General features: G+C 44.2%; 98 protein-coding genes, 1 tRNA gene and 1 pseudogene (2 of these 100 running past the window's edge). 55 read left to right on the top strand and 45 right to left on the bottom strand.

Features of this window, described 5'->3' with window-relative positions; all coding sequences use genetic code 11:
* Together AC27EZ_RS06045 and AC27EZ_RS06040 are read right to left on the bottom strand one after the other, a co-directional pair.
* Positions 1-449: the beginning of a carbohydrate binding family 9 domain-containing protein gene (locus AC27EZ_RS06045; RefSeq protein ID WP_487134458.1), read on the bottom strand. The gene continues 1,900 nt to the left of window position 1, outside the view; 449 of the gene's 2,349 nt are visible here — the first part of the coding sequence; it begins with the start codon at positions 447-449; its stop codon lies beyond the left edge, outside the window.
* A gap of 132 nt (positions 450-581) precedes the next feature.
* Entirely contained in the window at positions 582-1,064 is a 483-nt protein-coding gene (locus AC27EZ_RS06040) for a hypothetical protein (RefSeq protein ID WP_487134457.1), read from the bottom strand.
* A 327-nt stretch (positions 1,065-1,391) separates the two neighbouring features.
* On the opposite strand from AC27EZ_RS06040, the gene AC27EZ_RS06035 reads away from it, so the two are divergent.
* The 3 genes from AC27EZ_RS06035 (at position 1,392) to AC27EZ_RS06025 (ending at position 5,973) form a co-directional block, all read left to right on the top strand.
* On the top strand, positions 1,392-3,122 hold the full coding sequence (locus AC27EZ_RS06035; RefSeq protein ID WP_487134456.1) for a diguanylate cyclase: 1,731 nt from the start codon (positions 1,392-1,394) through the stop codon (positions 3,120-3,122).
* Positions 3,123-3,221: 99 nt separating this feature from the next.
* Positions 3,222-4,433, top strand: a complete 1,212-nt coding sequence (locus AC27EZ_RS06030) for a M24 family metallopeptidase (RefSeq protein WP_487134455.1) — start codon at positions 3,222-3,224, stop codon at positions 4,431-4,433.
* 385 nt (positions 4,434-4,818) lie between these two features.
* Positions 4,819-5,973, top strand: a complete 1,155-nt coding sequence (locus AC27EZ_RS06025; protein WP_487134454.1) for an acyl-CoA dehydrogenase family protein — start codon at positions 4,819-4,821, stop codon at positions 5,971-5,973.
* Positions 5,974-6,020: 47 nt separating this feature from the next.
* On the opposite strand, the gene AC27EZ_RS06020 is transcribed toward AC27EZ_RS06025, so the two are convergent.
* Together AC27EZ_RS06020 and AC27EZ_RS06015 are read right to left on the bottom strand one after the other, a co-directional pair.
* Entirely contained in the window at positions 6,021-7,031 is a 1,011-nt protein-coding gene (locus AC27EZ_RS06020) for a hypothetical protein (RefSeq protein ID WP_487134453.1), read from the bottom strand.
* 168 nt (positions 7,032-7,199) lie between these two features.
* The gene (locus AC27EZ_RS06015) at positions 7,200-7,562 is read right to left on the bottom strand and encodes a hypothetical protein (RefSeq protein WP_487134452.1); all 363 of its coding nucleotides are present in this window, start codon (positions 7,560-7,562) and stop codon (positions 7,200-7,202) included.
* A 354-nt stretch (positions 7,563-7,916) separates the two neighbouring features.
* Between AC27EZ_RS06015 and AC27EZ_RS06010 the strand changes: the two genes are divergently transcribed.
* The 3 genes from AC27EZ_RS06010 to AC27EZ_RS06000 all read left to right on the top strand — a co-directional run bounded on the left by AC27EZ_RS06010 (position 7,917) and on the right by AC27EZ_RS06000 (position 12,092).
* Positions 7,917-8,420, top strand: coding sequence for a retroviral-like aspartic protease family protein (locus tag AC27EZ_RS06010; protein WP_487134451.1), 504 nt, complete (start codon positions 7,917-7,919; stop codon positions 8,418-8,420).
* Positions 8,421-8,778: 358 nt separating this feature from the next.
* Positions 8,779-10,923: a TonB-dependent siderophore receptor gene (locus AC27EZ_RS06005; protein WP_487134450.1), complete on the top strand. Its 2,145-nt coding sequence runs from the start codon at positions 8,779-8,781 to the stop codon at positions 10,921-10,923.
* A 62-nt stretch (positions 10,924-10,985) separates the two neighbouring features.
* Positions 10,986-12,092 (top strand): PepSY-associated TM helix domain-containing protein, encoded by a 1,107-nt coding sequence (locus tag AC27EZ_RS06000; protein ID WP_487134449.1) that lies wholly within the window; start codon positions 10,986-10,988, stop codon positions 12,090-12,092.
* 47 nt (positions 12,093-12,139) lie between these two features.
* Here the strand turns inward: AC27EZ_RS06000 and AC27EZ_RS05995 are convergent, their stop codons facing one another.
* From AC27EZ_RS05995 to AC27EZ_RS05975, 5 genes are read right to left on the bottom strand one after another with little or no spacing between them, the layout of a single operon-like run.
* Positions 12,140-13,072 (bottom strand): AEC family transporter, encoded by a 933-nt coding sequence (locus AC27EZ_RS05995; protein ID WP_487134448.1) that lies wholly within the window; start codon positions 13,070-13,072, stop codon positions 12,140-12,142.
* A gap of 56 nt (positions 13,073-13,128) precedes the next feature.
* Entirely contained in the window at positions 13,129-13,767 is a 639-nt protein-coding gene (locus tag AC27EZ_RS05990; RefSeq protein WP_487134447.1) for a hypothetical protein, read from the bottom strand.
* 3 nt (positions 13,768-13,770) lie between these two features.
* Positions 13,771-14,730, bottom strand: coding sequence for a hypothetical protein (locus tag AC27EZ_RS05985; protein WP_487134446.1), 960 nt, complete (start codon positions 14,728-14,730; stop codon positions 13,771-13,773).
* 13 nt (positions 14,731-14,743) lie between these two features.
* Entirely contained in the window at positions 14,744-17,569 is a 2,826-nt protein-coding gene (locus AC27EZ_RS05980; protein ID WP_487134445.1) for an SLBB domain-containing protein, read from the bottom strand.
* 14 nt (positions 17,570-17,583) lie between these two features.
* Positions 17,584-18,480: a hypothetical protein gene (locus AC27EZ_RS05975; RefSeq protein WP_487134444.1), complete on the bottom strand. Its 897-nt coding sequence runs from the start codon at positions 18,478-18,480 to the stop codon at positions 17,584-17,586.
* A 462-nt stretch (positions 18,481-18,942) separates the two neighbouring features.
* On the opposite strand from AC27EZ_RS05975, the gene AC27EZ_RS05970 reads away from it, so the two are divergent.
* The 8 genes from AC27EZ_RS05970 (at position 18,943) to AC27EZ_RS05935 (ending at position 26,791) form a co-directional block, all read left to right on the top strand.
* Positions 18,943-19,830, top strand: a complete 888-nt coding sequence (locus AC27EZ_RS05970; protein ID WP_487134443.1) for a sulfotransferase family protein — start codon at positions 18,943-18,945, stop codon at positions 19,828-19,830.
* Positions 19,827-21,092, top strand: coding sequence for a hypothetical protein (locus tag AC27EZ_RS05965; RefSeq protein WP_421132386.1), 1,266 nt, complete (start codon positions 19,827-19,829; stop codon positions 21,090-21,092). Before AC27EZ_RS05970 ends, AC27EZ_RS05965 begins: the two co-directional genes overlap by 4 nt.
* A 23-nt stretch (positions 21,093-21,115) precedes the next feature.
* A complete protein-coding gene (locus tag AC27EZ_RS05960; protein ID WP_487134442.1) occupies positions 21,116-22,216 on the top strand; it encodes a glycosyltransferase family 4 protein in 1,101 nt (366 codons plus the stop codon).
* Complete coding sequence (locus AC27EZ_RS05955) at positions 22,216-23,172, top strand: glycosyltransferase family 2 protein (RefSeq protein WP_487134441.1); 957 nt, start codon at positions 22,216-22,218, stop codon at positions 23,170-23,172. Before AC27EZ_RS05960 ends, AC27EZ_RS05955 begins: the two co-directional genes overlap by 1 nt.
* 203 nt (positions 23,173-23,375) lie before the next feature.
* Entirely contained in the window at positions 23,376-23,819 is a 444-nt protein-coding gene (locus AC27EZ_RS05950; protein WP_487134440.1) for a hypothetical protein, read from the top strand.
* Positions 23,816-24,295: a glycosyltransferase gene (locus AC27EZ_RS05945; protein WP_487134439.1), complete on the top strand. Its 480-nt coding sequence runs from the start codon at positions 23,816-23,818 to the stop codon at positions 24,293-24,295. Before AC27EZ_RS05950 ends, AC27EZ_RS05945 begins: the two co-directional genes overlap by 4 nt.
* 10 nt (positions 24,296-24,305) lie before the next feature.
* Positions 24,306-25,652 (top strand): MATE family efflux transporter, encoded by a 1,347-nt coding sequence (locus AC27EZ_RS05940; RefSeq protein WP_487134438.1) that lies wholly within the window; start codon positions 24,306-24,308, stop codon positions 25,650-25,652.
* 149 nt (positions 25,653-25,801) lie between these two features.
* Positions 25,802-26,791: a Gfo/Idh/MocA family protein gene (locus tag AC27EZ_RS05935; protein ID WP_487134437.1), complete on the top strand. Its 990-nt coding sequence runs from the start codon at positions 25,802-25,804 to the stop codon at positions 26,789-26,791.
* 55 nt (positions 26,792-26,846) lie between these two features.
* Here the strand turns inward: AC27EZ_RS05935 and AC27EZ_RS05930 are convergent, their stop codons facing one another.
* The 4 genes from AC27EZ_RS05930 to AC27EZ_RS05915 form a co-directional block, all read right to left on the bottom strand.
* On the bottom strand, positions 26,847-27,926 hold the full coding sequence (locus AC27EZ_RS05930; protein ID WP_487134495.1) for an ADP-ribosylglycohydrolase family protein: 1,080 nt from the start codon (positions 27,924-27,926) through the stop codon (positions 26,847-26,849).
* A 155-nt stretch (positions 27,927-28,081) separates the two neighbouring features.
* Complete coding sequence (locus AC27EZ_RS05925) at positions 28,082-28,276, bottom strand: hypothetical protein (RefSeq protein WP_487134436.1); 195 nt, start codon at positions 28,274-28,276, stop codon at positions 28,082-28,084.
* A 196-nt stretch (positions 28,277-28,472) separates the two neighbouring features.
* Entirely contained in the window at positions 28,473-29,687 is a 1,215-nt protein-coding gene (locus AC27EZ_RS05920) for a saccharopine dehydrogenase family protein (RefSeq protein WP_487134435.1), read from the bottom strand.
* A 135-nt stretch (positions 29,688-29,822) separates the two neighbouring features.
* Positions 29,823-30,920 carry a patatin-like phospholipase family protein gene (locus AC27EZ_RS05915; protein WP_487134434.1) on the bottom strand — a complete coding sequence of 366 codons (1,098 nt, stop codon included), beginning with the start codon at positions 30,918-30,920 and terminating at the stop codon, positions 29,823-29,825.
* Positions 30,921-31,382: 462 nt separating this feature from the next.
* Here AC27EZ_RS05915 and AC27EZ_RS05910 point away from each other — a divergent pair, with 462 nt between their 5' ends.
* From AC27EZ_RS05910 to AC27EZ_RS05880, 7 genes are all read left to right on the top strand, one after another.
* Entirely contained in the window at positions 31,383-32,636 is a 1,254-nt protein-coding gene (locus AC27EZ_RS05910) for an efflux RND transporter periplasmic adaptor subunit (protein WP_487134433.1), read from the top strand.
* A 16-nt stretch (positions 32,637-32,652) separates the two neighbouring features.
* A complete protein-coding gene (locus AC27EZ_RS05905; protein ID WP_421132375.1) occupies positions 32,653-33,387 on the top strand; it encodes an ABC transporter ATP-binding protein in 735 nt (244 codons plus the stop codon).
* A gap of 1 nt (position 33,388) precedes the next feature.
* Positions 33,389-34,702, top strand: coding sequence for an ABC transporter permease (locus tag AC27EZ_RS05900; protein ID WP_421132374.1), 1,314 nt, complete (start codon positions 33,389-33,391; stop codon positions 34,700-34,702).
* An 11-nt stretch (positions 34,703-34,713) separates the two neighbouring features.
* Positions 34,714-35,922, top strand: coding sequence for an ABC transporter permease (locus tag AC27EZ_RS05895; RefSeq protein WP_487134432.1), 1,209 nt, complete (start codon positions 34,714-34,716; stop codon positions 35,920-35,922).
* Positions 35,923-36,005: 83 nt separating this feature from the next.
* Positions 36,006-37,349 carry a sigma-54-dependent transcriptional regulator gene (locus AC27EZ_RS05890; RefSeq protein ID WP_487134431.1) on the top strand — a complete coding sequence of 448 codons (1,344 nt, stop codon included), beginning with the start codon at positions 36,006-36,008 and terminating at the stop codon, positions 37,347-37,349.
* A complete protein-coding gene (locus tag AC27EZ_RS05885; protein WP_487134430.1) occupies positions 37,346-38,635 on the top strand; it encodes a sensor histidine kinase in 1,290 nt (429 codons plus the stop codon). Before AC27EZ_RS05890 ends, AC27EZ_RS05885 begins: the two co-directional genes overlap by 4 nt.
* 218 nt (positions 38,636-38,853) lie before the next feature.
* Positions 38,854-39,498, top strand: coding sequence for a phosphoribosyl-AMP cyclohydrolase (locus tag AC27EZ_RS05880; RefSeq protein ID WP_487134429.1), 645 nt, complete (start codon positions 38,854-38,856; stop codon positions 39,496-39,498).
* Positions 39,499-39,606: 108 nt separating this feature from the next.
* Here the strand turns inward: AC27EZ_RS05880 and AC27EZ_RS05875 are convergent, their stop codons facing one another.
* Positions 39,607-40,041, bottom strand: a complete 435-nt coding sequence (locus AC27EZ_RS05875; protein WP_421132369.1) for a DUF3010 family protein — start codon at positions 40,039-40,041, stop codon at positions 39,607-39,609.
* Between the two features lie 118 nt (positions 40,042-40,159).
* The gene (locus AC27EZ_RS05870; protein WP_487134428.1) at positions 40,160-44,722 is read right to left on the bottom strand and encodes an EAL domain-containing protein; all 4,563 of its coding nucleotides are present in this window, start codon (positions 44,720-44,722) and stop codon (positions 40,160-40,162) included.
* A gap of 243 nt (positions 44,723-44,965) precedes the next feature.
* Here AC27EZ_RS05870 and AC27EZ_RS05865 point away from each other — a divergent pair, with 243 nt between their 5' ends.
* The gene (locus AC27EZ_RS05865) at positions 44,966-45,970 is read left to right on the top strand and encodes a serine hydrolase domain-containing protein (protein ID WP_487134427.1); all 1,005 of its coding nucleotides are present in this window, start codon (positions 44,966-44,968) and stop codon (positions 45,968-45,970) included.
* A gap of 134 nt (positions 45,971-46,104) precedes the next feature.
* On the opposite strand, the gene AC27EZ_RS05860 is transcribed toward AC27EZ_RS05865, so the two are convergent.
* Both AC27EZ_RS05860 and AC27EZ_RS05855 read right to left on the bottom strand, forming a co-directional pair.
* The gene (locus tag AC27EZ_RS05860) at positions 46,105-47,106 is read right to left on the bottom strand and encodes a branched-chain amino acid aminotransferase (protein ID WP_487134426.1); all 1,002 of its coding nucleotides are present in this window, start codon (positions 47,104-47,106) and stop codon (positions 46,105-46,107) included.
* A gap of 165 nt (positions 47,107-47,271) precedes the next feature.
* Positions 47,272-48,141 carry a LysR family transcriptional regulator gene (locus AC27EZ_RS05855; RefSeq protein WP_487134425.1) on the bottom strand — a complete coding sequence of 290 codons (870 nt, stop codon included), beginning with the start codon at positions 48,139-48,141 and terminating at the stop codon, positions 47,272-47,274.
* A 115-nt stretch (positions 48,142-48,256) separates the two neighbouring features.
* Here AC27EZ_RS05855 and AC27EZ_RS05850 point away from each other — a divergent pair, with 115 nt between their 5' ends.
* Complete coding sequence (locus tag AC27EZ_RS05850; RefSeq protein WP_487134424.1) at positions 48,257-49,042, top strand: hypothetical protein; 786 nt, start codon at positions 48,257-48,259, stop codon at positions 49,040-49,042.
* Positions 49,043-49,138: 96 nt separating this feature from the next.
* Positions 49,139-50,593: a cell division protein ZapE gene (gene zapE, locus AC27EZ_RS05845; RefSeq protein WP_487134423.1), complete on the top strand. Its 1,455-nt coding sequence runs from the start codon at positions 49,139-49,141 to the stop codon at positions 50,591-50,593.
* Positions 50,594-50,691: 98 nt separating this feature from the next.
* On the opposite strand, the gene AC27EZ_RS05840 is transcribed toward zapE, so the two are convergent.
* Positions 50,692-50,778, bottom strand: a tRNA-Leu gene (locus tag AC27EZ_RS05840).
* A 358-nt stretch (positions 50,779-51,136) separates the two neighbouring features.
* On the opposite strand from AC27EZ_RS05840, the gene AC27EZ_RS05835 reads away from it, so the two are divergent.
* The 3 genes and pseudogenes from AC27EZ_RS05835 to AC27EZ_RS05825 all read left to right on the top strand — a co-directional run bounded on the left by AC27EZ_RS05835 (position 51,137) and on the right by AC27EZ_RS05825 (position 53,155).
* Positions 51,137-52,027: a GAF domain-containing protein gene (locus tag AC27EZ_RS05835; RefSeq protein WP_487134422.1), complete on the top strand. Its 891-nt coding sequence runs from the start codon at positions 51,137-51,139 to the stop codon at positions 52,025-52,027.
* Between the two features lie 36 nt (positions 52,028-52,063).
* Positions 52,064-52,234: pseudogene (locus tag AC27EZ_RS05830) on the top strand (histidine kinase dimerization/phospho-acceptor domain-containing protein); the annotation flags it as partial.
* 45 nt (positions 52,235-52,279) lie between these two features.
* Positions 52,280-53,155, top strand: a complete 876-nt coding sequence (locus AC27EZ_RS05825) for an ATP-binding protein (RefSeq protein ID WP_487134494.1) — start codon at positions 52,280-52,282, stop codon at positions 53,153-53,155.
* A gap of 83 nt (positions 53,156-53,238) precedes the next feature.
* Here AC27EZ_RS05825 and AC27EZ_RS05820 read toward each other — a convergent pair whose 3' ends face one another.
* From AC27EZ_RS05820 to AC27EZ_RS05795, 6 genes are all read right to left on the bottom strand, one after another.
* Positions 53,239-54,333, bottom strand: coding sequence for a HupE/UreJ family protein (locus AC27EZ_RS05820; RefSeq protein ID WP_487134421.1), 1,095 nt, complete (start codon positions 54,331-54,333; stop codon positions 53,239-53,241).
* A gap of 9 nt (positions 54,334-54,342) precedes the next feature.
* On the bottom strand, positions 54,343-55,425 hold the full coding sequence (locus AC27EZ_RS05815) for a hypothetical protein (RefSeq protein WP_487134420.1): 1,083 nt from the start codon (positions 55,423-55,425) through the stop codon (positions 54,343-54,345).
* Positions 55,426-55,471: 46 nt separating this feature from the next.
* Entirely contained in the window at positions 55,472-55,981 is a 510-nt protein-coding gene (locus AC27EZ_RS05810) for an Ig-like domain-containing protein (RefSeq protein ID WP_487134419.1), read from the bottom strand.
* 11 nt (positions 55,982-55,992) lie between these two features.
* Positions 55,993-57,573, bottom strand: coding sequence for a DUF4331 domain-containing protein (locus AC27EZ_RS05805; protein ID WP_487134418.1), 1,581 nt, complete (start codon positions 57,571-57,573; stop codon positions 55,993-55,995).
* A gap of 144 nt (positions 57,574-57,717) precedes the next feature.
* Positions 57,718-58,422, bottom strand: a complete 705-nt coding sequence (locus tag AC27EZ_RS05800) for an anti-sigma factor (protein WP_487134417.1) — start codon at positions 58,420-58,422, stop codon at positions 57,718-57,720.
* A complete protein-coding gene (locus tag AC27EZ_RS05795) occupies positions 58,419-58,952 on the bottom strand; it encodes a sigma-70 family RNA polymerase sigma factor (protein WP_487134416.1) in 534 nt (177 codons plus the stop codon). Before AC27EZ_RS05795 ends, AC27EZ_RS05800 begins: the two co-directional genes overlap by 4 nt.
* Before the next feature lie 448 nt (positions 58,953-59,400).
* Here AC27EZ_RS05795 and AC27EZ_RS05790 point away from each other — a divergent pair, with 448 nt between their 5' ends.
* Positions 59,401-59,844, top strand: a complete 444-nt coding sequence (locus AC27EZ_RS05790) for an RDD family protein (protein WP_487134493.1) — start codon at positions 59,401-59,403, stop codon at positions 59,842-59,844.
* 50 nt (positions 59,845-59,894) lie between these two features.
* Here the strand turns inward: AC27EZ_RS05790 and lptG are convergent, their stop codons facing one another.
* Both lptG and lptF read right to left on the bottom strand, forming a co-directional pair.
* A complete protein-coding gene (gene lptG, locus AC27EZ_RS05785; protein ID WP_487134415.1) occupies positions 59,895-60,956 on the bottom strand; it encodes an LPS export ABC transporter permease LptG in 1,062 nt (353 codons plus the stop codon).
* Positions 60,957-62,057 carry an LPS export ABC transporter permease LptF gene (gene lptF, locus AC27EZ_RS05780; protein ID WP_487134414.1) on the bottom strand — a complete coding sequence of 367 codons (1,101 nt, stop codon included), beginning with the start codon at positions 62,055-62,057 and terminating at the stop codon, positions 60,957-60,959.
* Positions 62,058-62,321: 264 nt separating this feature from the next.
* Here lptF and pepA point away from each other — a divergent pair, with 264 nt between their 5' ends.
* From pepA to AC27EZ_RS05765, 3 genes are read left to right on the top strand one after another with little or no spacing between them, the layout of a single operon-like run.
* Positions 62,322-63,827: a leucyl aminopeptidase gene (pepA, locus tag AC27EZ_RS05775; RefSeq protein ID WP_487134413.1), complete on the top strand. Its 1,506-nt coding sequence runs from the start codon at positions 62,322-62,324 to the stop codon at positions 63,825-63,827.
* A gap of 6 nt (positions 63,828-63,833) precedes the next feature.
* Positions 63,834-64,256, top strand: coding sequence for a DNA polymerase III subunit chi (locus AC27EZ_RS05770; RefSeq protein WP_487134412.1), 423 nt, complete (start codon positions 63,834-63,836; stop codon positions 64,254-64,256).
* Between the two features lie 42 nt (positions 64,257-64,298).
* Complete coding sequence (locus AC27EZ_RS05765; protein WP_487134411.1) at positions 64,299-67,073, top strand: valine--tRNA ligase; 2,775 nt, start codon at positions 64,299-64,301, stop codon at positions 67,071-67,073.
* Between the two features lie 39 nt (positions 67,074-67,112).
* Here the strand turns inward: AC27EZ_RS05765 and AC27EZ_RS05760 are convergent, their stop codons facing one another.
* The 5 genes from AC27EZ_RS05760 to AC27EZ_RS05740 all read right to left on the bottom strand — a co-directional run bounded on the left by AC27EZ_RS05760 (position 67,113) and on the right by AC27EZ_RS05740 (position 73,346).
* Positions 67,113-69,779 carry an ATP-binding protein gene (locus AC27EZ_RS05760; RefSeq protein ID WP_487134410.1) on the bottom strand — a complete coding sequence of 889 codons (2,667 nt, stop codon included), beginning with the start codon at positions 69,777-69,779 and terminating at the stop codon, positions 67,113-67,115.
* Between the two features lie 21 nt (positions 69,780-69,800).
* Positions 69,801-71,048 carry an ABC transporter substrate-binding protein gene (locus tag AC27EZ_RS05755; RefSeq protein ID WP_487134492.1) on the bottom strand — a complete coding sequence of 416 codons (1,248 nt, stop codon included), beginning with the start codon at positions 71,046-71,048 and terminating at the stop codon, positions 69,801-69,803.
* A 298-nt stretch (positions 71,049-71,346) separates the two neighbouring features.
* The gene (locus tag AC27EZ_RS05750) at positions 71,347-72,093 is read right to left on the bottom strand and encodes a choice-of-anchor H family protein (RefSeq protein WP_487134409.1); all 747 of its coding nucleotides are present in this window, start codon (positions 72,091-72,093) and stop codon (positions 71,347-71,349) included.
* A gap of 97 nt (positions 72,094-72,190) precedes the next feature.
* The gene (gene rraB, locus AC27EZ_RS05745; protein WP_487134408.1) at positions 72,191-72,589 is read right to left on the bottom strand and encodes a ribonuclease E inhibitor RraB; all 399 of its coding nucleotides are present in this window, start codon (positions 72,587-72,589) and stop codon (positions 72,191-72,193) included.
* 31 nt (positions 72,590-72,620) lie between these two features.
* Positions 72,621-73,346, bottom strand: coding sequence for a 1-acylglycerol-3-phosphate O-acyltransferase (locus AC27EZ_RS05740; RefSeq protein WP_487134407.1), 726 nt, complete (start codon positions 73,344-73,346; stop codon positions 72,621-72,623).
* Between the two features lie 281 nt (positions 73,347-73,627).
* Here AC27EZ_RS05740 and AC27EZ_RS05735 point away from each other — a divergent pair, with 281 nt between their 5' ends.
* The gene (locus tag AC27EZ_RS05735) at positions 73,628-74,767 is read left to right on the top strand and encodes an HD-GYP domain-containing protein (RefSeq protein ID WP_487134406.1); all 1,140 of its coding nucleotides are present in this window, start codon (positions 73,628-73,630) and stop codon (positions 74,765-74,767) included.
* Between the two features lie 64 nt (positions 74,768-74,831).
* Here the strand turns inward: AC27EZ_RS05735 and AC27EZ_RS05730 are convergent, their stop codons facing one another.
* The 5 genes from AC27EZ_RS05730 to glnA all read right to left on the bottom strand — a co-directional run bounded on the left by AC27EZ_RS05730 (position 74,832) and on the right by glnA (position 80,030).
* Positions 74,832-75,251, bottom strand: a complete 420-nt coding sequence (locus tag AC27EZ_RS05730; RefSeq protein WP_487134405.1) for a hypothetical protein — start codon at positions 75,249-75,251, stop codon at positions 74,832-74,834.
* A gap of 97 nt (positions 75,252-75,348) precedes the next feature.
* The gene (glnG, locus tag AC27EZ_RS05725; protein WP_421132343.1) at positions 75,349-76,758 is read right to left on the bottom strand and encodes a nitrogen regulation protein NR(I); all 1,410 of its coding nucleotides are present in this window, start codon (positions 76,756-76,758) and stop codon (positions 75,349-75,351) included.
* Positions 76,748-77,833, bottom strand: coding sequence for a nitrogen regulation protein NR(II) (gene glnL / locus AC27EZ_RS05720; RefSeq protein WP_487134404.1), 1,086 nt, complete (start codon positions 77,831-77,833; stop codon positions 76,748-76,750). Before glnL ends, glnG begins: the two co-directional genes overlap by 11 nt.
* Before the next feature lie 127 nt (positions 77,834-77,960).
* Positions 77,961-78,506 carry a DUF4124 domain-containing protein gene (locus AC27EZ_RS05715; protein WP_487134403.1) on the bottom strand — a complete coding sequence of 182 codons (546 nt, stop codon included), beginning with the start codon at positions 78,504-78,506 and terminating at the stop codon, positions 77,961-77,963.
* Between the two features lie 114 nt (positions 78,507-78,620).
* Entirely contained in the window at positions 78,621-80,030 is a 1,410-nt protein-coding gene (glnA, locus tag AC27EZ_RS05710; protein WP_487134402.1) for a glutamate--ammonia ligase, read from the bottom strand.
* 437 nt (positions 80,031-80,467) lie between these two features.
* Here glnA and typA point away from each other — a divergent pair, with 437 nt between their 5' ends.
* From typA to AC27EZ_RS05695, 3 genes are all read left to right on the top strand, one after another.
* Entirely contained in the window at positions 80,468-82,297 is a 1,830-nt protein-coding gene (gene typA, locus AC27EZ_RS05705; protein WP_487134401.1) for a translational GTPase TypA, read from the top strand.
* A 154-nt stretch (positions 82,298-82,451) separates the two neighbouring features.
* Positions 82,452-82,832, top strand: a complete 381-nt coding sequence (locus AC27EZ_RS05700; RefSeq protein WP_487134400.1) for a response regulator — start codon at positions 82,452-82,454, stop codon at positions 82,830-82,832.
* Positions 82,833-82,959: 127 nt separating this feature from the next.
* Positions 82,960-84,108: a MalY/PatB family protein gene (locus AC27EZ_RS05695; RefSeq protein WP_487134399.1), complete on the top strand. Its 1,149-nt coding sequence runs from the start codon at positions 82,960-82,962 to the stop codon at positions 84,106-84,108.
* A 107-nt stretch (positions 84,109-84,215) separates the two neighbouring features.
* Here AC27EZ_RS05695 and AC27EZ_RS05690 read toward each other — a convergent pair whose 3' ends face one another.
* Positions 84,216-85,412, bottom strand: coding sequence for an Nramp family divalent metal transporter (locus AC27EZ_RS05690; protein WP_487134398.1), 1,197 nt, complete (start codon positions 85,410-85,412; stop codon positions 84,216-84,218).
* A 177-nt stretch (positions 85,413-85,589) separates the two neighbouring features.
* On the opposite strand from AC27EZ_RS05690, the gene AC27EZ_RS05685 reads away from it, so the two are divergent.
* Positions 85,590-86,240: a UPF0149 family protein gene (locus AC27EZ_RS05685; protein ID WP_487134397.1), complete on the top strand. Its 651-nt coding sequence runs from the start codon at positions 85,590-85,592 to the stop codon at positions 86,238-86,240.
* A 25-nt stretch (positions 86,241-86,265) separates the two neighbouring features.
* Here the strand turns inward: AC27EZ_RS05685 and AC27EZ_RS05680 are convergent, their stop codons facing one another.
* The 3 genes from AC27EZ_RS05680 to AC27EZ_RS05670 all read right to left on the bottom strand — a co-directional run bounded on the left by AC27EZ_RS05680 (position 86,266) and on the right by AC27EZ_RS05670 (position 88,674).
* Positions 86,266-86,472 (bottom strand): hypothetical protein, encoded by a 207-nt coding sequence (locus AC27EZ_RS05680; protein WP_487134396.1) that lies wholly within the window; start codon positions 86,470-86,472, stop codon positions 86,266-86,268.
* A 95-nt stretch (positions 86,473-86,567) separates the two neighbouring features.
* Positions 86,568-86,996, bottom strand: a complete 429-nt coding sequence (locus tag AC27EZ_RS05675; RefSeq protein ID WP_487134395.1) for a CopD family protein — start codon at positions 86,994-86,996, stop codon at positions 86,568-86,570.
* A gap of 1 nt (position 86,997) precedes the next feature.
* Positions 86,998-88,674 (bottom strand): chloride channel protein, encoded by a 1,677-nt coding sequence (locus AC27EZ_RS05670; RefSeq protein WP_487134394.1) that lies wholly within the window; start codon positions 88,672-88,674, stop codon positions 86,998-87,000.
* Positions 88,675-88,780: 106 nt separating this feature from the next.
* Between AC27EZ_RS05670 and AC27EZ_RS05665 the strand changes: the two genes are divergently transcribed.
* From AC27EZ_RS05665 to AC27EZ_RS05600, 14 genes are all read left to right on the top strand, one after another.
* Positions 88,781-89,506 carry a DUF6776 family protein gene (locus AC27EZ_RS05665; RefSeq protein WP_487134393.1) on the top strand — a complete coding sequence of 242 codons (726 nt, stop codon included), beginning with the start codon at positions 88,781-88,783 and terminating at the stop codon, positions 89,504-89,506.
* Positions 89,507-89,559: 53 nt separating this feature from the next.
* A complete protein-coding gene (locus AC27EZ_RS05660) occupies positions 89,560-90,945 on the top strand; it encodes a class II fumarate hydratase (protein ID WP_487134392.1) in 1,386 nt (461 codons plus the stop codon).
* Between the two features lie 179 nt (positions 90,946-91,124).
* Positions 91,125-91,877, top strand: coding sequence for a septum site-determining protein MinC (gene minC, locus AC27EZ_RS05655; RefSeq protein WP_487134391.1), 753 nt, complete (start codon positions 91,125-91,127; stop codon positions 91,875-91,877).
* A gap of 27 nt (positions 91,878-91,904) precedes the next feature.
* Entirely contained in the window at positions 91,905-92,714 is an 810-nt protein-coding gene (minD, locus tag AC27EZ_RS05650) for a septum site-determining protein MinD (RefSeq protein ID WP_487134390.1), read from the top strand.
* Positions 92,714-92,968, top strand: coding sequence for a cell division topological specificity factor MinE (gene minE / locus AC27EZ_RS05645; RefSeq protein WP_487134389.1), 255 nt, complete (start codon positions 92,714-92,716; stop codon positions 92,966-92,968). The genes minD and minE overlap by 1 nt, the downstream gene beginning before the upstream one ends.
* 259 nt (positions 92,969-93,227) lie before the next feature.
* On the top strand, positions 93,228-94,679 hold the full coding sequence (locus tag AC27EZ_RS05640) for a sensor histidine kinase (RefSeq protein WP_487134388.1): 1,452 nt from the start codon (positions 93,228-93,230) through the stop codon (positions 94,677-94,679).
* Between the two features lie 12 nt (positions 94,680-94,691).
* The gene (locus AC27EZ_RS05635; RefSeq protein WP_487134387.1) at positions 94,692-96,125 is read left to right on the top strand and encodes a sigma-54-dependent transcriptional regulator; all 1,434 of its coding nucleotides are present in this window, start codon (positions 94,692-94,694) and stop codon (positions 96,123-96,125) included.
* A gap of 117 nt (positions 96,126-96,242) precedes the next feature.
* A complete protein-coding gene (locus AC27EZ_RS05630) occupies positions 96,243-96,662 on the top strand; it encodes a hypothetical protein (protein WP_487134386.1) in 420 nt (139 codons plus the stop codon).
* Positions 96,663-96,954: 292 nt separating this feature from the next.
* Positions 96,955-97,596: a sugar transferase gene (locus tag AC27EZ_RS05625; protein ID WP_487134385.1), complete on the top strand. Its 642-nt coding sequence runs from the start codon at positions 96,955-96,957 to the stop codon at positions 97,594-97,596.
* Between the two features lie 576 nt (positions 97,597-98,172).
* Complete coding sequence (locus tag AC27EZ_RS05620) at positions 98,173-99,120, top strand: glycosyltransferase family 2 protein (protein ID WP_487134384.1); 948 nt, start codon at positions 98,173-98,175, stop codon at positions 99,118-99,120.
* A complete protein-coding gene (locus tag AC27EZ_RS05615; RefSeq protein WP_487134383.1) occupies positions 99,117-99,968 on the top strand; it encodes a glycosyltransferase family 2 protein in 852 nt (283 codons plus the stop codon). The genes AC27EZ_RS05620 and AC27EZ_RS05615 overlap by 4 nt, the downstream gene beginning before the upstream one ends.
* A gap of 11 nt (positions 99,969-99,979) precedes the next feature.
* Complete coding sequence (locus AC27EZ_RS05610; RefSeq protein ID WP_487134382.1) at positions 99,980-100,954, top strand: GGDEF domain-containing response regulator; 975 nt, start codon at positions 99,980-99,982, stop codon at positions 100,952-100,954.
* Positions 100,955-101,095: 141 nt separating this feature from the next.
* Positions 101,096-103,345, top strand: coding sequence for a GGDEF/EAL domain-containing response regulator (locus tag AC27EZ_RS05605; protein ID WP_487134381.1), 2,250 nt, complete (start codon positions 101,096-101,098; stop codon positions 103,343-103,345).
* 1 nt (position 103,346) lies between these two features.
* Positions 103,347-105,212: a sensor histidine kinase gene (locus AC27EZ_RS05600; RefSeq protein ID WP_487134380.1), complete on the top strand. Its 1,866-nt coding sequence runs from the start codon at positions 103,347-103,349 to the stop codon at positions 105,210-105,212.
* Here AC27EZ_RS05600 and AC27EZ_RS05595 read toward each other — a convergent pair.
* Entirely contained in the window at positions 105,207-106,016 is an 810-nt protein-coding gene (locus AC27EZ_RS05595) for a polyphosphate kinase 2 family protein (RefSeq protein ID WP_487134491.1), read from the bottom strand. The genes AC27EZ_RS05600 and AC27EZ_RS05595 overlap by 6 nt on opposite strands.
* A gap of 220 nt (positions 106,017-106,236) precedes the next feature.
* Here AC27EZ_RS05595 and erpA point away from each other — a divergent pair, with 220 nt between their 5' ends.
* Together erpA and AC27EZ_RS05585 are read left to right on the top strand one after the other, a co-directional pair.
* Positions 106,237-106,581, top strand: a complete 345-nt coding sequence (erpA, locus tag AC27EZ_RS05590; RefSeq protein ID WP_421132316.1) for an iron-sulfur cluster insertion protein ErpA — start codon at positions 106,237-106,239, stop codon at positions 106,579-106,581.
* Positions 106,582-106,757: 176 nt separating this feature from the next.
* Complete coding sequence (locus tag AC27EZ_RS05585; RefSeq protein WP_487134379.1) at positions 106,758-107,330, top strand: glutathione S-transferase family protein; 573 nt, start codon at positions 106,758-106,760, stop codon at positions 107,328-107,330.
* A gap of 50 nt (positions 107,331-107,380) precedes the next feature.
* Here the strand turns inward: AC27EZ_RS05585 and AC27EZ_RS05580 are convergent, their stop codons facing one another.
* Positions 107,381-108,346: a D-2-hydroxyacid dehydrogenase gene (locus tag AC27EZ_RS05580; protein ID WP_487134378.1), complete on the bottom strand. Its 966-nt coding sequence runs from the start codon at positions 108,344-108,346 to the stop codon at positions 107,381-107,383.
* Between the two features lie 165 nt (positions 108,347-108,511).
* On the opposite strand from AC27EZ_RS05580, the gene AC27EZ_RS05575 reads away from it, so the two are divergent.
* Complete coding sequence (locus AC27EZ_RS05575) at positions 108,512-110,314, top strand: trans-sulfuration enzyme family protein (protein WP_487134377.1); 1,803 nt, start codon at positions 108,512-108,514, stop codon at positions 110,312-110,314.
* A 105-nt stretch (positions 110,315-110,419) separates the two neighbouring features.
* Complete coding sequence (locus tag AC27EZ_RS05570) at positions 110,420-110,866, top strand: SRPBCC family protein (RefSeq protein WP_487134376.1); 447 nt, start codon at positions 110,420-110,422, stop codon at positions 110,864-110,866.
* Between the two features lie 76 nt (positions 110,867-110,942).
* Here the strand turns inward: AC27EZ_RS05570 and AC27EZ_RS05565 are convergent, their stop codons facing one another.
* The 3 genes from AC27EZ_RS05565 to AC27EZ_RS05555 all read right to left on the bottom strand — a co-directional run bounded on the left by AC27EZ_RS05565 (position 110,943) and on the right by AC27EZ_RS05555 (position 114,759).
* Complete coding sequence (locus AC27EZ_RS05565; protein ID WP_487134375.1) at positions 110,943-112,064, bottom strand: alkene reductase; 1,122 nt, start codon at positions 112,062-112,064, stop codon at positions 110,943-110,945.
* A 196-nt stretch (positions 112,065-112,260) separates the two neighbouring features.
* Positions 112,261-113,424, bottom strand: a complete 1,164-nt coding sequence (locus AC27EZ_RS05560; protein WP_487134374.1) for an anhydro-N-acetylmuramic acid kinase — start codon at positions 113,422-113,424, stop codon at positions 112,261-112,263.
* A 9-nt stretch (positions 113,425-113,433) separates the two neighbouring features.
* Complete coding sequence (locus AC27EZ_RS05555) at positions 113,434-114,759, bottom strand: OapA family protein (RefSeq protein ID WP_487134373.1); 1,326 nt, start codon at positions 114,757-114,759, stop codon at positions 113,434-113,436.
* 220 nt (positions 114,760-114,979) lie between these two features.
* On the opposite strand from AC27EZ_RS05555, the gene tyrS reads away from it, so the two are divergent.
* Positions 114,980-115,343, top strand: partial view of a tyrosine--tRNA ligase gene (gene tyrS, locus AC27EZ_RS05550; RefSeq protein WP_487134372.1) — the start only. The gene runs 839 nt beyond the window's last position; only the first 364 of its 1,203 coding nucleotides appear in the window; its start codon is at positions 114,980-114,982; its stop codon lies off the right edge, out of view.

Raw genomic sequence — 115,343 nt, 5'->3', positions numbered from 1 at the left:
CCATTAGGGTTAACAAAAAACTGATAAGACAAGCGACTGTCGCCGAAGGTATCTAGTTTTATTCCTACTAAATCGTTGTCCCATACTTGGTCTCTGTCGCGAAACAACGCACGAATAGCATCGGGATTATTATCTTGTGCGCTAAAACCGATATAAAGCATATTCCCGTTTTCGAAAATACGAGCGGTGGTCGTCACAGGTGGTGTCGTGTTTTCAAATGGCCGAGTAATGTAATCAAGCGAGATAAGCGCGGCCGACTGCCATATCGCCTCGTCAATATTACCATCGACATTAATGTCACCATCGAGGTTTGGAATAACAATAGGCGTTTCGTCTTCGGTCAAAATAATGCCGTTCGCACCATAAGACGATATCGACAACATACTCAACCACATCAAAAAAAATAAACGAAGACGGTTGCATGAGGTGTTGGCAGAGAAAAATGGCATCACAAATTCTTATTGTTTTTAAATTCTCGGTAATTATGCGCAAAGGGGACACAAATAAACACCGCGCTCACAGATGTTAATCGCAGGTAAATGGAGATTTAACGTTTTACGTCTAATTACTACAGGTTTTTACTACAGCGCATTGACTTGAATAGTGTAATCAACGGTATAGGGTTGAGAGGTACGCAAGTCGTCATTAATGGACAACGTACCAAAAACGTTTATGGAAAGGTCGGCGCCATTTCCTTTTACTTCAAGTAAAACCGGCTGATTGGGCGTTAACAAGACGGTTCCCCCTTTAGCGCCAGACACTTCAGCTGTCGGGGCATAGTCAAGCGATGCGTTGGGCGAGCTAGTAATAACCACTTCAACAGTGCCTTTTCGTGGAAGGTCGGTAACGATAATGGTGCCACGGCTTATGTTGGCATCCGTTGCATCACAATCCCCCCCCACTTCTCCAAACTGGCTCATTGCACATTGAAAGCCAAGTTGGCCAAATATTGAACCAAAATGGACGGGGGTCGTTTCGATGATAGTGATTGCTTGCGTACTAAATGATGACGCAATAAGGGTGAATAGGGCGGTAAAAGTAAAGAAAGCGGAGCGAAATTGCATAGGGATAATTGGTGTATTGTTATTTTTATTTTTTGACTATGTCACAACAAGTACCTTTAGGCAAAAGATGTTAGTGTGTCTACATTTTAATTCATCTTCGCAAATGTTTTTGCATAGATGAAAACTTAGCTTACACTCAATATATAAGCGCTTTCATATACATGGCGATGCTAACAATTATTGGCATCGATTTTAACGTTGAAATAGGGTGATATTTTCGATGTCGTCTTGTGTAAACGCTCAAAGCAAAATGTATTTTTCAATGTAGACCGTTTAAGGAAGGTTAAATAGCGGTTGTGCGCCAACTATAATTAAAAGAGGCAGTGAGTGGTTAACGTCTTTCATCGCTGGGTTGTTATCGCCCTTTTTTTAACAGGCAGCGTTTTTTCGAGCGCACCCGAAGCAAACGAGCGAAATGTTTATGCTGATTATCAGTTAGTTAATGATGCGTTATTGCTTTACATGCCTGATGAAACCTTTTCTACTCCTAATGCAGCGCTACGTGCTTTTCATGCAGGAAGTTTCCTCCCCAATACCCATGGCAAAGTAAGCTTTGGCTTTACTGATAAAGACGTGTGGGCAGCCTTACCTATTACTACGCATCGTGCAGGCATATCTCAAATTATAACAATCGATAATGCGTGGCTTGATGAAATTGATCTCTATATTTTTCACAACGAGGAGCTTCAGCTCAGTACGTCCTTAGGTGATAAAACGGTCTTTTCTAAGCGCGAACGCAATATGCGCATGCCTTCTGTGCAATATGTGTTGTCTGAAGGTACCACGGTCGTACTGTTTAGGTTTAAATCAAAAGACCCCATGACCTTTCCAATTTATGTTGGGTCTGAAGAAGCCGACAAGGCTAAATCTTTGGAGCATGCTTACTTTTACGGCGCGCTTTATGGGTCTCTTCTTATTTTATTTTTATACAATGTCGTTCTATTTATATCGTTAAAAGAGCGTCGTTATCTTTACTACTCGCTTTATCTACTCGCGTTTACGCTGTTTAACTTTGTCTATACCGGCCATGGGTATTGGTTGTTGTGGCCATCCTCGGTATTTTTGCAGCAGTGGCTTATGCCGATTCTCATGTTTTGCTACTTAGTGTCGGCGACCACGTTCACCATCTCGTTTCTAAATGTGAAGGTATTTTTACCTAAACTGTATAGCAGAAAAAAATTTATCTACGCAGGGCTCATCTCACTCGCTATCGTGATTGTAATATCTGGAGATCAGGCTTTTGCGATCATGAGCCAGCTTATTGTGCTAACTACGCTTTCTGTTTGGATGTTATTGATTGGGGTTGCCGCCCTACGTAAGGGAAACCCCATTGCTAAATTCTTTCTTCCAGCTGTTGCACTGGGAACCGGAGGCGCGACAGTATCGAGTTTAGCAACATGGGGAATAATTCCTTATTCTCAATGGGCGTTTAGGGGTATAGAGATAGGTATGCTGTGTGAGATGTCGCTCTTATCAATATCGTTAGGTACCAGTTTTAAATTGGTTGAAGAAGCGCGCAGAAGCGCTGAATCTATCGCGAGGCTTGATCCGCTCACCAACTTATATAACCGACGGGCGTACACCGACTTAATTGGGCCAATATGGGCAATGGCGAAACGCAAAAATGAGCGTGTGTCCGTAGTATTGGTAGACTTAGATTGGTTTAAGAAAATCAATGATGAACACGGCCATGGTGTTGGTGACGATGTACTAGAAACCATAGCAACAGAGATAAAAAACCGAGTTAGGGCCTCTGATGTTGCCATTCGATGGGGAGGAGAAGAGTTTTTGCTGTTTCTTCCAAGTACTGACGCTGTGAAAGCGAGAGCCTTCGCAGAGGTGTTGCGCAAATGTATCGAAAATTCACCTTTTGATGGGAAAATAAAGATTACAGCAAGTATTGGCGTGGCCAGCGCGTCTCCGGTTGATATTGGTATTGATAGCTTAATAACTCTTGCCGATGAAGCGTTGTACGAAGCCAAAGCCATGGGGCGTAATCAGGTTGCCTACAAAGACGTGCCCGACGCTAATTCCCGAGCCCAGTTAGTAAAACCTTAAATACTGATGGTAGAGAACGTGATGGCGATGTGTCCTAGCCTCGACTTTTAAGCGTTTTCTTGTAAAGTGGCGCTGAATTATCGGCTTTTAGGTGGTGCAATGAAAATAGGAATAGGTGGCAAAACAGCGAAAGAGGCATTGGAGAGCCTTTCAGATATGACGGCAGGCGTGTCGCCTATTCAGGTCACTGAATATGAAGCCCGAATTGCTAAAGCGCAGTGTTACATGCAGCAGCACGGTATTGATGCATTGTACCTTAATGCAGGTACTAATCTGGCCTATTTTACTGGAATGCAGTGGTATGCAAGCGAGCGATTAGTCGGGGCTATATTGCCCGCTGAAGGTAATATTATATATATTGCGCCAACCTTTGAGATTGACTCACTTAACGAAAGAAAGGTGATAGCGGGCGATATTAAAGGTTGGGAAGAACACGAAAGCCCTTATGAATTGTTTGCGTCACTACTCCCTATGCCAGGGTTTGCCGGAAGAGGTAAAGTTGGTGTTGATGAATCTACGGCTTTTTTTATTGTCGACGGGTTTAATAAAGCGCTCGGTGCAACTACGCAGATTGTTAACGGGGCAGATGTCACCGCACATTGCAGAATGCATAAGTCAGAGAACGAATTAGCGCTAATTCAACGTGCAATGGACATGACGCTTGCAGTACACAAAGCGACGGCAAGTATGCTACGTGCGGGCATAACCACAAAAGAAGTCGAAGCCTTTATTGATGAGGCGCATCGTAAAGTTGGTGCTAGCGGCAGCTACTTTTGTATTGTCCTTTTTGGCAAAGCAACTTCTTATCCTCATGGCGTGAAAGACCCTCAAATACTGAAAGAAAACGATATGGTGCTTATTGATACAGGCTGCAAACTGCAGGGGTATCTCTCAGACATTACGCGGACCTATTGCTTTGGTCAGGCAACTGAAAGGCAACGGACACTGTGGCAGAGTGAAAAACGTGCGCAACTCGCGGCCTTCAATGCAGCAACCTTAGGTGCGCCTTGCGGGCATGTCGATGCTGCCGCTCGCAAAAGCCTAGAAGCGGATGGTCTTGGGCCAGACTACGCATTACCTGGTTTACCTCACAGAACAGGCCATGGCATTGGTATGGATATCCACGAATGGCCGTATTTAGTGAAAGACAATCCACACCTATTGGCTGACGGAATGTGTTTCAGTAACGAGCCGATGATCGTTGTGCCTAATGAGTTTGGTATTCGTTTAGAGGATCATTTTTACATGACAAGGGAAGGTGCACGCTGGTTCACCGAGCCGAGCTGCGCTATTGACAACCCTTTCGGTTAGCCCCTTAATTTGCCTAACCTTGCTATAAAAGGGCAGGTTGTCAACAGCGTTCACTTAACAGCGGGCTTTCTCTGACGGTCAATACGCTGACCGTCGGGGTAGTGCGCTCGCACAAAATATGGTTTGCGCTGCAAAAATTCGCCACAAGGCCGCTTTGCCTTAATAACTCTGCAGGCAAAAAGATCAATAACTTTCAGTGATTCGGCACACTAGAAAAACATCATTCGAACCTTGCAAAAGCTTGCTCTACACTTGTCATAATGTAAATTTTTTGTGAACTCTCAGTTGGCAACGCTGTAGTCAATGCGTCATTTTGACTGCGCTATGGCTATATTCTTGTGAGTTCAACTGTGAAGTTAGCGCCAGTGTTTTAAGAGGAACCGTGATGTCTGCAAACAATGCTTTGGTTAATGAAGAACTTACTATGTTCAAAGACATGGTACTGCGATTTATCGAGCAGGAAATCTTGCCCCATTATATGCAATGGGAAGACGACCATCGTATGCCACGTGAAGTGTGGCATACCATGGGGCAGGCGGGAATGTTACTCGTTGATATGCCAGAGAAATACGGCGCGGCTGCAACGAGTTTCGATGTGTGCCAAATGATTCAAGAAGAGATGTGCCGACTAGGTCTACATAGCTTGGCGACCGGGTATAACATTCACGCTAACATTGTTGCACCTTATGTGCTTAATATCGGCACCGAAGAGCAGAAAGATTACTGGCTTCCCAAGATGGTGACAGGCGAAGTGCTAACTGCGCTTGCGATGACTGAGCCTAATGCGGGAAGTGATGTGGCCGGAATGAAAACGCAGGCGGTTAAAGACGGTGACAGTTATATTTTAAACGGTTCAAAGGTATTTATTACTAACGGTACTATGGCCGACATGATCATCGTTTGTGCTAAGACCGATCCTAAAGCGGGGGCGAAAGGGGTATCGTTATTCCTTGTTGATACTAGTTTGCCGGGCTTCTCCACCGGTAAGCCTATTCACAAAATAGGTCAACATAGCAGCGATACGGGTGAGTTATTCTTCGATAACGTACGCGTACCAGCAAACGCACTGCTTGGCGAGGAAGGAAAAGGGTTTGTATACCTAATGCAAGAGCTGCCTCGTGAGCGATTGGGCTGTGCTGTGCAAGCAATTGGACATGCGCAAGGCGCATTAGATCTTACTGTTGATTATGTTACTCAGCGTAAAGCATTTGGGCAAACCGTAAGCCAGTTTCAAAATACGCGCTTTAAATTAGCAGAGTGCCAGACTGAATTAGAGATGTGTCGGGCGTTATTAGAAAAGCACATGGATAAGTTTAGCCGAGAGGAGATGACTGTAACTGATGCCGCAATGTTGAAATTAGCGGCAACTGAAATGCAGTTAAAAATGGTGAATGAGTGCTTACAGTTGTTTGGTGGGTACGGCTACACCGATGAGTATCCAATCTCTCGCTTTTATCGTGATGCTAGAGTACAAACTATTTATGCGGGCAGCTCTGAAATCATGAAGGAAGTAATAGCCCGCGGAATTTTAGGGCGTTAGCATTGCAACAATGAAAGCCGACAATTTGTCGGCTTTACATTCCAATACTATTCTTCGTTACTTGCCTCGCATTTATAAAGCGATGCCATCAGCGCGTTGGGGTTATCAACGCATAGAAATACTTCATCAATTTTCTCGTTAAATATGCCCATCATAGTGAACCACAATACAGGCTTGGAGAATGTCAGCTTGATATTAGCGTATGTACCACGCCCTATTTTCAACTGTTCTTTGTGGCATTGCCATTCTCCTGTTTCACACGCGTTGATCTGAGAAACTGGCGCTAACAGTAAATTAAAAAAGGTAGCATTCACCACAAGGTGGTTGTTATGGATATATATTGAATAGTGCCTGCTGATTCGATGGCTTGCGATAAGAGAAATAATGCCATAACCAATCAATGTCGATACGATAATGGCCGCCAGCTCGCTCCACTGCATAAGTAATGCATAGCTAATAGTGGTTACAGTGAATAGACCTATCACGACCAAAGTAATATGCCACCGCGAGGCGCTACGTAATGATAGATTCGATATTGCCGATATATGTTTTTTGGAGAATCGAGGGATAGCGTAATACCAGCTTGCTGGCTCACTGGCCATCATAAATGCTAGTTCTCGCTTTTTATCATCGTTATCTGCGTTATTAATGAGAGCATTAACCCGCGGGTCTCCACTGATTTTTCGCGACTTCCAAAGCATGGATACCACGTGATAAATAACTGCTAATTCAATGATAAGTAAAATAGCAATAATGGGGTAGCGTGCCCAACTGAGAAACTCAAAATAGGCAGCGAGAGAAGGGGGCATAGAGTAACGCGCTACTACACTGGCCACACTTAACGGAATAATGATTTTCCAGCGTTTCTGCTGGCCAACCTTTATTACGCAATACCAAAAAAGCGACGGTAACAAAACAAAATAGAAAAACAGAAAAACGCCTGAGATAAAGGTATCTCGTGAGGACGCTATGGTGTCTGGTATAAAAGTGAACCCCGCCACATACGTTAATATGGCGATAAGCAAATAGATAAGTCTGAATCGAATAGGTTTGCGCACAACATTTCCTTGTTATCTTTTACTATAAGGTAATGTTTATTATGTTTTTTATCACTAATTAAATGCGCAACGATTTGTAACAAGGTGATGTAGAACAGTCGAGAGTATAAAGATTATGACGTTTGCTTGGGCGGAAAATTATCACCCGCCCAAGCTACGGTAATGTTATTAATGACGCTTAAACGGAGGGCTACCTCTGAAATCGGTTGAACGCGCGTCGTCAGTTTGCTCGAACTGCGCCATATTAACCACTGGCACACATTCAATAGAGCGTTTGAATGGAGGCTTGCCTCGCATCGTTACCGATACTCTTTTTTCGCACGGAAGCGCTTCACTCATCGTTTCAAACTGTGCAACATCTACTTCTTTTGCATTTACAAAGGTGCGTTTGAACGGGGGCTTGCCGCTACGTTCTACCACCATTACTTTATTTGTTACGGCGCTATCGTTAGTCGCCGAAATGGCGCTGGTTGAAAACAAGGTCATTGAAACCGACGAGGCGAGTATCAAAGGCAATATCATTTTCTTCATAACGTGTCCTTAGTTTACTTATAGATAACGTACTTACTACGGACTTATTGTACGCTTTGTTCACTAAGAATTAACGAATTCTCGTGATAGTAAATTACTATCACATTGGTGATATTGGGAAGTATTTTTGGTAACCGCTTTCCCATATTGCACAAAGATGGTGCTGCTCGGTACGTTGGCGGTGCACCCTAAAGAGGTGGTACATCATAATACTATGGTAAATCAATGTGTTATTTTTTGGCGTTTATATTGCTTTGTTTATTCGTATTATTGGTTAGTAATTACGTACCTGCGCCTGAAAATGGGGTGATGCTTTGGTCAACGTATTACTTAAACGTTAGACAGAGATACGTTATGCGCCATATTACGCTAGTGTTCGTCATGTTGTTTCTTGCACTTACCAAGAGCCATATGGTGCAGGCCAATGCATTTTCCCTGGTAAGCAGTGATGGCGGCACGCTTTATCTTCAGAGCTCAGTTCATTATCAAAAACAAGCTCGGTATTTGATAGACACGGGGTCGTCTCTCACCGTCCTTAACCGTGAGACATTTGAGGCGCTAAAGGCTAAACAGTCGGTAAAGGAAAGTGGAGTGATTATTGCGAAGCTTGCCAATGGCAGTAAACAAAAAGTAAAGCTGTATACCATACCTTTACTGTCCTTGAGTGACGAATGTCATTTTGAAAATGTGAGTGTGGCGGTGATGAAAAACCAACACAATATTTTAGGTATGGAGGTATTAAGCCGCGCAGCACCTTTCGGTATTCAGATGTCACCTCCACAAATCACATTAAGCCAATGCGATATATCGACAATCCCTGTTTTAGCACGTAATCAGGCTGCTTCAAGCAATTTATAGTATTCCTTAGTTTCTAACCTCCTGTTTGTATCACCTTTATCAAAACGTTATGGCTACATTCTTAGCGTAAAGGACTAACGACGGGCTGCCCTAAATAAGGCTGCATCGCCGGTATGAATGATCACCGATTTACTAGACAGTTCAGTGTGGACATACGTAGACGTATGTCTCTTTTACAGCGGCGTTTTCACACTTAGTTGTTCAACTTTACAGACTCCCATCTTTTTATCTTTTACTGTTCATTAGTTAGATAAATAAAAATGCACAAGCAAATGATAATGATTGCTATTTACATTTATTTCCGAGTAGGTAGAATGCTACCGCCTTAGACACAATCACACGATAGAAATGGTTTTTTATGAAATGGTCACTTATTACGTTAGCAATATTATCAGCAACAACGCACTCAGCATTTGCTAAAACAAGCTCTGAAATAGACGGCTCTGATATCGATAGCTCTGAAATAGAAAACATTGAAGTAAGAGGCTCTTACATTGAAGGGTACGGAGCGCATAAGGCCAGTGGTGCGTCGCGCATTAACTTGCCCATTAAAGACATCCCTCAATCTGTATCGGTTATTACCAGTGCACAGTTCGACGACTATCAGCTAAATGGTATTAACGATGTTCTCGATACCGCCACCGGCGTTAATGTACAACGAGTAGAAACCAGCCGTACCTATTACAGCGCACGCGGTTTCGACATTAACAACTTCCAAATTGATGGTATTGGCCTGCCGCTTATTCGAGGCAATAACCACGGCGACGAAGACTCTGCCATTTACGATCGCATTGAAATTATACGTGGTGCAAATGGGTTAATGACTGGCGTGGGCAACCCGTCTGCTACGGTAAACTTTATTCGCAAGCGCCCTGGAATGCAAAACGGCTTAACCGTGCAAGGTTTAGTAGGCAGCTGGGACAACCGCCGCGTGGAAGTAGACGGCACGTATCGCGTAAATGAAGATTTTGGTATTCGCGGCGTGGCGGTATCTCAGTCGCAAGAGTCTTATCTCGACCGTTACGAGCAAGAGCGCCACGTGGCGTACTTGTTTGCAGAGTACAATATTTCAGATAGCACTACGTTTTCGGTAAGTCATTCGTATCACACCAACAATGCCGACGGTAATAACTGGGGCGCTAACCCGCTGTTTTATTCTGACGGCACAGCCACTAATTTTGATGTATCTACCAATACCTCTGCCGATTGGGCCTACTGGGATGTTGAAAAACACAATACCTTAATAGAGCTAGACCACGTGTTTGCTAACAACTGGTACATGCGCGCTACTTACTCTCGCAAAGTGACCGATGAAGACTCAAAGTTGTTTTATGTATTTGGCACACCAAATCGCGAGACGGGCCTTGGTCTTACCGGTTATGCCAGCGAGTACGATCACGATGAAGAAACCGATTTAATTGATGTATACCTTACTGGAGATTTCAATCTTTTTGGGCGCTCGCACGAGTTTGTAGTAGGCCTTAACCATGCCTCTATGACCTTTGAAGATATGTCGTTATACGATTTCACAACGGGCAATGGCTTTCCTGCAATGCCAGCGCTTGAAACATGGGGTGGCAATGCACCCGTTCCTACTCTTGAAGATGGGCTGACGGGCGCCGATGTTGATACCGAGCAGTCGGCAGTGTATTTCACTACTCGCTTTAGTCTAACAGATGATTTGCACATTACCGCCGGCGGTCGCCAGAACAGATGGGATACCAGCGGCATGTCGTACGATATAGCGCAAGACGCTGAAGACAGTGAGTTCATCCCGTATGTTGGGGTGGTGTATGCACTAAACGATTCCATTTCTGCCTATGCCAGCTACACAGAAACCTTCTTGTCTCAAACCGAGCTAGATATTAACAACAATACCTTGGCACCTATTGTAGGCGAGAGTAAAGAAGTGGGCTTTAAAAGCGAGTTTTTTGAAGACCGCCTTATTGCCACGGTCGCTTACTTCGACATTGTGCAAGAGAACTTAGCCATACCCGATCCAGCAACAGCAGATTTACCGCCCGGCGAACAGCGTTTTGTTGGCGCTACTGGCATAGAATCTAGTGGTTATGAATTTGAAGTGGCTGGCGAGCTATTACCAGGCCTTCAAACCAGCATTGGTTATACCGATTTCACCATTGATGGCAATGAGCTGGTGGCCGACTACACGCCAGAGCGACTGCTTAAGTTTGCGGCAACCTACACGCCTGCACGTTTCGACAAACTGTCTGTGGGGATAAACGCCCGCTGGCAAGACGACACGTCACGAGTGCAGGGTGTTGTGGGTGAAGGGTTTGCAAACGCAGGCGATACCATTACTACACGCCAAGATGCATACACCATTATTGATTTAATGGCCAGATACCGCGTGTCTGATAGCTTTTCTGTTGCCTTAAACGCCAACAACGTTACAGACGAAAAGTACATTAATAGCTTGTACTGGGCCCAAGGTTTTTACGGTGCACCAGCAAGCTACATGTTAAGCGCAACCTGGTCGCTGTAATAGTATAACGACTTACCGCGTTCCCCCACTAGGGGGAACATGGCTAAAGATGGAAGGTAGATATGCGCAAAACTCTGTTTAAATGGCATTCCATTACGGCGCTAATTGCAATGGTTCCGCTTTTTGTTATTTCAATTACTGGCAGCATTTTGGTGTTTAAGTCAGAAATTGATACATGGTTGATGCCCTCGCACATGAGCGTGCAGGCAGAAGAAGGCCAGTCTCGTGCAAACTTAAATCAGTTAATTAGCAAAGTAGAAGCCACACATCCTGATTTTGTATTGGGAAGTTGGGAGCTATTTGATAACAAGCAGCGCAGCGATGCGGCGTACCTTATCAGTAAGTCTGAGGGCGAATGGTATAAGCTTTACGTCGACCAGTATTCGGCAACGTTACTATCTACTCCGGTGCCGGTAACCCATGATATTACCGACTGGTTACTGTCGCTACACTATACCTTTTTGATGGGCGTGGCAGGCACATCACTCGGATTTGTGTTTTCGCTTATGCTGTTAGTGCTTGGCGTGACAGGCATTGTATTGCATCGCAAGTTTTGGACTAAACTGTTCACACTACGCGTGCATGCGGCAAGGCGCATCTTCTTTAGCGATGTGCATAAGCTCATAGGCATATTATCTTCACCGGTGCTGCTTATTTTGGCGTTTACTGGGGGGTATTGGAATGCCTCTGAAGTGATACACGAAACCTTAGAGCATGGCGATGACCACGCCTATGTTACCGAAGCCATTTACAGCCCTAATCTCGATTTTCAGCAGCTGGTTTATGGGTCGTCTAACGCTATTGACGGTCACCGGCCCACTTATCTTACTTTTCCCTACGAGCCAGAAGCGCACATTAATGTGTTTGGCGAGGTGCCTAACAAGCCGTATCTTTCAAGCGAATATTCCTCGGTAGTTACCTATAGCCGCGACTCAGGCGAGGTACTGGCCACATTTGATGTAAGAGAGGAGTCGGGCTGGGCAGTATTTGTTGATATGTTTAGAAAACTGCACTTTGGCTATTTTGCAGGCATTGCCAGTAAAATACTGTGGTGTGTACTGGGTTTAAGCCCCGTGTTACTTGCCATAACCGGCCTGTATTTTTACCTGTTTAGGAGGTCACCTAAAAAGCAACGAAGAGGTGGCAAACTGCAAAAGACTTTCTTGTAATAATTAAACGGGCAAACTTAAAAAGTACTTAACGTCATTGTGCAGGGTTACACTAACCCCAGCGCCGACAATGTGCCAAAAGCCATTGCGGTGATGGGAAGCGATACCAATGTGCTTACCGCAATAATGCTAGCGGCGAGCCTGTGGTCGCCGCCTAAAGTTCGTACCATGATGTAACTTGCCGCCGCAGTTGGGGCGATAGAAAGCAAAAGAATTACGCCTAAGTTCATGCCTCGAACCCCACATAGATACGCGATACTGACTAACAGCGCAGGGTAGACAATACACTTACTTACCGTTGCTAACGTGATGTTGTACCAATCACTAGAAAATGAACGAAATTGTAACGAGGCGCCGGTGCAAATTAGTGCAAGGGGAAGGGTTAGCTGAGCAAAATATTCACCAGTACGAAGTACAACCTCAGGCAACTGCCAGTGATAATACGAAAAGGGGAGGGCTGCAACAATTGAGATGATGAGCGGGTTCTTTGCTATGCCTTTCAGTTGATGTATGGGAGCAATGAATCCTACTTGGTAGAAGTTCAAAACAAAGACGGACATTACATTGTATAAAATGGTGACACAGCCCATGTAAACCGAGGCGGCGGCTAAACCGTCCTGACCGTATGTATTGGCCGCATACGCAAGACCAATAATACCCATATTAGCTCTAAATCCGCCTTGAACAATAACCCCTTTTGCACTTTTTTGTGAAACGCTAAGTTGGACAACAAGCATTAGCATGATGCACATGAAAAGCGTACCACTTAAGCCGATGGCGATAAGGGTAGGGTTAGCCGCTTGAGAGAAGTCGGATTGGCTTATGGACAAAAACAGTAAAGCGGGAAGGGCTACGTTAAATACCAACGTAGAGCTCGACTCAATAAAGCCATCGTTTAGCCACTTGATACGAAAAAAAAACCACCCTAACAAGAGTAAAATAATTACAGGGAATAATGTGCTTGTTATAAATGAAAGCATTGCTAAATGGCGATAATGTGAGTCTACGTATCAGATTATCAAATTTTTGATAATGCTTATGTATTAATGTGCAATATAGTCTCTTTTATTTGTTTTTGTTTTGAGGCTTTTTCACCGTTCCATCTTGTAGAGCCTAGCGGCATACGGTTCATGATTTTCGCTTCAGCTATTCCAATCAGCAAAAAGCATACTGCTGTCCCACTGTAAATTTGAAGCGCAATGCCATCTTCAAATGGAGGGCGTTGATGTACCCATTTTACAATAAGAATAGGAATGACAGGTATAAAGCCACTTAACAGCGCATAACCTGAATTACGTATAAGCCGATACAGTAAGGTGAGTGTACTGCTTTTCTGCGCGCTGCTAAAAATAACGTAAAACGCGATGCTGTGAATTGTGCCTATCGACATAAGCACACCAAAAAATATATCTAGGCGATTTGTTTCATAAAGCGTATTGCCAATAAGCCCTTCTATACTTGCTGCCATGACCAGAACAATGGCAAAGCGCACGACCAATTCAATAGCCATAATCATTGACGTAGATAGGTTTGCCAATTCACCTTGCGTTTTTAGTTGCCGTGCTTTTATTTTAAACGAGCGCGGCGGAGCTACCATGAAGAAGTACAGTGTGGCATATCCAAATATATAATTGTCGAACCGACATGCGCTTATTTTTTGTCTTAAATTTTCCATTATTTATTCTCCAGCATAATAAGTGGGCGCAGGTGGGTTGAGTTTCTTTGGCTCATGTCTTTCTGCATAATCTTTTAAATCTCGTCTTAAAGCCGTGAATACGTTCATTGAAACGACAAATAGCACACCGCAAAATACCAATAGAACAAGCGTGATGGCAGTCCACTGCTTGCGCGCAGGAAACGATTCAAATAAGGGAACGGTGGCAGGCTGAATAACTTCCAGTGGGTAGTTGGCACGGGCGTTAATAAGCGATTCAACAGCAAGTTGCGTTTCTAACAGCCTGAAAATAGACCGTTGAATTTCAGAATTTTTTATCTCGCTAAGACGTTGCTCTAAATAGCGTCTTCTATTCGTTATTTCTTCAAGGTCGAGCGAGCGTAAGTACTCGTTGAACGATCTCACAAAAGCATTCGCTAGCCTTGCGGAAAATTCGGGCGACTCAGAGGTCAAACGGATGTTGAGTAAATCGGTCTTTTTGTCAGTAAAAACATATAACGAATCAGTTTTGAATTTCTTAACTGCTTCTCGCATATCGGGCTCAAAGTCGTTGATCCATTCATTGGTATCGGCATTCCAATTTTCTTTATATAAATACTGAAGCAAATCCTGCTCTACGATAAACGCGCTTATATACCCAAACGAATCCATTCTTGCTAATAGTCTTTCTCGCTCATTAGCTTGAATACCGTCGATGATAAAGTCATATTCTAGGACGCCAATAGTATTCGCACCTCGATAATTATTGGGTTGGACACCACCGGGATCTTCGCTGATATTAATTGCAACGGTGGCCTGTGCAGAATACTTGTTGTTAAGTAATAACGATAAACCAAATACAATTCCGGCTCCCACGATTGCAACAAGCGCAATACGAAACTTGTAGCGTAAGAGTTGGTAAGTAAATTTAAGCAACAATTCGTATTCTGCGACATGCTGTGTTGTATCGTTTCGGTTTGACATAAGTGGCTCCCGCTTAATTAAGCAAGTTGGCTAGCATTGCAGTTGAAATGATATTTTTGTAAAGAATATCTACCCACTTTTCTGCTGACTCTCTTCCGTTGATACGGTCAACGCTTAGCGGCACAAATATCGTTGAGCCAGGCGTGACTTTTACGTTCGCTGGAGACTTAAACCACCCCCACGTGTTCGCCCGGACTGACATGACTTCACCGTTGGCTTGAACAATATAAGCATGTTCGTACTTCGCAAGCTCTTTAATTCCGCCGCTAAGACCGATGTAATCCAACGCAGCGCGGTCTGAACGATACTTGTGCGAGGTGGGAAAATAGACTTGCCCAATCACACTGATATCATCTTGATACTTAGGAACAATAATACGATCGCCATTTTCAAGCACAATGTCAGACGCTTCATCGCACTGTGTCACCGCACTATTAACATCGACCACCATTCGGCCCACCGCTTTTTCCGGAGCCATTTTTTTGAGCACATCATAGATGTCTTTTGCGCGTTGATCTTTTGGCATTTTCTCATCTTTATTCACACCTTGTGATATGTGAGAGTCGGCAAGTAAACGCTCTAATTGGTCGAACATTCTATCGAGCGCTTGTTGCTCTTTCGCTCGAACACTGTCACGAAGGAAAACGGTGCCAAAAAGGTAAGCATCTTCGGTAAACCCACCCACTTTTTGCATTAGTGAACAAAGGGTTTCTCGTTTATCAATGCGATACTTTCCAGGAAACGTAATCTCACCCTCTATCTGGACGAATTTAGGCGTTTGTACCCATTCTGGCTTCGTGCGCAGTATGAGGTGATCGTTTGGATGTAGAATAAGGTCGGTTGTATCTAATAGCGCGTTAGTTTTGTTTAGGCTGATTGCTCTTGAGTCAGTGCGGCTAAACTCACTGTCCATTAACACTTGGCGCGATAATGTAGCGGCAAGTCCGTATGTTTCTTCTTTCATACCGCCTGCAGCTTCGATTAAGTCTTCAACCCTCATGCCCGCCACCATAGGGTAAGCACCGGGGTGAAACACCGACCCACTTACATTGACAACAGGCACCTGTTGACCAAATCGCGTCTCGCGCTTTATCCGTTCAAGAGGGGTTTTAATTAAGCTGGCACGGTCAATATCTTTATTGAACAAATACACTTTATCTTTAGGTTGTAGAACGGGGTTATGATCGTGATGACTATTGAGTGCTTGGTTTAACGAAACCTTTACGAAATAGAGGCGATCGGTGCGTAAATCAGTACGCGCCAATAGCGCATAATTTAGATCTACATCTGCTTCTAATCCCCCAGCATACTCAACCATATCGAGAAGACGCGTGCCTGCATGCAGCGGGTAGCTACCAGGGTGTGGAACCGCACCTTTTACATCAATCACCTTAGCAGGAGCGGTTGCAGTGGCCTCATTCATCATTCTTGATACCATTTTGGATAGCTGACCGGCTCTTGGCGAATGGGTATCAAAGATGATTACCTGATCTCTAGGGTGAAGCGCTATATTGTCACTTGAGTCTGTATCGGTAATGGCGTTGTATAAGTTAAAGTAGATTGCTTCTGTACGTTTCTCGTCACGGTTCTCACGTTGGATTACCGCAGCGTTAAATTCTGCGCCTTGTCTAAGTACATTCCTAGATTGAATTAGGTCTGACACTTTCATGCCTCTAAACCACTGAAAGCCACCTGGTGTTAATACATGGCCAGAAAGTAGAATTACGTCATCCATTTTGTTTAAAACGGGGAATACTCTAATTAAATCACCATTTTTAACGTTTAGGTTCTTTCCGTTTTGATCGAAATTCGCTTGCATCAGCGTGTAAGTACCGTTTTGCGATACCCGTTCAATTTGCGCATTTTGTGTGTTGGCTGTTGGCAGAAGACCGCCTGCTAGCGCAAGAATTTGTTCAACGGTTTTTTCTTTTGCCACTTCATAAATGGCGGGTCTAAGAATTTCCCCTGCAATACCAATGGTTGAGCCAACCGGCGGAACAAAAATAAGGTCACCTTGGCGCAGGTAAATATTAGCGCTGTCGTCGCCCTTTAAAAGCAACGCATAAAGGTCAAATGTTGCAACCAGCTTACCTTGTCGTTTTACTTGGATGTTGCGTAAAGAACCAGAGCGTTTTATGCCACCGCTAGACGATAGTGCGTTTATCAACGTAGAAAAACCACTTACCGAATAACTACCAGGCTTCGCCACTTCGCCCACAAGCATTATTTGAATAGAGCGAAATTCTGATAGTGTCACAAGGGTTCTAATGCCAATACGCTTGGTTTCTATTGCCTCTGATATTGCCATTTTCGCTTCTTCAAAGGTTAAACCGCTTACCGTCACTGCACCGGCGTCAGGAATAAGAAGATGCCCATCTCTTGTAACCGTTAAATTATACTGCACGTTCGTTGCCGCAAAAGCTTGAACCGCAAACGTGTCTCCTGGACCAATGATGTAGTCATAAGGCACAGGCATGTCGGAGACTGGCGCGAAGGTATTTGAAATACCCGCGAACATATCGTACCCGTATTGTTCAAGCGTACTTTGTACACGTTGTTGCTGAATCTCTTCTTCAAGCGTCACTGGGCGAAGTGAGGCTGCCACGTTTTGTTCCAATTGTGACGGTGCAATATCTACCGCATTCTCATCGGGTTGAATTGTCACTTGAAAGCTTGGCTTATCAAGCGTCGCCTCGCTAGTTTGAGCCGATACAATCGCATCTCGGCGCTGCTTGTCTTCTAACGTTGCTACGCCCATTCTTTCAACCTGCGCCATGCTAACGTTACATGCGGCGCTGACAAGCAATGAACCGATGGTCAATATTCTCATTAATTTCATGGTTTACTGCTCCGTTAGTAATGGCTAGGGAATCGCGGACATCCGCTGTAATCAACAAGCTTATCTGGTCGCGTAGAAGGGCAGCGATCTTGATAATCGTAGATACCGTCATTGTCACTATCAGAAGGCCCCTTGTATAAAACGGTCTCGACAAAATTAGCCATGTTGCTAGGTTGCGCAATTTTATCGACAGCATAAGAGAAGCCGCAGCTATCAGCACTTTCTAAACGACTGCGCGACATTTTGTTACCTACTCCTATGGTGTAAAAGCAAAGCCCTGAATAGCTCTTTGGCCATGCCACCGATGTCGAGTTAGGTACGACAACATGCGCATTAGCATTGAATGTTACGCGTTGGCGCATGCGCATCACTGCGTTTTCAACAGATTCGTCGATTTGCGCCCAGTCAGTGACCAAAACTACTGCCGATGGTCCGGGCAAGTTACCAACCAGTTCAGAAACAAAATCTAGTGCAAGTGATAACGACTGCACTTCGATATGTTGCGAGGCTCTGTAATCCCCTAAAGATTGCACTAACTGATGAGGGTAGTGCGGTTTGATGCTTAGTCTTGCATCAAACGGTGCATAAAGTTGAAGGGTAGGCGAATCGTTATACGTAATAATTGTGCTACTAAATGCTTGGTCAGGCATGGTCTTTACAAAACGTCTAATGACTTCTCTTGCATAGTAACGTTTATCTAGGCCTCGAAATGTATCGTTTAATGCTGAGCTTTGGTCGGCCACCAACACAATATGCGCAACACGAGGTTTTAACTTTAATTGTGTTACCCGGGCGTCAATGGCCATCGGGTTGAAGATATGTACAGATTGGTTGTGCAAGCGCGTATCGTATTCGCTTACTTCAGTCATATTGTCGTGCGCAGGGACATGCATCAGGTCCTCAGTCACCATGCAAGCGCAGAGGCTTGTAATAAGTACTAGCGAGAAAACTACCTTTATGCAGTACTGAAATCTCATTGTTTTCGCCCCTTTCCAGATGTAAACGTTTGTCACAACGTTGTTTGCTTCTGTCTAGATACAGCAAGAACTAAACCTCTTTTAATAAAACATCGATTTTAGGTAACCGCTATTTTGTAAATTATTGATATGTATTGTCTATTTCTTGTAAAAATGTTTTGTTTTTTCATTTGAAAATCGGTTTTTCTATTTTGCAAAGCGAGAAAATAAGCCTTTTTCCTATTTTGCTTTTGGATATTTGCATATTGCTAATAATCGCATTTTCAAAATGACAGATTTGGCTACGAAAATTTCTTGAGGCCAGTATATTCAAGGGGTGGAGCGTGTTTAATGTCGTTGGCATAGTTCTAGCAATAGCCTTAGCAACCGCTGTTTTAAAAAAGAATGAGGTGTAATGTGCCAGACGTGTTTATCTTAGGTTTTACAAAATGTGCAACGACGAGTTTGTATAACCAGCTAATGCAACATGCCGATGTTGCAAAAACGAAGCGTAAAGAGCCTCACTACCACTTTTCGAAAGTCATGGGCGCGCAATTTTGTGGTGTCGCTGATAACGACACAGTGAGTCAAATGTTTGTGACTGACGAAACGCGTTACAACGAATTGTATTCACCCAATAAGATATCTATCGATGGATCGGCAATGTCTATTGAGCATCCCGAGGTGTTAAAAGGTATTCATGCTCAGTACCCAAACGCTAAGCACATTATCATGCTGAGAAACCCAATTGATAGAGCATTTTCAGCCTATGCGCATCTCGTTCGCGATGCCCGAGAAAGGCTTACGTTTAAAGAAGCCATTGACCATGAGTTACAGGGTAAGCGCAGCGATTACTTACCAATATGGCGCAATATTCAGTCAAGCCGTTTTGTCGAGGCCACGCAGTTTGCTCGTGCATTACTGGGAGATAATTTGATGGTAATAAATTATCACGACTACGCAAAAAATAACCAGCGAGTGATGGATGAAGTGGCGTCGTTTATTGGCTTGAGCAAGATGGCATGGACACAAGACTTCGCGAATCGCTCCGGTGTTCCGAGGTCAAAAACATTTCAAAAAGTACTGATGCGGCAGTCGGTAGCGAAAACCTTGTTTGTAAGTTTGTTTCCAGACCGCTTTGTTACTTCATTGAAGCGTGCGCTGGTAGAACGTAATACCGGCAAAAAACCAGAACTTACACCGGAAGACAGAGCGTACTTCTCAACGCTTATTGCTGATGAACAAAGCAAAATATTACCGAATACGCCAGATTCACAACTATTGCATTCGCTGTATCAGTTATGAATGAAGAAAAGCAAGTAACAATCGTACCTCATATTCTGTTCACGATGTTTATTCTTGAACTGATCTTCTTGATGGTAAAAAAGGTTAATCTTGCTTTATACGGTCCATTCGATTTGTTCGAAAAGCTGTTTCCCATTATCGCTATCGGTTTGTTAGTAACGGTTATTAAGCCCAAACTTAACGCGCAGTGGTGGGCAGCAACTGCTTTTTATATCGGATATTTGCTTTACGGCATACTCATCTCTCTAGCTAATCAAAAAGGTATGAAAATCATTTTGGTGCAGCTTTATCACGAGCTAAAGTTTTTCCCTATGCTCATGCTTTTTTCAGTCGTGCGTTGTGACGAAATATGGACAAAACGCACCCTAAAAGTGATTAAGCCTCTTATCGTTATTTGCATCGTGCTTATTGTATTTCAGGCGGGCGCGCCAGGCGCATATGATGCCGTATTCAAAAGCGGCGGGCATTTCGAGCCCGGCCATATTGGTGGGCGTTTAGTGCCTCGTTTTGTTGGGTGGTTTTGGCACCCAGGGCAATCTGCACTGTTTTTTACTATTGCTGCCGTGCTTATCAGTGTCGAGTACCGAAGAGGCAACCTTCGCTACGGACATACCCTCACGTTTTTATGCATTTTTTTTGTACTGTGTTCCATTCAGCGCCTAGAACTGATGCTGTTGTTGATGGCGTTAACCGCGCTAAAAGTGCAGCGAGTATTTAACATCGATTATCGGTTTATGTTGTCACTCATCGTATTTGCTTTTTTTACGTGGATGTTCAGCTACTTAAGCGTAGATCAAAACAATGTATGGCACATATTAGAAAACTTTGAGTCACCACGAGTCATCTTCTTGGTGGAATCGGTTTTTGTGTTATTTGAAAGTAACTTTTGGGGCGGTGGCTGGGGCACTATTGGTAGCCATGCCGCGGCAGATGTTGCCAATGTTTACGAATACAACGCCATGAAAGACCTCTGGTGGATTAAGTTAGGCCAGTACTTTTACGACACCTACTGGCCGCATGTTATCGGCGAAACAGGGCTTCCAGGGTATTTTCTTTTGCTGTTGTCTATGACCTTTATGGTCTGTGCGTTAAAGCGCCCAGAGGCTAGCTTATTGTTATTTTTACTATTACTAACCAGTGCGTTGTCATCAAACGCACAATCACTCTACCACTTAACCATTTTTGGTTGGTTCATCACCCTATTTGAGAGTAAAGCGAGCGGGTGGCGAACAAGACAAAATCAACCAGTCTTGAGCGTATAACAGGCTCTAGTAGGAGAATAATCATGAACAATGATTCGCAACGTAACGGTATTGCAATTGTAGGCACAAGGGCTAGAGGCGGTATTCACGCAGTGATTGAAAACCATATTCAAGCCGGCGTATATGACGATTATCAGCGCTATTTAATCGTGTCTCATGACGATGGAAGCATGTTTCACCGCTTCTATGTCTACGTTATGGCGTTAATTACACTCATAAGCCTATTGTGCAAACGCAAAATAGCAGTGTGCCACTTACATGGCTCGCATAAAGGCAGTATCTACAGAAAGGCGCTTTTTATCTTTGTGTGCCGTCTGTTTAATTGCAAGGTGATATTTCATTTGCATGGTTCCGTGTTTGCGCGTGTCTATGACAGTGCCGGTGGTTTTTACAAAGGGTTGGTGAAATACGTGCTAAATAAAGCAGACAGCGTGTTTGTACTCTCTGATTACTGGGCGCAGTATGTAGGCTCGATTTCAAATAATGCGGATATCCGCGTAATAAACAACTTCCCATCTCCAGTATTCGAAAATCTTTTTGACAACAGGCGCTTTGCACATCGTGACAACATTAAACTGCTTTTTTTAGGGTTTATTGGTCAGCGAAAGGGTATTTATGATTTGGTAGAAGCGGTTGATTTGCTTAAAGCGCAGGGGGTAACAGGCTTTAAAATCACGGTAGGCGGAAACGGAGAAATAGAGCAGTTAAAAGCGGTTATCAAAGAAAGGCAATTATCAGCTTATTTTGACGTGATTGGATGGGTGACAGGCGAACAAAAATATCAGTTGATGAAAGACTCTGATTTACTTCTTTTACCTTCGCATAATGAAGGGCTGCCTATCGCTATTCTTGAAGCCATGTCTGCGGGTCTATCGGTATTAAGCACAACGGTAGGAGGTATTCCAGAAGCTATTCCCGATGATTCTTCAGGTCTTCTTATTGAACCGGGCGATCATAAAGCGCTCGCTGAGGCGATAACTAAGTATATTAAATGTGACGGTCTCATCGAGCTAACCGCCAAAAATGCACGCAAGCGTTACGATGCCGCTTATTCATCAACGGCGAATTTAAGTGTGATTAAAGACGTGCTCAATAGTCTCGTAATGCAAGGCAAGTCAGCATAGTGGCGTTAAGGTCATGCGATATAGCACCCTCTATGCTGCCCACAGTGTCGGTGATTATCGCAGCGTATAATGCGCAAAATACAATAGCGATAGCCATCGAGTCAGCATTAGTCCAAGAGCGGTGCAAGGTAGAAGTCATTGTGGTGGACGACTGTTCTACGGATGAAACGTTCGCCATTGCGTCGTCGTACGTTAATAAAGATGAAAGCGTAAAAGTGTTACGTACACCGCAAAACGCGGGGCCGAGCACGGCAAGAAACATTGCAATAAAGGCTGCTTGCAGTGAATGGTTAGCGGTATTAGATGCTGATGACTATTTTGCGCCGGACAGACTGGCGGCATTGCTTACTGTCGCGGCCCGCGACGGTGCGGACATGGTCGTCGATAGCTATGAAATTTGTCATACACAAGGGCAGTCATCAGGTATTTCACGTTTTACCAATCTATGTGCACCTAACGGTGTGCTCCCGATTAAGGCCGCCGACTTTATAAAGCTAGGCCTCGGTTCTACTAAGCCTGTTTTCAAACGCTCGTTACTGTGCGACACCACGTTGTTGTTTAACGAAACAGTAAACAGTGGCGAAGATTTGTTGCTGTACGCTCAAATTTTGTTACGTAACCCAACATGTCAATTTTCAAATCAACCCAAATATTTCAGAACAGAGCATTCAGAATCCTTATCGAGGCGAGATCGCGTCGCCTTTCTTCAGGAGTTAATCGATATTTTTGAGTTGCTCAAAGTAAACGTACTCTGTGTTGCACACCCAGACAACGATATACTCAATGCAATAACCTTTCGTAAAAAAGTCAATGAAGATGCACTGGTCGCTGCGCGTTGGAGACTGTTTCTAGCGAACAGAAAGCTACCTGACTTTTGTACGGTAGTAAGCCTACACAAATTGATTCGCCATATTTGGTGTAAAAAAATGCGCTTTGCTTATAGCGAGCGTTGTTAAGCCTGTACAGGCACTTTGCATTCTGCATATTACCCGCTTTTTCCTACTTTGCATTCTGCAAAAACATATTTCGATATCGCAATTATTTTACGCAAGACTCTGATAAATAGTGATTATTTATTGTTGGCTCGTGCCTTGCAAATACTCATGTAGTTTCCAGTACGTTAATGACTTTACTTAACGTCACCCTCCGAGGCATTACCATGAAAAAGAAAAAAGTGTTAGCAGTTGCGTCCCAAGGTGGACATTTAATTCAGTTATTAAGACTAAAGCCAGTCTTCGACCAATTCGAAACTACGTATGTTTCTAATCAGTATCGCGAGGAGATGGGAACGAACTTTCGTCATGTCATCGATGCTAATGGTGATGAAAAGCTAAAGCTTATCGCTTTATTTTTTCAAATGAGCTGGGTAATGATAATCAACCGCCCCGACGTGGTTATTTCCAGCGGTGCCGCACCGGGTTTTTTTGCGGTGATGTTAGGTAAGTTGATGGGCGCAAAAACAATTTGGGTTGACAGTATTGCCAATGCGGAAGAGTTATCACTTTCGGGTAAAAAGGCGGGCACATTTGCCGATTTATGGTTAACGCAATGGCCTAATTTGGCTGAGCCATCAGGCCCTTCGTTTTGTGGGAGAGTATTATGATTTTTCTTACCGTTGGTACACAACTTCCGTTTGACCGCTTTATTCAGTTAGTTGACGTATGGGCGGAACAAAATCCAAGTATTGAGATATACGCTCAAATAGGAAAAGGAGAGTATCTCCCTAAGAATATGAAGTTTTGTCGTTTCTTAGATGAGAAGGCATACAAAGAACAGTTCGAAAGTGCGTCTATTGTACTTGCTCATGCCGCGATGGGGTCGGTTATCACATCACTTATCGCATCGAAACCTATCATTGTATTTCCACGAATAGCGGCTTTAGGTGAGCATCGAAATGAACACCAATTAGCAACCAGCAGAAACCTAGAAAACTTTGACGGGTGCTACGTTACTTACAACGAAAACGAACTTTTTACGTCGCTCGATAATGTCACAACGTTACGCGGAGGCACACTCGCGCCTTATGCCAATCCAGATTTATTAAAAAGTATAGAAACGTTCATATTGGCTGATGCGTGAAATGATCGCTATGGATAAAGTCCTCAAGTGGAAAACGCATCTTACCGAGCCGCATATGAGAGAGATGCTCTTAGGCAGTGCGGCAGGCCTTATTATTAAAATGTTAGCTGCGCTGAGTTTGTTTGCCATGAATGTAGTGGTAACGAGAACGGTGGGTGCATCTGAGGCGGGATTGTTTTTTCTTGGCTTTACCTTAGTCACTATCATCGCCACGGTTGGTCGGGTTGGGTTAGACCAGGCTGTAGTGAAATTTGTTGCTACTGAGTACGCTAGCGGTGCATTTGGTAAGGTCCACTCTGTTTATCGAAAAGCGGTAAGCTGGGCACTGCTTGCTACTGCTTTCGTTGCGTTGATATTGTGGTTGAATGCTGCGTGGATAACGGATTCAATTTTTAGCATCGCGGGCTTCGGGCCTGTATTAAAAATGATGGTGATCGCTGCCCCGTTTATTGCTGTTTATATTATTCACGCGCAAGCCTTACAAGGATTGAAGCGTATTTCTAAGTCTATGCTCGTTTCTAGCGTTTGCTTACCTGCAGGTATTCTCGCTGCTATCTTGGTTTTCCCAGTCACTACAGCGTATGACCTTAGTAAATATTTCGTCATCACCAGCATGATAACGGTGGTTGTCGGGCGTATTTTTTGGCAGCAGTCAGTCTCAAGCGCTTCGTCAGCCCCTTCATCATCTTCATCAACTTCTGACGATACCCCCTTTATCTCATCATCCTTATTGCGTAAAACCTGTATGCCGCTGTGGACTGTCGCTATCGTACACCAAATTATTCAGTGGTCATCTCAATTAATGTTAGGCGTGTGGGAAGATGCGCAAGCTATTGCTTTCTTTGCCACCGCACAACGAACCGCCATGCTGACAAGCTTTATTCTTTTTGCCGTAAATAGTATTGCTGCCCCCAAATTTGCTGTTATGTATAACAGTGGCGATCATGATGGATTAAAGCGCTTAGCCTTAATGTCGGTAAAAATGATGATGATAGTGGCTGTGCCTACCACCGCATTCATACTACTTTTTCCAGAATGGCTAATGAGTATGTTTGGGGATGAGTTTGTTGCTGCATCAACGGCATTAATGATTTTAGCGTTGGGGCAGTTTGTAAATATTGCTACTGGGTCTGTGGGGTATCTTCTCAGCATGACCGGCAATGAAGTCAAAGTCAGAGATAACATGTTAATCAGTGGAGCACTGACCGTTATTCTGGGCGTGGCACTCATTCCTGCTTTTGGTGTGATTGGTGCCGCTGTTGCATATGCATGTGGGGTTTCATCGCAAAATTTGCTTTGTGTATACCAAGTTAATAAGCAACTCGGCTTCAATACGTTACTATTTTGGAAGGCCTGAAAAATAACGTTGTAACCGTTTGCTATTACTTCCTTGAGTATCTTGTTTTAAGGGGCATGCTATTCACATTCTTTGCTGCGTTTTATTTAATAGCGCGTATTATCTTGTGTTTCGCGGGACAAAAAAGCACATCAAAAGGAAAATTAACGATGGTACATTGGGGAGTAATTGGTTGCGGCGGCATCGCGTCGATGTTTATGAGCAGTATGAAGGCGTCCGAGGGAGGACACGTGCTAGCGTGTGCATCCAGAGATCGCACGCGAGCAGAACAATTCGCGTCAGCCCATAACATAAAAACTGCATACAGCGATTACAATGCGCTAATGATTAACCCTGACATTGATGCAATTTATATTGCCACCACACACAACGCTCATTATGAAAACGTGCAGGCCTGCTTACACGCCGGCAAACATGTACTTTGTGAAAAGCCGATTACCGTAAACGCGCAGCAGGCAGCACGCCTTTATGCGTTGGCAAGAGATAAAAACGTGCTGTTAGTCGAAGCGGTATGGACACGCTTTTTACCCGCCATTACGGCGCTGAAAGAGGCGCTTACACGGGGTGTTATTGGTGAGGTGGTTAGCTTGAATGCCACGTTTGCAATAACCGGTGATTTTTCAAACTCTCACCGACTAAAGAGTTTAGCAACCGCCGGTGGGTCGCTGCTTGATTTAGGCATTTACCCTATCACCATGGCCTATATCGTATTTGGCGAGGCCCCATCAACCATCAAAAGTTCAGTAGTACTTGGCGAAACTGGGGTGGATGAACGTGCATTTATACTGCTCGATTACCCGCATAATAAACATGCACACCTTACGTGCTCATTTAGCCATCATCTTCCTACGGAAGCAATTATTGGTGGCTCTACTGGTTTTATTCGTGTGCCAAATTTTTTAGGAGCAAAATCGTTCAGTATTCATAAGAACGGTCACGCACCTGAAACGTTTGAGTACCCTTTCTCAGATGATCAAAACTTTACACCAGAAATTGAGGCATTTCACCGCGACATAGCAAACCAGCGAACAGAAAGCCTGCAGTTAAGCGCAAAAGAGTCCGTGTCGGTAATGGCAACAATGGACACATTAAGGGCACAGTGGGGGCTTCAATATGCCTCTGATATCGAAGCCTTATAGGCGCTCACGCCAAGAAGCTTAATACTAAGGCACCGTAACGCTAACTAACGCGCACTTATGAAAGTGCGCATGCCGCTTTAATTTCTGCATCGATTGCTTTTACGTCGGTAAGTTGCTGATATAAGGTGTTAATCGGTGCCTCTTCGATAAGCCCCATGATTGTACCTAACACAAACCCCCGATGAACGTTATCGCCCCCCACGTTGGTATTTGCAATGAGCGCTTTTTCTGCACTATCCATATAGCGATATGCAAAATACAGCACACTTGGCCAAGAACCTGAAATATAGCACGCGGAAGAAAACTGACGGCCAACGACTTCTATATCGCTTTTTTGTTTCGCCACTAATGAATCAAGAGAAAGATGAGCTGAACGTTTTGCTATATCGTTTACGATGTCCTGTGCTGATTCATTGCTGCGATACAGTAATCGGTAAAGCAACTCGACATAAAAGTCGCACACTGTTGCCAGTTCGTCGCTTGGGTGTGTAAGGGCAAGGTGATTTCGAGCTAAGGCCTGCGTATCTTCTATCGTTTCCCCTTTAAGTGCGCTAATTAGAGTAAGAGGCCCAATGGTCACGAGGCCGCCGACAGATGCGGTATCGTGAGTAACCGCGCCACATTTATGGAGTGGTTTGCCAGTTACCATATTGGCAAAAAAACCTCTGTGATAAGATTCGGCGTACGTGTCGGGATGCGCGGGCTTCTCGGCACACATCAATGCAACATACTCCTCTAAAAATGCATCACGATCATAACCTTTTGATACACATCGCAGCATTAAGCGGGCGCAGTGTGCATTAAGTGTATTTTCCCCAGCCTTCATGCCTTGATGATAATGTTGATTCGCACCTGTCCAAAACTGACGTTTCCCTTTTAGGATAACGTCTCCTACGATGTCTTTTCTGCCAGTACTGGAAGACGCAGCGCGCCCGCCTTGACGGGTTGAATGAAGCGACATAATAGACGAAGGATGATAGGCCGGCGCATCTTCAAATTGCTGAATGCCACCAGTGAATGCTTTATAAATGTCCGCAGGGTTATAATACCAATGCACCGGCATTGCCAAAGCGTCTGCAATGAAGGCATTTTTTATTGCTGCGCTCACACGCGCGGTGAGTTGCTGTGACGTTATCGCGGCCAAGATTTACTCCCGTGAACGCGCACTCCTTTCTATTTACCCAAAATAAAGTACGCATATTATGTAGTACAGAGTAATACGTAAGCGAACAAAAGATTGATCGCAGGGCAATGATCAACAACCCACTTTTTGTGCCTTTTGGTTAAATGTTAGTGAACCACAGATGAGCAGACGGTTTCCTTTTGCGATAAGGTGCGCTTTTTATCCTCTTTTAAATTACCCGCATCTTCAGCAAGCGCGGTCATGGCATCAATTATGTCCAAGAATGTAGAAAGCTGTTGAGGGGTTAGCCCGTCTGATAGGTTTTCGATTTTACTGATAAGTTGTTTTGTGGGTAAGCGCATAGCGTCAAATTCTCGTTGTTCTAAATCGGTATGCCTAGTACTTACAAATTGCTTGCCAAGTTTTCATTACCTACACAGCCGTGCCTCATTCGGGCTGCAAAGGGCGAAACAAAAACGATTTTTTTGGTGGGAAGTGATGGCGCAACGCGTTTTTGCATTTGCGCCACATGGAATTCTCTGTTGACTGTATGGCGAGCTATTTCATTTCTTGTGCGATTACGCCCGCGTGGTCGGCTAACCGCGTAATTAATGATTCACCCATGGCTGCCGCGGGAGTCCAAAAACCACCCGGAAGGTCAGGGGTTTCTTTTGCCAAACATAGCGCTGCCTGAGACAACATTTTGGCTGTGCTTCCATAGCCGGGGTCTTTATCTCCTGTCACTTGCACGACTTGCGTTTGGCCATTTTCTAACGTTGCATAGAATCGCATGTCGAACATACCATTTTCTTGCTCGCTAGGGCTTGGACCTTCGCCCGGTTTTGGCAACACGTAGTTAGCAAGGAAGCTTCTCATCGGTGCAAAACTCGCCGCGCCAACGAAAGCACCTAAGCCTAACGTTGTTATCCACGCAGTGCTTGCCGTTTTACTCGACATGGCTTCATCGTACTTAAAGTCTTTCCCATACCGTTCATTAAGTAGCAGATTAGTGCGGTGCACAATACGCTCGTTAATTGCTGCCATTACAAATGGCATTGTCCATATACCTATGGTTGAGTCATATTCCGCTTTTTTATGGTTTTTCTGGCGAAGGTGAAAAGGGTGGTTATCGCCACATAGCATGTAAGGGTTAACTAACAGCTTTCGTAAACTGGGGTTGTCGCTCGCCTCTTTTAGTACATTAAGCATGCTTGCAATGGTGCCACCTGACGCACCACCTTTAAGTTTATAAACCCGCATTTTTATCTGCGAGGCTGGCTTTCCTGTTTTCTCAATAGCGAGGCGCTGAGATAAGTACACGCCCAGGTCTGAGGGAATGGAATCAAAGCCTGAACTGTTAATGATGCGAGCACCGGATGCTTTAGCTTGTGCTTCATACTTATCAAGCATGCTTTTAATCCACTGAGGCTCTCCGGTTAGGTCACAATAGTCAGTTCCCGTTTGAGCGCACACTTTAACAAGCGTTTCACCAAAAAGCGCATAGGGACCGACAGTAGAAATAATAACGCGTGTTTTTTCACACAAATCGGTAAGTGCGGTCTCGTCACTGGCATCTGCTACAAAATAGTCTAATTCAGGAAGGTTATGCTCGGCTTTCAATGCCTGCAGTTTTTGTTCGTCTCGCCCCGCAATGGCCCATGAAAAATCGCCCTGCGGGAGGCTCGCTAAATACGTAACCATTATTTTTCCGACAAACGATGTCGCGCCATATAGCAGGATATCAAACGTGTTGAGTTGCTCGTTGTTTTGCATGTTTTCTTATTTTGTGTGGTTACAAGCGGTAGCTTTACTGTGCACTAAAACCTAGTGCCGCACAACATTATCACAATGCAGCGCCCGCCCACGGCTTATAGCAAGGGTAATAGGTTTGGCGATAATGTGTGACCATTAGGCTGTTAGTTTCTCGATACGATTTTTATTTCGGCCATAGTGTTGAGCAGGTGCACGTGATGGGCGCGTGGAGGACAATGCGTTTTCAACGTTGATAGCAGTGAGGCTTGTTGCGTCGCCAGTGTCATGGAGAGAACTATCGTTTAAGGGCGTGTTATGGGCTAAAAAATGCGCGCCAGCCTGCTGACCCAGTTTGTAGTCATTTCGAAGCTGAGCATCACTGCTCCCTAATAACTTGCTTTGAAGTTTTTTGGGCGCAAAGACTTGTATGATTTCAATACCCTCTGGCGGATTTTCAATAAATGCCAGTTCTTTTCGGTAGGCGAGCTCGTGTTGAAGTAAGTAGTCTATCGTTTTAGGGCAATGGCCTGTTGAGCACATCACGGCACTTATTTTCTGCAACCAAGGAGATTGTGCTTGAAAGCCCTCATCTACTGTTCTTATAACCACAATTTTGGTTGCACCTCGGCGGTAGGCTTCGGTAACGGGGAGTGGTGCCGCAAGCCCACCGTCTAAATAAAAATCAGTGTTTGCTGCTTCTTGGGTATCTACCTGTGTCGTTAATTTTACCCCGTGCTTATAGAGCAGCGGAAGCGCACTAGAGGCTTTTATCAAATCTACCCAGCTGTGTTCACTAGTCATCGGGTTCAAGTAATACGCTTTTCTATCTCGCACATTGGTAGCGGTGAAAAGCACTTCCCTTTCACCAATATTCGCTCTAGCAGCATCAAGATTAAGCAAGCGCTTGGCTTCTTGTGTTTTATCAAAATACCAATCTAGGTCAACAATGTGTTTTCCCATCAAGCCTCTGCCCATTTGGAAAAACCGCTTATGCCTGGTTAGCCCGCGAATTAAGCGTTTTGCATAACCTTTTTGGCGTGCAACAAAGCTCGTTAAGTTTTGGGAACCCGCTGAAGTACCAATTAAAAGATCGAAGGGGTCATGCCCGTTTTCTAGCCATGTGTCTAACACCCCTGCGGTAAAAATGCCGCGTTGCCCACCGCCTTCTGCTACAAGCGCTACTTTTCCTTGTTTGACGTTGTAAGGTGCTAAAGCGTTATTAACGTCTTGAGCGGCAATGGGTTGAGCTAACATGTGATTTCTCTTCAAATGAATGATTGTTGACTAGATGGTCAAAGCATAGTGGGTTAGCGCAAGCGGCGAAAATTGAAAGAATGAATCGCGTTGATAGGAAAATCGCTAATTAAACAAAACAACGCGGGCAGTGCAGTTAACCATCAGCGCAATAACATAGCGATGTCCGCTTTTTTTACCGGACAGTTAAAGGTGTCCGCAGCGGACACTTTTTACCGGGGTTTTTAAATATAGTGCAATTAAATCAGTGTTATATGTTTTGGCATGTAACTGGTATAGCTAAGTAGGTTAATGTCGCGTTACGTTGATTCTCCAGCCCGATGTGAGCTGAGTAAAGCACCCTATTTTAGTGAGGAATAACCCAGTGATAATGCTAATACACCACTTTTGCCTTCCTATATTCGTGCTCGTCTTCGGTGTAGTTTTAGCAAACATCGAAGCACCGTTATGCAAGGACACACAATGATTCAAGATACAAGCAAACAAGATAACGCGGTGGTAAAGGTAAAGCGCGGTAAGAAGCAGTTGCTTTCTGTTAGCGCAGTTATTGCTGCATGCATAATTGGTTACTTTTCAATAACGATACCAGACGCTGATCTATCCATCGCAAAAGATGGGCTTAATATACATACGGTGTCGAAAGGCGATTTAGTGAGAGACATCATAAGCACTGGAAAGATTATCGCGGCGAATGCACCCCAAGTATATAGCCCTCAACAAGGCTATGTGATGCTCAATGTAATGGCAGGTGATTTTATAGAAGCAGATGACGTTATCGCCGTGGTGAATTCTCCGGAATTAAAAAGCAAGCTTAATCAGGAAAAGTTGGTATTAGCGAGTTTGCGAAGCGATCTTGCCAGACAAGAACTTGATGTGAGACGCCAAACGCTATTGCTCAATAAGCAAGCTGACCTAGCAAAAGTTGAGCTAAATGCGGCCATACGTGAAGACAGACGCGCGGCACTGTCTATTAAAAACCACCTTATTAGCCAAATAGATTTTGAGAAAGCGCAGGACGATCTTGCTCGCGCTACCGTTACGCATAAGCATGCCATCGATGAGATAGACCTTGCTGCCGATACACTCGCATTTGAACTGAAGACCAGTGAAGACAAAGTGGCGCGACAAGCGCTGATTGTTGATGAGTTGACAAGGCAAATGGCCAATTTAGAAATAAAGGCCAGCGTAAGTGGCATAGTAGGTAACGTCCTTATTCAACCCAATGCATTGGTAGAAAAAAACGCCCTTTTGATGACATTAGTCGATCTGTCAGCGTACGAGGTGCAATTGAGTGTCGCTGAAAGCTACGCAGGAGAGCTTGGTATTGGGATGGATGTAGAGCTAACCATGGGCGGGCAGACGATTCTTGGAACACTGGTGTCTATATCTCCTGAGGTTGTCGACAGACAAGTCACTGCGCGCGTACGTTTCCCAGAGAACAGTGTGCAATCTATTCGTCAAAATCAACAGGTCTCTGCCCGCATCTTGTTAGAAAATAAATCAAATATATTAAAAGTTGCTCGCGGCAGCTTTCTGCAAGCCGGAGGGCATACGGCTTATGTCGTTCGCGGTGATATCGCCGAGAAGGTAGCTATCGAGATTGGCGCCACGAGCATACGAGAAGTCGAAGTACTTCGAGGGCTTCAAGAAGGCGACAGAATCATTACGTCGAGCTATGAAAAATTCAAGCAAGCGCCTTCGGTGCTTCTACGTTAAAACAAGGAATATCAACATGTTGAAAATGCATAATATCAGCAAAGTGTATCAAACGGACAGTGTTCAAACTCATGCTTTAAGAGATTTTTCATTAGATGTCAAAGAGGGTGAATTTATCGCCGTTACCGGCCCTTCAGGCTCGGGAAAAACCACGTTCTTAAATATGGCGGGGTTACTTGAGCCTTTCACTTCGGGCAGTTATACGTTGGACGGAATAGACGTAGGAGGGTTATCTGATAACCAGCGAGCCGACCTACGTAATCAAAAAATTGGGTATATTTTTCAGGGGTTTAACCTAATACCTGATTTAAATGTTTTTGAGAATGTAGAAGTGCCACTGCGCTATCGCGGCGTACCATCAAAAGAACGCAAACGCAAAATTGACGAATGTCTTGAGCAAGTGGGTCTTGCCAGTCGAGCGAAGCACCTTCCACAGCAGCTTTCAGGGGGACAGCAGCAGCGTGTTGCAATAGCTCGCGCTCTCGCAGGGAGCCCGCGATTCTTGCTGGCCGATGAGCCTACGGGGAATTTAGATAGCGTCATGGCGCGTCAGGTTATGGAGCTGCTTGAAGAAATTAATCGCAATGGCGCCACTATTGTAATGGTAACGCATGATCCAGAGCTAGCGCGTCGTGCTCCTCGCACTATACAAGTAGTCGATGGACAACTGGCCGATTTTACCTTGTATCAAGGCAAGCCTGACGACAGGCCTACCGACAAGACTGAGCCTGTCGTAAAAGGGGTCATATAACATGCTTTTACATTACATAGATTTGAGTTGGCGAAGCATACGGAATACGCCCGTTATTAGCTTTCTCATGGTATTTGCGATAGCAATAGGCATTGGGATTACGATGACGAGCTTGTCGGTTTATCACATGATGTCAATGGATCCTATTCCACATAAAAGTGGCAAAATTCATTATCCTCAACTGCAAATTATGGATGAGGGGAGTGAATGGCATTCAAGCGATAACATGCCGTCACAGTTAACCTATAGAGACGCGACCAATTTATACAACGCTGATATCGATGTGTTAAGTACCCCCAGTTTTAGAAGCGGCTTTTCGGTTCACTTAAATTCCATTGATGTAAAGCCACGTATGGAACCTGCCAGGTTAGTGAACAAGGAGTTCTTCGATATATTTGAACGCACATTTATATACGGACAAGCATGGACTCGGGATGACCAGAAAAATAGGCCCTATGTGGTGGTGTTATCAAAAGAAATTAACGACCGATTTTTTAACGGCGAGAACTCGGTAGGTAAAGAGATTTTTTTAGATAACAAAAGCTATCGTATTGTCGGTGTAACACAAGATTGGGAACACCATGTTAAATACTATGACTTGAACAATGGCAGTTTTAATTCACCCGAGTCGCTTTATATCCCTTTTGCAATTGCGCCGCTGGAAGAGATTGGCTCGTGGGGAAATATCAATGGTTGGAAACAGCAAGTCATGCGTGGCTATCAAGATTTACTTACTTCTGAAAGCGTATGGACGCAGTTTTGGGTGCAATTAAACACTGAAAAAGAAAAGGAAGCGTACGGTCAATTTTTGATGGCGTATATGGAAGACCAAAAAGAGCAAGGTCGTTTTCAACGCGACCAACTGCAATACGGTTTGCGTAACGTCAATGAGTGGATGGAGTATAACGAAGTCGTCTCTGAGGACAATCGTATTTTGGTTGCCTTAAGTTTTATGTTTTTAATGGTCTGTGTTGCAAATATTCTTGGTTTGCTACTTGCTAAGTTCTTGAAACGTGCGCCAGAGGTAGGAGTGAGGCGGGCCCTAGGTGCCAGTAAACGCCATATTTTTCTTCAGCACATTGTAGAAGTGTCAGTTATTGGTATCGCGGGTGGAATGCTAGGCATCATCATTGCTCAACTAGGGTTGTGGGGTATTCGCACGACCAATGGCTATTATGCTGATTTAGCAACCATGGACTGGTCTATGTTGCTTGCTGCCCCGGTAATTTCTTTGTTGGCAAGCTTCATCGCAGGGTTGTATCCCGCATGGCTAGTATGTAAAACACAACCTGCCATTTACCTTAAGAGCCAATAGGAGCGACTACTATGCTTGATATTAAACCTATACTCAGTGCATTACGTCGCTCGAAAGCGGGGGCGGTTTTATTATTCCTTCAGGTAGCGTTAACCACGGCCATTGTAAGTAATGCCGTATTTATGATTAACGATAACCTAACTTACTTAAACGAGGACACCGGTTACCCTCAGCAAGAAATATTCAGCTTTACCGTCATGACCTTTGGTAAAGATATCGACTTAAGCCAACAAGCGGAGGTTGATGAAGCAATGATAAGGAATATCCCAGGCGTAATTAACGCCTCATTATCTCAGGCTGTTCCACTATCTGGTGGCGGCTCTTCGACATCGGTTAGGTTAAAGCCGCTTCCCCAGCCGTCTAAAGAAGCGCGTTTGGCTTACTTTTATGGAGATGAAAATGCACTTGAGACCTTAGGTGTAAAACTCATAGCCGGAAGAAATTTTAGGCCTGAGGAAGTAATGATAACTGATAATTTTCATGACAATGGCCCTAACACCATCATTATAAGCAACATGCTTGCGGAAAGCTTATTTGACGAAGGGACGGGGCTGGGTGAGTCAATCCGTGTTAACGGCAGGGCGCTTGAAGTCATTGGCATAGTCGATGTAATGGAAAGTGCATGGCCCCGCGCTGAAGATAGCGGCACAACGGGAATTATTCCCTTTATCAATGCGCAAAATTATCAGCATTTCTTGGTAAGAACAGAGGCGAACGAACGCGCCACTATTATGAAGCTTATAGAAGAGAAAATGCTTCAAGCGTATAACAAGCGTGTCATTATCAATGTGGATGGGCTTGATGAAAGCAAAGACAGTTATGATGCAACGGATGTATTAATGATGCGTATGCTCATGGTGCTGGTGGTGATATTAGTATTGGTGACGGCCCTTGGTATCTTTGGTCTGACACAGTTCAATATTAGCAAACGAACCAAGCAAATCGGCACTCGTCGCGCGCTTGGTGCGCGTAAATCGGCTATTGTGCGTTATTTCTTGGTAGAAAATGCCATAGTATGTGCGGTAGGGTTGGTGCTTGGCAGCGTCGCGGCGATATTTTTAGGTAGGGCATTGATGCAGACGTATTCTATTGATGCGCTTGAAATACAGTATGTTGTTGTGACAGCGTTGTTTATGCTTGCTGTAAGTCTGTTGGCGGTGGTGGTGCCTGCTGTTCGTGCGGCGAATATTTCACCGAGTATTGCCACTCGCAGCATTTAACGAACCACGCCCTTTTAAGCTCAAAAGGGCGTGTAAGCAACGTAAATCAAACAATAGCGATAAATGGAATAGACAGGGATAAAATGACGAAGATTTTACTAGTAGATGACAATGTTGCCGTGCTGGAAGCGTTGTCGCTGCTACTAGAGATACACGGGTATCACACTGTCACCGCTACGACGCCGAAAGAAGCGTTGCAGGTTGTTAACTACCAGTCAGTGTCACTGGTTATTCAAGATATGAACTTTAGTGCTGACACCACATCGGGTGATGAAGGGCGAGCGCTATTTAACGCAATTCGCGAGCTTAACCCATTATTACCCATTGTTTTAATTACCGCCTGGACAGAGCTTGAACAAGCGGTTGAGCTTGTCAAAGCAGGGGCGGCCGACTATATCCCAAAACCATGGGATGACGCGAAGTTAGTTACCACGGTTAGCAACCTCATTGCCTTGGGAGAAGCCAACACGCAAAACAAAGTTTTGCAGCAACAAACCAACGTATCAGTTAGCGCTAAACAGGCCGGTGAACAAGTAGGGTTAATCTACGAAAGTGGTGCCATGCAGCGGGTTGTTGATATGGCACTGCAAGTGGCGAAGTCTGATGTGCCTGTGTTAATTACAGGGCCTAATGGCAGTGGGAAAGAAAAAATTGCTGAACTTATTCAGCGGCATTCATCGCTTTATAAAGCACCGTTCGTTAAGGTTAATGCTGGTGCGTTGCCGCAAGAGCTTATTGAGGCTGAACTTTTCGGCGCAGAAGCAGGGGCATTTACTAGCGCAAACAAAAGCCGTATTGGTCGTTTTGAAGCTGCAAACGGCGGTACGCTGTTTTTAGATGAAATTGGTAATTTGCCGCTATCTGGCCAGGTTAAGTTACTTAGGGTGCTGCAAACCGGTGAGTTTGAAAAGCTAGGCTCGGTTAAAACGCAGCATACCAATGTGCGTATCATTTCGGCGACGAATTCTAACTTAGTTTCAGATATTGCAAAGGGTGAGTTTCGCGAAGATTTGTTCTATCGGTTAAACGTAATTGAAATTAATGTGCCCCCCCTTTGTCAGCGAGGAAATGATGCGTTGGCCTTAGTTAACCACTTTCTACCTGGCCGCGAATTAAGTTTAACTGCACAACAAGCCATCAGTCAGCACGCTTGGCCGGGTAATGTGAGAGAGCTAGAAAATGCATGCAGGCGAGTAAGTATTTTACACCCGGAAGGTGTGCTTGACGCTGACGCTTTTGGGTTAGTTGCAGAGGCAAACCAAGGGCAAACTACTCGTGGTGCTATCATCGAACCGAACCAAGCAGAAATAGAGGCGGCGTTAGTTAATTTTAACGGTGTAATTGCAAAGGTTGCTAAACATTTTGGTCTGTCTCGACAGGCTCTATACCGTCGATTAGACAAATACTCGATAGATTATAAGTCGTGAGAAACGTTCGTCATACACTTATTGCAGCAGCCATGGCCGCTACCGCTATTGGTATTTCGCCACTGCTTTTTATCGTCACTTTGGCTATTCAAAGTAAAGTGTTAATCGCCATTGTCTCTCTCGGTGTAAGTTGGTTTTGCGCTTATTTTATGACCGCAAAAATCAATCACAATTTACAAGCACTTGAAGTAGGGTTACTTAACTTCAAAGATGGAGAATACGCGTCAACCTTAGCATGTACGTCTAATGATGAATTTGGCAAGTTGTGTACGCTTTTCAATGCGACAGCAGACACCCTTCGCAAAGAGAAGCAGTGGCTTCATCAGCGTGAGCTTATGTTAGACAAAGTATTGCAAAGCTCTCCCGATGTACTGCTACTTGTGAATGATAATCGCCATATTGTCTTCAGTAATTACCAAGCACGTCGCTTCTTCGATACCGCGCATCGTTTAGAGGGCGCTTTACTTGATGAGGTGTTAAAGGGAAAGCCTACAGCACTTAGCGATATGATGTCAGACAATAAAGAAGGCCTATTTACTTTACCCATCGACGATAAGGGGATTGAAACATGGCACGTAGCAAAGGGAACATTTTTATTAAACAACCAGCCCCACAGGTTGTTTATTCTTAAACAAATGACGCGAGAATTAAACAGACAAGAAGTGTCGGTATGGAAGAAGGTAATCCGGGTAATAAGTCATGAACTAAACAACTCATTAGGGCCTATTTCTAGCTTGCTACACAGCGGTAAGATAGTTGGAAAGCAAAACGATGATCCCCGCCTGGTTCGTGTTTTTCAAACAATGGAAGAGCGAATTGCACACTTGAATCAGTTTGTCCAAGGTTATGGCAAGTTTGCAAAACTGCCATCGCCGCATTTTGATACCATTAATTGGCATGATATTTTAGCGCAGCTTTCGCAGCAGTATCCGTTTATGCTGACGATGCCGGAGCCGGTGCCATTTCAAGCTGATGCCGTGCAGCTTGAGCAGTTACTTATTAATTTGCTAAAAAATGCGCAGGAAGCGGGGGGGCCCGAAGAAGACATTGAGTTGGTAATTAAACAAAACTCTACTCAAGTTATTATTGAGGTACTCGACGGCGGGAAAGGCATGTCGGACAGTGTAATGGCAAACGCGCTTGTGCCTTTCTACTCTACCAAAGCAAATGGAAGTGGTCTTGGCCTTGCACTGTGCCGAGAGATAACAGACGCCCACCGCGGGCACTTAATCATTCAAAATAGGCAGCATCGAGGCTTATGTGTGCGCTTGATTTTCGAAAAATAAGCGAGGTGTTTCAGCGTGTTGGAATATCATGGTGCGGTAAAAATAGCGTGTCTAGCAACTAACTTAAGTAGTATTCACTCTCTGTTAATCAGTTTTTAATCTCGTACAAAAGTTTATGTAATCAGTACCTTGTATCCTTTAGTCATGGCAGTGCAACTATCACCAATTTGCACATGCTGACAGGCATCTTGCCTATCATGAACTGAAGGAGTTCTGTAATGAATACGATGAAAGTACTACGTTCAAAAATTTGCGTTGCAACCACAGCACTATTGCTTGTAACAGGGTGCAGCGCGGTTGCCACCCCTCAATATTCAAATGCTGATAAAAAGGCCGACAGCGCTCTTCCTGCGTCTGCGTTAGATAATGCGCTACTTTATTCCAACGCATGTATCACCGAGCGAGAAGTCATCACCGCGCAGAAAATGTGGGGCGACGGAATTGTCAGAATAGGTCGAGTATTCTCAGAGGGAGGCGACTATTCAAATGAAGCCGCTGACTTTATTCAAGACATGTATGGCTACGATTTAAGTAGCGTATTGTTTAAGCCTACTCTGGCTGCTAACGATCAATTCCGTTCAAGTTTTGATGCCGCCTTATCGTATTTTGTTGGCGGGAACGATGCGTACGCAGAAGACAAAGGATTTGCGATTAAACCGTATACCAATGTGAAGTTCGATAATGTTGGCATTATCAATAATAGCTGCAGAATGGCAGTGGCAATGGGGAATTACTTTTTTACGGGCACCGACGGTGGCGAAACGAAAGTAGAGTATACTTTTGCGTATGTAAAAGACAGTGAAGGCGACTTACGCGTTGTAGCACACCAATCGTCGTTACCTTATAACCCTGCAAACAACTAACACAGGGTAAACGCCCAGGCGAGTATCGTCATTAATGTCGTTAAACAATGGGACCCGCTGAAGCCTGCATTATTTATGCAGGCTCGCGGGATAACGAGCAACGCATGGTTACGACGGGCTATCGCTCTTCATTAACCATGCATAGGCACTTGTAAAGGCAGTTTCTTGAAACTGTTTTAATCCGGTCTCTGAAAAGGGTACCGCTATCGGGTTTCGACGCAAGGATTCTTTAATGTCAGTAGGGCTAAATACTACCACCTCTAACCCTTCAATTAACTCAATCGCAGCCTCAAGCTTAAAGCCTATAGCGCTTCCAGCAAACTTACCTTTGCTTTGACGCTGACGAATTATCACCGCATCGATTTTGTAGTCAGCAACCAATTTAGCGAACGTGCTTTGAAAGCTTTTGAGCCCTTTTGCACTGGTGTCGGCTAATGTCAAACGACGTGTACGACAGTCAGGAACGTGAAACAAGCCATCTATCAATGACAATAAACAAACCGTTGCCTCATTGCCTTTTAAATCTACACCACAAACTTTCATATAAATTCCTATTTGTATTTACCCGTTATTATACCCTGTTTTGGCAGTGATATAGATTAACACTCATTTTTCTTTGTTTGGGCGGTATGCGAGTCTGAAAAAAGAAACAAATCTGCGGTTAAAGTTTTGGTGAATGACTCAGCATGGTAGTTAGGCTGTCCGCATCGACCGGCTTCGAATAGAAGAAGCCCTGTAAATACTTGCACCCATGAGCGTTAAAGAAATCTACTTGTTGCTGCGTTTCAATCCCCTCTGCAACACATGCTATTTTCAAGCTCTCTGCCATTCTAAGTATGGCTAATACAATCCCTTCGTTACCTTGGTTAGTACCGACGTCGTCTACAAAGCTTTTGTCTATTTTAAGCACGTCGATAGGAAAATCTTTCAAATACCTCAACGATGAGTAACCCGTACCAAAATCGTCTAAGGCGATAATAAAGCCATGTTTTTTAATTATCGAGACAGCCTTCATTGCTTCTTCGTAGTTGGACATCAATGAACTTTCGGTAATTTCAAACCTTATTGCGCTTGTTGAAACATTGTGCCGTTTCAATAGGGCAATAATTTCATGAATCTTTGCGGGCTTTGAAATATGCAAAGCACTAAGGTTAATTGATAGGTAAAGTGCATGTTGTTGCCATCGCGCCCCACTTAAAAGAGGTATCGCTTTTTCAAGAACTTGAATGGTCATATCTTCGATGAAGCCAATGCTTTCTGCAACAGGAATAAACACATCGGGCGGCGTCATTCCGTTTTCATTTGGCCATCTCATCAGCAATTCAAAGCCGCTAATCGCGCCGTCTTTTGCATGTACGATGGGCTGGTAAAAACCAGTAAAGTGATCGTTGAGATACGCTTGTTTTATAGCATTTTCTAGTTGTAAGCGCGTTTGCGCTTTTTCATTCATATGCTTCGTAAAGTATTGGAAGTTATTACTGCCTAGCTCCTTGGCATAATACATTGCAATATCAGCATTTTTTAGCAATTCGGCTGGAGTGCTTGCGTCCTCGGGGTACAGTGAAATGCCGATGCTAGCAGAGACACTCACGATTTGATTGGCCAATGAGACGCTCTTCGCTAACTCTCTAATCATTTTGCTAGCTAGTCGGTTAATATCTTCTTCAGCCTCTACCTTTTCAATCATTACTACAAACTCATCGCCGCCCAAGCGTGCGACGGTATCTGATTGACGCAATATCTTTTCTAATCGTTTGCCTATTACTTTTAATAATATATCGCCTGCATCATGTCCTAAGCTGTCATTAATTTGTTTAAACCGATCTAGGTCGATAAAAAATAAACACAAAGATGTTTTATCAATTAGTGCCTGGTCAAAAGCGTGTTGAATTCGGTCAAGTAATAGGGAGCGATTTGGTAAACCGGTTAGGCTATCGTAATTAGCAAGCTGAACCAGGGCTGCTTGTGTATCTTTCTGCTGTGTTATATCAGAGAAGATAACCAAGTACCGGCTGATTTCATTGCTATCATTTGCGCTGCAAACAGCGGTCACGCCAGCATTGACAACATATTTCCTACCCCTCAAGCTTTCAATTTCAGCCTCGCCATTCCAGTGGCCGTTAGGGGGAAGATCACGCATTTTATTTAACAGCACTTTTAATGTGGCTTTTTGTTGGAAAAAGACCTTACTAAGTTGCTCTGAAATATCCTTATTAGCAGATATATGTAGCGCCTCTTTTACAGATTGGTTTGCAATAATGGGCTTTAATTGATTATCGAAAATGACAACCCAATCTCTAGTGTGTTCAAACGCTTCTCCAAACAACTGGGCTTTCGTTTGTGTATCGATTGATTCTGTAATGTTGGAATAGGTACCCGTTAGGCATTTTCCTTCGTTACCGGTATCGTCGGAAACTAACGCGCCAACGTCGCGGTACCATTCAAACTGACCGTTTTGTGCTTTCAGCCTGTAGGTGATATCAATATGTTTTATTTCCCCTAACAGCACACCTTGCCATAGCATTTCAAAAGCATGAAGATCATGCTTGTGGATAAGTTGGCAGTGTTCTTCAAACGTGAGTTTATCTGATGGGGTAGGGTAGCCTAACTCACTCTCTATTCTGTCTTGCGTAATAAGGTTAGTTTCTTCGCGCCAGTCCCATACCTTTGTGTTACTGGCAGTAAGGGCCATAGAGAGACGATTCTTATTTTTTAACACATCTAGATGCGCTGCTTTGAGCCTATTTCGATGTGATTTTCGGCGTTTAAAGATGACCGCAATAAGCGCAATGGCCAATAGCACGTAAACCGTATAGGCAAATGGTGATGCAAAAGGTGGGTAGGCAACCGATATACGCAATACTGAACTTGAGCCCGCCGTATTGGTGGCTTTGTCAAACGTGCTCACGCTGAAGGTATACTGACCGGGTTCAAGCCGAGGAAACGTCACTTCTGTCAGTTTACTAGGGGGGTAATCGATATCGACGTTCCCTGCTAATGTGTATTTAAAATAACCCGAGTTTGTAGGGTCGTACCGCATGTCTGAGTAATTGATCGTGAGGCCAATATCGTCGTACTGAAGCGCAATATCTTTGTCATTTTTGCGACCTATACCAAGTGGTATTTCGCGTGATATTAGCCGAGCATCGGTGATAAGCACTGTTGTTGAGTTGTCTGCATCATTCGTGAAGTCGCGAGGATCAAAAAGCGTAAACCCTTTCTGGGAACCAAACACCAGATTATCGTTTATTAGCTTTTTTCGTGCCCCCCAGGAAAATTCGTTAGTGATCAACCCCTCTTTTGTGGTGTATTGCGTTAAGGCCAGTGTGGAAGCGTTTAGCTTCAGCAGCCCCATGTGGCTGGCCATCCAGAGGTTGTTATGGGCGTCTTTAACTAAGCTGAAAATAATATTGGTAGGAAGTAAATTTGACGAGTCAAAAAAATACTGTTGCTCGTACGTATTTTCGTCGATTCCGTAAAGTCCGTGGCCGGGATAGCTTACCCAAAGTATTCCATGATCGTCTATCACGGCATCAGTAGGCTGAATAACATACTCGCCTTGAACGTTTCGTGCTTCATGAATTTTGGTGAGTGACCGTGTGTTGAAGGAGTAACGCCACAATGCTCCCGTCATAGAGACTAAAACACTCTCTTGACTTGACGAGTAATCGGGAAGAAACGTGTAGAACTGTTCTGGGTTCAGCGAGGAAGATAACGTCTCGTCTTGCAGTAAAATATTTCGCGCATTGTCTAGCCGGTAAAATCCGTCCTCTGCGGCCACAAGGTAATTATTATCGAATAGCCGAAGAATGTCATATGCTTTATCACTACCTAACACGCTATTTGATTGCGAACTTAACGTTAGTGGTATGGCTTTTTTTTGCTTCAAATCGAATTTGACGAGCCCTTCGTAGGTGACTAACCATACCCAGTCATCTTCGCCTTCTCTAATAATAAAAACTGAGCTTGATGAAGCAACAGCTTTTCGGTCATCAGTGACTGAAAATTGTTCTATCTTGCCCGATTCAAGGTTGTACAGGTTTAATCCATTGTTAGTGCCGACCCACAGGTTTTGCTCACTTTGAACGTATAAATCGTTAACCGTATTTTCACTTAGTTGCTCAGGTGAAATTTTATCAGCAAAAATATTTGTGAACGCGACAGACTTCGGGTTCCACAATAATACACCCGACGAATTCGTTGAAAGCCACAGTTGCCCGGTTGGGGTGGCGATAATATCGGTTATGTTATTGTCTGTAATTAACAGGTTTGAATCTGACGGTTTAAATAAATGGTTTATTTTCTCGGTGGAAACATCGAAAAGATAAAGCCCATCGTTGGTAGCTAAATAATACTCGTTACCGCTATAACTGAGCATGGCCCATATGTTTAACGAAGGTATTACCTGAGTGGCTTGAGGCAACATTGTGCTATCTGTGCTCGCATAGGTAACTACGTCATCAATACCAAATTTAAAAAGCCCTTCAACAGTGCCAAGCCATAGCTGCCCTGCGGAATCGGTGATAATTAATTTTGCATTCAATTTATCTTTATTGGTTTCCGTATCAGCAACGTATTGTATAGCTTTAGTTGCCTGAGTCGGAAAGTGGTAGGTATATAAACCTTGCGAAGTAGCGATGAATAGCACATCGCCCTGCAGTTTTATATTACGAATTATCGTGTCTTCAGAGAGTCCTAACTTTGGTAGTTGTAAATCAAATATGCTTTGCCACGTTCCAGTGTCGAGATTAAACTCAACGATCATATGGTCGAAAGCTATGTAGACGATGTTGCCGGGACCAGAAATGAAGTGTGATGCATATTGATACCACGCGGGCTGATTTTTATACTTTATCGCTAGTTCCCGCTTACTTTCCCCTGTTTCCCCGTCAACTCTGTAGACCCCGCTACTATAGGTACTCACCCACAGATCGTTATTTTGGTCCTGAAATAAGGAGTAAATTCCATCGTCTGCAAATTCACTGGAAAGGCCGACATAGTGCTTGTTAAAATAACCGTCGTAACGATTCAACCCTGTCCCAGTGGCAATCCATAGGAACCCATCGTTATCAAGTAACACATCATTGATAAAATCTTGAGATAAACCATTCTCGGTTGACAGCTGACCAAACCGAGGCGCTTTAACTAAGGGCTGCGCATTAATGTAAAAGCTTAATAAGCAGACAAATAATAAAAGGGCAATAATCGTATTGTTATTTTTCATTTTTAACGTTTATCACGGAAAAGTGTCTCAGTAGGGTACATTATAATGGTAGCTGTTTTTACCGCCGCCATATAGTCAGAGCATAGTGGTCGTTGCTTTTAACAAAAATGATAACCTTCACAGCTCACTAAACGCAGCGCTCTATCTATCAGAGTTACTACAAAACAGTATATCTGCCGTGCTAACGAAAGCAATGTAGACTTAATGGTATATATTTGAGCGCTGAGACTTATGAAAAAAAACGTGACGAATCTACTGAGGCTATTGGCGGGAATAGTGACGCTCTCAAGCATTTATTATTTTGCGCCGTGGGAGGCGGGCTTGTATTATTTACGGCCTCTTTCGCATACCTTGCAGCAAGAGGTCGACTTATTTGTTGAACAAGGTGTCGACGGTGTTATTGTTTATGTCGACAAAAAAGGCGAAGAACCAGCTTATTACAGCAGTGGCCTGGATAATCGTATTAATCAAACGCCTATTCGCCCGGATGCGTTGTTTAAAATTGCAAGCATTGCAAAACTCTACGATGCCGCTGCTATCACCAAACTTGTTGGTGAGGGTAAGGTCGCATCGGACGGTTATTTGTCAGACTATCTTCCTTTGATTTCAGCGCGTATCGAACATGCTGATGCTATTACCATACGTATGCTTATTCAGCATCGCAGCGGCATCCCTAATTATACCGACCATGCGCGCTATCACTGGGGTGAATTAGATGTAGATATTATGGATTTGGTGTTAGATCAGCCAGCAGATTTTAAACCCAATACCGATTATGCCTATTCCAACAGTAATTATTTGTTAATACAGAAGATTATTACTGAGGTAACCGGGGCGCCGCATGGGGAATATATACAGCAAACGTTGTTAGCGCCATTGGGGCTTTCACATACCTTCTTTTCTATCAATGACGTTAGCAAAGACAGGGTAATTAGTGGCTACCACGTTGGGTACGAAGACGATTTACGTCATTTGGACCACGGGTATTTATCAACAGCAAAAGACGTATCTATTTTCTTAAGAGCCTTAAACGAAGGCACCTTTTTTAGTGAACAGGAAAAGCAAATTTATACGTCGCTGTATGAATATGACCATACTGGTTGGGTATTAGGCTATCAAAGCATTGCTCGATATCACGAGCAAGAAGACATGGTTGTCATTCAATTTGTAAGCACGACGGGGAATGACATTGTTATGCTTACCAATATCCTGTACGACCGTGTGATGCATATTTTGCGCGCTAAGTAGGTACGCCATTGGCTACATCTAAAAAGCAACAGGCAGTACCATCGCTAAACGATATGTACTGCCAATAAAATGCGAGTGAATCGAGGCTTAGTAAGTGCACCTTTTATTCATAAAGACACACCCGCGGACTGCTATTAAGGCTTAATTTTAACTAGCCAATTGTGCGTGTCTTCAGCTTTGCCCCACTGAATATCGTTCAAGGCTTGGCGTAGCTTCATTGTTATCGGGCCTGCTTCTCCGTTACCTACCTGATATTCTTTATTGTTATGAATGAGTGTACCAACCGGCGTAAGCACTGCTGCTGTACCCGACAGCGCTGCCTCTGCGCCAGGCTTGGCTGCGCGCTCTAGTAATTCGTTTACGGTAAGCTCTCTTTCACTTACCGTCATACCGTGGTCTTTCGCAAGTTGTAACACCGTTGCGCGAGTCACGCCGTGCAGGAAGCTTGAATCTAATCCCTTAGTGATGATTTCGTTGCCATCAATAAGTAAGAAATTTGCAGCGCCGGTTTCCTGTACGTCACCGTTTGGACAAAATAGAATTTGGTCGGCTTGCACTTCTTCTCTGGCTTTTAGAATAGGGGGCAATGCGCTAGCGTAGTTACCACCACTTTTCACCATACCCATGTGCGGCGCACAGCGCATACCTGTTTCATCTAGCAACAGGCGTAGCGGCTTTAGGCCTCCGGCAAAATAATCACCTACCGGTGATAAAAGCACGTATAGCATTGAAGTGGCTGAAGGAGCGGCTGCTTTTCCTATAGAGGCTTCAGTACCTACATGCGTTGGGCGAATATACATTGAGCCTGGAGGCTCAGGTACTTCTGAGCTGTACTTCGATACCACGTCGATAATCATTGCTTCTACTTGCGCTTTATCTATTTCAGGCAAGTTCAGTAGACGGCTACTTTGAGCAAAGCGTTCGATGTTTTTATCCATACGAAAAATGTTGATACTGCCATCTTCGTGCTTAAATGCCTTAAGCCCTTCAAAACAGGTGCTTGAGTAATGAAGAACATGCGCGCCAGGGTGCATTTGTATGGCGTCTGAATTGACAAACTCTGTTTCAGACCATGCGTCGTTCTCAAAACGGGTAAGCGCCATTTCAGGCATGAATACGGTACCGAATACGGCCATTGGGGTTTCCTGTTAATGTGTTCTCAAAAATACTGAGGTGAGTTTATCAAAAATTGTCCTGTTTGCTAAAACAAAACGAAAAGAAGACATAACCTAAACATTGCTTTTTCTTTACATACCGCGTGAGTCGCCAATATCTAACGAAAAATGTTCCGCAGCGTGGTGTTATTTCGTGCCAGTGAGTAATGCTTTTTTTGATTGTAAAACGTCTACCAAATACTGCATTAATAACTTGATTCGGGGGGACTCTCTAAGTTCAGGATGCGTGAGTACCCATATATCTGGTTGTTTCAATACTTTTGCGCCGGGCAAACGTATCAAGCTAGGATGGTTTTCAGCCATAAAGCACGCCGCTCTGGACATACCATGTCCAGCCTCTAGTGCCTTAAAGCGCGTGACGATATCACTAATGGTTAACCCGATTGGCGCTTCAGGAAAGGGGGAGTCAGCTAACCACTCAGACCAAACCTCCTGCGTACTAGGCGCAATCCACCTGCGTTTTTCAGGCGGGGTGTCTGAGAAATAGGCGTGTTGTGAATAATAAGACAACGAGTAAGCAAAAAGGCGTCGGCCGACAAGGTGATCGGGTAATGTATTCACGGCGCGGATGGCGATATCGGCTTCAGATTTGTCTAAATTAACTATTTTTGTCGAGCAATTAATATTTAACGATATTTCAGGGTAGCGCTTGGCAAATTCAGCTAACGGCTCAAGTAGAAGGTATTGCGCCATTGCTTCTGCAAGCGATAATGTAATCGGGCCTGCAAGGGTGTCACCTTTTACCCTATCAATTCTATCCGTGGTAACGACAACTTGTTCTACCCTTTGAGCTACATTGATGAGCTGTTGACCCAGTGGTGTCGGCCGATAGCCAGAAGCGCATTTCTCAAAGACAATACCTTGTCTTCTTTTATGCAACAGCTCTAACCGCCTTGCTACGGTTGTATGTGTTGTTCCAAGCATTAGGCTTGCTCCGCGCAACGTTTTAGCTCGGTGTAGGGCAAGTATCAGTAAGTAGTCGTTCCAATCTTCCATTGGAACGATAATGCACCAACCAAAATAAAAAACAAGCCTCGTTAAAAATTAAGCAATCACTACACTAGTGGCTCATTTTATTTTTCGTTAATGCTAATAATTTAGGATATAGCTCATGAATTTAAAGGATGTTGCAATTCTTGCTTGCGTGATAACAAGCCTGACATATACAGATGATAGTGCGGTAGCTAGCGACGGCAGCCATTATGAACAGGATGAAGTTAAAACGTTAACGGTGCATTTTGAACCAAGCCAAATGCTTCAGTTAATCGCCCCGATCACTGAGATTTCAAAAAACAATGAAGAGGGAATAAAACTACGTAACCAGTATTACCAAAAAGCTATTCCGCTTGCACAACAATATGGATTTAAAAACCACGGGCAGTTAGTGGTAACAGAAACAATAGTGGGCGATTTTAGCCCGGGTGCCTATGTTATTGGTTCTTGGCCCTCGCTCAATGCTTTCGATGAGTTTGCAAACCTACCGGAATGGCCAACATTAAAAACATTGCGAATCGAAGCGTGGGATGAGTTGAAATTATTTAATGCTGAAATTAACGCGCCTTTGAGCTTGTCATTTCGTGAAGATAAATTCTATACCGTTGTATTTGCATGGAGCAATCCGCAACGCGCTAATGATTACACCAGTTACTTAGCAGGTATAGAACCAGCGTTGAACCGTGTAGGAGGGCGCTTTATGTTAAAAATTAAACATCCAACGATGGAGTCGCACGATGCAAGCGCTGAGGCTCCAAATCAGATAACCTTTGTCGAGTGGAATACTAAAAATGGTTTTGCTACGTTGCAGCAACAAGAAGACTACAAGCGTTTTACCGGCCTGCGGGATTCGGGGCTTGAAAAAATAGAATTTCACCGCCTAGCCCCCCTACTACCTGAATGAAGCTGGCAGGCATATGATACCTATGCAGAATTCTAACGTATCACCCATCATGTTGATAATTTCATCAGCTCCATGATGAAGACGGTGATAAAAACGATGATAGAACAACATCGCGTCGCTCGGCGGTGCCTCTCGACGGGCCCCGTGACTGCGGCTTATGAACTCAAGGTAGACGCGGGGGAGGTGCGACGAGATGACGCGCAAGTCGCTCTGGCAGCAAAATTCGATGCCTTGCACCAGTCTCTTGCTTCGCTCCCACCAGTACCTGTGCGCACCGACGATCCGACAAACAGCAGCTGTACAAGCAGCGGTCCACGGTTACTGGCGCGACCCCTGGTATCCGCCCAGTCCTTTTTTCGAAAGAAGTTCCATTTTTGGTCTTTTGGTCCACCACCGCGAGGCATGTACATTCATGGACCGGTCGGGGTCGGCAAGAGCTTTTTAATGGATCTCTTTTACGCGTCGGTCAATGTTCCAGATAATGATTTTTGCTGTAATAATGACAGCGACAGCCACGCAAAAATTACCAAGCGCCGCGTCCACTTTCATGAATTCATGCTAGATGTCCATCATCGAATCTTTGTCTACAAACAGAAGCACCCACGAAGTGATGCTATTCCCATCATTGCGCAACAATTGGCACAAGAAGCCCAACTCCTCTGTTTCGATGAATTTCAAGTGACAGACGTTGCCGATGCCATGATTTTGAAACGACTGTTTTTATTATTATTAGATTACAATGTCGTGGTGGTGGCCACCTCGAATCGCTCCCCCGATGCCTTGTATGAGGGAGGCATTAACCGATCCCTCTTTTTGCCATTCATAGACATGTTAAAACATACGTTCGACATTATTTCCATGGAGGATTCCCCCAAGGATTATCGACTCGAAACTCGAGCGGATGGTCAATCCTATTTTTGGTCAAACAAGGGTGCTCATGGCGATAATAATGCTGATAACGACATACAGGCGCAGTTGGAAGAAATATTTGGTGGCACTGCATCCACAACTGAGGCCGAGGACATTCAGGTCCACTTCGGTCGCACCGTCCAGGTCACCCGATTGAATGACCGGTGCGCCTGGTTTGACTTTTCCGAGTTGTGCTATCAACCACTCGGGGCGGCCGATTACATTTCTCTCTGTAACCGGTTTCCGGTCCTTATCATGGACAGCGTCCCCCAACTAGACGCCAATCACCTTAACGAAGCGCGGCGATTCGTGACCCTTATTGACGCGTGTTATGAATCTCGCACCCGCTTGGTGTTGGCGGCACAAGTCCCTCTCGACGAGTTGTTTGTTGATTTTGAAGCGCAAGTTGAAAGCCGTGACGGAGATGAAGAATTGTTTGTGAGTGAGAAGGGGGGAAACTCGAGTTCCTTTGCGACTACCATGATCCGCAACAAAGAGGGGGAGCATGTGGAGTGGTCGGCAACGGGTCTAATTGGTGTGTCACTGGCACAATTATCGTCCGCCAATGATCTCGCCTTTTCCTTTCGACGCGCCGCGTCTCGGTTGGTAGAAATGGGTGGAAAGGAATGGGGACGACAATAACGAAAGGTCTCTACCGTGCCGTTTGCTCACACTTCAGACACAAAAAAACCGACTTACGTCGGTTTATTGTTTCTCTTTTCTATGAACTAAAAAAGAGATGGTACCAGAGGCCGGACTTGAACCGGCACGCTATTTCTAGCAACGGATTTTGAATCCGTCATGTCTACCAATTTCATCACTCTGGCATCAAATTAACTGGCTACGCGCCAGTGCAATGCATTATAGCGATGCAGCGCGCGCATACAACACTTTTTTCGTAAATTACCTTCAAGTGTTGAAAGTTTGTACATTGAATGCAAATGAGCTTGCGACTTAATGAAGGTTGTGTCGTGAAATTGTTTAACTATCGTTATCCGTGTTATCCCCACTTGTTGTGAATAGAAAGTACGTAGGTAGATGTTGCGTTCAGCATTTCTAAATTATAGTAGTGTTGATGCTTAAATATAGTTGTTGACATACTTAGCGCGCTCAAATCACTGGCTGGTCCGCAGGGGCGTATAAAACCTCTATTTACGATGTATTGCACGGTAGTAAAAATTAGATATGAAGACAGAAAAAATGACTTCACTGCGACGCTTTCACAATATCGTCTCTAATCAGTCGTCAGATTTCGATAAAAAAGTAGATGAACTACTGGGCTTTGGTCTTTCGTTATTTCAGTTAGACGTTGGCATGTTTAGTAGAATCGTTAGGAATGAATGTAAAATATTAAACGCTGTCAGCAATATTGCAGGTTTTAAAGTAAACAATACCCTTGATTTAACGCTTACGTATTGTGAGTACACAGTTAATAAGAATGAAGTGGTAGGGTTTCATCACGTAGGTGCTTCAGAACTTGCCAATCACAAGTGTTATAAGCTGCGTAAGATTGAGGCGTACCTCGCAGCACCTGTCATTGTAAATGGTAATGTATTTGGAACGATAAGGTTTTCATCATCAAAACCTACTAAAGAATTCGATATAGAGCATTACGAATATATAGAGCTATTTGCTCAGTGGTTAGGCTCTGAGATAGCCAGAAAAGAGGTGCTTGATAAGTTAAAGTCGAAAGCTTCTACACTTGAAAAGTTAGAAAAAGTGTCAAAAGTAGGCTCTTGGTCTTTCGATATAAAAACTAACCATGTGCAATGGAGTGATCAGACTCGACACATTCACGAGGCGCCTGATGGCTATCAACCCACTTTTGAGTCAGCGATGGATTTTTATGTACCAGGTAAAGCGCTAGACGAGTTGACATGCGTGATAGGGGTGGCTATTGAGCAGGGTGAACCGTGGGATCTTAAAGCACAAATAACAACGATGAAGGGGCGTCGCCGGTGGGTTGTTACTAAAGGCGAGGCGGAGTTTTTCGAATATGAGTGCGTTAGATTATTCGGTACTTTCCAAGATATTACAGACAGCGAAGAAGCATCTGAAAAGTTACAAGACGCTTAGGAAAAGGCAGAGCAGGCGACGAAAGCTAAAAGTGAATTTCTGGCTAATATGAGTCACGAAATCAGGACACCCATGAATGGCGTACTTGGTACGTTGCAATTGTTCGAACGTTCTACATTAGGTAGTGAATCAATGCGACTTGTATCAAAGGCGAACGATTCTGCAACCAGCCTGCTGACAATACTTAATGATATTTTGGATTATTCGAAAATAGAAGCCAACCAACTGGTATTAGAGCATCAACCTTTTTCAATGTGTGACGTAATGGAATATGTGCATTCTGAATTAAGCCTAGAAGCATCCGAAAAGCACATACCTTTAACGGCCAACTCAAGCAACGATTTCATCGATGGCTGGAGAGGCGACGTGGTAAGAGTGCGGCAAATTCTTCTTAATCTTTGCGCCAACGCGGTTAAGTTCACCCAACGTGGAGAAGTAAATATCACGTTAGCGAATGATAATTCCTACTCTCCTAGTGCGTTGACTTTTACCGTTAAAGACACGGGCATTGGCATGTCTAAAGAGGCGCAAGCTCGAATCTTTGAGCGGTTCGAACAGGCTGATTCATCAACAACACGTAAATTTGGCGGTACAGGCTTAGGGATGTCAATTACGGTCAGTCTCATTCAAATGATGGGAGGAAAAATTGTAATTGATAGTGCTCCAAATCAAGGCACACGCATTGTGGTAACGCTTCCCCTTGAACAGGAAACGCTAAAAACGAAAGGTATCGCCCCGAAAACTGAATATGTTCCTAATCTATCAGGTAAGAGAATTCTTATTGCCGAAGACAACGACATCAATATGTTTGTTATTGAGTCGATGCTTGCACCAACTTATGCTGATTTACATTTTGCTAAAAACGGGAATGAAGCCCTTCAGCAGTTTTCAAAAGAGATGCCAGATTTAGTCCTAATGGATATCCAAATGCCGGAAATGGATGGAATTCAGGCATTTGCTGAAATAAGAAAAGTAAATCAGAATGTTCCCGTTATCGCACTGACTGCAAATGTAATGAGCACCGATATCGAGCATTACGCTCAGTTGGGTTTTACAAACCATTTAGCAAAACCCATAGTGATAGCAAATTTGTACAAGCTGCTTCACCATGCGCTTATCTACGTTTAGCTCTTGCTTCATAGGCTGGTTAAGTGCTTAAAGGATGCGCCGTTTGTTATGTATTCAAATGAACGAACACCACACGCACACTACTACCAACGCTGTATCGTCCAGTTTAACGCAATAATAGCAATAACCGATGAGGCAAACGGCATAATGGTTATGCTATAGGTTTTCCAATTGCGTAACAGTACTAACAGCGGAAGTAACCCGGCAACAATGGCTAATTGACCCAGTTCAACGCCAATATTAAACGCTGCAACGCTTAACACTAGGTTGTTTGCTTGCGCATTTAAATCGGCAAAAACACTCGCGAACCCCATTCCGTGTAGCAGGCCAAACCCAAATGTCACAATACCCAGTCTTAAAATTACAGGGTAAATGTTGTTGATAGCAGTAAGCAGTACCGAAATAGCAATTCCTAATTCCACTATTCTGCTGCTAAGTGTTATTGCACCAAGCGCTGTGGCAGTCAGTGTTATTGAATGGGCAAGTGTAAACGCGCTGACCAATATCACGGTGTTTTTTATAATGGTGCGCACGCTTTGTTGTTTAGCCCATGCTTTGCCATCGCGGTGAAGGTTTACCGTAAGCAAGGTGGCAACAAGAAAGAGGATGTGGTCAATGCCAATAAAAATGTGCCATACCCCTTCGTATAGAAGGTTGAAAAACAATGAAACCAAAGAGAGGGTGTCTATCGATACCAGCATGGTTTTGTCATTTTTAGTCAACACTTTCGTTGAACTTGTTTCTAGCAACGATACCGTTAATAGCAACTTATGCGATGGAAAATGACTAAAGATACCGTCGTAGTGTATTAATAACGCGCCGGTGTTTTCGCATGTCATCGTAAGAGGGTAGACCAGTAGAGACTCTGCTGAAACATCGCGCATAGATGGCGAGGATAACGCCATCGAGCAGGCCTTTTCACCCCGTGAAAACGTTAATGCATTCATCAAGTACTGCGACACAGACGGTTGTGCTTGTGTTACTTCTCCCCATGTCAATTGTCCATCGTTATTGCTATCTATTCTCGTGGTTAGCGCCAATTCTTTTGGCTTCAATAACAATTCCCCCGATAGGGTTGTGTCATTGGTTTGGCTTAACGTTAGATAACCATTGCTTAACTCATGGGCTTTTGAGGAAAAAGAGGATGCAATTAGCAATAGAAATATAAGTGATTTCATGGTGTTCCTCTATCGCACATCGGTGGTATTGCTAGCATGCAGTGACTGATTATTCGCATGATGCGCTCTCTCTAGTATTCGCTTGTCGCTGGGGGTTTTGGCATGCGCCCAATTAATCTCAGCAAACTTAAGTGCAAGACGAGGGTTTGGCATAATATCAAGGTAGTAAAGCGCAACTTGTCCCGCGTGCGAGCTATCTTCTCGCCAGGTGCGCACTTTCATACGTTGCTCTAGTGCATCGCTGACGGCATTGTCTTCAGCGCCATGTAGCTTTAGTGCGTGCGCCCACCTCAACAGCACCGCGTCATCCAGTATGTCTTTTTCACGCGCTAAACCGCTAAATACAGTAATAACATTCTCGTATTGTGACAGGGCAATGTTTGCATCTGCCCAAATAATTAAGGCACTGATAGGCAGCGTATCGGTGGGGTGCGCTGATAAATGTTGTACCGATGCATCAGCGTTGCCGAGTGACAGCGCCATAGCGGCTAAGGTTTCTTGAAACCATCCTTGTTCTTTTTGAGGGATTGATTTGGCAAAACGTTTTAACTGCTTTAATTTTTCATACGTACTCTGCGTTGGGTTTGCCGTAAATTCAGCATTTAGCAGGCATGTAAAAGACACAATGTAGCTGGTTTGGCCGACAAGCTGTTGGCAATGGGTTTTCGCCTTGTTCACATCGCCTTGTTGAATTGCGATATCGGCGAGCAGGAGTTGGGCCGATGGAATGCGGAATGCTTCGATATTGTTTAATCGCTGCTTGGCTGCTTCAAATTGATGAATACCCTGAAGAAATCTTGCTTCGAGAAGCGCAAGTTCGATAGTTTGTGAAGCGCTGAGCGTGTTACTCGATTGCTTCATTGAAATAATAAATTGCTCAACAGTGTTCTGTTCATCCCCTGTTGCCGTGATGTACCGACTTTCACTGAGTAGTTCGCGCGCGTCTTGAATAGAAGAAATCGCACGAGCGCTGGGCTCCCACGATGCGATAACAGTGCGCTCTGTTAGTTTACCTGCCAATGCAGGTTGGCTTATTGCATTAACGAGACTTGCGATCGCAAGTAGGGCTAATGATGTCATTCTCAAAGACATGCTGTCTCCAAATAAAAAAGGCCATCCTTGGCCAAACGATTGAGATTTATTGATCTATTAATAAATCATCAAAACTTGCATCAGTGGCATCTTGAGTGAACGCACGCCCGTTAACAGGCAAAGGTTCATCTGTAGGTGCTTGGTTAAATGCATCGCGCGTGTAGCTGGTAAACGACACTTGTTGCGCTTCTATGGTGATCATTATTTCACCGGTTACGTCTGCATTGTTTCCGTCAGACACCGTAAACGTAAACGTGTCACTACCGGTCACCTGTGCATTAGGCGTGTAGATAAAACTGCCGTCGGCATTGACGGTGGCTGCACCGAGTGTTCCATCAGAAGCTAACGCAAAGGTTAACGTGTCTCCATCTGCATCAGAGGCAGTTACCGTGTCTTCAATAGCAACGTCTGCTTGCGTCGTATACATCGCGTCATCTGCTACCGGGGCAACATTGACAGGCACCATAGGGGTGTCGTTGTCATCGCTGTCGAAACATGCGGTGAGAGACAACGCGAGCCCAACAACCACTGCGCGTCGAATAAGTAAGTTAGTCATAATGTGACTCCTTATTTTGAGCCTGCAATAGGTGTTTTAAGGTACGGGAACGAGGTGTCGATTTTGTTTGCATCAAGCGGTGCGCCGTCGGTAAACGGTACGTTGCCTACACTTGCGTCTTCTGGCGCACACAAGCCTAAGTCCGTATCTTGACCATTCACCGGAATGGGGTAGCACAAGCGTCCCATCACTACGCGAAGCGCAATATCCACTACGTCATCACCCGGTCTGCGCCCATTAGGGAAACCTGCTAAATCGTCGCCGGCTACACCAAATGCTGACTGCAACGCCGCTGGTGTCGCTGGAATGCCTGTATTAAGTCGTAGCATCTCAGACGCGGTTACTGTCGCTTGCTGGTTAACGCCGGGAAAGCCAGTAAGGAATGCGGTAACTAAGTCCATTCTTGGGAAATTAGTTGGCGCCAATGTTTCGATACTTGTGCCTAATGTGGCGTTCACTGCATCTTTGAACAAAATATTCAATAGTTCAGGAAGGGCAGGATGCGTAACATAATCTGCAAATTGGCCATCTTGACTCGGGTGCGCGCTAGAGAACGTGTCTTTATCACCAATGCCGATTACAAGCTCATTCACTAAGGGGCTGCCTAAGCGAGACACCTGCGTCATTGCGCCACCGTTGACTTCTGGTTTTGCAAACGTTGCTTCAGCGTTTAAAATTCTTGCTTGCGGAAGGCTCGCCGTTGTCCAGCTGCCTACCACACCGTTACCGTCACCTGTTACGCATGCTGCTGGTACTTCAATAGATAGCGAGGTTACGTTTTTATCAAGTAAATCATCGTTACCGTCGCTTTGTGTAATACCGCCAGGGAAACCACCTCCATCGCCCGCACCCGGTGCACTATCACCTTCAACAGGTACGTAGTTTACAAGGTCGAATGTCTTTCCAAGGTTTACCACAAATGGGTCTTTGCGTTGCCCTACAAACACGCGAGCCATATCTTCACAGCCAGGAATTTGGAAAGAATAAATAAAGCTTTCGGCATAGCGTGCATATTCACTTTCGTTGGTAAATGTTTTATTACCAATGTAGTCGAGCGGTTTTTTGAACATGTTGCCATTTGCAGGCATAAGCGTAGTGCGAGTACCTGTTTTAACATCGCCAGATATCATAGTTAGGCTGTACGTTTCTGAAAAATTTGCAGCCGTTTGATCATCCGCACTAATTGGCCCGACGTTTTTCAACGGTACTTTTACCATTTTTTGTTCGCCTTCGGCGCCTATTGAAAGTGCAATGCCTTCATTTTCTGCCGCCAGCATATTAGTGAAATTGAACACAAAGCTTATGTCTTCAATAGCATCACCGTCGCTGTCAATATGAATAGCGTAATCGGCGCTAGGGTCCATGGCGAAGTAGTTAGGGCCGCCGTAGGCGTCTTGCAAAGGAATATAGTTAGCAATAAACGTTACATAATCAGAACGCCCAACTTCATAGCTGTTAAAAGCATAAAAGTCTGTGCTATCAAGAGTTGGGTGGCGGGTAATATTGGGTGCTTCTCTATGGCTTGATGCTACCGCATTAGCGGCGAGTAGTGCGCATGTTACTGAGAGCGCTGTGCGTTTTATTGAAGTCATTGTGTATCTCTCGTTGTGTGGATTCAAAAAGCCAAACGTACGAGAGTTTCAACTAGATGCAGATTTTTTATCTTTTTTTTAGTTAGGCGTAAAAAAGCCGGTATAAAACCGGCTTTTGGTTGTAAGACAGTAAAACAAATACCGCTACACAGAGACCAGTGGTGCAATATAAAGCACTTCCGTTGGTGCGCCGGTCTTTGAACCGCCGGGCTCTTCTAAACTAACTGCCAGTGCAGCAATGCTGTTATCAAGCAGAATATCTGGGGTTTGCTTTGCCAGGCCGCCAAGTTCAGGGAGTAGCCCAAGTGATATTGGCGCTTGCCCATTCGCCGGTACCATCCATAGCTCATAGTCTTTATCGTTCAACGCCGTAAAGGCTGTTGTTGCTTTTACTTCTAGTGTGCTCGATGAGACTTCAATCACCCATAGCGGTGTATTATCAGTGTTGTTTACCACAGCAATATGGGAAACATCTTCAACTGGAGCAGGCTGCATCATGACCAGCAATACGGCGAGCACTAAGGCTGCTGCGGTTGATAGCATCGATACCCCTTTCCAGCGCGCGCCTTTGGCTTGTTCAAATTCAATCACCTGCGCTGATGGTGTAGCGCTTTCCTCACTATGCCCTAGTCGTCGCTGTATTGTTTTCCACACAATGTGTGGTGGGGCGACCGGGGTAACCGTATCATTGAAACCGGCAAGGTATTGTTCCCACTGCGCGGTAGCATCGCTAACGGCCTGGTATTGCATCATTAGCTTTTGATAGCGAATTCGTGCCTTTCCACGCAGCGTGCCGATAACGTATTCGGCGGCGAGCGCATTTAATCGTTCCTCTTTTAAATAATTCATAGCGATAAACACCTCTGAAGGCTTTGGAGCCCTCGTCTTATCCAACTTTTAATGGTGCCAAGCGGCGACGATAAGTACCCTACGACTTCTTGGTGAGAAAGCCCGTTTATATAGGCTAGGTGGATAGCCTGTCGTTGCGGCCCCTCTAGCTCATCTAAACAGGCATCAAGCTTTGCTTGTTCAGCGCCTAATGGTTGTGCGTTAAATGTGTCGGTGGTGCCAACATCATCATCGCCAAGTTCTACCTCTTTGCGCACATTATGATATCGCATCAGATCGAGTGCTCGATAACGAACAATACTCACCATCCATGTTAATACCGTGCCTTTATTTCGTTGGTAGTTGCCCGCGTTATGCCAAATTTTGATATAGGCATCTTGGGTGGCTTCATCGGCAAGGTCAGGCCGTTTTAGCAACTTAAGCGCGACGGCATAAAGCTGTGAGCTTGTTGTCTGATAAAGCGCTTCAAACGCTTGTTTGTCACCGTTTGCTGTCTTGCAAAGCAACGGAAACAGGGTTTCGTGTTCCATTATGGCTCCTTACTCTACTGGCCATTTTTTATAAGCGTATTTATAAAGCAACAGGGTTTTGCTCTGTAATAACGCATGTTCCTAAAGCTAAACGATGCAGTTGGCATATTGGATGCACACACAAAAAGTTTATTATGTCTTTACATAATGATTACCATAGCACGCGAGTCGAAGATGTCGCGGTATTAGTGAAAAAATACAAACAGGGTTAGCAATAATAAAAATTTAAACTGATTGTCACCGTTTAAAGATTTATGCACACCGCGCGCTGTGGCACACTGTCGGCATATTAGTAAAGAAAGGTTGTTTCGTGAGTAATACACCAAAAACAAATACGCGCTCGCAAAGAAAAAAGCAAAAGGCAAAAGCCGTTGCAGTAGAGCAAGCTGAGGTAAACGCGAATAATGACGTGGGTGAGCGCGCCAGCTTTTTTAGACGTTTGTTAGCGATGATCTATGACACGCTGGTGGCTACCGCAGTAGGAATGTGTGCCGCGATGGTGATGATAGTGACACTCATGATCTTGTTAAAAAGTGGTGGGTTAGATTTGCAAGGCTACAGCGACCCAGCGGATTTAATTCAAGCGTCATTTACCTATAAGCTTGTCATTCAGTTGTGGGTAGGGGCGTGGGTTATTGGCTTCTTTTTGTGGTTTTGGCGTCGCGGAGGGCAAACGTTGGGCATGCGAGCATGGCGGTTAAGAATTTATAGTACCATTGATGAGCCCATGACGTGGTCGCGACTGTTTATTCGCCTAATTAGTTCGTTGGGAGGATTGGGGACGTTACTTGTGTTAATCGACTTTAAAAATAAGCAATCGTTACAAGATAGGCTTGCGAAAACCGAGGTGCTCAGGCTAAGCAAAGAGGCTAACGACCACAAACAATGGTAGCCGTTCTGCAAGCATTATAGAGGCAAGTTGCCTCTATAATGTGATAAGCGTTACTTGCGAAGCATGACTGCCGCAACAGCCGCAAAAAGCAGGCTAGGTAATAACGCGCCCAACACAGGGGGTAATTGGTAAACTAAACTCACTGGCCCAAACACTTCGTTAAGAATAAAAAAGCCGAAGCCCGTAAGTACACCCATAATCACCCTAGCGCCCATGGTAACACTTCGAAGCGGGCCAAAAATAAACGATAATGCCATTAATAACATTACGCCTACCGACACCGGCTGCAGTATCTTTCGCCACAGCGCTAATTCGTAACGAGAAGGGTCTTGGTCGTTACTTTCTAAATACTTAACGTAATCAATGAGGCCAGTAATAGACAGTGCTTCTGGCTTAACCGCAACAATTCCGAGCTTGTCAGGGGTTAATGTTGAATTCCAACGACGCCTGTCAGCGCGTTCAATATCAACTTGTGTGTCAGTAAATGTCGTAATTTCAACATTGTTAAGCCACCAACCATTGTCTTCATATATACCCCGTCGAGCGTAGGTGATGCTCTCTAGCGCTAAACTATCGTCAAAGTTAAAGATATTAATATCTTGAAGCTCGTTCTGGCTTATAACTTCGTCGATACTTACGAAGTGTTCCCCGTCTTTCGCCCAAACAATTTGGTCTGAAGAAAATAAGCTTCCTCCGGATATTGCTTCGGTGCGAATTTCTTTTGCTTTTGATTCACTAAATGGCGTTACCCATTCGCCAACTGCCATGACCAACAGAATCATTACTACCGCAGACTTCATTGCCGAGGTAATAATATTCCAACGGCTCATGCCGGCAGCTTGCATAACCACAAGCTCACTGTTACTGGCAAGCACACCCATTCCTATCAGACCGCCGAGTAACGTGGCCATGGGGAAAAACTGCTCTAAATCACGAGGTAGGCTAAGCAGTACATAAACGAATGCAATTACCATATCGTAGTTGCCTTCGCCAATCTTTCGAAGCTGTTCAACAAATTTTATTAACGCGCTTAAACCAATTAATACCGACAGCGTGACGGTAATGGTGCCCAGTAAAGTGCGCGCTATGTATAAATCGAGGATCTTAAACATCTATTTTTTCCCCAATATCCAAGCACGGAATTGCGTGCCTGTTTTACGGTCTCTAGCAATCAGCGTAATGCCGATAACAAGCATAACGGCATGCACCCACCATAACCCCAATTGAATTGGGATTTTTCCGTCTTCAAGTACTCTGCGACTCGCTAATAGCAGTAAAAAATATCCTAGGTATAAAAGAATGGCTGGAAACATTTTGCCAAAGCGACCTTGCCGAGGGTCCACCGCACTAAGCGGAACCGCAATAAGTACCAAAAATGGAATTGAAAGGGGAATAGCAATCCGCCATTGCAACTCAACATTTGCCTCGATGGTGTCGTCTTCCCACAGCTCTGCTGTCGGTAAAGAACTCACTTTTCTTCGGCTTTGTTCTGGCGGTTTATCGGCAATCTGAATTTGGTATTCATCAAACTCTACTTTCCGAAAACTCTTTTGAGATTGTTCACCTTCATACTGCACTCCCTCTCTTAATATGAGGTTTCGGGTACCATCTGGGTTCGTAGCAACATCGCCTGCCTGTGCATAAACTACGCGCAGTTTACTGTTCTCTTTGTCACCTTGCGTTTGAGAAAGAAAGACCCTGCGTAACTGGTCGTTAGTATCAATGTCGTGTACAAAAATGACTGCTTTTTCGTTTCCAGTTTGTTGAAATCTTCCTGGCATAATTGCAGATAAGCCCGCTTCGCTTCTCGCCTTTTCGCGTAGTTGGTACTCACTATCTGCTGCTAATGGAGCAAAGTAGAGTGTTATTACGCCAGTGAACACCATGATAATGAGGGACAAAAATAGCATTACACGGGTGATGTACCACTCGCTGATCCCACATGCTCGCATGACGGTCATTTCACTATCAACGTAGAGGCGTCCATGCGCGAGCATGATGCCTAAATAGGCGCTAATAGGCAGCACGAGTGACGCTAATATCGGCGCATACAGTCCAAGAAAGCCAAGTACTAGTCCAGCGGGAATGTCACCGTCTGACGCATCGCCAAGAACGCGAACAAATCGTAAAGTGACAAAAATAGCCATTAAGATAAAGAAGATCGCTAACTGAGATTTCAGCGTCTCCTTTAGTAAATAGCGGAATATCAGCATCAAAGTCCTTCCGGAAAATTAGGATTTATAGTGAAAGAAACCACAATTTTGAGTAAACTTATCGTTTTTATAAGTTTTGCCTGCAATCATAAAAAATATTTGCATGATGTCGCAACGCTAAAAGCACCCTAAACCAAGGGTATGAACGCGTTTTTTGCAGTAAACATACAAGTTATACTGCGTATTAAAACATAAAGCAGCGCGAAACGTTACGTGATTTTAGTCATCGTGCGAACCTTAAACGACGAAAAGCGAGGTGATATCGTGGAGTTTAGTGTAAAAAGTGGCAGCCCAGAAAAGCAGCGAAGTGCGTGTATTGTTGTCGGTGTTTTTGAGCCGCGTCGTCTTACCGCTGTCGCAGAGCAGTTAGATGAAATTAGTGAAGGATATATTAGTAATCTACTTCGCCGTGGTGACCTAGAAGGTAAAGCAGGGCAAATGTTGCTACTGCACCATGTACCTAATGTGCTTAGCGAGCGTGTGCTTCTTGTCGGTTGCGGAAAAGAGCGCGAGCTAGACGAGCGCCAGTATAAGCAAATCATTGCTAAAACGATTCAAACATTAAATGAAACGGGGTCTATGGAAGCGGTATGTTTCCTTACCGAGCTTCACGTTAAAGGGCGTGATACCTATTGGAAAGTTCGCCAAGCGGTAGAAGCGACGGAAGACTCTCTGTACACATTCCTGCAATTGAAAACTAAAAAAGGCGAACCACGACGTCCGCTGCGTAAGATGGTTTTCAACGTGCCAACGCGCCGCGAGCTTACGGTTGGCGAAAGAGCGGTTGAGCATGGTCTGGCGGTGTCTCGTGGTGCAAAAGTAACGAAAGATGTTGCCAACATGCCGCCTAATATTTGTAACCCTGAGTATTTGTGGAAGCAAGCGCAATCATTGGCCAGCCAATACGACAGCATCACCGCTGAAGTGGTTGATGAAACGCAAATGGCAGAGCTAGGAATGCAAGCTTATTTGGCCGTAGGACGTGGCTCAGATAATGAAAGTATGATGAGTATTATGCATCATCGTGGCGGTCCCGCAGAGCAAGCGCCGATTGTGTTGGTTGGTAAGGGCCTGACTTTCGACGCGGGAGGGATTTCGATTAAGCCCGGCGAAGGTATGGATGAAATGAAGTATGACATGGGCGGTGCGGCAAGCGTGCTGGGCACCATGCATACTGTTGCAGCGCTGAATTTGCCAATTAACGTTATTGGTATATTAGCAGGCTGTGAAAACATGCCTGACGGTAAAGCATATCGTCCAGGCGACATCCTTACGACAATGTCTGGTCAAACTGTTGAAGTACTAAATACTGATGCAGAGGGGCGTTTGGTATTGTGTGATGCGTTGACTTACGTAGAGCGTTACGAACCTGAGCTGGTGGTTGATGTTGCAACGTTAACTGGCGCATGCATCATTGCACTTGGCCATCACGCAACGGCAGTAATGAGTACGCACAACCCGCTTGCTCATGAACTGCTTAATGCCTCAGAACAAAGCTCTGACCGTGCGTGGCGCTTGCCGTTGTGGGACGACTACCAAGAACTTCTCGAAAGCCCGTTTGCCGATATGACGAACCTTGGCGGCCGTCCAGCAGGTAGTATTACCGCAGGTTGTTTCTTATCTCGCTTTACTAAGAAGTACAACTGGGCCCATTTGGACATCGCTGGTACAGCATGGCGCAGTGGAAAGAATAAAGGCGCAACCGGCCGTCCTGTGCCTATGCTTTCTCAATTCTTAATGAATCGAGCTGGCATAAAGCTAGAGGACTAAGACGTTATGCCACAAGTTATATTTTACCAACTTGTAGACAGCGACAATGGCGTTGCTGTCCGCGCTAGCGAAGTCATTGCTACAGCGTTTGCTAATAAACAAAAAATTAGCGTGCTGTGCGATACACAAGCGCAAGCTGAAGAGGTTGATGAATTATTGTGGCAACTTCCTGCAGAACGTTTTGTACCGCATAACCTTTTTGGTGAAGGGCCTCAAGTGGGCACGCCAGTAGAGATATGTTGGCAACCCGAGCAGGTTGCTCGACGCCAAATGGTAGTGAATGTGGGCTCAGGTATGGTGCCATCGCCCAATCAACACCGCCAAATCATCGATTTTGTACCCGTAGACGACAATGCCAAACAGGCCGCTCGGGTACGTTATAAAAACTATCAGCAAGCTGGGTGCGCGATGCAGTTTAAATCTGCCTAACGTGAATAATCATCTGGCTTCTACACGAGAGTAAGTTAAGTAATGGATAAAACCTTCGAACCACAGTCCATTGAGCAACAATGCTATGAAAAATGGGAAAACTCGGGCTTGTTTAAAGCGTCTGGCAGTGGCGACCCGTATTGTATTCTGCTTCCACCGCCTAACGTAACCGGCAGCCTTCATATGGGGCACGGTTTTCAGCAGACCATCATGGATGCGCTAACCCGTTATCGCCGCATGAAGGGTGATAATACCTTATGGCAAGTCGGTACTGACCATGCAGGTATTGCAACCCAAATGGTGGTTGAGCGCCAGTTAAATGCCGAAGGTAAAACCCGTCATGATTTAGGTCGCGAAGACTTTATTAAGAAAGTTTGGGAATGGAAAGAACATAGCGGTGGCACTATCACCGGGCAAATGCGCCGACTAGGGACTTCACCAGATTGGTCACGTGAAGTGTTTACCATGGACGACAAATTGTCTGAAGCGGTAACCGAAACGTTTGTGAAGCTTCACGAAGAGGGCTTAATTTACCGCGGTAAACGTTTGGTTAACTGGGACCCAGTATTGCACACCGCAGTATCCGATTTAGAAGTACTGAATGAAGAAGAAGATGGCCACATGTGGCATATGCGCTACCCACTTGCCGATGGCAGTGGAGAGTTAGTCGTCGCCACAACGCGTCCTGAAACCATGCTAGGCGATACCGCGGTTGCGGTGCATCCAGACGACGAACGTTATCAAGCTTACATTGGTAAAGACATTAAACTGCCTATTACAGGCCGTCTAATCCCAGTGATTGCCGATGACTATGTTGATCAAGAATTTGGTACAGGCTGCGTTAAAATTACCCCAGCTCACGACTTTAACGACTACGATATGGGCAAGCGTCATAGCCTTCCCATGATTAACATATTGACCGACGATGCGAAAATTAACGATGAGTCGCCAGAGGCTTATCGCGGTTTAGATCGCTTCGATGCGCGTAAACAAATTGTTGCTGATTTAGACGCGCAAGGCGCATTAGTTAAAATTGAACCGCATAAGCTTAAAGTGCCTCGCGGCGATAGAACTGGCGCGGTTATCGAACCTTACCTTACTGACCAGTGGTATGTTGCGGTTGAGTCTCTCGCTAAGCCTGCGATTGAAGCAGTTGAAAGCGGCGAGATTCGTTTTGTGCCAGAAAACTGGAACAAAACGTATTATCAGTGGATGCACAACATCCAAGACTGGTGTATTTCGCGCCAGCTATGGTGGGGACACCGAATCCCTGCTTGGTACGACGACAACGGCAACATTTACGTGGGCCGTACTGAAGCAGAAGTGCGTGCTAAAAACAGCTTGGGTGGCGATATCGCTCTTCGTCAAGATGACGATGTGCTCGATACATGGTTCTCATCAGCGTTATGGCCGTTCGCGACCATGGGCTGGCCTGAAAAAACGCCTGAGCTAGAAACCTTTTTACCTTCATCAGTATTGGTAACAGGTTTCGATATCATTTTCTTCTGGGTAGCCAGAATGATCATGATGACGAAGAAATTTACTGGCCAAATTCCGTTTAAAGACATTTACATAACTGGGCTTATCCGAGATGAGAATGGCGATAAAATGTCTAAGTCGAAAGGGAACGTACTTGACCCTATCGATCTCATCGACGGTATTGACCTAGAAACGCTAGTGAAAAAGCGTACATCAGGCATGATGCAGCCAAAGCTAGCTGAAAAAATTGAGAAGCGTACCCGTAAACAATTCCCTGATGGTATTCATGCTTATGGGACTGATGCACTTCGGTTTACCTTCGCGGCCATGGCGTCAACTAGCCGTGATATCAACTTTGATATGGCCCGCGTTGAAGGTTACCGTAACTTCTGTAACAAGATTTGGAATGCATCGCGTTTCGTACTAATGAACACAGAAGAGCATGATACGGGCCGTGATGGCGGCGACATGGTATTGAGTATTGCTGATCGCTGGATTTGGGCTAAGTTCCAACAAACGTTAGTTGAGTTTGAAAAAGCATTAGAAGACTACCGTTTCGACATTGCTGCACATATTGTTTATGAGTTTACCTGGAACCAATTCTGCGATTGGTACTTAGAACTGACTAAACCTGTGCTTAGCAACGATGCCAGTAGCGACGCTGAAAAGCGTGGCACACGTCATACGTTAATTAACGTATTAGAAAACTTACTACGTTTACTACACCCGCTAATGCCATTTATTACTGATACGATTTGGCAGCGAGTTGTGCCATTGAGCACACTTCAAGTTGAAGACAGTGCGAGCATTATGGTTCAAGCGTTCCCAGTTCAAGATACCGCTAAGCAAGATGAACAAGTGCTTGCCGATATTGAATGGGTGAAGAAGTTTATCGTGGGTATTCGTAATATCCGTGGAGAAATGGATATTTCTCCAAACAAGCCGCTTAACGCCTTACTTAAAAATGTAAGTGCAGAAGACAGTCGCCGCTTAGAGGCTGCCAAAGCCTTCTTAGATAAGTTATCTAAGTTAGAGACGGTAACTATTCTTAAAGAGGGTGAAGAGGCGCCAGCGAGTGCGACAGCACTAGTAGGTGAAATGGAAATTTTGATACCGATGGCAGGTCTTATCGACAAAGATGCAGAGCTTGCTCGTATCACCAAAGCCATGGACAAAGTAGACAAAGACGTTTCTCGTACACGTGGAAAACTTAGTAATGATAAGTTTGTAAGCAATGCACCAGATGCCGTGATTGAGAAAGAACGGGCCAAGCTAGACGAGGGTGAAAAAGCGCTTGCGAAGTTAAAAGCGCAGTACGACACCATTGCCGCGTTATAAACATGAGTAAAATAAAAAAGGCCACGCAAGTGGCCTTTTTTATTGCTCATTCAAAAATTGTCGTAGGGTGCTAACTAATGCGTTACGTTTTATGGGTTTCGTAAGGTAGCCATTCATACCCGCGTCTAGGGCGCTTTCTTCGTCCTCCTTCATCGCGTTAGCAGATAAACCAACGATAGGTAATGCGGTGATGCCTTGCTCTCTTAGTGTCTTAGTGGCTTGATATCCATCCATCAACGGCATTTGAACATCCATCAGCACAAGGTCGTAATGCGGTGCATTTTTTACTTTTTGTACTGCTTGAATACCGTCTTGTGCAATATCAAACGTCAAGCCAAGTGAGGTTAACATTTCGCCACTAACAAGTTGGTTTATGTTGTTATCCTCTACAAGAAGAACGTGGCCTTCCAGCTTGGTGTCGTCAAATAAGGGGAGGCGAGACGGTGGCGTTGGTGAAGGTTTTTCATTGGCTAATGTCATTACAAACGCTTTAAACTGGAAGGGGGTAAAAGGGTGGATGATGAGCGGACCATTCCACAGTGCTCTGTATTTTTCTTCTAATGCATCACCAACCGTATCGCAAATTAAGCCTATTTTTTTGCCTTGCTCTTTGAGCGCTTTTAACCAATGAATATGTTGCCTAAAGGTGCTAAAAGTTGGAATGTCGAAGAGTATAATTTCAGGCAGCTCCCCCTTTTGTTTTGCTTCACTAATCGTCATGGTCTGTTCGGACGAAAACCCGATTTGATGGCAATAAGCGGCGGGGAGTAGGGGGGCGTCGCTGACATATAATCCCACTGTAGAAATGTTAGAAAGCCCTCCAAGAATTCCCACTTGCCCTTCACGAACTTTTAACGGAAGCGTGACTGTAAAGGTGGTGCCTTTGCCTTGTGTTGATGCAATGGATACCTTCCCACACATCATGTGTGCTAACTGTTGTACAATGGCAAGGCCAAGCCCGGTGCCACCATACCGACGATTGGTTGAGCCATCTGCTTGCGTGAACGGTTTGAAAATACGTGAAAGTTGCTCCTCGTTCATCCCTATGCCGGTATCTTTCACAGTCATCACAACGTCAACAACGGTCCCTTCTTTTTGAAACGTGCCGTCGAAATGGATATGAATACTTCCTTCTTCGGTAAATTTAACTGCGTTGCTCCCAATGTTCATAATGATTTGTGCGAGTCTCAATGGGTCTCCAATCACTAGTACAGGAATATTCGGCGATACAGAGAAACGGACTGATAAATTTTTCTCTTTCGCCCGCAGAGCGATAACGGCAATTAGGTTGTCAAACAGCGAATGCAATGAGAAATTTACTTCCTCTATTGCTAACTCTCCCGCCTCTATTTTGGAAAAGTCTAAAATATCATTGATAACACTCATTAATATTTGGCTAGAGTAGGCGGCTTTCACTAGGTACTCTCGAACGGTATCGTTAATAGGCTGTTTCTGCGCCAGTTCGATAAGGCCCACTATACCATTCATAGGGGTGCGTATTTCATGACTCATATTGGCCAAGAACATACTTTTTGATGCTGTTGCTTGTTCCGCTTTTTGCTTCGCTTCCCTTAACGCTTGGTTAAGATTTTCTAGTTTTGTATTCATTTCGGTGGCTTCGTGCAGAAGTCGTTGAGTTTGGCGGTTTTTTGCGCTGAATATTAATGCGGCTTTGGCCAGTTTACCTATTTCATCTCGGCGCTCACTTACAGCAAGCTCTCTGACATCAGCCCCTTCAGATAATGCGTTAAACACCTCGGTGATATTTTGAATAGGGCCTAATACCCGGTAAACGGTATAAGCGGCCGCCAGAAGAGACAATGCAATAGCAATGAGGGAAAAGACTTCTTGGCTTGTTTGTGTTTCGTCAGCAAGGGTATTGGTTTGCGATGCGACGGTATTGGTGCTCTGTGTCACAAAGTTAGCCAGCTCTCCGCTAAGGTACAGAACCTCGTTAGCCGAGCCAGCCATAACAACATTAACTAAAAAAAGATTCCCTTGCGTTATCTGCGTTAGTCGAAAAAAATCAGAGTTAGCGCGGTCTAATAAACGGGATGTGCGTGTGGCTATTGCAGCATTTGAACGGCTGATATTGTCTATATCAGCAATGGCTTTACTAAATGTGTCTATCAAAGACATTTCGGGGTTAATTAAATAGCTAAGCACAGCGTTCTCTGCTCGCAGAATATGTGGATACATTTGGGCTAACGTATCGTCAGAAATCTCACTGTTATTGTTTGCTTTATCAAGGTAGCGCTTTAGCGCAATAATATCTGGAAGCGAGCCATCAAGAATTAAATTGTCTCGTTCAGCTCTTGCATCTACGACTTGCTTGAAGTTTTCTTGATAAGATGTGAGATGATCGCGCATGCGGCTGATGATGAGAGGGTCGCTAAAAGTCTTTTTGACACGGTCCGTTGATTCTAGCAAATCAAGCTTGTTGGTTATTGAAAGCATGAGTCGTTCAAAACGTGTAACGGCGGAAGAGCTAGCACTTTCCTTAAATATCAGCACATTGCGCTGTAAGTCGATGACGTCTCGTTCCAATTCTTCTACAAGACTTAAATCGATCACAGATTTACTAATAGACGTGATGCCACTGCTTAATACTGCTTGGTTTTCTCTTGCAATAAAGCTTTGCCCTAATAGGAGGGCGACAAGCGCAAAAAGAACAAGCACTAATTGTACTCTAATTGATGAAAGCATTGGCGTCAGCGATTCCGGTTATTAAGACGTTATAAATTCATACCACTTTTGTAAGCTGTATTCATAGGTTGGCATTACGGTATTCCAAACGGCAACATTACTAAACCTATTTTCATAACTACCACCACTTCGTTGCTGTCCTGCATTGACAACGATTTTGCCATCAGTGCCGCGCAGCGCTTTCGATGCAGGTTTTCCCGCATACCAAAAGTCCCATTCGTTCTTTGTTAAATATTGTCTGGAGCGTTCTGGGTTTGAGATATAATAACCTTGTTTAGCAACAAAAGCGCCGGGCCAGCCAGATAGCCACCAGTTCATGTATTCGTAAGCGACATCTTTGCTCCTGCCTGCGGTCATAGCAGAGAGGCACATCACGCCATGCCATCCTCGATAGCCTTCTTTTGGTGCTGCAAACCGCACGGGAATGCCTTGACCATTCAGCATAGATACCGCAGGAGAAAACATACTTTCTATGGTAACTCGCCCGGTTTTCATAAATGCGACTGACTCGGGTACAGATGTCCAAAAGCCATTAAAATGATTGAGTTGGGACAATTCAATTAACACACTGAACAGGTCATCGAGTTCTTGCCGGGTAATTGCACCAATATCGTTGAATTCAATATACCCTTTGGCTTGGGCCGCAAGGGCGAGGTCAAATAGGCCAATCGTTGGGTCATTAACAATACTTACATTGCCGGAGAAATGGCTGTCGAGTAACCACCCCCAACTTTCTTCCTGCTCTGTCAATTTATTGGGTAATTCAGAGGTGTTATAACCAAACGAGTCAACATTGTGAACATACGGTAAGAAACTGATAGCCTCGGTGTGCCCAGCATTTAGGGTACCGTCTTGCTGTACGTGCAATATTTTGTGTGGCGCATCACCAGCCCCCAGCTTCGCTTGCGGTGCAACCTTACCGGTTTTGGTCAGGTCATTAATTTCATCCCAATATAAAAGTCGTTTTTTTTCTATCGGTTGAATAGCCCGTGAGCGCCAAAGAATATTAATACTGTTTGACCATTGTTCGTATAAGTCGAATGTCGATGGATTAGTTGATGCTTTTTGAAGTATGGCCGCACTGCCACCTGGCTCAAATTGGATGTTTATCCCTAAATCTTCCATTGCCCGAATGCGCAGCGTCTCTTGAAGGGTAACGTGTGTACCCAATACACGAAGTGTGGGTTTGGGCTTTCCGATTGCGAACGGCGTTACGCCCGCGGTAATGGTCCAAGCTGATACGCGCTTTATAAAACTGCGCCGAGGCACATTTGAGGGGGAATTATCTGCCTTTTCTATTTTCACACTACTACCCATATATTCGCTAAGTACTTAGTGTGGCACTAAATCAGTACCCTTACCAAATGTTCACCAAAGTAATTCGATAATATGTCCAATAAAAGGACAATTTAAACAAATAGGGGTACGTGCAATGAATGAATTGGTTGATGAGCTGTGAAGGAAGGGCATTGATGATGTGAGCATGCTTATAGCTCGGCATTGAAGCGAATACAAAAATATAAGGAGTAAACCCTGTGTTTACTCCTTATGTTACCGCTTTTAATATCTAATGTTTAAAACGGCGAACAAACATAAACAACCCTAGGCTCAATATTGTAAAGAGACTTGTTGCACCGCCGTACTCCTCAACAACGATCACTGTGTCCTCTACCACGTATTCGTAGTTATTACTTTCTAAGCTTACGTAACTGAGGTCAGCATCATCGTAGGCATCTGAAAAAGCAACAAGCTCATCAGTATATGCATCATATAGTTCGATAAGAATATCGTAATCCCCAGAAGGAAACCCGGATATCAAGGCACTCTCAACGACAAACCCATCGGTAGAATCATCACCATAAAGCGAAAATTCAGAAGTAACATGAATACTTTGATAACGCTCGTTCTGGCCGAGGTAGATAACGGCGTATACCGGCACATTTGAAAAAATAGTATCGGCATCAAATTCAACGGTAAAGGCTGAAAAGTAGCCGTCGTAATCAATGTCTGTATCAAGCGTTACCCAACTGTCGTAAATCCAATAATCAGGATCGTTAACCACAGAGGTACTGCTGAACGACTTAACAACATTACTGTGCTGTTGCTTTCGCAGTGCTTGTTTATCTTCATTGGCGGTCAATGCAGTTGCAGGTAATACGTTCGCGGGTACGTAAGCAACGTCATGACGATACTCCTTCGCTACCACCGAAACGTTTTCTTTACTATTGCTGGCGAAGGCGAAGGCTGATGCGCACAGCGCAACAAAGCTAAGTAGTAGGGGAGTGAGTACTGAATGTGTGCGTAACGCTTTCATGATACATCCTTTTCCAATCAAAATGACAACGCCATTATTGACTGGAAAAGATGAACAAAAGCTGAAGCGTTTCTTAATGGAACGGCGTTGTTGCTAATTAATCGTCGAGGTATTCGCTTTCGTACTCGTCTTCATCATCGCCGCGAGGCATGAAGTAGGTGCCCCAACCATCGTATTGTACGTCTTGCTTATCGGCTATTTTCAATAGAGCATCGGTGTCTTTATCAAGTTGCTCTTGCTCTAATTTACGCTCGATAATGGCGTCGAAACAAAATACGGTACCGCCATCATCTAACATTAGTTCTTCTGCATCGGTTACCTCGAATCCAGCTTTAAATGCATCGACCGCGGCTTTTTCTAGTTTATCAAAATCGCTGCTCGCGAAGTGGTGTTCGATAGTGTAATCGGCATCTGCTTCGCTGCCATCTTCGAGCAGCGCTTCAATCGTCTCTTGATTGAAAGCATACCACTCTTCTCTTTCTTCAAATTGTGTCATAAGTATCTCGAATATAGTTGATGCAGCAAGTTTACCTACTTTTCTCTAATTCAGCGACCTGCGCATCAAGAGATTCAAACTTATGTGCCATTTTTTGATTAAAATAACCCATCCATTCTTTTATGGACTTCTCATCGGTAAGGGCTTCTGGCGCCGCAATATCGATAAGTAATACACCATTATCCCAACGGTTCCATTTTACCTTTTTATGAAGGTTGCTTGCGGTAACCATGACGATGGGTTCATTCGTTGACTTTGCAAGTCTGAAAGCGCCTTGTTTGAAAGGAAGTATTCCTCGTCCATAGCTTCTTGTCCCTTCTGGGAATAACCACACTGACGTTCGCTTTTTCGCAATGCGCTGTGCTGCAATATCAAGCGTATTTCTTGCCTTTCCTGAATTTTTACGGTCAATCATAATGTTGCCAGACAGCCAATAAATTTGCCCGAAGATGGGGATCCACTTAAGGCTTTTCTTACCTATGGTGACCACGCCAGGAAGCGCCGCTTTGCAAATCGTTATTACATCAAAGCTGTTTTGATGGTTGGCAATAAAAACATAAGGCTCATTGATTTTAACGCGCGGGTCTTTTTGAATAACAATTTTTAGGCCTACAATTTTTGCCATTAATGAATAAAGGCGTCCTGCTGCATGCACGTTATCTTTGTGAAACGGGCGAAAAACGCATATCAAAAGCAATGCGATATTTATAAAGAGAAACGATAAAAAGAGCGTGGGAACGCGAAATAAAGCTATCAAAGTGGCTCCTGTAAAAAAATGACGGGCGAAGTATAGAATAAGTTTCAGCGTACACTTGTCCGATGAGATTAGGATTATAGATGATTTCACTTTTTCATGTAGTTTTTATCGTCGTTGCCGATAAAAACGAGGTAAGAAGGGTAGAAAATAAAGCGGTTTTCACATCATAGATTTCAAAAATTGCTGGAATGTACGATACTCATCGTTATATAAAAAATTTGCCGCCCCCGCATTACACAAAAACGTAGGCAAAATAACGTATTAACTACTGGTATTTATCAATGCAGACATTTGTCCCTGACGATCTCGAAGAAGATATTCTTTCTGACTTAATGGAAGAAATAAACGAACTTTATGAGTCGAGTGAGCAGACCTTGATTGAACTCGAATTACGTCCTGAGGACAACGAGTTACAGCGTGCGTTATTTCGTTCTATCCACACAATAAAAGGGGATTTGGGGTTAGTTAACTTCAGTCCCATGATTCCGCTTCTCCAGCATGTAGAAGACTTACTCGACTTTCTTAGAAAAGGGCAAGTGTCTTACACAAGCACCATGAGTGATCTTGTGTTGCTAACGATGGACAGAGTGAAAGCGTTTGTGGAAGGTGTGATGGCACAGGGTAAAGCCGACTATGACGATACGCTGCACAGTCAACTCGTCATGGCAATAAGCCGTATTACGCCTGACAACGGGAGCGATCATGAAAAATTGCTTACCGAAGCCGTATTATTGCTAAATCCTGCTTTAGATGTGGTTATGAATGAAGATAATCCTGAAAGCATTCAAATAAAACCACCCACACTCGCTACGACCGGTATTCCAAAGGATATGAGTAGTGAGAAAAAGTTAGATGTACTCTTTTTTCGCGACCTAATGCAGACCATCGAGCGACGTTCTGATTACTGGGGAGGCCGTGGCGATAGGATTGCTAAATTAGCAATGTATATTAATGATATTGCAGGCAACCCAATAGAAGAAGACCAATTAGCCGTAGCTAGTTATGTTCATGACTTCGGTATGGCTTTTATGCCGCTTAAAATTCTACACAAAGGCGATGCGCTTTCGGATATTGAATTTAATTTAATGCGGTCTCATGTTTATAAGAGTGCACGATTACTAGAGCATCTTGATCAGTGGGACATGGCCAGAAAGATTGTTATGCAGCACCATGAAAGAACCGATGGGACTGGTTATCCTCTCGGGATTAAAGAAGAAGATATTTGTGAAGGCGCTAAGCTTCTTGCTATTGTTGATACGTATGATGCAATGACACATTCAAGAGCCCACACTGAAGGTGAACCGTTATCCAAGAAAGAAGCGGTAATTGAAATAAACCGCAGCGCAAAGGGGCAATTCAGCATGAAATGGGTACGTCACTTTAATCAGGGGATGACTAGCCTATTTCGAATGGGGCATTAAGTGTGTGCGGCATAACATGTCGTTACCATGCTAATGATTTTGCAAGGGGTAAGAGGGGCAGGTTTCAGGTATCGTCGAGGTGAAACCCTGCGCTTGCCAGCCAACTGACCGCATCACTTTTCTGGCTAAAAATTCTGCGGTGAAAGTGCTCTTCTTTACAATCATTTATGTGAAGGTGTTTGTGTTTTTCAAACAGTAAAAGCTTGGCAGCGCCAGTATCGTTGACAACGGCCTCCTTTTGCATTCCCCAAGAGATGGCGGTTTGGACAATTTCTACCAGCACTTTTTCGCATTCAGGTGTACACAACTCCCAGTCGTTTAAAAGGGTAAGAACACCAAAAGGTGAGCCTTTAAGATGGCGGGCTTTCTCTCGTATTTCTTGTTGATAGGCGAGCGACGTTTCAACATTCCAAGCCCCTTCTAGCGTTAACGTAATCGTGTTATTCACGACAAAAACGTTAAAATTACCGTGTTGTTCAAACATGAGCTGCGCACTTCAATGGGCTTAATAATTAAACTATAGCAAAAGTACGAAAAAAATTGTTTATAAAAAAGCCCGCGGCAAACGGGCTTATTATTCTTCAGTTTATATCGAGTTCTTTTAACTTTCTGGTTAACGTATTTCTTCCCCAGCCAAGACGTTTTGCCGCATCTTGCTTATGTCCATGGGTATGATGTAGCGCTCGTTCTAACATGATTTTTTCAAACGTGTGCATCGCATCGTTCAAGATGTCGTGCTTGCCATCACGCAATTGCTTGTCGGTCCACGACGCGAGAAGCTCAGGCCAGTCGCCTGCTTCGCTGGCTGCACGCTCAATGCTGCCCTCGTTGTGAATTTCAGGTGGTAAATCGCTAGCGAGCACTTCTTGTCCGCTTGCCATGACGGTGAGCCATCTACACACATTTTCTAGCTGTCTTACGTTACCGGGCCATGCCAGTTGTGCCATAACCTTTTCTGCATCTTTGCTTAACGACTTTGCCTCAACATCAAGCTCTTTTGCGGCGCGACGTAAAAAGTGGCGCGCGAGAAGGGGGATATCTTCGCGGCGTTCTGAGAGGGAAGGGATGTGCACGCGAATAACATTTAAACGATGAAATAAATCTTCCCTGAACTTACCATCAGAAACGCGCTGTTCTAGGTTCTGGTGCGTGGCAGCGATAATTCGTACATCAACTGATACCGACTGATGACCGCCCACGCGATAAAATTGGCCATCGGCCAGCACGCGTAATAACCGGGTTTGAACATCAAGGGGCATATCGCCAATTTCGTCTAAGAATAATGTGCCGCCGTTTGCTTGTTCAAAGCGCCCCTGTCGCGCGTTCTGTGCGCCAGTAAATGCGCCCTTTTCGTGGCCGAAAAGTTCAGATTCAACTAAATCGGCAGGTATCGCCGCCATATTTAACGCAATAAAAGGCTTGCTTGAGCGTGGGCTATGTCGGTGTAGTGCATGTGCAACCAATTCTTTTCCCGTACCAGATTGTCCGTTAATCAGTACGCTGATAGAGGAGCGTGACAATCGACCTATAGCTCTAAATACTTCTTGCATTGCTGGCGCTTCGCCAATGATTTCAGTAACGCTTTCGTCTTGCTGAACATGTTGGGTATTTGATTGTTCTCTGGCGTGTGCTAATGCGCGTTGTGATAGCGTGACCGCTTCATCAATATCAAACGGTTTTGGTAGGTACTCAAATGCGCCTTTTTGATACGCATTGACTGCACTATCTAAATCCGAATGCGCGGTCATAATGATCACGGGCATTAACGGGTCTATGCTGTGAACTTCATTAAGCAGTGTCATGCCGTCCATCTGAGGCATGCGGATATCTGAAATAATAACTTCAGGTGATTGTCCACTTTGTAGTTGCAAGAGTAGATCTTGAGGGTTTTCGAAGCATAAGCAGCTTATGTTTGCAGCTTGCAACGCTTTTTGAAGCACCCAACGAATAGAACTATCATCATCGACAATCCATATTGATTCATTCGTCATCGCTTGTCTCCTTGCGCTCTATAGGAATATAAATAGTGAATTCGGTATGGCCAGGGTGACTATCAACGTCTATTTTACCGCCATGATGGTGGATGAGATTTTGAGAAATTGATAAACCTAAGCCGCTCCCCGATTGTTTGGTGCTTACCATCGGGTAAAAAAGTGTATCTCGCACATCAGCGGGTATGCCTGGGCCGTTATCGACAACGGATATCCTTGCGATAAGCGAATGACGTTTCGTTTGAATTGTCATTTGTCGTTCTATTCTTGTGACTAACTTAATTTGAGGGTGTGGTGTTTTATGTTCGTTGAGTGCCTGAACGCTATTGCGCACGATATTAAGCACAGCCTGCTGAATCATGTCGGGGTCGATCACGAGTTCGGGAATGCTTGGGTCGTAGTCTCTGATAATTGTAATGGGCGTATCGGCATCAAATCGCATAAGACTTCGCACCCTCTCTAAGGTTTGGTGTACGTTAGTCACTTCAAACCGAGGTAGTGCGTTTGGACCAAGCAGCCTATCGACCAAATTTCGAAGTCGGTCAGATTGCTCGATAATCATTTTAGTAAATTCTTTTAAGTCACTACTTAGCTCTTTTTCAAGGAGTTGCGCAGCGCCTCTTATTCCACCCAGCGGGTTTTTAATTTCATGTGCTAACCCGCGTATTAGTTCTCTCGCCGCGTAATGTTGCGCGTTTTGAAGGTTTTCACGAGAGATACGTTTTTGTTGATCAATCGTTTTTACCTCAAACAACAGGCGTGGACCCTGGTCCGTTTGTACGTTGGTTACGGTTAAATCTACCATCACATTGCGGTTGTCTTTAAAGCTCAACCGCATCTCGTTTTCGGTGAAGTCTTCACCCTTACGCAGCGCCGCTTTTAGCCGTGTTGTTTCTATTGTGTCGGGTAAAAAAAAGTCGGCAAGGTAGTGACCGATAAGCTGTTTCTTACCCGTTTCGAAAAGCGCCTCGCCCGCATGGTTTGCATAAATAATCGTGAGATCACTATCTACCATGACTAGAGCAACATTAAGGCTATTGATTAAATGTTGTGTTTCTAACTCGGTCGATTGCATCCGAGCTCATCTCCTCTGCACTATTATAGTGCATTATAGCGCATTACCCAGAAATGGCTGCCCAGATAAAAGTCTGCGAGTCTTTCTATGAACCGCTATGGTGCGGGCGCTGCGCTATGATTGAACGTTAATTACGATTAATGAACACTGAAGCTTGATGCAAAAACAGTGTTTGTTCGTCTGACGATGCAAGAGTCTTGCCCTTATTGTCAGTTAGCTCAACCTTAAATTGATGTGCACCTCGATTAACCCCTTTTAACTGGAAAAGACCGGAGTTGTTGGTTTCGATAGCTTGCCCATCAAACACGAGGCGGTATCGGCTTGCGCGTGGCGAATCAGGTTGTGTTGCACGAATGGTAATATTACCCATGTTGTTACGAATAGTGGCTTCCGGGGCAGGGGATGCGATAGTTACCTTATAACTGGGTTTTGCTTTGTCACGTGTTGGTACAGCAGGTGTGGGGGTGGGAATAGCAGTGACTTGGTTTTGGGTTTTTTCATCGAATTCTAGCGGCTGGGCATTCTCTGAGGGCACGTCTGTATAGACGATAGAACCGTCTTCTCGTTGTACTTTATAGATAGTCCCAGTTTGAGAGGTGTTATCTTGCTGCGCTGAACCTATCAATGGCATGAACAGTACTACTGTGAATAAAAACTGACGATGTGTTTTCAATTACCGCTCCTTGCCTTGTCATCGAGGAAAACCCTAACAACTATACTAGTTAAACATGCGCAATAAAAAAAGCCCGCATAAGCGGGCTTTTGTATACGTTTTTATACGCGAGCGTTACACGCTGTAGTACATATCAAATTCTACAGGGTGAGTCGTCATGTTAAGCGTCGTAACTTCCTCAGACTTCAAATTGATATAAGCATCAATCATGTCATCAGTCATAACACCGCCTTCCGTTAGGAAGTCACGATCGTTATCTAGCGCATCAAGCGCCATTTCTAGTGAGCTAGCAACCGTTGGAATTTCAGCTGCTTCTTCTGCTGGAAGGTCATACAAATCTTTATCCATAGCATCGCCAGGATGGATTTTGTTCTTGATCCCATCAAGGCCAGCCATAAGCATTGCTGTAAACGCAAGGTATGGGTTAGCAGTAGGGTCAGGGAAACGAACCTCAATACGACGAGCTTTATCGCTTGTTACGTAAGGAATACGGATAGAAGCAGAACGGTTACGTGCAGAGTAGGCAAGCATTACAGGTGCTTCAAACCCTGGTACAAGACGCTTGTACGAGTTCGTTGATGCGTTTGCAAATGCATTAATTGCGCGAGCATGCTTAATGATTCCGCCAATGTAGAAAAGCGCTTCTTCAGAAAGGCCAGCATACTTATCACCCGCAAAGATGTTTTTACCATCTTTTGAGATAGATTGGTGACAGTGCATACCAGAACCGTTATCACCTACCAATGGCTTAGGCATAAAGGTCGCTGTTTGGCCATACGCGTGAGCTACGTTATGAACCACATACTTGTATATTTGAATTTCATCTGCTTTTTTAACAAGCGTGTTGAATTCGCAAGCGATTTCGTTCTGGCCAGCTGTTGCAACTTCATGGTGATGCGCTTCTATTACTAAACCCATCTCTTCCATGACTAAACACATTGCTGCACGAATGTCGTGGGCAGAATCTACCGGAGGTACTGGAAAGTAACCGCCTTTCACGCCAGGGCGGTGAGCCATGTTACCGCCTTCAAACTCTTCGCCTGAATTCCATTTCGCTTCTGACGCGTCAATTTTGTAGAAAGAACCTGCCATGTCAGTATGGAATCGAACATCGTCGAATAAGAAGAACTCCGGCTCTGGGCCGAAATATACGGTGTCGCCGATACCTGTTGATTTCAAGTATTCTTCAGCGCGGCGAGCAACAGAACGTGGGTCACGCTCGTAACCTTCCATTGTTGACGGTTCAACGATATCACAACGGATATTAACTTGTGTTTCTTCTGCAAACGGGTCAACAACACACGTTGAAGGATCAGGAAGAAGAACCATGTCTGATTCGTTAATACCTTTCCAACCAGCAATTGACGAGCCGTCGAACATTTTACCTTCTTCAAAGAAGTCATCACCAACCTGACTTGCAGGAATTGATACGTGTTGTTCTTTACCCTTAGTATCGGTAAAACGTAAATCTACAAATTTCGCTTCGCTTTCTTTAATAAGCTCTAATGCCTTTTCAATTGACATCGTGTCCTCCAGGTTTAATGTAAAAATGCAGAATGATCAGCTTCATTCCAACAATGGAAAAAGGGAAAGCGATAATCATGCCATCTATCGCTATTCGAATTTTCGCGGGATAGCGGCGATATAGCGTTCGCTGTTATTATTTTTTTGCACCAATGTGGTGCTGGTGCGCCTTTCTTTGGTGCATTAATTTGTATTCGATGATAGCTAGCGTAGATTATGTTAGCGGGGCTTTCCAATGAAAATATGTGTTGGGCGGATGAATTTGTTCATTTGAGAAAATGAGTTAAGTCTAAAAAGTAGGTTTATCAAAAAAAAGATGCGCAAATGCCGTGGTTTTTCTGTACAATCCGCGCAAATTTTTCTATCTGCATTTTTTGCAAGAAATCTAGTGCATGCCATGTTGGTATGTATCGATTTATACAGGCTCTATTATAAGCATGAATACCACTGATATAAGTAAGTTGCGTAATATCGCAATCATCGCCCACGTTGACCATGGTAAAACTACCCTGGTAGATAAGCTTCTTCAGCAATCTGGTACGTTGGAATCTCGCGGCGCACAAGAAGAGCGCGTTATGGACTCGAATGACATCGAGAAAGAACGTGGCATCACTATCTTGGCGAAAAATACTGCAATTAATTGGCAAGATTACCGTATTAACATTGTTGATACTCCAGGACACGCCGACTTCGGTGGTGAAGTAGAGCGTGTAATGTCAATGGCTGATTCAGTACTTCTGCTTGTTGACGCGCAAGAAGGCCCAATGCCGCAAACACGTTTTGTTACGCAAAAAGCATTTGCTCAAGGCCTTAAGCCAATTGTTGTAATCAATAAAATCGACAAGCCAGGTGCTCGTCCTGATTGGGTAATGGATCAAGTATTTGATCTGTTTGACAACCTAGGTGCAACTGATGAACAGCTAGATTTCCAAGTGGTTTATGCTTCTGCATTGAACGGTTGGGCGTCGAATGATGCTGATACACCGTCTGAAGATATGACACCGCTTTTCCAAACTATTGTCGACCAAGTTGCTGCACCAGATGCGGACAGAGACGGTGGTTTCCAAATGCAGATTTCTCAGCTTGATTACAACTCATATGTAGGTGTAATCGGTGTTGGTCGCATTAGCCGTGGTTCAGTAAAGACTAACCAGCAAGTTACGGTAGTAACCGCTGATGGTAAAACTCGAAACGGTAAAGTTGGCTTGGTCTATGGCTACCTTGGCCTCGACCGCCATGAAGTTACAAGTGCAAGTGCAGGTGACATTATTGCAATCACTGGTCTTGGAGAACTTAAGATCTCTGACACAATTTGTGATGTGAACCAAGTTGAAGCATTACCGCCATTATCGGTAGATGAACCAACAGTTACTATGACGTTCCAAGTAAACACCTCACCGTTTGCGGGTAAAGAAGGTAAATACGTAACGTCACGTAACATCCTTGAGCGTTTAAATGACGAGCTTGTTCACAACGTGGCGCTTCGTGTTGAAGAAATGCCTGATCCAGATAAATTCCGTGTTTCTGGTCGTGGTGAACTTCACTTGGGCATATTGATTGAAAACATGCGTCGCGAAGGGTACGAGTTAGCAGTATCACGCCCTGAAGTAATCTTGAAAGAAGAAGATGGTGCGATACAAGAACCGTTTGAAACACTGACGATAGATTGTGAAGAGCAACATCAAGGTTCTATCATGGAGCAACTTGGTCTTCGTAAAGCAGAAATGACCGATATGTCACCAGATGGCAAAGGTCGCGTACGTATAGACTTCGTTATTCCAAGCCGTGGTTTGATTGGTTTCCAAACTGAGTTCATGACAATGACCTCTGGTTCAGGCTTGTTGTATCATTCATTTGACCATTATGGCCCTTACAAAGGCGGCGTTATTGGCAAACGTAAAAATGGTGTACTTATTGCCAACGCGAATGGTAAAGCACTGACCAATGCCTTGTTTAATCTTCAAGAGCGCGGCCGTTTATTTATCGGTCACGGTGTAGAAGTTTATGAAGGTATGGTTATCGGTATTCATAGCCGTGATAACGACCTGACGGTTAACGCGTTAAAAGGTAAGCAGCTTACTAACGTTCGTGCATCAGGTACTGATGAAGCGCAAACGCTTGTTCCGCCTATTAAGATGTCACTTGAACAAGCACTTGAGTTCATTGATGACGACGAACTAGTGGAAGTTACGCCAGTATCTATCCGTATTCGTAAGAAGTTGTTGTCAGAAAACGAGCGTAAGCGCGCATCGCGAGCGCCTAAATAAGATTAGCGAGTAAACACGCTTAAGTCTTTTAAAAATGCCAACGTAATGTTGGCATTTTTTTTAGATTTGAAAGCGTAAAGTCGACGAAAGGCGACTTGCATCATTTCTACTACACTCTATTATCGGGGTTTACACCGTTCATGAGGAAAGACTATTGCTATCTGTTGCCGTTATTGAAGACGATGAACTTACCCTTGAACTCGTTACAGAAACATTAGAGCAGCGCCTGTCTGCCACAGTGTATCCATTTAGTCGCAGTAAATTGGCGAGAGATTTCTTATTGCAACAAACACCTGACTCACTTCAACTCATTATTAGTGACCAAGTCATGCCACACTTTGATGGGCTTAGTTTGCTTAAAACTTGTCGTGCAGCAAATTTGCATATTCCTTTTCTACTCATAACCGCAGACCCTAGCAAAGCGCTGGTAATGGAAGCTCGAAAGTTAGGCGCATCAGGTTTTTTGGCGAAACCAATCGATATGACAGAGCTAACCGAAAAAGTCTTAGCCACAGCAGCAAGGCCTCCTCGATAACTTCGTGCGGTGAATAAACAAGTGCTATTTGATATAAGCAGCGCGTATTTTTACCCTACACAACGCTAGTGTATTGCGGTGCATCTTATTACACTGATGAAAGACACGTTTACTTCAGGACCGCATTGTGACTTTCAGTTTTGACAATACACCACCGCGCAACGATACCTTTTCTTTTAAATGGCAGAAGTACCAAGGCCGTGACATCATTCCTGCTTGGGTGGCTGATACCGAATTTAAATGCGCTCCGCCTATATTGGACGCTATCTCAGCGCACGTTGAACATGGCAATATGGGTTATATTTTGCCCGCTCATCATACTGATGCTATCGCCGCCGTTCAGCGCTGGCTAAAAGACAAACATGACTGGCATATCGAGCCAGAGTGGTTGGTGTGGACACCGGGTGTCGTTCCTGCTTTTAACGTGGCATGTAAGGCGTATTGTGAACCTGGCGATAAGGTACTTATTCAAACGCCCAATTACCCTCCCTTGTTAGCAGCGCCTCAATTAAACGGATTAGAGCGTGTCGATATTGGTACGGTTATCGAAAATGAAGGAACGGATAGTGCCAGATATACCCTAGATTTTGATGCGCTTGCGCAGCACGCCAAAGACCCCAAGTGCAAACTTTTCATCCTGTGTAACCCCATGAATCCAGTTGGTTCGGTGCTGACACAAGCCGAACTGGATCGTGTTGCATCAATTTGTAACGACAACGGTGTGCGACTGTGTTCTGACGAAATACACTGTGATTTAATTTTAGAGCCCGGAAAAAAACATATCCCTGCTGGAAGAGAAGCTAACTTAGCCGAGAATAGCGTTACGCTGATGGCGGCGAGTAAAACGTTTAATATTGCTGGTTTGGGTACCTCTTTCGCTATTATCCCTAACAAAGCGCTTAGAACCGCCTTCACGCAGGCAGCAGCAGGTATTGTTCCATGGGTGAATGTGATGGGGCTTGTTGCGACGCAGGCGGCGTTTACTCAGTGTGATGATTGGCATGAAGCTGAGCTTGCGTATCTTCGTGAAAACAGAGCAGTAGTGGTAGACGCAATTAATGCTATTGATGGACTAACACTTATTAAACCTGACGCCACCTTTTTGGCATGGGTAGATGGTAGCGGCTTGAAAGTCGATAACGTGCTTCAATGGGCAGAAGATAAAGGCGTAGGGCCATCGCCGGGGGCTGATTTTCATAAGCCTGATCATTTCAGGATCAACTTCGGGTGCAGTCGAGCAATGCTCAAAGAAATACTAACGCGCTTGGCCAACTAAACACATTTCTTTCGTTTACTCTTCCTATTGCACGGTGTGAAACGACACCCTGCAATAGGTGGTATAAACTACGCGTTAGCCTACTCGACGCAAGTTAGCTGTGATGCTTACAAAAACGTAGTGATTAGCTTATAAAACCCCAGCCCGACCACTACGCTCACCACAAATAAACCAGCAACATTGCTTACCCAGTTATTTCTAAACGCGCCAAGTTTGTCGCTTTTGTTCATGACCACCAATAAAAAAGCCGCAATGATAGGCAGAAGTAAGCCGTTGGTTGCTTGCGCGAATAGGATCGCCGGTAGGGGCTTGTAGCCTAATGAAGCCACAACGACACCGCTTACAATAATGGTGAACCAAACGGTTCTAAATGCGCGTCCTTTTAAGTCGTCAGATAATCCAATCGCGCCACATACGGCGTAAGCCGCAGCTAAAGGGGCGGTAATAGCACTTGTTAGCCCTGCCGCAAAAAGACCTAATGCGAAGAACCACTGGGCGCTTTCTCCTAGTACGGGTTTAAGCTGCTCGCCCATATTAGAGGCGTCCATCGTGGCTGCACTGTTAAAAAATGCCATCATTGCGGTCGCCATGACAATTAACGTGATAAGACCACCTAACGATATTGCTCTTACCGATTGTGCACGGCTATCTTTAACAGCAATGTCAGTCGGCCTGCCTTTAGATGCCTTCGCGACTAAACTGGCATGTAAAAACAGGTTGTAAGGTACAATCGTTGTACCAATCAATGCCAGTATCGTTGTTATCTCTCCAGCTGAAAGTTGCGGTGAAAAAGCCTGTGAAAACATATCGGTTAGGTTGGGTTTTGCAACGATGAGTGTAATCAAAAACACCGCAGCCATAATGAAAACAAGGCAAACAAGTACGTTTTCAATCCACTGATAACTGCCTGTATACAAAAGAACGACTGCAAGCATACCCAATATAGCTGCCCACTCTGCGACACCCACACTGATAAATGCATCAAGGCCAATTGCTGCTCCAGTCAGGTTTCCTGATTCATAAGCGGCGTTGCCAATGCCTATTGCACCGACAATCAGCAACATAAAAGCTGTTCGTAGCCAAGGGAGTGATACTGTTTCTTTCATTGCTTGAGCAAGCCCACTGCCTGTTGCCGCGCCTAATCTCGCGGCCATATCCTGCAATATAATGGTGGCGAAAATAGAGAAAAGGAGTGCCCATACAAGATGAAAACCGAAATTCGCACCCGCGAGGCTTGCGGTTGTAATGGTGCCTGGGCCTATAAAAGCCGCTGCAATAATATAACCCGATTTATCTTTTGCCATTTATCCCACTTCTCGTTATGTTTCTTAATCATGTGAGCGGTGTAATTATGCTGACGGTGATATCGTTTGCCATAAACATAGCGGTAAATACAAAAGCCGGTAGCCACGCTCGCATTAACATGTTGTGCACTGTAACGGAAATTGCCGTAATATCGCAAACATAAACGAGGACGCACTATGAACGCCCAAAAAAAGCCGATAGATATTCTCAAACCTCTCTATGATTCATCGTCGTTTGCAAGCGTGTTGCCCGACATCTACCATGCAGACGGCATGATTTTCGCGGTTGCGTCTGCGCCGGAAATTCCTATGCCAGAGCAATGGATGCCGTGGTTAGTTCAGCAGTCTTCAGGTGTGCTGGTTGATAGTGATGTAGACGTTATTGCTGATGCGCTTATGAATACACTTCGAAGCCATTTACAGCATATGAGAGATGAACAGTCCTCTTGGCCTTTTACTACAGTTAATCTGAGTGATAACGCGTCTACGAACACAGCACTTTCTTGTTGGCTTAAAGGTTTATTAACGGCGCATCAGCAGCTTGAAGATGTGTGGCAACGGGCATGGCAGAACGTTACTCAGCAGCCGTTATCAATCGAGCCGCCCGAGAAGCGGTTAACGCGGTGTTTAAAGTTGTTTTCTACTGTAGCTGATGAAGCATTGGCATTACGACAACGAAATGATGAACAGGCAAAAGTACTTAAAGAAAATTTGCCCGCATTAAGAAAACAGGTGTCGCCATTATTGTCAGATTACGTGGCGCTCGCTGGCGAACTTGCGCAATCACTACCTAATCAATTTGAAATGTTTTCATCACTTGATAGCTAACGCTCTTATTCATAAGTAATGTTTATTAACGGTGGCGATTTTGCTGTTGGCGTCGGGAAACCGCTTGTTTCATTGATGCAGTGTAAGCATCTAAATCCGCTTTTGCCTTATCGTAAGCATCCGATAATTCAGTCGCTTCAGGGTGTTGCATGAGTGCTTGAAAGGCAACATCGGTTTCGTGCAATAATACTTTCAAGTGCTGGTTACCAATGTCTATCGTCTTTTCTTCCATGAATTGAGTCCTGTCGTGTTAATCCGTGACACCAGAGATGTGTCAGCGCAATAGCGTCGCTGACACACTATCCAACTTACCTGCTTTTTGTTTTTTTACAAGGGTTTAACAACCGCTAAGCATACAATTGCTAATATCAATAGCACGGGCGCTTCGTTCAATATGCGGTAAAAACGAGGCGTGTGACGATTTTCATCTCTTGCAAACTGTTTCATCAACTTAAATAAATAGAAGTGATAGCCATAAATGGCAAGCAAAAGTAAAAATTTTATATGTAACCAGCCCGACATTTTAAACCAGGTAGCCCCATAACTGATAATAAGTGCTATTCCAAAAGCAAGGGTAAGAAACGCAAAGGGTGTGACAAACCACCATAATCGCCGCTCCATCACTTTAAATTCGTCTTTTACAACTTGAGACGTTGTCGTTGCGTGATAAACGAATAGGCGAGGAAGATAAAAGATACCGGCCATCCACGCGAGCATAAAAAACAGGTGAAGTGCCTTAAACCATAAGATGTACATATTAGTATTGTGCCTTTTGTAAAAAGCTTTGCAAAATATTCCAGGTGACGACGCCAATAATGTCATTCAGTTCTTGATCATAGATATAAACTGCACCTGACCGTGTGTTTTTGAGAAGTTCGTAGACCTCATGCAGTGTTGATTGTGCACTAATGCCTTCCATCTCGTGATAACTTAATGGTTGAGCATCATGCTCTAAACTCACATTGTATTGGACCAGACGATGTTGCACATCTATTTCAAATTTTGAGCGCTGCACAACAATCGTGGTTGGGTTTTTGGATAAAAAGTCTTTTAATGCCGCATTAGGGGCATCATGGAATAGCTTATATTCGGTGCTCATCGCCGCAAGCACCCCTGTTTTTTCTAACGACTCTCTAATAGAGGAAATTGCGTAGGGCAAGTTTTGATAATCTAACTGCCTTATGAAAATAGAGCGGTTACCAAAAAACTGTGTTGAAGTAACATAGGCTGGCACAATAACAAGCATGGCGGGCAAAATGATTTGTGGGCTATACGATAATTCCATTACCGCCGACAATGCAGCAAGGGGAGCGTGGAGAACCGCCGTGAGCATGCCGGCAATGCCAAGCAATGCAAAGCTGCTGGTAAAATCAGGCAGGTCGAAGAAATAAGCTAAAGGTAAAAGAAGCACCGCCCCTGCAAGCATGCCTATCACCATCACCGGACCAATAATGCCGCCAGGCACTCCGAGTCCAATCGCACATACTGCTAGCACAACTTTAAATACTAAAACGGCACACAGTAACCACGTACTTGGGCTGCTTAGAAAGAATGACTCTACGTCGGAAAAGTTTGCGCCTAACGCTTGTGGAAGAAGCGTACCGACGGTGCCGGTGATGATGGCCGCGAGGATCAATCGCCATATCATTGATACCGGGCGAAAAAATGTCATCACTCGCATCAATTGGTTGTTAAAAAGTGTAGCTAGCATTCCCAACAGCACGCCAAAAACAATAAGGTATAGGTACATCCACTCGCTAAATGCGTTAAAGGAAAGGAACGACAATTCGTTCACTTCACCGAATACCATTCTGGTGAGAACCGAGCCACATGCGGCGGCTAGCATGATAGGAACAAAAATGTGTATCTTGTATTCTCTTAACACCACTTCCATCACAAAAATCACCGCTGCAAAGGGGGTGTTAAATGATGCCGAAATACCGGCTGCAATACCGCAGCCAGCTAATATACGAATGCTGTTGTAGGGCAGTTTAAGCCACTGTCCGATAAGGCTACTGCTTGATGCACCTAAATGTACCGACGGCCCCTCTCTACCTACAACAAAACCGCCTGCTAGGGCTAACATGCCTCCAAAAAATTGATTGATAGTGGTTCTAAAAGGGATATACCCATAAAAATACTTAATGCGGTGGATAACGAAGGGAATGCCCATTCGGTAATGTTTGAAACCAGTAAAATAGGCAATAATCAGGATAAAACTTACGCTAGCAAGCGGGAGTAAAAATAAGACCGGCCAGTCTGCATAAAAATAGCGTTTTAATGTATCGATGCCCGAGGATTGCAACCACTCTACGCATAGCCGAAAGAGTATAATAATAAGCGCTGCACTCACACCACCGACAATGCCAAGTAAGCAAAGCTGTATGGACGTTCGAGGGTGAGCCACTTCTTGTCGTAAAGATTGCAAGCGCATGATGTGATAAAGTAGTACGAGTAATATTCAAAGCTTAACACAAACACTTGCATTTCATAATGTTAAGAAGACATGGATTTAGCATTCAAAACACTAAAAAGCGCATATGACTACAGATGAACTAAAAGCCCGACTTGGAAATTATAAGTGGTCGTTATTGACGGTCTGCATCATGTTGTTAATGGTAATTTTCGGTTATCAGTTGGCACGTTACATAGATGAAGGTCATGCGCGGACTGTCACAGCACAAAAAGAAACTATTTCACTCTTGCTCAATGAGAACGACAAACTTCTCACTCAGACGAATCAACGAGATATTGCATTAGCCATAGCCAGTGAGGAAAAACAAATTATCGTTGGTGAATTAGCGGCGCTTAAAAGCGAACAAGACAGGTTGAAAGAGCAAGTTGCGTTTTACGAGCGGGTAATTGCGCCGGAAAATACGCAAGATGGGTTTCTCGTTGATGATATTGAAGTCTTTAACACACAAAGAGATAACACTTATCAATTGCGCTTTGTGTTACTGCAAGAGCGCTTAACCAAAGCGGTTATCAAAGGGACGTTGAACATAAGTGTATCTGGATTTATTGACGATAAGCCGATTACCGTAGGGACAGATGATGATACATTTTTAGCATCCCCGTTGGCGTATCGGTTTAAATACTTTCAGAACGAAAATGTGACGTTTTCATTGCCCGAAAATATGAAAGCTGAGTCAATCGTATTTACCACTACGGTTTATCAATATAAACGGCGACTTGGCGAGTATACAAAGTCGATAGCGTGGGCAGAAGCCGTTACAAATAACGACGAAAGCACACAAGCGCCATAAATCGTGACGTGGAGTCACTAGATAAATCCAATAGGGCAAAAAGGAAGCGAGTGATGACAAAAGGTTTTCGCACAGAGCAAGATAGCATGGGAAATATAGAGGTGCCGATCGGCGCGCTCTACGGTTCACAAACCCAACGTGCTATTAATAACTTTCCTGTCAGCGGTATGTGCATGCCTCGCCGATTTATCGAAGCATTGGTTTTGATAAAAAAAGCCGCAGCGAAAGCGAATAGTGAGCTTGGTGCCATTGAGGAGAAAGCAAGCGAAGCGATTGTGAATGCCTGTGAACAACTCGTAGACGACCCTTCGTTGTTGGATCATTTTCCTGTTGATGTGTTCCAAACCGGTTCAGGCACAAGCACTAACATGAATGCTAACGAAGTCATTGCCACGCTAGCCAATAGAGATGCAGACACGCCTATTCATCCTAATGACCACGTTAATTATGGTCAAAGCTCTAATGACGTTATTCCCACGACTATTCATGTAAGTGCAGCGATAGCGCTAATTGAGAACCTTTTGCCTGCGTTAGACGCATTAATTACTATTATTGATGTGAAAGCAGCCACCCTCACTCACGTGTGTAAAACAGGCAGAACCCATTTAATGGATGCGATGCCGATTACCCTGTCACAAAGCTTGTCTGGCTGGTCATCTCAGCTGCGTCAACAGCAAAGGCTTTTAACGCAGTTTATACCGGTCATTACTGCCATTGCACAAGGGGGCACTGCAGTGGGGACGGGGATCAATGCCCCTGCCGGTTTTGCGTCGGCCTTTTCTCGTCAACTCTCAACATTAACGGGAATTTCTTTTTCTCCTGCTGATAATTTTTTCTCTCATATCGCCTCTCAAGATTCGGCGGTTTCACTGTCTGGCTTAGTTAAGTCACTGGCGGTTACGTTGATGAAGATAGCAAACGACTTGCGTTGGATGAATTCAGGTCCTTTATCCGGATTGGGAGAGATAGCATTACCCGCTGTTCAACCTGGTTCGTCAATTATGCCCGGAAAAGTTAACCCCGTTATTCCTGAATCGGTTGCGATGGCGGCTGCCCAAGTCATAGGAAATGATGCTGCAATCACCGTGGGTGGGCAATCAGGGAATTTTGAACTTAATGTCATGTTACCCATGATTGCCAATAATTTACTTCAGAGTATTACCCTTATGACCAATAGCATGAAAATACTCGGTGATAGCGCCATAAAGGACTTTGTGGTTCAAGAGGATGTGCTTAAAAACGCATTGCGTAAAAATCCTATCTTGGTAACAGCGCTTAACCCTATTATAGGGTATGCGCGCGCTGCTGAAATTGCCAAAAAAGCCTACAAAGAAGCGCGCTCTGTCATCGATGTGGCGTCTGAAATGACCGATATACCCCGAGACGAGCTTGTTCAGTTGCTTGACCCCGTAAAATTGGCCATGAATAACGCTGAGTGAAACATGTTGAGATCGTCAGTGAAAAGGCAAAATGTGTATGAAGTGGTTGATTTGTGAACGGTTGTTGCTGATTTTATAGGTTATTTGTTGCCGTTAAAGTGGAATTTGTTAGAGTGCTACGCTTGCTAAAGAGCCCGCTTTAGGGGCATTGGCGCTAAACAAACCCTCAGGAACAATAAATGACAGACACGTGCTTTCGCATGAAAGGAACCACGCTAACCAGCATAGTGTTAGAGGTGGTAAGTTTTGACCCAGATATATTTACTTCACAGTTAGAACACAAAGTGGCAACCGCCCCTCAGTTTTTCAAACGCTCCTCTCTCATCATACAGTTGAATGTATCTTTGTCGGCAACCGAGTTCGAGCTATTAGTGGCAATATGTAAACGCTTGGCACTTCAACCGATGGCGGTTCGCGGTAACGTAGAAGGCCTTAAAACCACTATAAATGACTTGGGTTTGGCTGATGTGAGTCAAAGTAAATTTAGTGAAACTTCACTTGGCAATAATCGAAGTGAAAATACGCAGCAAGATGAGGCAGAAGGCATGTCGACAAAAGCTAGTGCTGTCGCTGCTACCGTGTCTCAGACTGCGTTAAAACCGGCAAAAGTGATCACTAGACCCGTTCGTTCAGGGCAGCAAGTTTATGCAGATGGGTGCGATTTAATTGTGGCCGCGACCGTCAGTGAGGGAGCTGAAGTGTTAGCTGACGGCAATATTCATATTTACGGTACGTTGAGAGGGCGGGCACTCGCCGGCGTGAAGGGAAATACTCACGCCCGCGTATTTTGTCAGTCTCTTGACGCCGAACTCATTTCCATTGCAGGACAATTCATTATGCATGAAACCGTAAAGGCATCATGTTGGAAAATGCCTGCGCATATCTTTTTAGAAGACGATACGCTTCGCATTGAGCCTCTTGCTCAGCGATAAGCGTCTATCATTAGGAATTCAGCAATAATGGCAAAAATAATAGTTGTAACGTCGGGTAAAGGGGGCGTGGGTAAAACCACCTCTAGTGCAGCCATCAGTACCGGTCTAGCGTTAAGCGGTAAGAAGACGGTAGTGATCGATTTTGATGTAGGCTTAAGAAACCTCGATTTAATTATGGGCTGCGAACGAAGAGTGGTCTATGATTTTGTTAATGTCATCAATAAAGAAGCCACACTGAAGCAGGCACTTATAAAAGATAAACGTACAGACAACCTGTTTATCTTGCCTGCCTCGCAAACCAGAGATAAAGACGCGCTTACCATTGATGGGGTGCAAGCGGTTCTTGATGAACTTAAAGAAGACTTTGACTTTATTATCTGTGATTCACCAGCAGGTATTGAGCAAGGTGCGCAAATGGCGCTGTATTTTGCTGATGAAGCCATTGTGGTAACCAACCCTGAAGTATCGTCGGTACGAGATTCTGACCGCATATTGGGTATTTTACAGAGTAAGTCGAAGCGTGCAGAGCAAGGTCATGTCGTAAAAGAACACTTGTTGCTTACTCGCTATAACCCATCTCGAGTGGAAAGTGCTGAAATGCTTAGTGTTGAAGACGTTGAGGAAATTCTTGCTATCCCGTTATTGGGCGTAATTCCTGAATCTGAATCGGTATTAAAAGCGTCTAACCAAGGTTTACCTGTCATTTTAGATGAACACGCGAATGCGGGACAAGCCTACAATGATGCCGTGAAGCGTTTACTGGGTGAAACGGTTGAACATCGCTTCTTAGAAGTAGAGAAAAAAGGCTTCTTCAAACGGTTTTTAGGAGGTAAATAATGGGTATTTTCGATCTGCTGAAGAAAAAGCAAAAGCCAAGTACTGCTGCAGTAGCGAAAGAGCGTCTTCAGATTATTGTTGCTCATGAGCGTCGAAAGCGAACTGAACCTGATTATTTGCCAATGATGCAGCAGGAAATCATTCAGGTCATTCGCAAGTATGTCAGTATTGCAGATGACCAAGTGTCTGTGCAACTAGACAACAGCGACGATTGCAGCGTACTCGAACTCAACGTGACATTGCCAGAATCTTAATCTATCGGCATGTTATCGCTTTAGGGCGTTTATTTGTGATTCAATAAATGCCACTTTTTCCTCGTAATTTAACTCTTCATATAACGCCAGAAACTGGCGTTATACTTCTCCAGATTGTCTTCACTTAATTATAATGTCTGTTGTTACGTAACCTTGTATTACACTAAAGATGTATCTGAATAAATGATCTACTACACTACAATCGGAAATGAAAAAGTATGAATTAACTAGGCTGCTATGTAAATCAACTAGGCGAGTTATGGCAAACACTACACTACAAGACGAATTAAATGTGTTGCGAAGGCGGCTTGCAAGAGAAAAGCAGGCGAGAGAAGCAGCAGAGAGTTTGTTAGATGATTATGCAAAAAAATCGTTTCTTGCTAACGAAAATCTTCGTAAAGCGGTTGAAGATGCCAGCGCGAAACAAGAAGAAATTGAATTCTTCGTTAAGTCTGCCGCGGAACTACAGAAAACTCAAAGTAGTCTCGCGTTAGTAGAGTCTTTGCTGAAATTGTGTGTCGACTTTACTGACGCCGCTTTTGGCACATGCTATTTTTGCCAGCATGGCGAAATAGTAAGAAGCGGGGCGACTTATGGCGACCCAACTGGGTTTGAAGTTTCCGAAACCGTTGCTCAGTGCCTCTCTACAACTGAAGAACAAATTCTGAATTCATGGTGCGTACAAGATCTCGATATTGCCAACAAGCAAGAAAACGTGTGGTTCTTATCGTCAAATTTTCAGTACGATAATGACACGATAGGTTGGTTGGTTTTTTTCATTGAAACGCAGTTCATTAATGAAGAAAAATTGTACATACTTGATAGCCATTTAGCGCATTTGCGGACAGGGCTAGAAAGCATGTATGAGGGGGCTGTCGGTGGCAATAATGCAGCATCGAAAGCCCTCGAAAAAGAACTTAATCAAACAAAAAAACAGCTTGCTGCCGCTGACAGAATGTCTTCATTAGGTTTTTTGGCCAGCGGTGTTGCACACGAAATCAATAACCCCCTTGCGTTTATTGCATCTAACAATCGTTATTTGCAACGCACACTGATGACGCTCGTTTCATCACTGAAAGACCTTCTGATGAGTTCGTCAGACTCGGCAACGATTGATGCGCTACAACAAATCGACTTGCCCAAGCTTGAGCAAGATGTATTTGAAGTGTTAGACGACAATATGCATGGTTTGAACCGGTTAAGTGGCATCAGCGATAACCTAAGAACCTTTATTCACACTGGCGATAAAGGCTTCGTGAAACTGAATCTCAATCGGTGTGTTGAACGCGCTGTTAAAATGGCATCATTTTCAAAGAAGAGTCAAAATTTAGTAACGGTTAATCTTCTTGAAGGCGAACCTGAAGTGTTTGGAAACGAAGGAGAAATTGAGCAAGTACTGCTCAATATATTTATTAATGCCCTTCAGGCGATAGGTGATGGTGGAAGTGTTGAAGTAACGTTAATAAATGATGCAGATACATTTAGCGTGAAGATAAGAGACGATGGCCCTGGCATAAGTGAAGCAAATTTAGAAAAGATATTCTCTCCATTTTTTACTACAAAAGTGGTGGGAGAGGGTACCGGTTTGGGGCTTGCCATATCTAAAAATATCATTGATGCTCACAACGGTGCGCTATTGGTTGATTCGGTGGTGGGCGTTGGCACTTGCTTTAGTATCGTGCTGCCTAAATCAGACGACGTAAAGGATTAAAGGGAACAGAATATGGCAGATAAGTTAGAGGTATTACTAGTAGATGACGAGGTCCAAGTACAGCGAGCGTTGAGACGTACGCTTGACTCTATTATCTCTGCCAATATCGACACCGCCAGCAGTGGTGAAGAAGGGCTCGAAAAATGTCATGACAAAAGCTATGACATCATCATCAGCGATTTGACCATGACGGGTATGGAAGGCACTGAGTTTTTAAGGCAGGTATCAGAGTTTGCACCCGAAACCATACGCATTATGCTGACCGCTCATGGTGACGTTGATCATGTACTAGACGCCGTGAACGAAGCCAAGGTGTGGAGCTATCTACAAAAACCATGGGACGACAAGCGTTTAGAAATGGTGATTGATCAGGCTGTGAGTATGCGTAAAGTGCTGGTGGAACGTAGCATGCTTAAAACGGCATTACTGGCTGCGCAAAGTAAGCGCAAGCGGGTAGTAGAGGGCTTTATTGGTGAATCAAGAGCACTTCAGAGCGCTTATGCCGTAATTGAAAAAGCGGCGCCTAGTAATGCATCTGTTTTCATAACGGGTGAAAGCGGTGTTGGTAAAGAGGTTGCAGCCCAGGCAATACATAACTTAAGTAAGCGAAAATTAGACAACTTTGTTGCGCTAAACTGTGCAGCGATACCGTCTGAACTCATGGAGTCTGAAATATTTGGCCATGTTAAAGGTGCTTTCTCTGGCGCAGTGACACACAGAGATGGCGCGGCATCACTTGCGGACAACGGCACATTATTTCTAGACGAATTGGGCGAGATGGATATGGGGTTGCAGGCTAAAATTTTGCGCTTCATACAAACCGGCACGATTCAGCGAGTGGGGTCGGGAAAAGTTGAAAAAGTTAATGTACGCTTTATTGCCGCAACCAATCGGGACCCTTATGACGCGATTAAAGATGGGCGTTTAAGGGAGGATTTATTCTACCGATTAAATGTAATAGCGCTTCAGCTTCCCCCTTTACGAGAGCGAGGGGATGATGTTTTGCTTTTGGCTAACCACTTTATGCGCTGCTTTATGGAAGAGGAGCAAAAGATGTTTGCTGGCTTTACCGAAGATGCGAAATCAGTACTGCGTAAATTTTCATGGCCGGGCAATGTAAGGCAACTACAAAACCTTATTCATAGCTGCGTGGTAATGAATGACGGCCCACTTTTATCGGGCGCGATGCTTGCCTCGCAGTTGCCAAAGCTACAAGAAAAGATAGCGTCTTTAGTGCCGTCTGTAGATGAAAAACAACACGACATTCCCTTCACAAATAGTATAGATGAGATACCAACCTCTGAGGCATCCATTGAATCTTTGGCGGATATCGAGCGAAAAGCTATTCAAAGTGCAATCGCGTATTACGAAGACAATGTCGTTAAAGCCGCAAGTGCCCTTGGCGTTAGCCCCTCAACACTCTATCGTAAAATTCAGCAATGGTGATTATTGTTCACGCTAATCATTCTTTGGGAATAGTTCGGCCTTACATTCCGTATTTGGTATGCAGCAATGCTTACACGTGAAAGTGACGTATTGCGTACCATTTCTATGAGACAGTAAATGAAGAAAACGAATCAAGACCAACATCCGGTTGATGATCCCGCCGTAAAAAGCTTGCTTAAGCGTATGGACCCGAACATTGCGAATAGCTTTACGATAGAGCAATTGGTTGCGCTGCGACGCGTGGTGGGATTGCGAGGAGGAAGACTGCATAGCGTTGATGTTAGGGCCACGGTTAAACTGCCTTTTTTGCCATGGAGCTTTTATGCGGTATTCGTTGCGGGTAAAAACAGACGTGACTTGTCGCAGGGCGAAAAAAATATTGCGGTTGGTATGTTCTTGTTAATCATTACGCTGTCACTGCTAATCGTCTGCCTCATTGGCTTGCTGGTGGTGTACCTACTCAAGTCTTGGTTGGGCATTAATATATTTGAGTCTTTCTCTTTAGGAATATGGGACTGGTTTAAAAACTTATATTGACCTACTACTTCACGAGCCCACGCGCCACGTGTTATGCGTGGCTTTTAGCATTTTGCTAGAGTGCTTTATCTTATGTTTTTCTAGTTTACGATAATGCTTCTCGAGTGAATCAATATGAGAATCATATTGAGAAAAAGCGAAAAACCCTCTCCTTTTATTCCCTAACCTTATGATATTAAACAATAAAAAACATGGCACGCCCCTTGCTTATTCATGTGAGAAGCTTATTTTCTACAAACGATGTATGCCAGATATGTGATTTTTAAAGCAGGCTGGCGCTAAGAGAGGAATTATGAATAACCACATTGTTGACCAGCGAATTATTGGTTCAATTCACAAAGGTATGCCACTGATTGTTCAAAAGCTTACCGCATTATTTATTCTACTTCTGCTCTCTCCTCTGTTAGCGGTGGTGTGTATTCTTTTGAAATTGGAAAGTAAAGGGCCATTATTTTTTACCCAACATCGCGTGGGAGAGCATGGGCGGCAATTTCACTGTTACAAGCTTCGCTCTATGTATACGCCTGATAGTATTCAGTGGAAAATTGCGGCTAGTATGAAGAGTGACCGAGAAGGTATCTGCCAAAAAATGTACAACGACCCTCGGATTACCCGCGTTGGAAGAGTAATAAGAAAGCTATCTATCGATGAACTGCCGCAACTGTTCAATGTGATAAATGGCGATATGGTGCTCGTTGGTCCTCGCCCCCATCTAACGACGGAATATATGCAATATGCGTCAAATGTCTTACCGCGACTTAATTGCAAGCCTGGTGTGACGGGTCTCTGGCAAGTTTCTGGCCGCGCAGACACCACGTTTGAAGAGCAACTTGCATTAGACAAAGAATATATAGAAAAACAAAGCTGGTGGTTCGACATAAAAATTTTGGTAGCAACTGTTCCTGCGGTGCTTACAGGAAGAGGTGCTTACTAAGCAACGTCTTTATTTATTAACGCTTCTCCTAGCGTTTTACTATAACCCTCTCCTTTGGCGCTATGTTGCAATACTAGCGCCTTTTTTTTGGCTAGCCCAATTGAGCAACATGTGTAAAGGCCAGAAGATCATCTCCAACGTCTTTCCAATAAGGTCCAGCAATGCGGCTCTTTGGTTGCCCATCACTCTCACCCAAATCCGCATTGAGCTCATGTCTTACTTTCTCGCTATGCAAATGTATTTACCTTCTATCTTAAATGAGAATTCATTTTGCAAAACACATTGCAAACTGCGATAGAGAGTTTTTAAGAAGGTGTATTTTAATCTAAATTGTTGATTTTAATCGATTTTAAGTGTTGGCATTAAGTTTGCTTAGTAATAGGTAACAAGTCACTTTGTAGTATGAAAATAGGATGTCCTGATGAAAAGATTGATTGAAATTAAAACATGTTCATATGCTTCTTCGCATATCAACGACCAATTTTTTCTTGTGGATACCCTTGTTAGCGCAAGCTCGCCACTATCACAGACTTTACCCTTAACGGCAGCGCAATTTTCTCATCTAGAGGCCACATTATGAAAACTATTTCACTATCAGTCATTATTCCACTTCGCAATAACGCTCAGCACATCGAAAGAGCAATAAAGAGCGTGCAACAGCAATACGTGAGTGTTGATGAGATTATTGTTGTCGATGACGGTTCAACCGATGGAAGCGTAAATCAAGTGCTCGCGCTCGATGTTCCTAACTTGACGTTGATTGAGCAAGTTAATCAGGGGCTATTTGCTGCAAAAAATAACGGTGCGGAAGCGGCGCGTAATGATTTAGTTGTATTTTTAAACCCGAACGATGAATGGCTGCCCTTCTTTACTCACGAGATTCAGCATTTGATAAATGCGTTTCCCAATCGCTCATGTTATGCATCTCGATATCAATGGATAACGGCTAGCGGCGCGCCAGTAGATGCTGGTGTGAAGTTAAGTAATGTTAATCCTGAGGGGTATGAAATGAATAACTTCTTTGCTGTTGCTGCAAAAGGAGACCTTCCGTTCACCTTATCATCTTTTGTGATTGAAAAATCTCACTTCGAGACATTAGGCGGATTCGTGACTAAAAATCCTGCCGAAGATGAATGTGAATTTTTTGCTCGAGTCGCGCTTAAAGGTAACATTGTCTACAGCCCAAACATTCACTTGCATCAGCATTTAACTGCAAAGGACGTGCTGAACGTGAATGTTCCTCGTCAGCTGCGCCTATCTACGTATCGTCATTTAAACCAAGTGAAACAGTCAGCCCATGAAACGAGTGACATTGTTGACTATTACGCCAATATTTTACTCTCAACGGCTAAGCAAAATATTTTGTGTTCGAATTTTTCCACCGCGCTTCAATTACTCAGTTTACCCCTTTGTAAACGCCGTTATTTGCGCAGCACCACATTGCGTTGCTGTGTGCGTTTACTCCAATTAAAAAATGCTTTCTCTCACTCTATGGCATTCGTTAAGAAGGATCTACTTTCATGAAGCTCAACGCAATTATGACGGTAAAAAATGAAGTTGATATTGTTGAAGAAACATTGCTAAACGCAATGAAGTTTTGTCATAAAATTTACATTTACGATAACAACTCAAACGATGGTACATGGGAAGTACTTAATGAAATGGCGGCACGCTTTAACGACCTAGTTATCGTCGGTCAAACTGACGAATCTCAGAAAGGTCTGCTATGCAATAGAATTTATAACCGCTATCACAGCGAATATGCCGCTGATGACTGGTGGTACCTTCTTGGCGCGGATGAGCTGCTTGCAGAGTCGCCCATTAAGGCATTGAAACGCGCTAGTGCAGCCCTCAAAAACACAATGAACGTATGGCACGCTCAATTTTATTTCACCGATGTCGATTATGAAAACTATGAAAGCGAAGATAGAAAAAAGCCGATTTCTCAACGTCGTCGCTATTATGCGCTGAATGGGAAGTCGCCTCGTTTTTTTTGCAACGAACCTACTAAAAAATGGCCCGAAAACGTTGTAAATGAAATCCCGTCCTGGGCAAGCGATGTCTATGCAGAATCACCTATTTCTAGACGCTTTTGCCAGCGGACACCAGAGCAAATGCAAAGTAGCGCGAAAGGGCGGAAACAGAAAATGCTCAGCACTATTTTCAATAAACAGAGGTTTACGGTGAATTACACAAAAGCTCGCACACTCTATTTCTATAGCGATAACGGGGAGTTTAAATTTAGTAGCTCAGCGCTAGTGAAGTGTTACCTGAAAAAAGCGGGCAGCTTTCTCCAAAATCTTTACAACACGTTGTTAAAAAAGTGGAACAGCGATACTAAAAAACTGCCGGCACAGTCGAAAACGTTTTAGAGGATAGAGTTATGCAATCTTTAAGTGAAAACACCAAACGTAGTGTGCTGATTGTCGATGACGACTCTCTCTTTAGGTCTACACTCGTTGGAATGTTATCGGATACATTTACGTGCTTTGAAGTTGATAGTGGGCAAAAAGCGGTCGATTTTTGTAGGCGTCTTCAGCAACCTGATGTCATATTGATGGACTACAATATGCCAAAAGTGAGCGGGGCTGATGCGTGTAAAAGGTTACAAAATATTGCCCAGTTAAAGCATGTTCCGGTTGTATTTCTTACTGCTGAAAATGATCCAGAGTTACAACATCGATGCTGGCAAGCTGGCGCATCAGATTTTGTCGTCAAGCCTGTGGTGTCCGAAGCATTGAAGCATAGGTTAATACATCAAATTCAGGTAAAGCAGCGAGAAACGCATTTAGAGAATTTGGCATGCACAGACCCGCTTACGGGGGTGTATAACCGAGAGTATCTTAAACAGCATATTCCTCCTTTAATACGTGAATTGAATAGAGAGCATAGGTCGTTGTCAGTGCTTATGATCGATATCGATGACTTTAAAAAATACAACGATAACTACGGGCATATAGAGGGTGATAGGGTATTAAAGAAGGTCGCGCATAGGCTAAAGCAAGTTGTTAACCGTCCTTTTGACAATGTCATACGGTACGGAGGGGAAGAGTTTATCGTGGTATTGCCCCGCACTAACCTCGAGGGGGCGAAGTTAATAGCACATAAAATGTCAAGAGCGGTAGAACGTTTATTGATTGAAAACAACTACTCTCCGTGCGGGAGAGTGACAGTGAGTATTGGTGTCGCCGCGTCTAAAGAGCATGCTACGTTGGATTTTGTTGATATAGTCAAAAAGGCTGACAAAGCGATGTATAAAGCTAAAGTATCTGGAAAAAACAATGTGGTAGCAGATACTGATTTAAGTATGAAAACATCGCGTTACGCCATGGTAGGAGGAAGTTTAAGGGCTATTTAAAAAATCATCAGTATTAATTTCTTTTAATGGTGTTGAAAAAACAATAAGAAATTTAATGACGACCTCGAAATTCTCAGATTTGTTGCATATGCTAGTGAGTAGTGTTTGTACGCAAAAGATTAGTGGGACAATGGAGTCGTCATGCCAATAGAAAACATAATTGATTTTAACGTCGATGCGAAAGGCGCGATGTCACCAACTGAAGCATCGACGTGGAAGGTGCTTAGCGTAGAAGATGATATCAACTATCAGCGTTCTATATCACTAAGTTTGCGTGCTGTTGAAGTTATGGGACGTGAACTAGAAGTCCTTACGGCCAACTCTGCTACACAAGCGGCAAGTATTTTATCAGAAAGAGACGACATAGCGGTCATCCTTCTCGATGTCGTCATGGAGAGTGATGACGCAGGGCTTTACCTTGTCGATACTATCAGGCGTGTTATCGGCAATGACAGGGTACGCATTGTGCTGCTAACAGGGCAGCCAGGTGTCGCGCCGCAGAAAAAGATAATGCAGCGCTATGACATAGACGAATATTGGACAAAAACGGATACAACAGAAGAAAAATTACATTCAATCGTCACGAGTAACATTCGCACGTGGCAGTCTATGACCGAGTTATATCATGCCAAGCGCGGTCTACAAATGATTGTAGACGCATCTCGTGTGCTCACATCCAAAGAGAATATCGAAGATTTCACGCAAACTGTTTTACATGAAATCAGCAAGCTTGTTGGTGTGTCAGATGCTGGCGGTATCGTGTGTGCCTACCATCCTCAACACGAAGCGTTAGAAGCAAGTGAGATTTTTGCTACCAGCGGCAACTACCGGCATGATAGTGCAGAGATGCTTAATGATATCTTCCTACAGAAACGGAACGGTGTTGAAAAAGACAAGATTTTATCGCTTCTTAGAGAAACGATTCGAACGCAAGAGCACAATTTTTCGTCTGGGCTAACGGCCTTATATTTTTCAACGACGATGGTTGATGAGCGTAGCTATATTATCCTTGTTGAGTCGCCTGAAAAACTGAAAAGCAGTCACATCGCGCTTCTTCAAGTATTTTGCGAAAATGTAAGCAACGGCTTTACAAACTTAGCATTGCTTAACAAGCTATCACAACTTGCCTACTTCGACAGCGAGTTACATATACCTAATAAAAACTGGTTAGTGCGAGAGTTAGAACAATTAAACACGACGAAATGGAAAAACAGCGTATTAGTGTTGGTTGATATCTCAAATTTTTCAGACATCGCAGTGATGTTAGGCAGAAGCTATGCTGAAGAAATTGTCAGGGCATTATATCAAAAGATCAAAGAGCGATGTGTGCACACGGACGCGATCTGCAGAATAAGGGACAATACATTCGCCTTCATTTTTCCTTCTGCACACGCGCCATCGAAAGCATTATTAAATCACTTAAGCGACCTGTCGGTAGATATCGACGGACTTGCTCATACCATCATGTCGGTAGTATGCAAAGCAGAACTTCACCTTTTTGAAGACTGTGAACCGCAAGACATTATTACTATATCAGAGCTTTCTATTGCCGAAGCAAGAGAAAAAGCGCGGTCGGTAACTCAGGTCGATTCTAGCATTGCAATGAATATTGCTCAGCGTCATCAGGTGCTGCTTGATTTGTATCAAGCATTACAATCACCCGATACATTTCAACTAGCGCTTCAGCCCAAAGTGAATATGGTAACTAATGAGGTCGTCGGTGCCGAGGCGTTGATTCGGTGGGTTAAGCCTAATGGTGAAAATGTTCCACCTTCAGCGTTTATCCCAATAGCGGAAGCCTCGGGGTTAATGGGTAAAATTGATGTGGTGGTGATGGAAAAAACATTTGAAACCATCGCTATTATGCAGCGTAACCACATTACCCTTCCTGTTTCTTTCAATGTGACTTGTAGTGACATAACTAACCCAGATTTTTTATCGAAGCTAGAGTACTTGCTGGATTCGACGACAGTAGAACCTAGCTTACTTGAGGTTGAAATCACCGAAAGCCAAGCTATGCAGGACTATGCCGTGGTTAACCCAATACTACAGCGTTTAATCCGTATTGGTGTGAAGGTCAGCATAGATGATTTTGGTACCGGTTACTCATCACTTGCCCACATCGCTGATTTAGCAGTCTCAACCCTTAAACTAGACCAAAGTTTTGTGTCAAAACTATCAGAGGAAGGCGATGCGGGGATTGCTGTCTGCGAGATGGTATCAAGACTTGGAGAGCGCTTTCATTTTAATATTATTGCAGAAGGGGTGGAAACTGAAGAGCAAATGCAAAAGCTTATCGATAAGGGTTACACCATGGCGCAAGGCTATTATTTTGGTAAGCCGATGATGCTAGACGCCTTTATAGAGTGGCTTGAAAAACGAGCTAAATAACATGAAAGCAATGACGGTATTATTGCTTGTTAACAAGAAAAGCACACTGGTGTCATGTCTGCTTACACTAATCACTGCCAGCGCAGTGGGTATGGCATTGTTTTTGTATCTGTTTAATGCTCACCTAGCCAGTTTTCGGAGTCAGCACAATGTCGCCGTTACTAACGCAAATCAGTTGTTCAACGCGCGCTTAGGTGACATAAGAAATAGCACGACATTGTTGAATGCCCATATTGTTGATTTACTCTCTAATGAAAATAATGACGTTGACGTAAACAAAGTCTTCGCGAGGGTTGGCAAGTCGCTCCCCACAATTTCACAGATGCGTTGGTTGTCGCTAAGTGGACAAGAAGAAGTACGCGTTAATTTTAAAAACGGCGAAGCTAGGCCTGTACCGCCGGCGCAGCTGCAGAACAAAAAAGGTCGTTACTACTTTGAGCGAGCTTTATTGTCGAGTTCACAGGAAGTCTATTTATCGTCCATCGATCTTAACGAGGAGTTTGGAAAAGTAGAGGTGCCTTATTTGCCTACAATTCGCAGTGCAATAAAGGTTGATAATCATCCATTGGGAAGCGGTATATTTATTATTAATTTTGAATTGAAATCACTGTTTAACGATTTAAGAACGTTAAGTGATTTTGGAACACGTGTATTTGTTGCGAAAGGGAATGGTGAATGGATGATTTTTTCAGACACCGAAAAGGAATGGGCAAGCTACAAGAAGGATGTCAGTGCGTCGGTATCAGATTCCCTAGAGACAGTGTGGGAAAGTGTTCTACAAGACGGTTCGACTGCTTTAGTGAGCGGTGATGCCGAAACCGTACACAGCGCGGTATCGCTTTTTGGCACTCAAGAAGGTGGGATCCAAGAAGAATCTATTATCTTAATTGCTAGCACTGACAGAGCCAACTATCGTTCGGCGTTTTACCAAGCGTTAATTCCGTCGTTGTTGCTTTCATTTGCTGTCGGCGTTTTATCGCTTTTCTTATTGTTGAGAGACCGTTTTCGAGAACAGCAATTGAGCATCCTAGCGAGTCGATTAAGCGAGGAAAAAAACGCATTAGCTGAAGCATTTGCTGCACAGCAGCTTCTACAAGACGAACTCGTGGAGTCAGAAAAAATGGCGTCGTTGGGAATGCTTGTGTCCGGTGTCGCCCACGAACTTAATACTCCAATAGGTGGGGCTTTGATGACGGTTAGCGGTATCTCGCGTAGAACCCATGATCTTGAAACGCTACTACCGGATAAACTGAGCTATGAAAAGCTTACAAGGTTTATCGCTTTCAATAATGAAGCGTCAGAGCTGGCAATATCTAATTTAACCAAGTGTAGTGAATTGATTAAACGCTTCAAGCGGCTTGCTATCGATAGGGGGAGCGAATCGGTTGTTACATTTTCTCTTGATAAGTTAATCATCGACTTAGGTCATTCGTTGAAGCCCATATTGAAAAAGAAAATGGTTTCGCTTAAATATGATTCAGATATCGATATTGAAATGACAACGTACCCAGGCATACTGTCTCAAGTGATACAAAACTTCGTTGTTAACAGCGTTGATCATGGTTTTGATAAAAAAGACAGCAATGAAATCGTTATATCGGTAGAGCGTGTGGCTGACAACGTCACTATAAAACATACGGATAATGGAAAAGGGGTTGCAGAAGACGTCGCCGAAACCTTATTTGACCCATTTGTTACCACTGCCCGAGGAGAGGGTAATTCAGGTTTAGGTTTGCACCTTGTACATCAGTGGGTAACTAAAATGTTAGAGGGAAAAGTGAACGTGATGAGTAAAGACGGTGTAACAGTATTTTCTGTCACCATCCCCATTGCTATTGCGGTGCAAGGCGAAGAGGAGGAGTCATAACGTGATGCCTAGTTGTTGTTTTGCCTTTTCGATAAGACTTTCATTTAATGTCGGTGGCGCAATAGATATGTGTGATGAGAGCGTTTGCGTTATATGACGGATAAAATCCACACGGGCATGCCATTTATGTTCCCCGTTTATAACATACCAAGGTGCTGAACCAGTATGTGTCAACGCTAACATATCGCTAATAGCGGATACATACTCAGCACGTTGGCTTCGATTATGTAAATCTTCTGCAGTTAGTTTCCACTGTTTAAAAGGGTTCAGCAGGCGTTCTTCAAATCGCTTTTTTTGTTCGTCGGCGGTAATGTGAATAAATAACTTTACTATTTTGACACCATCGTCGCTTAAATTTTTTTCAAATTGATTGATTTCTGAATACGCCCGTTGCCATTCATCACGAGTACACAACTGATCTACACGTTCTACTAACACACGCCCGTAATACGAGCGGTCGAGTACAGTGATGTGTCCGTTCTTAGGGGTCTTTGACCAAAAACGATGTAAATAATGATGTTCTTTCTCTTCTGCAGAGGGGGCGCCAACAGGGAATACAGTAAAGCCTCGAGGGTCAAGTAATTCTGTTGTGCGGCGAATGGCTCCGCCTTTTCCGGCCGCATCCCACCCCTCTACCACGATGAGTGCTTTTTGTTTGTTGTGAAAATAGGCTTGTTGAACATGAAATAACGATTTTTGCCAATGTTGTAACGTGTCCTTATAGGCTTTTTTGGACTCGAATCGCGGTGCCTCAACCTCGTCAGGAAGGCGTACAGACGTGAGCGGGGGCATAATGTTGGTCATGTGGTACCCAGTCATTACTGAAATCTTCTGTTCATAACGTAAGCTATTTTGAGGTGAAATTACACCTATTATGCATGCCAACGCGATAATAAGACCGTTGAACATGGGTAGCATGCCTTGCAACGAATTGTTTTGCCCCAATAGTTGATAGAATTACTCAAGTATTAGATAATTGAACGAAGATAATGTGCATAAGCACGTGACGAATTAAGAGGTGGGTATGTCTGTAGAAATGGCGTTGCCAATTGAGTTTTCAGATGCAGCGGCAACGAAAGTAAAAGCCCTCATTATGGAAGAAGAAAACCCTGAGTTAAAACTTAGAGTTTATGTAACGGGCGGCGGATGCTCTGGTTTTCAGTATGGTTTTACTTTTGATGAAAAAGTAAATGAAGGCGATATGACCATCGAAAAAGACAGCGTGACACTGGTGGTTGACCCAATGAGTCTGCAGTATCTTGTTGGCGGAGTGGTCGATTACGTCGATGGTCTTGAAGGCTCTCGATTCCTTGTGCAAAACCCTAATGCGACAACCACGTGCGGTTGTGGTGCCAGCTTCAGCGTATAGTGTTTATTCGCGTATAGTCAGTCGACTATACGCACTTCTTTGACGCGTCTTTCGACGGTTACTTTTCCAAATTATCAATCTTTACTACACTAGTGGTATTAAGCCACGCTATTTATTCGCTACGTTGAAGGTAAACGTAACGCGCGAGAATGGCCGAAAGTAGGTAAGATAAGAATATGAAGTTATATGGGTCTACCACCTCTCCTTACGTTAGACGCACTCGTATTGTACTTTTTAATACTTCTCATGAATTTATAGACCTTCAGATATTTTCTAATGATGACCGAGCGCTGCTTGCCGCGCGAAATCCAACCATGAAGGTGCCGTGCCTAGAAGATGACGGCAGAATGATTTTTGACAGCAGGATTATATTTAATTACTTGTCTGAAAAGCTGATGCTAAACCCCTTAACGTGGGAAGAGGAAAATCAACTTACCCTTATTGATGCGGCCAACGACTCGTTCGTACAGTTACTTTTATTACAACGCTCTGACGTTGATGTGGAAGCAGATAAGTTGTTCTTTTCGTTGCAAAAAGAAAGAATAAGCAGTGTGCTTGGTACGCTCAGCGAGCAATGCGAAAAGGGGGCATTTAGTGAGTGGGGCTACCCAGAGATATCACTTTACACGCTTATTGACTGGGTATTGTTTAGGCAGTTGCACACCTTGCAGGATTATTCCGCATTACTCGACTTTCATGAACAGCACCGCGACCGTATCGAGCTTACCGCGACAGATCCTAGACAATAACTCACCGATGTTATAAACCGTGTGATTGTGTCAATAAGCGAGTGAGCATTTTAATACCCTTTTTCAAAATCAAAGGTATGTAATAAAGGCTGTTGTTGAACAAAGCGTGTTATGTTTTCAGCAAAGATTGCAGCAACATCCTGCGGAGAAGATTCTGCTGCGGTGTGGGCGGTAATAATGATGTTGGGATGGGACCAAAAGGGATGGTCACGAGGAAGCGGCTCTTCTCTAAATACATCCAATACTGCCAACGCAGGTTTACCGTGCGTTAAAGACTGTAGTAATGCATCGTCATTAACCGCTTCACCTCGTCCTGCATTAATAAAAACCGCATTAGGTTTGAGCGCACTAAAAAACGCTGTCGAGAGTATATTCTGTGTGTCTGGCGTGTCGGGCATCAGGTTGACGATATGATCGGCACGCCCTGCAAAGTCTAACAGTGACGCTTTTGTATAGATATGATCAGTACCTTCTATCGGCGCGCCTGTGTTCGTTACCCCTATTACTTTCATGCCAAACGCTCTCGCAGCAGGTATTAGCGCTCGGCCAATATTGCCAAGGCCTATGATACCTAACGTTTTCCCTTGCAATGGAACACGCGCTGTCGCTTCCCAAACCGGTGGTGTTGCGGCCTGGTTAGTGGAAAACGCGTTAACACTTCTTGCATGGTGTAGCAGATAAGCAAATACGTATTCACGCATCAGTGGCCCGAAAATATCTTTAATACCCGTGAGTAGATAGTTTTGTTTGGCGTGGCTTAACAGTGGCCGATTTCCAGCCCAAGAAGACTGACACCATACTAGGTTATGGCATTCACCAATAATTTTTACCGCGAGGTTTGGGGCCGCGAGCAATACTTTTATTTCGCTTGGTGTGATGCTTTGCGGGTTATCGGTGACATGCACAATATCTATCAAGTGACGGATGTCATCTATTGAAGATAAATTGTCGGCAAGTATGTCTGCGTCTCTACTTAGAATAGATATCTGTAAGGGGGCATTACGTGATGATTTCATTAACGTTCTCTTCATTAAGTAAACTTATCTTTCCTTACTCGTGGGATCATTTGGCCGTCACTTTGTTTCAAATTTGTAGATAACGTTTTACATTTTTGTAAATTAAAAAGTGAGTGACAGAAACAAACTCACGTTCAACCTCAGAAAATAATAAGGAAAAACGGAATGGCCACACTTGAGGATACCAACACAGTCAGTCAGGCGAAAATATTATCACCAAAGCGTAACTCAAGTAACGCACAGTCTATTGAAGGTTTAGTCTCAGAACAACTCGCTCACTTTGGGATATCGTCGTCATCTGAATATGGACAGGCGTTGTCAGATACTGCGCGACATCTCTATGGTGCGCAAGCCGATGTCATGCGGCTGTGGGATATTACCAACAACACATTAAGTGCATTGGACAAAGAGGATCGTGTTGCGTATTTCAATGCGAAGAAATTCCTCTCTTTTCAAATCGCAAAAATTCTCGATACCTTACAAAACCCATTCCGCGCAACCTACCAAAGCTTATCCAGTGGTAATGGGTCACAAGGGCATTATCCATTGTTCGACAATGTGACCGCCCTGTTTTCAGCAACGCCTGTGGTTGTGCGAACCGCCACTTATGTTTATGCGTGTACCGAGTGGGTAGACGATGCGTTTCAAGGCAAGGAGTTTACTCATCAGATTTATTCGCGCTTATTAAACCCTACGAATATTTCGTTAGCCAATGCTATCGTCGATATGGAAGCGGGCCCTTATGCTGCAGACTACATGGCGTGGAATTTTAATTCTGGCATGGCGGCAATTGATGCATTGTTATCTAACGTGTTAAGCCACGGTGATGTTCTTATCGTGTCTAGAAATGTTTATGGTGGTGTTTACCAGTTACTTCACGATTACTTCGCCCGTGAAAACCGTATGAACATTAAGCTTGCGTGGTTTGACGGCTACGATAGCGACAGTTTTGCCGATTTTATGGCGAAAACAAAAGTAGAAAATGCAGAACGCCTTAACAATGGTGCTAGCATGCACGTTTATATGGAGTCACCATGTAACCCGCATGGATATGTGCTTGATGTGCCCGGTATTAGTAAGCTGGCGCATGAAGAGGGGGCGTTGGTGATGCTAGATTCGACACTAGCAACGCCGGTCTTGCACCAACCTCTCCAACATGAAGACAAAGCGTCAAGACCCGATTATGTCATGCATAGCTATACAAAAGATCTGTGCGGAAGTGGTGCAACGACAGCGGGTGTGGTTATTGGAGAAGGACATCGTATGTTCCAGCCAAAAGGTAGCTCGATGCACGGTGTTGATTGGTCGCAAACCATGTTCTGGGATGTGTATTATATCAAAGGTGCGTTCCTCGACTCAGAAAAAGCATTCGATGTGTTAAACGGCATGAAGACGTTAGAGCAACGTATGATGACAAAAGTGATCAACACTCAAGTGTTTACTTCATTTTTAAATGCGCACCCTCATATTCGCGTCAACTGCCATGCGCTGCCGGAGCACAGCAATGCTGATTTACGCAAAAAGCAGCATAAAAACGGATGGCCGTGCACGTTGTTCACTATCGATATGGCGCCTGCACAGCTAGAACGGGATGTGTTTGTTCGTTTCTTCGATGCGCTTGAGCCCGCATTTAGCCACCAGGTGAGTATTGGTCAAAACAACACTATTGTGCTTTGCCCTGCGCTGACTTCGCACTCTGAGTTGAGTACAGAGGAGCAGAAAAAGGCGGGTATTGAACTAACAACCATGCGAATCGCGATGGGTACTGACAACGTTAAGCAATTGATTGCACACTTCATGCTGGCAGCGAAACACTTTATTGAACCGCATCAAAGTGGCTTCTGCTCTCACTTCATGCGTAATGAAGCCATCGATACACTTTATCGTGATGTAAGCGAGAGGGTTTGCGCAGAGCATTTTAATGGTGTTGCCAGCATGGACACATTGATGGAATGTAATGATGATTAGCCCGTTGCCGGTTTTGGTAAAGTTATAGTACTCACGTGCCGATACACCTATTAAATAATGTCCCGAGCCTACTAGCACTAGGCTCGTTTTTTAAAAGGGCGCAGTATGTATCAATTTACGCTAGATGTGAGTCTTCACGGCTCGTTACCCTTTATGTTCGCAGCGTTCCACGAGGTGGAATATTTGTCAGAGTGGTTTGCCCCTGGTGACAGTGCAGTGACGCAAATCATGAGTAATTTCAGTGAAGGCGGAAAGTACCGCATTAAAATGGCAGAACCGAATGGCGCAGAAATGGCATTGGTGGGCGAGTATGTTCATATTCTTACCAATGAGCATTTAGTGTTTTCATGGGCGTGGGAAGATAATCTCGAGGCGTCGGTAATGACATCTGTCGATATTACATTCGAACAAAGCGAAGCTGACCTGGTAAGGATCGTATTAACGCATACGGGTTTTAGTACCCAAGAAGAATGCGACCAGCACCAACATGGATGGTTATCGTGTTTGGAAAAGCTCGCGGCGTTGGCTGATAAACAAAAGCAGTTTAATTAGCATCGATTAATCGTAAAAAAGCCCAACGACGTTGGTTGGGCTTTTAATCAATCTGTAAAACAGCAAAAGACGTTGCTTATGTCATTGACTCCATTGACGCTTTGCCGCTACGTTCTCGATACGTTCGGTAATCGTTGTATCCCTCTTCGTCGCCACCATACCACGTTGACGGGTCGTCAAAGGCAGATAATGGATAATTATTTTTAAAGCGTGTTGGCAAGTCGGGATTCGTGATCCATGGTCTGCCGTAAGCAATCATATCGCCATCGCCATCATTGATCCTCTTTTCACCTTCTTCCTTCGTGTAACCGCAGTTACCGATAATCATGCCATCGAATAACGCTCTGAATTCAGATAACATCATGGGTTCGCCGCGTTCATGAAAACCGAAGGCCAGCCCGTCCATAACATGAAGGTATCCCAACTTTAATGCGTTGAGTTGCTGTGCAACATAAGTAAATGTCTCACGATAGTCATCGGCACCCATGTCGTTGAATACGCCATTTGGTGAAAGCCTCACCCCTACTTTTTCAGCAGGCCAAATAGCTAAAACTGCATCCATAACTTCACTTAAGAATCGATAGCGGTTTTCAATGCTACCCCCGTAGTTGTCTGTACGCTGATTGCTTCTGCTGTCAAGAAATTGGTTCAACAGGTAACCATTAGCAGCATGGACTTCTATGCCATCGAACCCGGCAGCTTTGGCATTGACGGCTGCTGTTTTAAAGTCGGCGATGGTTCTGCGTATGTCTTCATGCGTCATCGCTCGCGGCACTTCGTAAGGTTTTTTTCCTTTAGGCGTGTGAATTTCGTCACCTTCAATTTTTATTGCAGAAGCGGATAATGGTAGTTCGCCATCGTGAAAGTCGCTGTGCGATGCGCGTCCAGTGTGCCATAGCTGAAGTACAATCTTGCCGCCTGCGTTATGGACTCGCTTATTGATAGAACGCCATCCTTCAACCTGCTCTTCGGTATAAATTCCAGGTGTATCTACCCAACCTATTCCTTCTTCGGATATTGCCGTTGCTTCGCTAATGATAAGCCCTGCATCAGCCCGTTGTACGTAATGGTCACCCATGATTTTATTGGGGATACGATTGCTACCGGCACGTCCCCGTGTCATCGGTGCTAGCACCATACGATTTTGTAATGTATTGCCAGCCCATTCAAACGAAGTGAACAATGGTGAATCTGACATGATAATTTCCTTTTTTGTCGAGTGTGTAATGACTACTGAAATGGCTTCCATTTGGATTGATTCAAGAGGGGTGGGTATAGCAAAAAAGACTAGTAAATACCGAATAAGACTGAGTATAAGGGGTTAAAGTTTCTTAACGATTTCGTGTCTGCCCGATGTATTAGCACAACGTGAAACTTACCGTGTATGGTGCGTTTTAGTCGGCGCTATAGTAGGCGCCAAGCACGGCACTACGAGACGCCCCTGTAACGCCTGGCACATTACCTGAAATACGATTTATATGCGCATAGGCAAACCACGCGAAAGCGGCGCCCTCAACGTGCTGCGGGTGGATGTTAAGGCAACGGCTATTATCAACAGGATGTGGTGAGAGGCGGGCGCTTAGCGCCTTCATTAGTGCGCTGTTGAAGGCGCCTCCGCCGCATACGATAACTTGCGTATCTACACTCAATTTGTGCCGCATCACTGCACTAGCGATACTGTTTACAGTGAGTTCTAGTAAGGTAGCTTGGACATCTTCGGTGGCAATGTTTCTTCCGATGGTTTTAAGTACATCGTCTAGCCATGTTAGGTTGAAATATTCTCGCCCAGTGCTTTTAGGCCCATTTTTTGAAAAAAATGGATCAGTTAATAAATGAGCTAACAACACATTGTCTACTTTCCCCGACGACGCCCATTGACCATTTGCGTCATACGGCTTGCCATAATGGCGTGCAATCCACGCGTCCATTAATGTATTGCCAGGACCGGTATCGTAGCCAAGCGGCGTTGACCCGTCTATTTTCGGCGTTAGCAATGAGAGGTTCGCGATACCGCCGATGTTTACCAGAACACGTGACGCCGTGTTATGCGCAAAAACTGCCTGATGATAAGCAGGTACAAGGGGAGCGCCTTGCCCACCAAGTGCAATATCTTTGCGTCTGAAGTCAGCGATAACATCGATATTAGTCAGCACAGCGATGGTATTGGGATCGCCTATTTGTAACGTGAAACTACGATGATCATGCGGGGGAAATTGGCTAATTTGCGCATCGCCATCTAAATGGGTTTGCGGAAAGTGGCGAATAGTTTGTCCGTGAGAGCCTATAGCAGTGATGTCAGCTGCCGATGTATCCGTTTTCTCAAGCAATGCGATAACCGCATTTGCAAAGGTTTCTGCTACTAACCTGTCTGCAACGGCCATGGTATTGAGTTCATTTACCGAAGGGCTACACAAACTGTGTAACATGGCTAAGAGTGTTGGGGGGTAGGGCAGTGAAGTAGAATCTAGGGTGTGACACTCGCCTGATTCAATATAGCAAAGGACGGCGTCAACGCCGTCCATGCTTGTGCCTGACATCAGGCCGATATATTTTGCCATTACAATTTATTATTGCATAGCAAGCATAATGCGCTTGTTGTTGTCTAATTGTGCCTTGCGGACACTCGCAATTTCCATAAAGACATCACGCTCTTCTTTTGCTATCGGTAAGGCTTTCGGTAACGCCACTGTGCGCGGGTTTCTGTGCACGCCATCCACTAAAAACTCATAGTGCACATGAGGGCCAGACGCAAGACCAGTGCTGCCTAAATACCCAATCGTTTGTCCTTGCTTAACGGTGTCACCTACTTTCACCGCGCGCTTTTTAAAGTGCAAATATTTCGTGGTGTACTTTTCACCATGTTGAATAAATACATGATGGCCGTTGTACTTATCATATGATGACTTAATAACTTTACCGTCACCAGCAGACATCACTGGAGTACCAACCGCAGCCACATAATCGGTGCCACGGTGAGCTTTCCAACGTTTCTGAACAGGATGGAAACGCGCCTTAGAAAAATTAGAGCTTACGTACTTAAAGTTGATGGGTGCACGCAGAAAGCTTTTGCGCATGCTGCGCCCTTCTGGCGTGTAATAGGTACCATCTTCATGAAGAATGGCACTAAACTGTTCACCTTGGTTAGTAAACTCAGCCGCGACGATATCGCCGTAGCCGACAAATTCGCCGTCGATGTATTGTTCTTCAAATACAACATTAAAGGTATCGCCTGAGCGAATTTCCATCGCAAAATCGATATCCCAACCAAAAATACCGGCAAGATTCATAATTTGATTGCTTGTAAGGCCGGACTGAACAGCAGCATTCCAAAAACTAGAATGTATTTCGCCTTGCGCGAAGTTATAGCGGATATCTACATCACGTTTTTCAACCGCAGCCATTAATGTGGCATCGTCATCGCTTGAGTCAGGGCGAACAAATAACGTTTCGGTTGATGATAATTTGTATTTAAGTTCACCAAAGCCACCATCTTTATTCGATTTAAATGATAGCTCGTCGCCCGGCAATAGCGTGACCAAGGTTTTGGCTAATTCGCCCGCTTGCGTCACATTGTAAACATCACGAGAGGTGAAGCCGGCACGCTTAAATAGTTTTGCGAGTGTATCGCCACTGCGCACTTTATACGTCTGCCAGCTTGACTCTTCTTCGCCCATAAAGACGTCGGTAGAGGGGGCGATGTTTAGCTCGACAGGATAGCGTACGCCAGCATCAAGATTATGTGCTTCATGATGACGGCTTGCTTCTACCGACTCAGACGGCAGAAGAATTAATGCACCTAAAAGCGCACTGGCTATTGCGAGCCCGGTTCTATGCTGCTTTGGTAATTTTTTGAATAGAGTTAGTGCCTTTGTGGCATCTAATGTCTTTCTCATACTACTGCCCACCTGAGAAACTAACGATTGCTTCATGACTTTTTACATACGTTGCTTAAAAAAGCAACTTTTCTCACTACATTTTTATGCAAAGTGCGGCTTTTTGCCACATATTGCCATGTAATCCGCTTTTTGACGCGTAAACCTTTTAATGGTTCCCTTGTACGCGTAAAATGCCGCACCAAATAGAATTCAATTTTCAAAGAGTGTGAACATACCAATGAAAGACTGGCAAACAGCGCTAGCTGAGATCAAACGGGGAGCGGACGAAATTCTTCCCGAAGAGGATTTAATTGAAAAACTTAAATCCGGTAAAACCCTAACCATTAAAGCGGGGTTTGATCCAACAGCACCTGATCTTCATCTTGGTCACACTGTATTGATAAACAAGCTGCGTACCTTTCAGCAACTTGGCCACAAGGTCGTATTTCTTATTGGTGACTTTACAGGCCTTATTGGTGATCCTACAGGTAAAAATGTAACACGCAAGCCTTTGAGCAAAGAGCAGGTATTAGAAAACGCTAAAACGTATCAAGAGCAGGTGTTTAAAATTCTTGATAAAGATAAAACTGAAATTCGCTTTA

The sequence above is a fragment of the Alteromonas sp. 4NH20-0056 genome (assembly GCF_057539655.1).
Note: the sequence above shows the minus strand (reverse complement) of the source record. Positions and strands in the feature narration are given on the sequence as shown.

Coding starts and splice junctions, on each gene's coding strand:
- AC27EZ_RS06040 (WP_487134457.1), bottom strand. CDS start 1,064: ATGCAATTTCGCTCCGCTTTCTTTACTTTTACCGCCCTATTCACCCTT.
- AC27EZ_RS06030 (WP_487134455.1), top strand. CDS start 3,222: ATGAAAATAGGAATAGGTGGCAAAACAGCGAAAGAGGCATTGGAGAGC.
- AC27EZ_RS06025 (WP_487134454.1), top strand. CDS start 4,819: ATGTCTGCAAACAATGCTTTGGTTAATGAAGAACTTACTATGTTCAAA.
- AC27EZ_RS06015 (WP_487134452.1), bottom strand. CDS start 7,562: ATGAAGAAAATGATATTGCCTTTGATACTCGCCTCGTCGGTTTCAATG.
- AC27EZ_RS06010 (WP_487134451.1), top strand. CDS start 7,917: ATGCGCCATATTACGCTAGTGTTCGTCATGTTGTTTCTTGCACTTACC.
- AC27EZ_RS06005 (WP_487134450.1), top strand. CDS start 8,779: ATGAAATGGTCACTTATTACGTTAGCAATATTATCAGCAACAACGCAC.
- AC27EZ_RS06000 (WP_487134449.1), top strand. CDS start 10,986: ATGCGCAAAACTCTGTTTAAATGGCATTCCATTACGGCGCTAATTGCA.
- AC27EZ_RS05995 (WP_487134448.1), bottom strand. CDS start 13,072: ATGCTTTCATTTATAACAAGCACATTATTCCCTGTAATTATTTTACTC.
- AC27EZ_RS05990 (WP_487134447.1), bottom strand. CDS start 13,767: ATGGAAAATTTAAGACAAAAAATAAGCGCATGTCGGTTCGACAATTAT.
- AC27EZ_RS05985 (WP_487134446.1), bottom strand. CDS start 14,730: ATGTCAAACCGAAACGATACAACACAGCATGTCGCAGAATACGAATTG.
- AC27EZ_RS05980 (WP_487134445.1), bottom strand. CDS start 17,569: ATGAAATTAATGAGAATATTGACCATCGGTTCATTGCTTGTCAGCGCC.
- AC27EZ_RS05975 (WP_487134444.1), bottom strand. CDS start 18,480: ATGGTGACTGAGGACCTGATGCATGTCCCTGCGCACGACAATATGACT.
- AC27EZ_RS05965 (WP_421132386.1), top strand. CDS start 19,827: ATGAATGAAGAAAAGCAAGTAACAATCGTACCTCATATTCTGTTCACG.
- AC27EZ_RS05960 (WP_487134442.1), top strand. CDS start 21,116: ATGAACAATGATTCGCAACGTAACGGTATTGCAATTGTAGGCACAAGG.
- AC27EZ_RS05950 (WP_487134440.1), top strand. CDS start 23,376: ATGAAAAAGAAAAAAGTGTTAGCAGTTGCGTCCCAAGGTGGACATTTA.
- AC27EZ_RS05945 (WP_487134439.1), top strand. CDS start 23,816: ATGATTTTTCTTACCGTTGGTACACAACTTCCGTTTGACCGCTTTATT.
- AC27EZ_RS05940 (WP_487134438.1), top strand. CDS start 24,306: ATGGATAAAGTCCTCAAGTGGAAAACGCATCTTACCGAGCCGCATATG.
- AC27EZ_RS05935 (WP_487134437.1), top strand. CDS start 25,802: ATGGTACATTGGGGAGTAATTGGTTGCGGCGGCATCGCGTCGATGTTT.
- AC27EZ_RS05925 (WP_487134436.1), bottom strand. CDS start 28,276: ATGCGCTTACCCACAAAACAACTTATCAGTAAAATCGAAAACCTATCA.
- AC27EZ_RS05920 (WP_487134435.1), bottom strand. CDS start 29,687: ATGCAAAACAACGAGCAACTCAACACGTTTGATATCCTGCTATATGGC.
- AC27EZ_RS05915 (WP_487134434.1), bottom strand. CDS start 30,920: ATGTTAGCTCAACCCATTGCCGCTCAAGACGTTAATAACGCTTTAGCA.
- AC27EZ_RS05910 (WP_487134433.1), top strand. CDS start 31,383: ATGATTCAAGATACAAGCAAACAAGATAACGCGGTGGTAAAGGTAAAG.
- AC27EZ_RS05905 (WP_421132375.1), top strand. CDS start 32,653: ATGTTGAAAATGCATAATATCAGCAAAGTGTATCAAACGGACAGTGTT.
- AC27EZ_RS05900 (WP_421132374.1), top strand. CDS start 33,389: ATGCTTTTACATTACATAGATTTGAGTTGGCGAAGCATACGGAATACG.
- AC27EZ_RS05895 (WP_487134432.1), top strand. CDS start 34,714: ATGCTTGATATTAAACCTATACTCAGTGCATTACGTCGCTCGAAAGCG.
- AC27EZ_RS05890 (WP_487134431.1), top strand. CDS start 36,006: ATGACGAAGATTTTACTAGTAGATGACAATGTTGCCGTGCTGGAAGCG.
- AC27EZ_RS05880 (WP_487134429.1), top strand. CDS start 38,854: ATGAATACGATGAAAGTACTACGTTCAAAAATTTGCGTTGCAACCACA.
- AC27EZ_RS05875 (WP_421132369.1), bottom strand. CDS start 40,041: ATGAAAGTTTGTGGTGTAGATTTAAAAGGCAATGAGGCAACGGTTTGT.
- AC27EZ_RS05870 (WP_487134428.1), bottom strand. CDS start 44,722: ATGAAAAATAACAATACGATTATTGCCCTTTTATTATTTGTCTGCTTA.
- AC27EZ_RS05860 (WP_487134426.1), bottom strand. CDS start 47,106: ATGGCCGTATTCGGTACCGTATTCATGCCTGAAATGGCGCTTACCCGT.
- AC27EZ_RS05855 (WP_487134425.1), bottom strand. CDS start 48,141: ATGGAAGATTGGAACGACTACTTACTGATACTTGCCCTACACCGAGCT.
- AC27EZ_RS05850 (WP_487134424.1), top strand. CDS start 48,257: ATGAATTTAAAGGATGTTGCAATTCTTGCTTGCGTGATAACAAGCCTG.
- zapE (WP_487134423.1), top strand. CDS start 49,139: ATGATAGAACAACATCGCGTCGCTCGGCGGTGCCTCTCGACGGGCCCC.
- AC27EZ_RS05835 (WP_487134422.1), top strand. CDS start 51,137: ATGAAGACAGAAAAAATGACTTCACTGCGACGCTTTCACAATATCGTC.
- AC27EZ_RS05825 (WP_487134494.1), top strand. CDS start 52,280: ATGTGTGACGTAATGGAATATGTGCATTCTGAATTAAGCCTAGAAGCA.
- AC27EZ_RS05820 (WP_487134421.1), bottom strand. CDS start 54,333: ATGAAATCACTTATATTTCTATTGCTAATTGCATCCTCTTTTTCCTCA.
- AC27EZ_RS05815 (WP_487134420.1), bottom strand. CDS start 55,425: ATGTCTTTGAGAATGACATCATTAGCCCTACTTGCGATCGCAAGTCTC.
- AC27EZ_RS05810 (WP_487134419.1), bottom strand. CDS start 55,981: ATGACTAACTTACTTATTCGACGCGCAGTGGTTGTTGGGCTCGCGTTG.
- AC27EZ_RS05805 (WP_487134418.1), bottom strand. CDS start 57,573: ATGACTTCAATAAAACGCACAGCGCTCTCAGTAACATGCGCACTACTC.
- AC27EZ_RS05800 (WP_487134417.1), bottom strand. CDS start 58,422: ATGAATTATTTAAAAGAGGAACGATTAAATGCGCTCGCCGCCGAATAC.
- AC27EZ_RS05795 (WP_487134416.1), bottom strand. CDS start 58,952: ATGGAACACGAAACCCTGTTTCCGTTGCTTTGCAAGACAGCAAACGGT.
- AC27EZ_RS05790 (WP_487134493.1), top strand. CDS start 59,401: ATGATCTATGACACGCTGGTGGCTACCGCAGTAGGAATGTGTGCCGCG.
- lptG (WP_487134415.1), bottom strand. CDS start 60,956: ATGTTTAAGATCCTCGATTTATACATAGCGCGCACTTTACTGGGCACC.
- lptF (WP_487134414.1), bottom strand. CDS start 62,057: ATGCTGATATTCCGCTATTTACTAAAGGAGACGCTGAAATCTCAGTTA.
- AC27EZ_RS05770 (WP_487134412.1), top strand. CDS start 63,834: ATGCCACAAGTTATATTTTACCAACTTGTAGACAGCGACAATGGCGTT.
- AC27EZ_RS05765 (WP_487134411.1), top strand. CDS start 64,299: ATGGATAAAACCTTCGAACCACAGTCCATTGAGCAACAATGCTATGAA.
- AC27EZ_RS05760 (WP_487134410.1), bottom strand. CDS start 69,779: ATGCTTTCATCAATTAGAGTACAATTAGTGCTTGTTCTTTTTGCGCTT.
- AC27EZ_RS05750 (WP_487134409.1), bottom strand. CDS start 72,093: ATGAAAGCGTTACGCACACATTCAGTACTCACTCCCCTACTACTTAGC.
- rraB (WP_487134408.1), bottom strand. CDS start 72,589: ATGACACAATTTGAAGAAAGAGAAGAGTGGTATGCTTTCAATCAAGAG.
- AC27EZ_RS05735 (WP_487134406.1), top strand. CDS start 73,628: ATGCAGACATTTGTCCCTGACGATCTCGAAGAAGATATTCTTTCTGAC.
- AC27EZ_RS05730 (WP_487134405.1), bottom strand. CDS start 75,251: ATGTTTGAACAACACGGTAATTTTAACGTTTTTGTCGTGAATAACACG.
- glnG (WP_421132343.1), bottom strand. CDS start 76,758: ATGACGAATGAATCAATATGGATTGTCGATGATGATAGTTCTATTCGT.
- glnL (WP_487134404.1), bottom strand. CDS start 77,833: ATGCAATCGACCGAGTTAGAAACACAACATTTAATCAATAGCCTTAAT.
- glnA (WP_487134402.1), bottom strand. CDS start 80,030: ATGTCAATTGAAAAGGCATTAGAGCTTATTAAAGAAAGCGAAGCGAAA.
- typA (WP_487134401.1), top strand. CDS start 80,468: ATGAATACCACTGATATAAGTAAGTTGCGTAATATCGCAATCATCGCC.
- AC27EZ_RS05690 (WP_487134398.1), bottom strand. CDS start 85,412: ATGGCAAAAGATAAATCGGGTTATATTATTGCAGCGGCTTTTATAGGC.
- AC27EZ_RS05685 (WP_487134397.1), top strand. CDS start 85,590: ATGAACGCCCAAAAAAAGCCGATAGATATTCTCAAACCTCTCTATGAT.
- AC27EZ_RS05680 (WP_487134396.1), bottom strand. CDS start 86,472: ATGGAAGAAAAGACGATAGACATTGGTAACCAGCACTTGAAAGTATTA.
- AC27EZ_RS05675 (WP_487134395.1), bottom strand. CDS start 86,996: ATGTACATCTTATGGTTTAAGGCACTTCACCTGTTTTTTATGCTCGCG.
- AC27EZ_RS05670 (WP_487134394.1), bottom strand. CDS start 88,674: ATGCGCTTGCAATCTTTACGACAAGAAGTGGCTCACCCTCGAACGTCC.
- AC27EZ_RS05665 (WP_487134393.1), top strand. CDS start 88,781: ATGACTACAGATGAACTAAAAGCCCGACTTGGAAATTATAAGTGGTCG.
- AC27EZ_RS05660 (WP_487134392.1), top strand. CDS start 89,560: ATGACAAAAGGTTTTCGCACAGAGCAAGATAGCATGGGAAATATAGAG.
- minC (WP_487134391.1), top strand. CDS start 91,125: ATGACAGACACGTGCTTTCGCATGAAAGGAACCACGCTAACCAGCATA.
- minD (WP_487134390.1), top strand. CDS start 91,905: ATGGCAAAAATAATAGTTGTAACGTCGGGTAAAGGGGGCGTGGGTAAA.
- minE (WP_487134389.1), top strand. CDS start 92,714: ATGGGTATTTTCGATCTGCTGAAGAAAAAGCAAAAGCCAAGTACTGCT.
- AC27EZ_RS05640 (WP_487134388.1), top strand. CDS start 93,228: ATGGCAAACACTACACTACAAGACGAATTAAATGTGTTGCGAAGGCGG.
- AC27EZ_RS05635 (WP_487134387.1), top strand. CDS start 94,692: ATGGCAGATAAGTTAGAGGTATTACTAGTAGATGACGAGGTCCAAGTA.
- AC27EZ_RS05630 (WP_487134386.1), top strand. CDS start 96,243: ATGAAGAAAACGAATCAAGACCAACATCCGGTTGATGATCCCGCCGTA.
- AC27EZ_RS05625 (WP_487134385.1), top strand. CDS start 96,955: ATGAATAACCACATTGTTGACCAGCGAATTATTGGTTCAATTCACAAA.
- AC27EZ_RS05620 (WP_487134384.1), top strand. CDS start 98,173: ATGAAAACTATTTCACTATCAGTCATTATTCCACTTCGCAATAACGCT.
- AC27EZ_RS05615 (WP_487134383.1), top strand. CDS start 99,117: ATGAAGCTCAACGCAATTATGACGGTAAAAAATGAAGTTGATATTGTT.
- AC27EZ_RS05610 (WP_487134382.1), top strand. CDS start 99,980: ATGCAATCTTTAAGTGAAAACACCAAACGTAGTGTGCTGATTGTCGAT.
- AC27EZ_RS05605 (WP_487134381.1), top strand. CDS start 101,096: ATGCCAATAGAAAACATAATTGATTTTAACGTCGATGCGAAAGGCGCG.
- AC27EZ_RS05600 (WP_487134380.1), top strand. CDS start 103,347: ATGAAAGCAATGACGGTATTATTGCTTGTTAACAAGAAAAGCACACTG.
- AC27EZ_RS05595 (WP_487134491.1), bottom strand. CDS start 106,016: ATGACCAACATTATGCCCCCGCTCACGTCTGTACGCCTTCCTGACGAG.
- erpA (WP_421132316.1), top strand. CDS start 106,237: ATGTCTGTAGAAATGGCGTTGCCAATTGAGTTTTCAGATGCAGCGGCA.
- AC27EZ_RS05585 (WP_487134379.1), top strand. CDS start 106,758: ATGAAGTTATATGGGTCTACCACCTCTCCTTACGTTAGACGCACTCGT.
- AC27EZ_RS05580 (WP_487134378.1), bottom strand. CDS start 108,346: ATGAAATCATCACGTAATGCCCCCTTACAGATATCTATTCTAAGTAGA.
- AC27EZ_RS05575 (WP_487134377.1), top strand. CDS start 108,512: ATGGCCACACTTGAGGATACCAACACAGTCAGTCAGGCGAAAATATTA.
- AC27EZ_RS05570 (WP_487134376.1), top strand. CDS start 110,420: ATGTATCAATTTACGCTAGATGTGAGTCTTCACGGCTCGTTACCCTTT.
- AC27EZ_RS05565 (WP_487134375.1), bottom strand. CDS start 112,064: ATGTCAGATTCACCATTGTTCACTTCGTTTGAATGGGCTGGCAATACA.
- AC27EZ_RS05560 (WP_487134374.1), bottom strand. CDS start 113,424: ATGGCAAAATATATCGGCCTGATGTCAGGCACAAGCATGGACGGCGTT.
- AC27EZ_RS05555 (WP_487134373.1), bottom strand. CDS start 114,759: ATGAGAAAGACATTAGATGCCACAAAGGCACTAACTCTATTCAAAAAA.